The sequence below is a fragment of the Fructobacillus broussonetiae genome (assembly GCF_018437275.1).
Lineage (GTDB): Bacteria > Bacillota > Bacilli > Lactobacillales > Lactobacillaceae > Fructobacillus > Fructobacillus broussonetiae.
The window spans coordinates 1-115,343 of sequence record NZ_JAAMFK010000001.1 but is presented as its reverse complement, the minus strand read 5'-3'; the positions used below and the strand labels follow the sequence as shown (position 1 = coordinate 115,343).

The following is a 115,343-nucleotide window of genomic DNA, read 5'->3' as shown; positions in this document are numbered from 1 at the left end:
ATCCACTTAAGAAGCGTTTGCAGGTCGACCAAGCCGGACGCTACAAAGCGCGTGTACATCAGTGGGAAGGCGGTTTCCAAACCGACAATTCCGAAGGCGCAGCCACACATGGAACCCTGCTTTTCGTGGGCCTGGTGTGGGGCGTGGTCGGTGGCGACCATGTCGATGGTGCCGTCAAGCAAGCCGGCAACCAAAGCCAAGCGGTCTTCACGGGAGCGAAGCGGTGGATTCATCTTGAACATGGGGTCATCACTGATGATGTCTGTTTCGTCCAAGAAGAGGTGGTGCGGGGAAACCTCGGCGGTTACCGGAAGGCCCTCCTTCTTGGCTTGGCGAACTAAGTCCACTGACTCTTTCGTTGAAATGTGGGCCACGTGGTAGGAGCAGCGCGTTTGACGGACCATCATCAAATCGCGGGCTAGCTGGCTTGATTCAGACAGGCTGTTCATTCCTGGCAAGCCGAGTTTGTCTGCTCGGTCACCCGCGTTCATTACCCCTCCGTCGACGAGGTCGTCGTCTTCGATGTGGGCAGACAAAACCTTTCCAGCGGCCTTAATGGCTAGCTGGGCTTCGTACATGGTCTTGGCCGATTGCAAACCGTGCCCGTCGTTTGAGAAAGCGGCTGCTCCAGCATCGGCGAGCTCTTCGATTGGGCCAACTTCTTTTCCGGTTAGGTCCGCTGAGATGGCCGCGATTTGACCGACCTTGATTACACCGTTTTCTTCATTACGCTTAATCTGGCTTTCCAAGCGTTCGACGTTGTCGATGACCGGCTTTGTGTTGGCCATGGCGAGGACGGAAGTGAAGCCTCCAGCAGCTGCGGCCTTTGAGCCGGTTTCAATCGTTTCCTTTGCTTCCTGACCAGGATCGCGGAAGTGCACGTGCACGTCGACCAAACCCGGAAGTGCCGTGTAACACTTTCCGTCGATGATTTTGTCGTAACCCTCCTTAGAAGATTCGTTCAAGAAAGCCTTGATACGTCCGTCTTCAATGATCATGTCGGTTTGCTCACCGTCCACGATGATGTTTTCGATTAACGTTTTCATGTTTAATCCTCCATCCAGTCGTTTGCTTGAAGCACCTTGGTTAAGAGTGCCATGCGTGCGAAGACGCCGTTCTTCATTTGCTTGAAGATGCGGGAGCGTGGTCCGTCGACCAGCTTGGATTCGATTTCGATGCCGCGGTTAACTGGTCCCGGGTGCATGAAGATGGCTGAATCCTTCATCAACTTGGCTCGTGCTTCATCAACTCGGTAGTGTGAAACGTAGTCGTCTACTGAAAAGCTTGAGGCTTCCTTGTCGTCTAGACGTTCGTTTTGCACGCGGAGGCACATGACGACGTCGGCGTCCTTGATGCCTTCGTCTAGTTCGACGTAGCGGCCGTAGTTGTTTAGGTCTTCGTTCCACCATTCTTTCGGCCCTGCAAAAGTCAAACCCATACCGAGCTTCTTGAACACGTGGGCGTCCGAGTTCACCACCCGTGAGTGACTGAGGTCACCAACCATCAAGACGTTTAAGCCGTCGAACTTTCCAAATTCCTGCTTAATGGTGAGCAGGTCCAGCATGGTTTGGGATGGGTGAACCCCAGCTCCGTCACCCGCATTTACTAATGCGAGCTTCACGCCTTCTTGCTTCACCGTATTGAACCAGGCGTCTTCAGAGTGGCGAACCACCGCAATGTCCATGCCGATTGATTCAACGGTCTTTAAGGTGTCTGACAAGGTCTCGCCTTTTTTGACAGAAGAAGCAGCGAGGTTAAGATCGAATCGGCTGAGTCCCAAGTTGTGCTCGGCCATTTGGAAAGACGTGACCGTTCGAGTGGAATTCTCGAAGAAGAGGTTGGCCACCTTAACATCCTTCTTCAACGCCTTTGGCTTCTGCCCTTTTTCGTAGCTCTCCGCTAAGGCAACTAACTCAAAGATTTCTTGCTTGTCCAAGTTCGACAAATCTAAGCAGTCTTTTCCTACTGACATGAAAACGCCCCCTATTTTTCGTACAAAAAAAGCCCTGATCAACGATCAGAGCTTACGAAAAAGGCTTTGTTTGTAGTTGGACTGAGTCCCTGGGTTTTTAAGTCAGGATTCGCCAAATAAGCTTGCCTACCTCCGCCTCTCTGGACTTCCTCGGTAAACAATGCGGCAACAATCCAACCAAGCCTTTTTCGATTCTCTGATCGACTTTAAAGGTTTGATTTGAGTTACTGAAAGCTTAGCACTCTTTTTTCAAAGAAACAAGATTTATTTAAAAAAAACACAACAATTCCTTTTTAAACTAGAAAAAAACAGCTCTTTTGTCTTAAAAGAACTGCTTTATATCAATACGTATTAAAGGCTACCGTCCAAGAAATGGTTCTTTCCCATTCCAAATGACCAGTCTTCGGCGTGGTTTGTCGCAAAGGAAATGATGACGTCTTCAGGACGGACACCAGCTTCCTTTTCCAATACTTCAACCAACTTCTTCGTGAAGGCCTTCTTGGCTGGCATTGGGCGTGGCGTTGACAAGACCGTGAAGAACAAGGCCTTGTTCGTGCGTTCGTATCCCAAACCAACGTCTTGGAAGCAGATTTCGTAGTCTTCGTGTTGCGTGACGATTTGGAAACGATCGCGATCAGGCAAGTTCAGCGTTTCCTTGGCAACGTCGAATGACAATTGCATCAAGTTCTTGATTTCTTCAGGTTGGTATTGATTCTTGATTAAATCCATCTTTAAAAGTGGCATAAGTAACTCCTTTATTACATGAAATGAATAAACCTAGTTTAACACTTTCAACAACAAAAAGAGCTTACATTATTTTCAAAGCACTTTAATATTTGCAAGTTTTGCCAACGTTGCATCCGACAATGTCGCCAAATAGTCGAAGACGGCGTTCCGAAATGTCGCTGGTCCGTGCACATCGTCGCGTTCGATGGCCAAATCCGCCGCCACCGTTAAGATGGAGGCAACCTTAGCTAAATCTTCTAATGAAACGCCGTGGGCTAATCCTAATGCCAAAATAGCGTCTAAGACGTCCCCCATCCCCACGTTGACGGATAAGTAAGGGTGTCCGTTGCGAAGTTCATAAACCGTTTCACCATCGGTCACAACATCCACTTCACCTGAAATGACAACCCAGACTTCTTCTTGCTTGGCGTATGCCTTTGCGACCTGAACGGCGTTTGCATGAGAGGTCGAGTCAATGCCCAATGCGGATTGTTCGTTCATCAAAAGCGCAGCGATTTCAGACAAGTTACCACGAACAACTTCGGGTTGGACTTGTTTCATCGTGTCAATGGCGTTCAAGCGACGCAAATTAGAAGCACCGGCACCAACGGGATCAAAGACGACGGGCTTGCCAAGCTTCTTGGCCACCTTTCCCAGGCGAAGTGCACGTTCGTGGCTTTCTTTTTTAGTCGTGCCCATGTTAATGACCACGGCTGAAGCGAGGCCGACGAGTGTTTCGTCGTCGCGTTCGTCATCGTTCGCTAAGGGTGAGCCGCCCAAATAAGAGATAGCATCCGCAACTAATTGTTCAGTAACGTGGTTACTATTCATGATAACCATAGCGGGATTATTGCGCATTTTGTTTAACATTGTTTACTCCTTCTTGCTCAGTTCAAAGACAGTTTTGTACAAATTATTGCTTTTCGTAAAGGCGGAAATGGCAGCGACTCCATCGGCGCCGGCATCAAGGATACGGGAAGCGGTTTCTTCACTTACACCCCCAATTCCAATGACGGGAACGGGCGACTTCGCTTTAATCGCTTTTAAGCCGTCCAAACCAATGGGCAACTTGGCATCTTTCTTCGTCTGTGTGGCGAAGACCGGACCGACACCGATATAGGCGAGGTGTTGGAAGAGGTGCTCGCTCTTTTTGAATTCTTCCATGGTAGAGATGGAGAGGCCGATGAGAAGATTGGGGGCTTGCTGAACAATGTGCTCGACGCTTGTATCGGATTGACCAACGTGAATGCCATCGGCATGAGACAAAATGGCAAGATCAAGGTCGTCATCGATGAAGAATAAGGAATGGTTATCGCTACAAATTTGTTTTAATGCTTTGGCAAGGACGACCTTGTCTTCCCAGTTCAGCTTCGTTTCGTCCTTCTCACGAAGCTGAACAACTTTGACGCCTGAACGGCAGGCGCTCTTAACTAAATTAGCCAACGCGCGCGGACTGCCGCTAATGTTCTCTGTTTCAATAACCAGCTGCGGTCCAAGGACCTCAAGGCCAAATCCAGTTCTCACCTTGTTGGGGTCTGCCCAGTTACCATGATTGAGTGGTCCGTGCCCGTGTCCAACAAAAAGTGAATGATTGATGATTCGGTTCATGTAGGCATGTCCTTCAACGATGGCCTGTTTCAAAAACAGGCCCTTTGCCAATCCTGAAGTGATAGCAGAAGACAAGGTATCACCAGTGCCGTGTTTGTTTTCGTTATGAACTTTAGGACCGGTCATGAAGAACTCTTCGTCCTCTAACAAGACATAGTCGTAGACCGTTTCCATTTCAAGGTGTCCACCCTTCACAATCACGTTTGGAACACCGCTTTCTTGGATAATAAGGCCCGCAGTCTTCATATCTTCTTTTGATTCAATGGTCATGCCAGCAAGCAGTTTCGCTTCAGGCAAGTTTGGTGTAACGAGCAAGGCCTTTGGCAGCAAGTCTTTCTTTACTGCCAAAACGCCGTTGTCATCGAGCAACTGAGCACCGCCCTTTGCGACCATAACGGGATCAACAACCAAATTTTTAACACCGTATTTCACGACGTTCTCCGCTACTGCCTGCACACGGTCAGCATCAAACAAAGCGCCAGTCTTAGCCGCTTTGATATCAAAGTCCGCGTACAAAGAATCAAACTGAGCATTAATCATCTCAACTGGTGTTGGCATGACATCTTGCACGCCGTAAGTATTTTGAGCGGTCAGCCCCACAATCACAGAAGTGGAATAAACTTCAAAGGCCTGCATGGTTTTGATGTCCGCCTGGAGCCCGGCACCGCCTCCGCAGTCAGAACCAGCAATCGTCAATGCCGTTGGATACATCACTTTCTTTTGCATGCTAAACCACCTTACATGGCTTGTGCAAAGAAAAGATCTTCGCACTTCACAGCTTGAAGAAATGCTTCAAGCCCAGCGGCTTGCTCTTCTTCACTCATTTTTTTAGCTTTTTCATCCAATGCCTGAAGCAAGTGGACGGTGATGCCACCATCCGTTCGTTGGTAGAAGTCGAACCACTCGTAAAACGGGTTTGTTGGTGTCATCTTTCCAGCAGCAATTGATTGTTCAGCAAGGTAAGCATAGACGTATGGGCATGCAGCTAAGGCCGACATTGAGATAAAAGGACTGGCTTCTCGGCTCGTCTTCAAAAGGTTTAAGTACTGCTTCGTACCAGGCAAAAGGTCAACTTCTTTTACTTCTTCTGGTCGACCACTCGCTTCTTCGACCAAATTCAAAAGCATTTCGTGTGGTTCTGTATCACCGTCTTCTTGAAAAGCTTCAAGTTCCTTTGAGTCGATGCCAAAGGCTTCCAATGTCTCGCCAAAAATTGGCAGGAAGTAACCTAAGTAGGATTGATCCTGGCTCACGTAGTTCAACAAGGCTTCTGCGTTAACATCCCCATTGATCATTTCTTGAATGAAAGCATTGTTATAAAATTCAGGCAAGTGCGTGGCCAAAATTTCTTCCATTTTTTCACTGTATTCTGTCATACTCTCTCCTTTATTCTCTGACACTTATTTTTGACAATAAAAAAAGTCCCTGGCATAAGCCAAGGACGTCATAGAACGTAATTAAAAAAGACAGTATCTGCCACTCGTTCCCTGCGTCCGTACTAACGGCTTCAGGTTCAATGGGTATAATCTCAGCACAAGGCACCCCAACTTTTTCAATTGTCGAAAAAAGTATAGCATGAAAAGAAAAAAGCGCCAACTGATTTCTTAAAAAGCGCTTGAACGTAGAGCGTTTATGCCATATATTATAAGTATACTTATGATATTAAACAGAGGATAACAATGACAAAATCTCATGAAGAATTAATCAACGATTATCAACATTCAACATCGCAAAGCTTCTTTGCGCTCTATACGGACTGGTTCCGACAGACCAAAAGTCAACTCCGTCGGTTAAATCTAACCCACCCACAGGTTCAAGTTTTGGCCACCGTTGAAAAGTTAAACTTGGAAGCTCCAGAAGTGACACAGGCGATGGTCGCAAAGGAAGCTGACATTGATCCAATGACGGCATCTGCCATCATTACCAAGCTGGCCCGTGAAGATTTCTTGGACCGTTTCCCTGGAAAGAAAAATCCACGTTCGAAGGCCATTCGCCTCACACAGCACGGAAAGAACAACCTGGAAAAGGCGCTCATTGTGATGAACGACTTTGACAAGGCCTACTGGAAAGACACCAATCCCAACCGTCAGGAACTCATCGCAAACTTCAAAAAGAAGATTTAAGAGAGCTCAAAAAATAGAAAACACAAGGTGAATGAATTCATGCGGCAAGCACAAGACTTTCACCTCGAATATTTAAAAGAAGACGATTATGATCTTTTTAGAAGGACTTTACAGGCTGCCTATCGGTATAGCATTCCACGACACTACGGAGAATTCATGCCGATTGATCTGCTAACGCCAGAAGAACAAGAAATCACTGACTTCTTACAAGCAAAGAGAACATCTTCAATCGTCGCTAAGTCAAACGGCGCCATCATTGCCGGTATAACCTTTCTGACGAAAGGCGACCAGGTCGTCGTTGGCACGCCAATCTACCTTTTTACGGCACCCGCCTTTCAAAACACCGGAATCGTTTCGAAGTTCTTTTTGAAGATGTCCAAACAGTTCCACGACATTGACCTTTGGGAAATGAACATCTACTCAGGTGACCATGAGTTAGTTAACTTATTCGTTAATCGATGTGGTTTTGAGATTATCGAGTTTCTGAATCCACACCACCGAAAAGAAGGCGATAACTCATCGTCTGATAGCAACTATGTGTTACGTAAAGACAACTTTTAATTAAAGCGTCATCATCGCCCTTCCCCATCTCAGTCGAAAGGAACTTCATGTCAAAACAAGAAAACAAGCTTTTAATCTCATATCTAGAAGCGGAAGAACTCCATGAGTTCAGGGACAATCTGTATGGCGCGACTCGAGCTGCCTTTCAAAAATACAGCGATGAAGATGATGACTTTGATCCAGAGAGTCTACCGGACATCGAAGACATTGCAGGTGCCTTTTTCTATGCGGACAGCGTTAACTTGAAGCTCACCTTAAACGACGAAATGGTAGCTGGCGCCATCTTTCACCCAAAGTATAAACAAGGCTTTTCTGACATCATCTTCTTGTTTGTTAAAGCTGACCATCAGGGACAAGGAATTGCTACCCGCTTTCTTGAAATGATTGAAGAATCCTTTCCACAAATCAAGGCTTGGTCGACCCTTGTCTATGAAAAGGATACTGCCCTATTAAACTTTTACATCAACCAAGCCGACTTTAAGGGCATTACGGTTTATAACAGCCACAATCCAGCACCAGTCCCTCAAATCAAAGACGGAACCATCCTACTGACAAAATGGAATGATGGTCTAGAAGAATAACGCACGCCTTTGACTTTTACATCAACGAGGCAAACAAAAAGCCGCTCGAGCCTTTCGCTCAAGCGACTTTTTTAATTTAGCAATTAGTTGTTAACGGATGCTTCCATGGCGCGAATCTTCTTTTCTTCGAAGAGCAATGCAACAAGCAAAGCAATGGCAACAGCAGCCGCGAAGTAAATCACGTTAGAAGCCATGCTCCAGCCGTATGAACGAACCAAACCACCGATAACAGCAGTGGCAATCGTTTCTCCAAAGATGTACTGGAAGAAGCCCATGAATCCGGCTGACAAACCAACCGCGTAGTTTGGCACCGCTTCGTTGATCATCAAACCAACCAACGTAATTGGAGCGTAAATCATCGTTCCCATTGCAAACAAGGCGATGATCAAAGCCACGTGATTTGAAGTCGTGAAGTAAACAGTCAATGATGCCAACGTTCCAATAGCGGCAATCAAGCAAATCAAAGCACGACGTCCGTTCAAGAAGTCTGACAACATTCCCAAGGCGATAACACCAGGAACGGCTGAGATTTCAAAGATACCAACTAACCACTTTGCCCAAGAAACTGAGAAGCCCTTCGTTGGCAAGTAAGATGGAATCCATGACATCACACCGTAACGGATGATGTAGAAAGACATTGACGTCAACGTCACCAACCAAACAACCTTGTTCAACAAGATGCTTTTAACCAAGATTTGGAAGACAGACATATCAGTCGTTGCTTGGTTCGTCTTTTCACCCTTGATGTCAACTTCGACATAACCAGAGTAAGTTCCGATGTCAGGCAAGCCAACTGATTCTGGCTTGTCCGTGTTGATCAAAAGCATCAACGTTGCCAAAACAGCTGAGATTACTGATGCCGTGACAAAGACCATCACAAGTGAACCTGAGAAAAGAACCGTTGCCAATTCGATTGACAAAACACAGAAGAACGCTCCGGCGTTGTGAGCTGATGACCAGATTGAGTAGGCCGTTCCACGGTTCTTCTTAGAAAACCACATTGAAATCTGACGTTGGCAAGCAGGCGCTCCCATTGATTGCGTGACGGCGATGAAAAGCATCAACACCAAAATCAAGTAGAAGTTTGACGTGAAACCAATCAGCAAGTTGAAGAATGCTGAAAGGTACAAACCACCGGCCAAGAACCAACGAGCATTGGACTTATCAGCCAAGGCTCCCATGAAGAGCTTGGCAATTCCGTACCCAACACCGAAGGTTGAAAGAATCAAACCGATTTGACCAATGTCAAATCCGTAGTTGTTCATAATGTTAACTTGTTCCGTCGTGAAAACCAAACGGATGATGTAGTAACCAATGTATGAAAATGATGTTGCAAGCAAAACACCCAATTGACGGCGCTTGTATTCACCAGCAATCTTGTCTTGTGCAACAGGCTTTACGTTAGCCTTGTTGAATGAAAACATACTGTAATCCTCGTATTCATAAAATAGTGTGAAACCGTGGTTCTTCGGCCTTTCACCTCAAAACGCTGGATTCAGTTGTACAGTGAAGCCTTTCACCTCAAAACGCTGGATTCAGTTGTACAGTGAAGCCTTTCGCCTCATCTGCTTTATATAGAAGTTTAGAGGACTTTTATTAAAAAGTCAATCTAATTTGAAAAAATACAAAGGATGTTTTACAATGTAACCCTTTACATTTTATAAATATTAACAATTATTTCGGATTTTCAAATGAAAACACTTAATAAAAAGCCCGTTTTTAATGTTACTTTTTAAATATTTAGAAAAAGACAGCCAAGAAAATTTGACTGCCTTTTTTCGAAAATAATTTGTTAACGCTACTTTTGGTATGCCGCTTGATAAGCTGCATAAATTGCCCTTGCTTCTTGCAATGGCAAGTAACGGGTTTCAATCTCAGCCGATCCATCATTCGTTCGTATGACAACGATCAGATGCGCACGCTTATTAAAGAGCGCCATCCAGAAGGATTGCGTCAAGCTGACAGACTGAATGTTTTCACACTTCACGTAAACCGTCTTCTTGTTAAAAAGACGGGCGGTTTGAAGAACGAGCACCTTCCCCTCTTCAACGATGGCTGTCCCTGTCACACGGCCCTTGTAATACCCGGAAAGCGCACCAAGGACAAGCAAGAAAATCGCGACCATCACGCTGTAAGTATTCAACCAGAAATAAAGGGCAACTGCCAAAATTACTCCGAGGTAAACAACAGCATTACGCGCCATCGCCCATGATTGAAAGAAACTGCCTGATTTAATCGCCGGCTTTTTTTCGGGCACCAGCGAAGGCAAGAAAGCGTGCGCCAAGTCATTGGCTTCCTTTGATTTAACCAAAGGAAACATTGTCGGCAGCTTTCTTTGCACCTCGTCGTCACCGCTTTTGTCAGTAATCAAACGCAAACGAACAGTAGCGAGTTTTAACAGATTACGCCAAAGATTTTGCTCGATTTGCAAAGACTGAATCCGATTCTCAGCAAATGTTAGGCCACGCACCTCGAACAGGCCACGCTGAATCTGCAAATGTCCGTCCTTTTTACTAAAGGTAAAGTCATAGTATAAGATGACCGTTTTAATAATGTTAAAGATAAAGAGAACGACGAGAAAGGCAATCACAACACCGACAATCATCAACACGCTTTTGGTACTTACCTCATCGCTAATCGTTTCAAAAACGTGAACGTGAGAGTCCAATCGGCCTAAGAAGCCAAAAACAATGGCGAACTGCAAAAGAACTTCAGGTGCCGTTAAGGCATACAAGAACAATTCTTTCACGCTAGTCTTGTGTTCGACCTCTTTTCCATCTTTTACCGTTAGATGATGGTCCTGACGATCACCCGTTTTATCCAAAAGCGCCTTCGAGAAGTCCTCTGATTTCATGGCTACCTGTTGGTCGGCGATCTCTAAAAGCACGTCCAATTCCGTATTTGGATTCTGATGCTTTTGTTCAATTACCCAGGTTACCCAGGTTGGAATGACAGGAAGTGTGATTTGGTTCTCGCGTTCACCTCCCTGTCCCCCGGAATCAACAGCAATCTTTTCAAGCCGGAAAGGCTTCAGGAAAAACCATTGTGACCGGTGAATATTTTGAATCTTTTGGTATGGAAGGTGGCGCCATTTTCTTCTTAAGATTCCAGAAGTTAAGACCAATTCATTTTCCGTTAACCAGTAGCGGCGCATCCAGTAATCGAGTCCTTCAAAGGTGAACCAAGCCAAGAACAGAAGAGTAAACTCCCACCATGTCCAGTGAAGCAGAGCCATCACACCAATCAAAGCAAAGAAGGTCGTTCGTCCGTCCAAAAACACCTGCTCAAAGAAAGCTAAAATGTGTAGGTGTTTAGGCTTCATGACGGGCCTCCTTTGCCAACGTCATGACTTGGTCCTTGAAAGCAATAGCATCTTCTTCAGTCAAGGCCTCGATTGAATGATGGCCCCCTCCGGTGACAAGCACAACCTTTTGGAGCTTAAAAATTTGCAAAAAAGGTCCCTGGTCCAAATCGACGTTTTGTACACGATCAATTGGAATAGCAGTCAGGCGACGATAGAAAAAGCCACGCATAATTTCAACATCTGTCGGGTTAACCTGATAGTGATAGACGGCGTATCGGTAGTGGACCATGCTAAAGCCAAAGACGACCATGATTGCGGCCGGTACATACAATGCTGAAAGCAACCATGACGGTAACGTCCAGCTAGTAAAAATTGGCAACGCCCAGGTCAGCCCAAATAAAATCGCAAAAATCACAATTCCTGAAACCAGCTCAGAGAGGTACCAGACCCCTTTTACTTTCTTTGGTAGTGATAGCATGTTCTCTCCTCAGTAAAATGAATTTAAAACGTTAAAGTAATAAGTGTGCTTATTTTCCAGAAGCTTTGATAATTGCTTCGTGAATAGCATGGCGGAAACCGTTCGCATCCAAAGCCAAAACGCCCTTGATGGTCGAACCACCGGGGGATGTAATCTGTCCCTTGAGGTCAGCGGTCGAAAGATCTGAACTTTGAGCGAGCTTTGCACTTCCCAAAACAACGGAAGCAATAAGGTCAGCCGCCTTGGAGCGGTCCAATCCCTGTGCAACAGCAGCGTCTTCCATGGCGTCCATCATGACGTCGATAAAGGCTGGTGAACAGCCGCCGACAGTTCCAGCAATGGCCAATTGATCTTCTGGAACAACAAGAACGTCTCCTAGACTTTCAAGAAGTTCTTTTACAGTAATTGTTGCCTCACCCGTTCCGTATTCCGTAACGGCCAAAGCGGTTGTTCCGGCGTTGATTGCTGAAGGAATGTTTGGAATGAAGGGATAGATTGGGTTGTCGTTTGAAACATTGTGGAGTGCTTCAGCCGAAACGCCAGCTGCAGCAGACATCACAATGACAGAGGATGATAAGCCAGCCTTAACCAGCTTTTCCAAGGTGTTCACTGTGTGCTTGGCTGGAACAGTTAAGATAAGCGCATCCATCTCCTGTGAGACAAAGTCATTTGTCTCTTTGAACACAGCGATACTTAGTTCTTGTGCCTTTTTAGCATTTGAGGACAGCCCAACAGGTGTGGTACCCGAAACGTTCAGCAACCCCTTAGCCAAAGCAGTTCCCATGTGGCCGAGACCAACGATTCCAACTTTCATTAACTTTCTCCTAACGTTTTAACTAAGTGCTATTCTACCATAGAAACGTGTTAAATCAGGCTTTTTAAGGGACTAAAAAAGTCGGAAGCATGCGCTTCCGACTAGCAATAAACGTTTTATTACTTCTTCTTAATGTAAGCAACTCCTGTAAGAGCGATCAACCAGATAATGGCCAAAATCGTCGTAAACATCGTGCCCTTGTTCAAAAGCATCAAGACAAAGATGAGTGCCAAGAAGGCAATCGTCAAGTAATTTGAATATGGCGCAAATGGTAACTTGAAGAACCCTGCTTCTTCAACCAGCCCTTTCTTCACCTGCTTCTTGTAGACAACGTGCGTGAGCATCAAGCTCATGTAGATAATCAAGAAAGCGGCGGAAGCCGTTGATGAAATCAAGTTGAAGGCGTCCGTTGGGTAAAGGTAGTTTACAATAACTGACAAACCAACGATCAGGGTTGAAACGTTGATGGCTGCTCGTGGAATCTGATTGTGATTCAGCTTACCAAAGCGTGACTTTGGACCTGACAATGAGTACAACATGCGACCAGTCGTGAAGAAGGCCGAGTTGATGGCAGAGGCGGCAGCAGTCAACACAACGAAGTTAATCAGTGCTGCAGCGGATTGAACACCAATACCAGCAAAGACTTGAACGAACGGTGACTGACCAGCTTCGTAGTTTGTCCATGGTTGGATGATCATGATGGCTGACAACGCACCGATGTAGAAAATCAAGATTCGAACAACGATGGAGTTAACGGCCTTTGGAATCGTCTGCAACGGATCCTTTGTTTCCGCAGCGGTAACGCCGACGAACTCAACCCCTAAGAAGGAGAAGAAAGCCATTTGGAAGGCTGTCAAAAGCGTCTTTCCATGGTTCGCAATCAAGCCGTGTGACCAAAGCGTTGAAAATTCTGTTTTACCAAGCGGTGTGTGAACTTGACCGAGGGCCAAAAACAAACCAGTCGCGATCATCGCAACGATGGCGATGATTTTGATGGTTGAAAACCAAAACTCAGCTTCTCCAAAGGCCTTAACGGCCACAACGTTTAGTAAGTACAAAACGACGAGGAAGCCAAGTTCAAACGGCCAGGCGTCCATGCCAGGGAACCAGAACTTCATGTAGGTTCCAATGGCCGTCAATTCGGTCATGGCGATAACAACCCAACCAATCCAGTAGGTCCAACCCAGAACGAAGCCAGCCTTTTCACCAAGGTACTGTGTCATGAAGTCGATGAAGACGGGCTTGGAATCGTCTGAAACAAGCAATTCCCCAAGCGCCCGCATCATCGCAAAGACGAAGAGTCCAGTAATGATGTAGACCAACAAGATGGCTGGTCCGGCCTTTTGAATGGCGGAACCGGCTCCTAAGAAAAGTCCGGTTCCAATTGTTCCACCCAATGCAATCATCGCCACGTGGCGGTGAGATAGCGTGCGGGCGAAGCCTTGTTGTTGTTCTTCCATACAATACTCCTTTAAATATCCATACTTGTAGTTTATACTTAGCTAATAAATAAGTAAAACTAAAGATTTTCAATTTAAAGTTAGAAAAATTCATCTTACTTCTCAGAAAGGAAAATCGATGAAAACCTTCACCTATCAAATCTTTGCGACGGTTGCAGAGACGGCATCTTTTAAAAAGACCGCGGATCAATTAAACATTACCCCTTCCGCCGTTTCACACGCCATCGCTTCTTTAGAAAGCGAGCTCAGTTTACCACTGCTGGTACGTAACCGCTCTGAGATGGCTTTATCTCAGGCTGGCGCAGATATTTTGCCAATGGTGGAACGCCTTCTAAACGAAGACCGAAAGATTCACGCACGGGCAGCCAACCTCGCTGGGTTAGCTGCTGGTAATCTGCGTATTGGCGCCATCTCTTCCGTCTGTATTGCCTGGTTGCCAACCATCATCCAAAAATTCAAAAAAAACTATCCAGCCGTCGATGTGACCGTCTTCCAAGGATCATTTAAAGAGATTGAAGAAGGTGTGGCACAGGGACGAATTGACATTGGTTTCTCAGCTCTTCCAAGTAAGGAAAGCCTGGACACCGCCTTCTTGCTAGACGATGAGATTAAATGCATCACGCAGGCTGACTTTATCCCAAAAAACGGTCAGACGATTACGCAGGCTGACCTTGAAAATCAGCATTTTATTCTTCAACGAGCGGACTATGATTCCGATACGAAGGCTGCGTTAGACGAACTCGACGTGAAGCCACAGGCCATCAACTATTCCATTGATGACCAGTCGATTCTTGCGATGGTCGAGGCTGGCCTTGGTTGGGGAATCCTGCCAGACCTCGCCCTCACCCGTCTATCCGGCGAGGTCAAAGCCTATCCTTTCGAAAAGGCCTACTTCCGTCATCTCGGGCTCGTTACAAATCCTTCCGCAACGGCTGATCCATTGGTAAAAGCCATGAAGGAAGAAATCATACAAGATATCATGTAAAAACAAAAAGGACCGCAAGATAAAATCTTGCGGCCCTTTTTTAATACTGGCTGAAGTTCAATAGAACAACGGTTGCAAATAAGGCAGCAGCAATCACCGCAAACCCCGACTTTTTATAGGGATAACGTTTAAAGGATGAGCGTGAAGCTCCCTCCTGAAAGCCGTGTGCGGTCATCGCCATCGCCACCGTTTCAGACCAATTAATGGCTTGAATTAACGCTTTAAAGTAAATCGTTGGTTGGTACCAGCTCAAAGACTGGCCGCGCATGTTAGCCGAAGCTTGAATACTTTTGAAAGCGTCCTTGAAACGTGGCACGAAGTTCAAGGCTGCCAACAGCCCGTAAATGAAGGTTGGTGACAGTTTTAGATTTTGTTGAAGTGAATGAAGTAAAACAGACGGTGTAACCGAATTCGTTAACCAGGCACTAACAAAGACGAAAAGCATAATACGAGACCCCATAATCATCCCCGTATGCATTCGTTCAAATGCCCCACCAATTCCAAAAAGGTAAAAGGACCAAAATGTTCCAAGCGTTGGCAAGATTGAAACAGCAATGTAAAAACCAAGTCGTTTAAACTTAATTCGTTGGCAAAGTAACAGGATGAAGAACATTCCAAAGAGTGTCAGATTCAGCGTCACTGATTTCGTCACAGCAATTTCTATTGAAATAAGCAGTGCGAGGAACAAGCGTTGACTTGCGTTCATGCGTGCACCTCCTCGTTTAACTCACGGTTTTGCAAGTGCAAGCGACGGTTAACCACGCCCATCAAAGGACGAATCTGATGCGAAACAATGAGCATCGTCTGTTCGAGCGCAGCCCGACTCTCCTGAATCAGTTCAATGACTTTTTGGAAAGAGTCGTTGTCCAAACCAGCGAAGGGCTCATCGAAGAGCAACAGTTCCTTTTCAGTCATTAACATGAGCAACACCTGCAACTTTTTCTGTTGGCCACCTGAAAGCGTGTAGACGGAACGTTTCGAAAGTCCCGTTAGCTCTAAACGCTCAAGGGCGTCATCGACTCGATCCTCCGTCCAGTAACGCTGATTCTTCGCGTACCGTTTGACTTGGGCCAACTCCTCTTCGACCGTTATGGTCAAAAACTGATCGAGTGCGCTTTGAAAGACGAGCCCGACGGATTGGTAGTACGCCTTGTTCTTCCAGTCACTCAAATTCTTTCCGTTAAAATGAAGCGCTCCATCGTACTTTTGAAGCTTTGAGATGGCTTTTAGAAAGGTCGACTTCCCTGATCCATTCTCACCGGTTATCAGGATTAAATCCCCCTTGTTTACCTCAAGTTCCTTTTGAAAGAGCAGTAAGCGCTGGTCGTTTTCTAAAGCTAATTCTGAAGCTGTCAAAGTCAGACCCGTACCAGGCAGTTTTGCTGCCAACTCGAAGACCTCTTCTCCCAGGTCCTTCGGCCAGTTGTCCGACTCAACGGAAGTCACTTCACCCTTTGAGCAGCGATAGAAGTCCGTAATCCTGTTTTCGTATCCTGCATCGTCATGATCACAAACCAAAACCGCATAACCAGCTTTTGAAAGTTCCAAGAAAAGTTCCTGTAACTCAACCCTTGAGTCATGGTCAACGGCAGCAAATGGTTCGTCTAGCAAAAGGTATTCAGCACCCAGAGCCAATACTTCAGCTAGGACGACCTTTTGCATCTCTCCCCCGGACAACTGTCCAAGAAAACGGTGCTTAAATTCAGAGATGTGAACCATGGCCAGGGCCTTATCGATTCGATTCTCAATCTCAGCGGGTTCTAACGATAAGTTCTCAAGGGCAAAGGCAATCTCCGCCTCGACCGTCTCCAAAACAAATTGTTCTTTCGGATTTTGAAAAAGCATAGAAACTTTCTTCACCCGTTCGTTGGCTGCTGATTCCGCGACCGGCTCGCCATCAACAGTGACAGAGCCACTCACCATCCCGCCGTACTGCGGAAACAAACCAGCTAAGCACTTAAACAGTGTCGACTTCCCGCAACCAGATGGCCCCATCATTAACGTGAAGGAACCCTTTTCAATGTTCAGGTTCACGTTTTCAAAGATTGGGCTTTTCTTCCGATACGAAAAACTTAAGTTTTTAGCAGTGAGCGCCATGTGGGCTTACTCCTCTTCGTCCTTTGATGACAAGAACTTTGAACGGTCCAAGAGACGTTCGATGGCAAAAACCAAAACGCCACCGAAGAAGAAAATGGACAAGTAACGAACGATGAAGAGCACAATCAGCAAAGCGAAATGGTAAGAAGCGTATCCTTCAGCAATCAAACTCCAGGCAAAGGTGACGATGGTTCCAGTCAAAGTTGACAACCACAAACCAGTTTTGTAGTTCTTGTAGCCGGTGAAGGTGAAACCAAGTTCTGATCCCAATCCTTGAACCAAACCAGAAACAAGCGTTCCAACACCGTAAAAACCACCTAAGAACATTTCGCCGGCAGCCCCAATCATTTCATCAATCAAAGCCGTAGCGGGCTTCTTCAAAACGTAGGCTGCTAAAGGCCCTGCCATCATCCAAATGCCAAGGACAATATCGTTTGCAAGGTTTTGCAAACCAACCGTTGTTAGGACGCCTGAAATGATTTGATAGAGCGGGTCCATCAAAAAGTAAACCACCGAAAAGATGATTCCAATCAGGGCCAACAAGATGGCGTCTTTCAATTTCCACTGTGTATTCTTCATGCTTATCCTCCTTTATTCTGAAGGGGAACCATTGATCGCAATAAAAAAGCCGCCTGTGATAGACGGAAGTCATACACAAGCGGCGCTAAAAAAGCTTTATTGTGCGAACTCCCTACGTCGGTATTAACCGGACAGGTTCAATGGGTGTTATCTCAACCAAACAGGTACCCCAGTTCTATATGCAATTAAATACGTGTTTTATGTTAAGGTGCTTTCAAAAATAATGCAAGCGCTTTTTATAAAATTCATGCAAAAATTTGAAAATCACATTTTAGAAGCAAGTATTCCCTTTGCCCGAACAACTTCTTTTTTAACGTTTGAGATTGCTGTTCCACCGAGTGAGGTCCGCTTATTAACGGCCGTCATTGGGTTCAATACCACGTACACATCGTCTTCAATCAAAGCGGAGTGTTCCTGCAGCGCTTTCAGTTCACACTGTTCGAGGGCAATTCCTTCTTGAATGGCTTCAAAGACTAACTTTCCCGTCACTTCGTGGGCCTGACGGAACGGCATCCCCTTCTTTGCCAGGTAATCAGCCAATTCGGTTGCATTGGAATAGTCCGTCTTCAAAGCGGCCTTCATGTTGTCCTTTTTCACGGTGACCGTTTCAAGCATCCCCGTAAACACCTTCAAGACGGCGATAATCGTGTCAAAAGTTGTAAAAGTCCCGGACTTATCTTCTTGCATGTCCTTGTTATAAGCCAAAGGCAAGCCCTTCATGACGGTAAGCAAGCCCATTAACTGACCGTAAACGGCGCCCGTCTTACCACGGCTGAGTTCGGCGAAGTCGGCGTTTTTCTTCTGTGGCATAATGGATGATCCGGTTGAGTAACTATCGGACAATTCCAAGTAGTTGAATTCAAAGGACGTCCAGAGAATCAGTTCTTCTGCCATCCGGGAAAGGTGCATCATGAGCATCGAAGCGTTGGCCAGGAATTCAATGGCGAAATCACGGTCTGAAACGGCATCCAAGCTGTTGTGATAAATGTTTCCGAAACCTAATTCATCAGCAACGTATTCACGATCAATTGGAAAAGTCGTCCCCGCGAGCGCCGCGGCTCCTAGTGGGAGGATATCAGTGTGCTTCTCGTTGAATTCAAAACGTTCGTAATCCCGTTGCAGCATCTCAAAGTAAGCTAGTAAGTAGTGACCATAGGAAATGGGCTGAGCGTGCTGAAGATGCGTATAACCAGGCATAATCGTATCAGCGTGCTTATCAGCTAAGAGTACTAATTCGGTTTGCAAGTTCTTAATGGCTGCCTTCACGTCTGGCAGGCGGTGCTTCATCCAAAGGTGAAAGTCCGTTGCCACTTGATCGTTTCTTGAACGAGCCGTATGCAGCTTACCAGCTACCGAGCCAATCTTTTCTGTCAGTAAGGACTCAATGTTCAAGTGAATGTCCTCGTTTTGAACAGAGAACTGTACCTTCCCCGCTTCAATGTCAGCTAAAATCTCTTTTAGCCCACCCTGAATAAAGGCACACTCTTCTTCTGAGATGATTCCAACTTTACTCAACATTTTTGAATGCGCGAGTGACCCTTCAATGTCTTCGTGGGCCAACTGATAATCGAAATGAATGGAGGCACCAAAGTCCTCTACCCAACTGGCAGCTCCCTGCTGGAAGCGCCCTCCCCAAAGCTTATCAACCATAACGGTACCTATCCTTTTCTTCTAATCAAGTAAGACTTGTTCAATAAAGTGCTGTGTTTGTTCATGCTTTGGATGGTTAAAAATGACGCCCGGCGTGTCTTCTTCAACCAATTGACCGTCTTGCATGAACCAAACTTTATCAGCCACCTTCTTAGCGAATGCCATTTCGTGGGTCACAATGACCATAGTCAACTTTTCTTCGGCTAGCTCCTGAATAACCTTCAAGACTTCCCCAACGTTTTCTGGGTCAAGGGCGGAGGTTGGTTCGTCAAAGAATAATACTTTTGGTTTCATGGCCAAGGCACGGGCGATGGCCACCCTTTGCTTTTGACCACCGGACAAAGAGGCTGGGTACGCATCGGCCTTGTTATCCATCCCGACTTTTGTCAGGTAGTCGTTTGCTGTCTTTTTTGCCTCTGCTTCATCCATCTTCTTCACACGGACGAGCCCAAGTGTGACGTTCTTTAAAACCGTGTGGTTTGGAAAGAGGTTGAAACTTTGAAAAACCATTCCAATCGATTCACCGAGGTGCTTTAATTCTTTGCTAGTGGCTTCAACTAGGTTTTTTCCTTCGAAGAAAACGCCGCCTGACGTCGGCTTCTCCAACTGGTTAATTGTTCGCAAGAGCGTTGACTTCCCAGATCCTGACGGTCCAATAATGCTTAGAACTTTCCCCTCTTCAATCTGTCCGCTCACGCCTTTTAAGACCAAATTATCTTTAAAGGACTTTTCGACGTTTTGTAATTCAATCGCTGTTTTAGTCATTGTTCATTTTCCTTTCAAAGTGGTTTAACAACCGGGTTAACGTGAAGGTCATGAGGAAGTAAATCGCCATGACGACAACAATTGGTGCAACAGCACGGTAAGTATCGGCACGCACGACGTTCAACTGGTAAATCAAATCGGACACCCCGATGATGGAAACAATGGAACTTTCCTTCACGACGGAAATGAATTCATTTCCAAGGGATGGCCAGATGTTCTTAAAGGCCTGAGGCAAAATCACAAAACGCAACGTGTCGACTTTGGAAAGACCAATACTAGCAGCTGCCTCGTTTTGCCCCTTATCCAGACTGTTGATTCCACCACGGATAATTTCAGCAACGTAGGCACCGGAATTCAGCGCAATGGCAATCGTTCCGGCAACCAATGCCGAAAGGTTTAACACAGCTCCTAAACCAAAGTAAACGAGCAAAACTTGAACCATCATTGGGGTTCCACGAACGATTTCGATGTAAGAAGTTGCTGTCCAGGAAAGCAGTTTCCAAGAAGACAACTTCATGAGGACCAAGAGAATTCCGAGCAGGATACCGAAGATAACAGCCAATACTGAAATCAAAGTGGTATTCAAGAATCCGTTATAGAAATACTTCCAGTAGTGCATCATCGAAGTATCTTGTAGATTGTCCTTCATGTACTTTCCAGCTGTTTTCAGGTACTTAGGGATCCAGTTATTTTTGTGAATCTTATCAATACTTTTATTGACCTCAGAAGCTAATGAATCAGAACCCTTTGCAAAGGCAATGGCTGCTCCAGTTTCGTTAGCATCAAGCTTATAACCGGCATCAATCATGGCAAAGTCTTTGTTATTTGCTGCATACGCTTCTGCTACGGGCTTTTCCAACCCAACGGCATCTAACTTACCGTTTTTAAGAGCAAAGATTAAATTCGGTGTTTTATCCATGCTTTGAATGTCGCTATCAGAAAAATCCTGTTTTGCTAACTTATGCTGCAAAGACCCTGTCTGAGCTCCAATCTTTGCTCCGTGCAATTTTTTAGCGTTGTTAAATTCCTTTAGCTGCTTTTTGTTAACAAGAAACGCTTGGCCACCGTTGTAGTAAATCTTTGAAAAGTCAACGGATTGACGACGTGCTTCCGTCGGGTTCACGCCCGTAATGGCCATGTCCACTTTACCGGTCTGAACGGCTACAAGCGTCGAACCAAAATCCATGTCCATGACTTTCAGTTTCAGGCCGAGATCCTTTGCAATTTGCTTGGCAATTTCGATGTCCATACCAACGTCCTTGGACTTACCATCAATCGTAGCTTGAAACTCAAACGGCGGATAATCAGGTGACGTGGCAACACGCAACACGCCCGCATCCTTCATCTTTTGCAAACTATTATCATCAGCAGAAGCCTTAGTTCCTCCGGCAACCACCGACATAATAAATATCAACAAGGTCGCTAATGCTATTCCTAAATTCCTTTTCATCTTCCTTCTCCTCTTGTGTTTGATTGGCGTTAATAAATAAAAAAACGCCCTTTAGTCAAAATGACTAAAGGGCGTTTGCACGCGGTACCACCTAGTTTGTGCTCCACAAAGAACACCTCTCTTATTCGATCAAAACTACTAATCGTCAGCTCGATAATGGGAGCACCCAGCATGGTTTGTCTCGCATGCACCAATAGGCGACGTTCATCTTACTTACACGTGTTTCTCACCAACCAACACTTCACTGTCCTGTAAGTTTAAGATTACTACTTCCTACAAATGTTTTTGAATATTAACTTTTCATTAACTATATCATCTTATTCTCATAATGCAACAGTTTTATTATAAATATTTAATATTAAAGCATCAAACACTATTTTAATGTACTAAAAAAGCAGGATATAAGTCCTGCTTTTTATTTCATTCATTATTCAGCTTTTGCTTGAGCAGCCATCGCTACGGATGATACATAGTTAATTGGTTGTCCAAAGTTTGGTTGGAAGAAGAAGTCAGTCATCGCTAACTGATCAATCGTCATCTTGTTTTCGATGGCCAAGGAAACAACGTTTGCTGCCTGTGAGATGTCGTGCTTTGACATGAAAGCAGCACCAACGATGCGACGACTTCCCTTTTCCCAAGTCAATGAGGCCTTAACTGGCGTCGTCGACAACATGAAGTCTGGACGGTAGTCCTCCTCGATAGTAACGGATTCTGCATCAACGCCCTTGATCTTAGCTGATTCCTTGGTCAAACCAGTTGCTGCGTAAGCCAATTCATACAATTCAACGGCAGACGTTGCTTGTGTCCCCTGGTAAGCCACCGTATTCTTTTCGATGTTCTTACCAACCAAGACTCCTTGGCGAACAGCATTCGTTGCCAGTGGGATGTAGTCATACTTTTGCGTTGGGTTATAGAAAACGGTCGCCGCATCACCAGCAGCGAATACACCGGGTACTGAAGTCTCCATGTACTCGTTTGTTTCGATGGCACCGTTCTTCAACATATTTACTTGGCCTTGGAATAAACCAGTGTTTGGCAAGAAACCGATTCCCAAGATGGCGATATCAGCTTCGTATTCACCCTTATCAGTCTTCACCTTCACGCCGTTTTCAATGTCTTCAAAAGATGACACCATTTGGTTTAATTCTAGTTGAACACCATGCTTCTTATAGGCTTCTTCAAAGACTGATGAGAACTCGTCGGACGTATTCTTAGCCAAGACTCGATCCAAACCATCAATCAAAGTTACCTTCTTGCCATTCACTGACAATTGTTCAGCTAATTCAGCACCGATGTAACCGGCACCGATAACAATGGCGGACTTAATCTCAGGGGTCACCTTTTTCAAGTCGTTCGCGTTTTTCCAGTTCTTTGAATCAAAGACACGGTCTGAGTGAATACCTGGCAAGTTTGGCTTGATGGCCTTTGAACCAGTCGTGATAACGATCTTATCAAAGTCAGCGGCTGTTTCTTCACCAGAAGCAAGGTCCTTATAAACCAAGTGCTTGTCGACCAACTTCGCTTCGAGCACTTCCGTGTTCATGTGCATCGTAATGCCCTGTTTAGCCATTGATTCAGGTGATTCGTAGAACATCTTGTTTGGGGATGAAACGTGATCACCAATCCAAAGTGCGATTCCACAAGAAAGGAAAGAAACTGTATCGTTCTTTTCAAATACGTGAATTTCGGCGTCAGGATGTTCAGCCTTAATCTGCTTTGCTGAGAACACACCAGCGTGTGTGGCACCAATAATTGCTACTTTCATGAGAAACTCCTTTGTGGCTCTGCTTTGTTACAATTCTATTTCGATTATACAACAGAGATTACGCTTGTCAACGAATTCACGAAGTTTTTTTAAAAAATAAAAAAGCGCTTTTAAAAAGCGCTAAAAAACGTTATTCATCAAGAAAATTACGAGAAAACATTGGCTAAAGTTTGCTCAAACATTCGATAAATTTTTTGAAAAGAAAAAAGACACCAAAACGGTGTCTTTTAAAAGGTTTACTTTACAGCATCCTTCAAAGCCTTACCAGGCTTGAATGCAGGAACCTTTGATGCAGGAATTTGGATTTCTTCCTTAGTTTGTGGGTTGCGTCCCTTGCGGGCTGCACGTTCACGTACTTCGAAGTTACCAAAGCCAATCAATTGAACCTTTTCACCCTTCTTCAAGGCGTCTTCGATTGATGACAATACGGCTGCAACAGCCTTGTCAGCATCCTTCTTAGTTAAACCAGTCTTCATTGCGACTGAATCGATCAATTCTTGCTTGTTTGCCATTCCTTTTCTCCTTGCAAAAAATTAATTTAGAATACCCATGGCGTGACAATCGTCGATGGGCTGGAAAAGCTACCGTAGCAACTCCCATAGGACAAGCTTAGCACAACTAAATTAAAATGTGTAGCAAATCCTAATAATTTAACATTTGAAACACTATATGTCTCAAAAATTACGTAAAATTACTTTCGTTGCCGGATAATCAGCTTAATTGGCGTACCTGAAAAGTCAAAAGCGGACCGGATTTGGTTTTCCAAGAATCGCTGATATGAAAAATGCATCAGTTCAACGTCGTTTACAAAGACAACAATGGTTGGTGGTTGGATAGCCACCTGCGTCGCATAGTAGACGCGCAAACGACGACCGTTATCAGACGGTGCCGGATTGGTTGCCAAAGCGTCCATCAAGACGTCGTTCAACATTGATGATGAAACACGCTTACTGTGGTTTTCGTTTACAGACAAAATCAAGTCAGGCAAACGGTCCAAACGCTGCTTCGTCTTAGCAGAAACAAAGACGATTGGTGCATAATCCAAGAACTTGAAACGATCACGGACAACGTTTTCAAAGTCGTGCATGGTATGCGTATCCTTTTCGATGGCATCCCACTTATTCACGACAATAACAACAGCCTTACCCGCATCATGCGCATATCCGGCCACGTGAGTGTCTTGTTCGCGAATTCCCGTCTCTGCGTCTAATACCATTAAAACAACTTCAGAGTCGTCTATGGCCTTCATAGCGCGCATTACAGAGTACTTCTCCGTATTTTCATAAACTTTTCCACGTTTACGGATACCGGCCGTATCCACCATCACAAATTCATCACCTTCCGGTGTCATGAAACGTGTATCGATCGCGTCACGAGTTGTCCCCTCAACGTCAGAAACAATCATTCGTTGTTCACCAAGAATGGCATTAACGATGGATGACTTACCAACGTTTGGACGTCCGATAATTGAGAATCGAACAGCGTCATCATCTTGGACAGCAGCTTCGTCTGGGAAGTGCTTAACCACTTGATCCAAGACATCACCCAACCCGATTCCGTGAGAACCAGAAACTGGGTATGGGTCACCTAATCCAAGTGAATAGAAATCATAAATGTCTGCACGCATTTCAGGGTTATCAACCTTGTTAACCGCCAAAACAACGGGCTTATCAATACCATACAAAAGGTTGGCCACGGCTTGATCATCAGCCGTCATTCCTTCACGACCAGAAACAACCATCACGATGACATCAGCTTCATCGATGGCCAATTCAACTTGGCCACGAATTTCAGTCAAAAATGGGGCGTTTCCCATTTCTAACCCACCGGTATCAATCACACGGAAGTCATAGTTCAGCCATTCTGCCTTCGCGTACAGACGGTCTCGAGTTACTCCTGGCATGTCTTCAACAATGGCCATTCGTTCCCCTACGATTCGGTTAAAGAGAGTTGATTTACCGACGTTTGGTCGGCCAACAACAGCTACGATTGGTGCTGCCATAAGAACTGCTCCTTTCTTTACAATAAAAAAAGACTGGCGAGCCAGCCTTTTTATGTCATCTTACAACTTGTCGCCGAAGATGTCACCCAAAGTAGCGGCACCTTCATCGTCTTGTTGGTAAGCGGCAACATCGGCACGTGAAGCACCGTTTGAGTTGTCGTTTTCATCTTGCTTGTTAGCTGGCTTTTCTTCCAAAGCCTTCATTGACAATGAAATACGTTCTTCTTGTGGCTTTACGTCCAAGACTTGAACCTTAACCTTGTCACCTGACTTCAAAACGTCAGCAGGGTTTTCAACACGCTTGTGTGAGATTTGAGAAACGTGAACCAATCCTTCGATACCAGGGAAGATTTCAACGAATGCTCCAAAGTCCTTAACGCGCTTAACCGTTCCTTCAAGAACAGTACCGGCTGGTGCCTTTTCAGCAACTTCATCCCAAGGTCCTGGTTGAGTTGCCTTAATTGACAATGAAATACGTCCACGTTCAGTATCCAAAGCCAAGATCTTAACGTTAACCTTGTCACCCTTTGACAATACGTCAGCTGGGTTCTTCACACGGTCGTGTGAGATTTCAGAAACGTGAACCAATCCATCAACGCCACCCAAGTCAACGAATGCACCGAAGTCTGTCAAACGAGCAACAGTACCTTCAACTACTTCACCAACAGTAAGGCGTGAGAATGCTTCTTGCAACTTTTCTGCACGTTCTTGTGCGGCCACAGCCTTACGTGACAAGATCAAACGTGCCTTGGCTGGGTCGATTTCGATTACTTCTGCCTTGATGTCTTGGCCCTTGAATTGACCCAAGTCTGAAACAAAGCGTTCTGCAACCATTGAAGCTGGAACGAATCCGCGGATTCCTGCAACGTCAACAATCAAACCACCGCGTACGGCGTTCAATACAGTGGCGTCAACAACATCACCTTCAGCAAATGAGAGCTTTTCCCATGCCTTGCGGGCTTCCAAACGCTTCTTTGACAAGAGGTATGCAACCCCTTCCTTGTCTGACGTAACGTTAGAAACAACAACCGTTTCGATCGTGTCTCCAACATTCAAGTCGTCGGCCAAGTTAACGCTACGATCGTCAGAGTACTCACGCGCTGGCACAACTCCTTCTTCACCGGTATGCAAACCGATAACCGCTTGGTTATCGTTGTCGATTGCCAAAACTTCTCCAGTTACGACATCGCCTACCTTAATTTGATCAGCACTTTCCAGAGCTGCTAGTAATTCGCTGTTTGTATCACTCATGACGTCAAACGTCCTCCTACATTTACACTTATAAGGGTATTTTATCAGAGCTTCACAATTTTTCATAGTAAAACATTTGAAAAATCGAAAGCCATCTACTTCTCTTATTGAGTTATGCAGACAATTCTATTGATTCCTACCGACTTATTATCTTCTATTCTAGCAGGAAACACCCTAAATAAGCAAAGAAAAAAGCAACAGCTTTTTACTGTTGCTTTGAAATCAAATCTTGAATGGTGTTCACCACTTCTTCAATTGACACACCCGTCGTGTCAACTTCAATGGCGTCAGACGCCTTTGTCAAAGGTGAAATTTCACGGTGTGAATCCTTGTAATCGCGCGCTTCGATTTCCTTTTTCAAAGTTTCAAGGTCAACGGTCATGCCCTTTTCCTTGTTTTCCTTATAGCGACGTTCAGCTCGTTCTGAAACTGAAGCCACCAAGAAAATCTTGACTTGCGCATCGGGTAAGACGGTCGTTCCAATATCACGTCCATCCATAATCACGGGATTTTCTTCGGTCATTTTACGTTGCTTATCAACCATGTCAGAACGAACCGCAGCGTAGGAAGAAACCAATGAAACATTATTGGTGATTTCAGTGGATCGAATCTCTTCCGTCACCTCTTCACCGTTCAGAAAGACACGTTGCACCGGCGTTCCAGGCTTGAACTCAATGGATGTCTTTGGAAGCAAAGCTTTGATGCCAGCTTCGTCTTCATAAGAAAGACCCGCCTTCTTCGCAGCTACGGTAATTGCACGATACATTGCTCCGGTATCCACGTATACGTAGTGGAGGTTTGAAGCGAGAATCTTGGCAATGGTTGACTTACCAGCGGAAGCTGGTCCGTCAATGGCAACTTGGAAAAAAGCGGGTTTAGTCATGAGTACGTTTCCGTCCTATTACTTAATCTTCAATGATTGTCCTGCATACTGTGAGTAATTCTCAGTCGTCAAGCCTGGGTTCAGGTTGATGATCGCAGCTGCGTTCGTGTTATGGGTCACGGCGAAGTTGTACAACGTCTGATTTGCACCAAGTACGGCGCTGTTTGCATCGGCTGCTGCTTCATCTTTTTGAGCACTTTGTGCAGATGAAGAAGAACTTGCTGATGAGTCAGCGTCTGATGATGATTCCATTGCTTCATCATCGTTTGATGTTGAAGACTTCGTTGCCTTCTTTGAATCAGACTTAGAAGATGAACTTGTCTTAGTTTCATGGGTCAACTTGGGTTGGTTGCGCACCATTCCATATACTGGCGCAGAAGCCAATAAGAAGAGTGATACGAATACCAAGAAGACTAACAAGCCACCGTGGTTTCCATCGTTTGTTTGGTTTTCATTTCCCTTCTTTGAACCTTCAAAACGGTTCTTACGGGAAAGAATAGCTCCATCGTTATTCATTGGGATAATGCCTCCAATTCCTTCGTATTTTTAGTCTAACACGAAAGGCAAAGACAAATTGATAACCTTTTCTTAAGCTTGATAACTTTTCTTAAAAGGTGCCAACGCTTTAACGACCACTTGGCAGGCTAAGTACCAGATAAATCCTTGAATTAAGTTGAATGGTAAGACTATGCCAAACAAATAAGGCTTCACTCCAATGAACTTGGCGATGTCAAAATGGGCAAACTGGGCGTAGAGCGGAATGGCCCAGACAATGTTCACAATAACGGCAATGACCGTCATGTAGATGACAGCTGCAACAAGTCTTGCCCCCTCCTTGGCCAATCCATTCCATTTTTCAACCATTGGGCTCTTTACAACGAGAACATACATAAAGAGAAATGACCAGGCAACCGCGAAGTTAACAGGCATACCAATGTAAGTGTTCACTCCTTCATTAAAGATAATGACCTTCAACAACGTGCGAACAAAGAGTGCCAAAGTAGCAGAACCAAGCCCGTACCATGACAGTGCTAGGAAGATCGGCACAATTGAGAAGTCCAGCTTCAGAAAGGAGGCGCCTGGAAGCAAAGCCACCTTTGGAAAGATCGTTAAGACGAAAGAAATCGCCGTTAAGACCGAAAGTGTTGTGAGACGTTTTGTCGCGTGAATATTCATATTATTCTCCTTTTTTAGGCCAAAAAAAATGACCTTTGATTTCACGCGGGGGCAAAATAAAGGCCAGCCTAAAAAAGCTGTCTTTAAACTTCTTTATACCCGACTGTACGGTCGGCTTTGGATTTTCACCAAATCAGCTGCAAAAGCAGGTCACGGGCTTATCAGTCATACTGAATTACCGCCGGTTGGGACTTGCACCCGACCCCGAAGTTTTCTTGTTCTATTGAACATTTTTTAGTTTAGCATGTTGATAAAAAAAGGCAAGCGCTTTTTAACGAAAACAGCCCGCTTTCTTCTCCAAAAAAATCTGCTATACTATATATGAAAAGCGGGTCGGTGCGACAACACCAACCCGCTGACAGATCCGTGAAAACGGTGACTCAAGTAATTAACGAAAAAAGCAGCTAACCCCTGGTCAAAGTGAAGTTAGCTGCTTTTTATTTCTTACGAAACAAATCGAGAATGTTCTTAATCAACAAAACAACGTCAGTCATCAAGTCGATTAACTCTTCTAGAAAGTCCACGGACTTCCGGCTCCTTTGAAAAAAGTCTCTACTTAGGTTACCCATAAGTGTACCTCCTTATCTTTGGAGCCACCGGCTTCACTTATCTGCCAACATCATCATAAAGGCAGCTGAACGAATAGTCATCAAAAATCGTTCAGATTGGCCTAACTATCATTTAGGCCATATCTTTGCCAAAACAGGATACAAAAAAAGAGGAGCTCTCGCTCCTCTTTTTATTTTACTTACGGCGCAAGTAGCGGTAGTCCCCTGCCTTCAAGCGCTTTACTTCATCGTGCTTCAAGTCACGGTATTCGCTTGGCTGTAAACCAACCAAATCTAAGAAGGCATAACGGTCACGGCGCAGCTTTTCAACTGGCAACCCGACCTTTTGCAACATATCCTTCACTTGGTGGTTACGCCCTTCGTGAATCGTAATCGTGACAAAGGAAACCTTCTTGTCTGTATCAACCTTTTCAATGGCGACACGCGCTGGGGCTGTTTTCTTTCCCTTGATAACAACTCCACGCTTCAAAGGTGCAAGGGCCTCCATTGTTGCAATTCCCTTGACCTTAGCCGTATAAACCTTATCGACCTTCCCCTTTGGGTGCATGAGTTGATTAGCCAACTCACCGTCGTTTGTCATAATCAAGGCACCGGTCGTATCGTAGTCCAACCGACCAACGGGGTAAACGCGGGCATCAACATCGGACAAAATATCAACGACAGTCGTACGTCCCTTGTCGTCGGAGGCCGTTGTCACGACACCACGGGGCTTGTTCAAAAGGTAGTAGACCTTCTTTTCTCGCCCGTCCAATGGAACACCGTCCACCTTGACCTCATCATGAGACGTTACCTTCGTTCCAAGCTTTGAAACTTGTTCACCATTAACGGCAACACGACCTTCTAAAATCAATTGTTCAGAGGCCCGGCGGGAAGCAATCCCAGCCTGGGCGATGACTTTTTGTAAGCGTTCAGCCTTTTCTTCCATCATTTCTTCCTTTTCCCGTACTTATGGTCTTTATTAATCATCTTCTGAGTGTTCATCAGTCGCTTCAGTATTATGGCCATCCCCATCCACAGCTTGCACAGCGTCAGCTGGAACGGATGTCTTATCCACTGCACCAACCGCTGCTTCAGCCGCTTCTTGTTCGGTGACATCCCCATCTTCATCAATTTCATCGAAGAGCGCGACTTCTTGTTGCTGATCCTCAGACAAAATAACGTCTTTAATATCAGGTAATTCTGGTAGTTCAGCCAATGAACCCAAACCGAAGTAATCCAAGAAATCGGTTGTTGTTCCATACAAGATTGGACGCCCAACTTCTTCCTTACGGCCAACTGGCTCAATCAACTGGTGAAGCATCAACTTCTGCAACGTTCCAGCAGAACGTACCCCACGGATTTGATCGATTTCAACTCGCGTGATGGGTTGTTGGTAAGCGACGATAACCAACGTTTCCAACTGTGGTTGCGTCAACTTGGTGTTAACAGGCAAGTCAAAGTACGAGGATACTAACTTACCGTAAGCTGGCTTTGTCACCAATACGTAACGTCCATCTGCTGAACGAATGGTAAGTGGCTGTTCACTGTCATTTAATTGTTGCCAGAGTTCATCCACTAGGGCAGGAATGGCCCCTTTTTCAAGGCCCGTTAACTTAGCTAATTCACCGGTCGAAAGACCGTCTTCTCCCGCTACGAACAGCAGGGATTCAATTTGCGAAATCGTCTTCATGGTTCACCGCTTTAATTAAAATCTCGTCTGATAGGCTTGGCTGCCAGATGGCAAGTTCCTTGCTCTTCGCCATTTCCAAAAGGCCAAGGAAGGTCATCACCAATCGTTCGGCGCCAAAGACACCATCGAATAAGGCTGTAAAAGTCATTGACTCTTCAGCTGGCAAAACCGCCAACTTTGATTTGATGTTTTTGATTCCATCCCCAATCGTATAGGATTCGGAATGAACCTGACGCGTCTTTGGCACTAAGTCCTTTTGACGAGCAACAACATTGTCAAAAGCCAGCTGCAAATCAATTAATGATAGCCCTGGTGCTAAGACTAGGTGCTTCTCATCGGCTGGTGTCTCATCCACCAAAGCAGGACGTCCAAAGGACTGCATGCCCACTTCCTGACGGTCATCAAAGAATTCAGTGGCCTGCTGGAAGCGTTGGTAAACGAGCAAACGATTAATCAATTCTTCCTTTGGATCCAATCCTTCTTCGTCATCAAGCTCTTCTTCAACTTCAGGCTGTGGCAAGAGGTCGTTTGACTTAATTCGAATGAGCTTTGCCGCCATCACCAGGTATTCAGCCGCAACATCGAGCTGCATGGCCTGCTGCTCTTTGATGAAAGACAGGTACTGCTCCGTTACTTCGGCAATTGGCAAAGCCAAGATGTCCATCTCGTGCTTTTTAATCAAGTGCAAAAGCAAATCCAACGGACCTTCGAAATCCGTGATCTTAATTGTTAAATCAGAGTTATTAATAGTGCTTTCTCCACTTATCAATGGCAGTTTGGGTCTCTAATGTTCCCATCAACGTCTTTTCGGGATTTTGTTCCTGTAAGTCCGTAAGCATTTGTGACTGCGTTGCCTTCTTAGGCGAACCAGGCGTCACAATAATACGACGTACTAAGAGAATGTTTTCCTTGTAAGTCTCATAACCTAACAAACCGGTAATGGGATCTTGAACTTCATCTTGAAAGAAGTAGAGAAAGTGTCCCTCTTTTTCGTAATCGCTCATGACCTGGTTTAAGTGGTTGAAATCCTTCAACTCAGGTACCAATGAAAAAAGGCCCATGATGGTCTTTTCATCGTCTGGTCTCGGTTGTACTAACATATGCCCTCCTATGCGCGGGGATGGAACTCATCATAAACCTGAGTGAGTCGTCCCTTTGAGATATGAGTATAAATCTGGGTGGTTGAAATATCAGAGTGTCCCAAGAGTTCTTGAACAATCCGTAAATCAGCACCGTTTTCAAGAATGTGCGTAGCAAAGGAATGACGCAGCGTGTGCGGTGAAACATCCTTTTTGATGCCAGCCTGTTCCACCAGTTTCTTAATGATTTGCCAAACGCCTTGTCGGGATAAGGAACGACCATGATCGTTTAAGAAGATCTGGTCGGACTTTTGCCCCTTTAGCAGAAACGGTCGGGAATCCCGTAAGTAACGTTTTAACCAGTCAATGGCAACCTCACCCACGGGAATGATTCGTTCCTTGTCACCCTTACCAATTGTCTGAATCAAAGCTAAGTCCAGGTGTAAGTCTGCCAAAGTCAAACCCACGAGCTCGGAAACTCGCAGTCCTGTTGCATACATCAACTCCAAGAGTGCTTTATTTCGAAGTCCTAAAGGCTTCGTCACATCAGGCAAGTCCAGCAGCGTGTCGACTTCTTCCACCGTCAACACAGCAGGTAAATGTTGCGCTTTTTTAGGTGGCTTAATCGTCTGCATGGGATCGTGTGCGACCATGCCTTCTTTTTTTAGATAGGCAAAACACTTACGCAAGGTTGTCACCATACGGGCAACCGATGAATTGGCTCGTCCCAGTGAACGAAGCTCATTCAAGAAAGTAAGAACAAGCAGGTGGTCCACGTCTTGGAGCTTTTTGTGCTTCTTTTCCAAAAACTTGGTAAAAGTCAGAAGATCTTGGTGGTATGCCGTGATGGTGTTCTTAGACAATCCCCGGTCGATTTGAACGTCGCGGAGGTAGTCTTCCATTTCAGCAGGAAGCATTAGTCTTCCATCCCCTTCTCTGTCAATTGAATACCATCTTCCACTTGTTCGATGAGCCGGTCCTTGTACAAACGACCAAGAGCCCGCTTGAACTGTGACTTAGAGAAGCCAAACTGCTTCTTAATGTCTTCGGGGTCAGATTTATCGTTAAATGGCAGGAAGTGCTTTGGCTTACGACGCAGCTGCAAGAGCAAGAACTTCGCGTCTTCATCCATCACCTTGTAAGCTGGAAGCTTCAAAGACAAGTTCACGATACCGTGTTCGTTCACGCCAAGCACGCGTGCTTCGACAACTTCACCAAGGCGTGGTTCTACTTCACGCTGTGAAGGATGAATGAATCCAAGGCAGTAATCATCAGTCAACACGAGGGTTCCAACAAGCTTGTTACGGTAAACCGTTGCCTTGATCTTGTCACCCTTCTTGATACCGGCACCTTCATGGGCACGGCGGGACACCGCTTTCACGATGTCTTGTTGCGCAAGCTGTCCCCAGAGGCGGCCCTTGTTGTCTTCTTTGATTGAAAGAAGCAAGCGGTCACCCTTCTTAGGCCAGAGTTCCTTGATGGTTGGCAGGTCATCCAATGAAACAACCAAGTCCTTGTTGTACAAACCGATGTCAACGAATACCCCAAGATCAGAACGTGATTGCACGACCTTTCCCCAGGCGTAAATGTCTTTTTGAACATCGGGGATGTTCTTTGTGATTTGCAAACGGTGTTGGTCGTTTTGGTAAGCAAAGCCCGTCACCATTCCACCTAATTTAAGCGGCTTTAAAAGCTCTAACTTATCGATTTCATACGTGTGGCCACCATCGACCTGTGCGTAGAAATAATCATCGTTTTCGTCAGTAACCTTGGCCTTCACAACCAATCCTAAACGTTCATCTGCCATATTCAAACTTCCTTTCATATTAAAAGTCAAAAAAGAAGGCAACCCTTCTTTTCGTCCGACTCTCTTCAATTCATTACTTTGACAATGCGGCCTTCACTTTGTCAGCGACAACCTTACCATCGGCACGGCCCTTTGTTTGGGCAGAAACAATCCCCATGACCTTACCCATGTCTGCCATTGATGAAGCACCCGTCTTTTCGATGGCTGCTGAAACAGCGGCATCAACGTCTTCATCAGACATTTGTTCTGGCATATAAGATGCCAAGATATCCAATTCAGCTTGCGTCGCTTCGGCCAAGTCCTCACGGCCTCCATCCTTGAATTCTGAAAGGGATTCCTTACGTTGCTTTACTTCACGAGCCAAAACAGCCAACTCTTCGTCTTCGTTCAAGTCGTGACCCAAGTTAATCTGTTCGTTCATTACTGCTGACTTGATTTGGCGGACAACGGCCAACTTTGCCTTGTCCTTAGCCTTCATGGCCTCTTTCATGTCGTTTTGTACAGTTTCCAATAAAGTCATATACCTGCTCCTTTTTAAACGTTCTACATATATTATAGTTTACCACGAGGGCACAAAAAAAACGCCAACAAATGTTGACGTTTTTACAAACGAATTAACGCTTGTTCTTCTTCTTGTTGCGCTTACGTGCAGCTTCAGACTTCAACTTACGTTCAACTGAAGGCTTAACGTAGAATTCGCGCTTCCGGTATTCTTGGAGAGTACCGTCCTTAGAAACACCACGCTTGAAACGGCGCAATGCATCATCCAAAGATTCATTCTTACGAACAACAACCTTTGCCATGTGCGATTCCCCTCCTTTCCGGCATTTTATTTCGTCTATAACGATATGCACTTAACTTAAACTATTATGGCAACAAGGCCTGTCAAAGTCAAGAAAAATCATACTTTTTATGAAAGTTTCTTAGAAAACATCTTCTTGATGTCCTTCCCTAACATCGTGATCGTAACTACAATAGCTAAGATAAGGATGAGAAGACCGTACATTCCAATTCCTGGATTAACACCAGATACTGGTGAGAAATTACCTAAGAAGGAAACGATGGCTGGCGCGAAGGCCGTCCCAACGTTACATCCAATCAAGAGAATGGAGTTGGCCAAGCCATCCGCTTCCTTTGGAATTCGACTATCGATAGTGTCGAAGACATAGGTTCCAGCAAGTGGGTATGCAAAACCGATAATGGCAACCGCCACGAGCAATAGTCCAATGTTTGAAGCAAAGTTCATCATCAAAGTTCCGACAACCATGCAAGCCAATCCGGCTAAGAGTACGTAGCGGCGAAGTGCTTTGAAAAAGGCACCAAACATAAATCCGGCAACCATTGAGGCTAAGGTATAACCCGTGATGATATAGGAAGCGGTGGTTCCGTTTCCCATGTGATTTGCCACAACAACGGAAGGCGTCAAAACGTTCACAATGGCCATTCCGATGGTCAATGCACAGCAGAAGACAGCTGACCAAACGATTGGCCATGAGAGCTTAGGCTTGGCGGCCTTCTTCTGCTCTTTCTTTGACATATGGTATTCAGGCACGACTTTGGTGAAGCCTAGGAAGACAATAAAAATCAAACCATAGGCTAAGAAGGCAGCCTGCCATGAAACGTTCAAAAGGAATCCTGCGAGCAAGTTAATAATGCAGATTCCAATTGGCTCAAAGGCGGAACGCTCACCCAGCATCTGGGCTTGATCGTCTCCTTCGTAGTACATGTTAATCAAGGTATAGGCCAGGGAATTTGTCATTCCAATTCCGATACCAAAGATAATCCGGCAAAGTAAGACAAGCCAGATGTTTGACAAAAGAGCGGGTGCAACACCGGAGATACCCATGAGGAGCATACCGATGCTGACAATCTTCTTAATTCCAAAGCGGTTTGCTAACTGACTTGAGAAGATTAAAACGATAAAGGCGGGCACCTGTTGAATGGTGGCAACCATGTTCACCAACGTGCTTGGATAACCTGCAAAAGCCTTTTGCATAGCTGGAAGCGCTGGTGAAATTGCTGTTCCTGAAGTAATGATCAGTGAAACGGCCAGAATCCAAAAACGGTGCGTCGCCGTCTTCGGGTCCCATTTTTGTCTTGATTTAGACATTGAGACACATCCTTTCATTTCTTTCTATATATTCATTGTACTCCTTTTCGAAACAAAGATTAAATCTAGCATTACACCTGTATAAAAAGTAAAAAAGCCTGCATGGCAGGCTTTAATCATGACGTTGAACTGTGAAACGGTCGTTATGTTTCAGGGACGTAAAGGCGTGCTTATTAAAGCAGTCGATAAGTTCACCGTTAAAGGCCAAAGCTAGGATTGTCCCTAACTGCACCCCGACGAGCTCATGTTCTTTCAAAGCTACTAACAAAATAATGAATACTGCAGGCGCAAAAGCAACGATCTGCCCCAAGAACACATTTCCTCTGAAGAACCGGCAGGCCAGGATGTCTGTGAGTGAATCCGTTGGATACATCCAGAGATTAGCCCGTTGGTAAAAGGACGTACCGAGGCAGACAATAAGAATACCTAGTACGACTAGTCCAATTTTCTCCATCGGTCCGGCATGGACTTTGCCCTGATAATAAGAAAAAGTCGACACGAAGACATGAATCAACTGGGCGAAAAAGAGCACGAAGAAGAATTCCCCCACGGCCGTAAACCAGTCCCACTCTTTCACGAGAATGGCGTTTACAAAGATCACGATAACGCCAAGAGCAAACCACATCAGCGCAAAGGGCTGATGGATGACGGTTCCAACGCCAAGTGCCGAAGCCGTCCACATGCCGTTTCCAGCACCGGACACAATAGTCATGGCGTTTCCAGCCGCTACAAGCACGAGGCCGATTAAAAAGAAAAGAACTCTTTTACTGATTGTGTTCTGTTTAGTCATATACTCCGGAGTCCGTTTTGTATTGTTTTTACAAGTGGATACGAAACAATACTTGATAACATCAATATACCAAAAATAGAAAAGAGCAACCAAGCGGCTGCTCTTTTTATTTTAATTAAGGTTCTGGTTCGTAGAAGTGCCCACCCGTGTGTTCCACCTTTGATTCGGAGTAAAACGCCGCTGGATCAACTTCGCGAATTGCTTCTCGCAAGTCGTTTAATTCGTGCTGCGTCACAACGGTAAGCAAGACTGACTTATCTTTTCCAGTGTAGCCTCCGTGAGCTGAATCGATGATCGTTACACCACGACGCATATTGTTTTGAATGTGCTCACACATCATTTCTGGCTTGTTCGTCACAATCATCTCTTGGATTTGTTGCTGATGGGTATAGAAGACATCAATAAAGTGGGCTGAAACCACGACTCCAATGATGGAATACAAGGCGTACTGCCAACCGTAAGTCAAACCGGCTCCAACCATGATGGCCGCATTAAAGGCAAGGTTAACTGATCCGACCTTCGTATGGAACTTTTGCTTGGCAATCATCCCAATAATATCCAATCCACCGGTTCCAAGGCCACAGCGCAAAGCTGTTCCAACAGCCATTCCGTTCAAGGCGCCACCAAAGATGGCACACATCAATGGGTCTGGCGTCAAAACCGTGTTCGTTTGGAAAAGTGGTACAAACAGCGCTGACATACCAACGGCAAGTGCCGTAAAAATGGCAAAACGCTTTGAAAGCGTCAACCAAGCGACAATCAACAGTGGTAAATTGGCAGCAGCAATTCCCCATGCAACCGGGAAGTGGCCGTGAGTCAATGTATCAATCAGCTGCGCTAAACCGTTAAATCCGGATGAATAAATGTGTCCAGGAATCCAAAAGTAATTCAGTGCAATGGACACCGCAAAGGCGTAAAGCATGGCCCCCATAATCTGATGATAATAATGGTGATTCAATTTTTTTCCTAATTTGATTAGCATGATCTTTTTGCTAAGTAGACTCAGGTAAAGCCCTTGTTCTTAGCATCTTTTGCCAAAATTCAGCCTGGCCGTTGGCTGGGTTCACAACAAAGCAGTGAACTACCCTATCATTTTAACAAGAAACCATAAAATATGGGAACAAAATAGGCATTTGTCTTTAAAATGTCATAAAAATTGCGAATAAAAAACGCTGTGTCAAAGTCAAAACCGACCTTGATGCAGCGTTTTATCATTATTCTTATAAGTGAACTTATTCAGCAGAATCGTTTGCGTCAGATTCCAATCCCAATTCAGCTAATTGCTTAGCGTCAACTGGCGTTGGGGCTTCCGTCATTGGTTCAGTGGCCTTTGAATTCTTAGGGAAGGCAATCACCTCACGGATGTTATCTTGTCCTGCCAAGAGCATGGCCAAGCGATCCAATCCAAGAGCGATTCCACCCATTGGTGGGAATCCGTATTCCATGGCTTCAAGCAAGAATCCGAAAGCTTCTTGTGCTTGTTCTGGCGTGAATTCCAAAGCGCGGAGCATCTTTTCTTGAATGTCCATGCGGTGGATACGGATTGAACCTGAACCCAATTCGTAACCGTTCAAGACCAAGTCATATGACTGTGCGTGTGCCTTGTGTGGGTCTTCGCCTTCGTTCAAGTAGTGCAAGTCTTCTTCGTTTGGCATAGTGAATGGGTGGTGAGCCGCAATCCAGCGATCAAAGTCTTCTGAGTATTCGAAGAGTGGCCAGTCAACGATCCAGGCAAAGCGCCATGGTGTTTCTTGGTCAATCAAGTTCATTTCCTTAGCCGTTTGACGACGAAGGTAATCCAGTGAAGCAGCTACCACGTCAGCACGTCCTGCACCGAAGAGCAAGAGATCGCCAACCTTGGCACCAGCGGCTTCCATGACTTCCTTCGCCTTTGCATCGTCGAAGAACTTAGCGATTGGTCCAGTCAAACCTTCGTCTGAAACCTTCATCCAAGCAAGTCCCTTAGCACCGAAACGTTCGATGTATTGACCAAGCTTGTCGATGTCCTTACGTGAATATGATTCAGCAGCACCAGGAACGGCCAAAGCCTTAACAACTCCCCCGTCCTTCACGGCGTTAGCAAAGACACCAAAGTCTGAATCCTTCACAACGTCTGACAAGTTCTTAATTTCGTATGGAATACGCAAGTCAGGCTTATCAGTACCGAAGCGATCCATTGATTCTTGCCAAGTCAAACGATCGATGTCTTCCAACTTCAAGTCGTAGTTCTTTACATCCTTCATGATGTGTTGTACCCAGTGGCCAACTAATTCCTGAATTTCAGGAGCAGACATAAATGACGTTTCCAAATCGAGCTGCGTAAATTCTGGCTGACGGTCTCCACGCAAATCTTCATCACGGAAGCATCGAGCAATTTGGAAGTAACGGTCGAATCCAGCACCCATCAAGAGTTGCTTGAAGAGCTGTGGTGACTGTGGCAAGGCGTAGAAAGAACCCGGGTAGATACGTGATGGTACCAAGTAATCACGGGCACCTTCTGGCGTAGACTTCGCCAAGTATGGCGTTTCAATGTTGATGAAGTCGTGTTCTTCCATGAAACGGTAAGCCGATGACATGATTTTTGAACGAACCTTCAAGTTCTTCTGCATGACTGGGCGGCGTAAGTCCAAGTAACGGTATTGGAGCTTCAGTTCTTCACCAGCTTCAACATCGTCTTTGATATCAAAGACTGGCGTCTTTGAATCAGCAAGTACTTCGGCCTTTGTGACCTTCACTTCAACGCCACCGGACTTAATCTTATCGTTGTGTTGCCCTTCGGCACGCGCAACCACTTCACCTTCAACGGCGATAACGTATTCGTTACGAACGCTTTGAGCAACTTCCAAAGCTGCTTCTTCTTTGTTTGAGAAAGTCAATTGGACGATACCTTCGCGGTCACGCAAATCAATAAAGACTAATTCTCCGAAGTTACGGCGCTTTTGCACCCAACCAGCTAATTGGACTTTTTGTCCAATGTACTTTTCATCGACTAAACCTGCATAGGTCGTCCGCTTCATTTTCCTTCCTCCTCTGCTGACAAAGCAGCAATCACAGTTTCCATCTTTTCCTTCACGTAAGCCAAGTTCAAATCCGCTTGGCTTCCAGTGACCATGTCCTTAACCTTAACCTCGTTTGATTCCACTTCGTTATCACCAATGGTAATGACGAAACGAGCCTTACGACGGTTAGCCGTCTTGAATTGGGCCTTCACGGAACGATTTTCAAAATCCATGTCGGCTGAGTAGCCGAGATCACGCAAGTTCGTAGCCAATTCCAAAGTCTTCAACACACTGTTGTCCCCGATGTGGGCAATGTAAAAGTCAAGCCCGTCTTCGTCCAAGTTCAACTGGTCTTGGGCTGTCAACAAGGCAATTAAGCGTTCCACACCCAAACCGAATCCGATACCTGGTGTTTCAGGGCCACCAAATTCTTCGACCAAACCAGAGTAACGTCCACCACCAGCAATGGTAGCGGCCCCCTTCAAGTTCGGATCAGTCGTCATCACTTCAAAGATGGTGTTGTTATAGTAATCCAATCCACGCACCATGTTTGAATCAATTTCGTATTCAATACCCAAAGCATCCAAGTAGTTTTGAACCGCTTGGAAGTGAGCCTTTGATTCTTCAGACAAGTAATCAAAGATCGTTGGTGCACCTTCAACGATTGCTTGGTCGTTTTCATCCTTTGAATCAAGAACACGCAATGGATTCTTTTCCAAACGTACTTGAGAATCCTTTGACAACTTATCGAAGTTTGGCTTCAAGTAGTCAATCAAAGCTTCCCGGTATGCCTTGCGTGAATCTTGGTCACCCAACGTGTTCAAGGCAACCTTTAAGTCCTTTAATCCCAGTGAAGACAAGAACTTAACAACCATCGTAATCACTTCGGCGTCCAAGCTTGGTTCCGTTGAACCGAAGGCTTCCACACCGATTTGGTGGAACTGACGGAAACGTCCAGCTTGTGGACGCTCGTAACGGAACATTGGTCCCATGTAGAAGGTCTTGTATGGCTTTTCGTGTTCTGGACCGAAGAGCTTGTTTTCAACAAAGGCACGAACAACACCTGCCGTCCCCTCTGGACGAAGTGCCATGTGACGGTCACCCTTGTCCATGAAGTCATACATTTCCTTTGTCACGACATCTGAAGTGTCACCAGCTGAACGTGAGAACAAATCAAATGATTCGAAGATTGGTGTACGGATTTCACCGTAGCCATAACGTGAAAAAGTCAAACGGGCTTGTTGTTCAATCTTCTGCCAGGCCAAGACCTGGTTATCAAATAGATCAGCCGTTCCTTTTGGCTTTTTAAAACTTGCTTTTGCCATATCTTGTAATTGACGCTTTGCGTCGCCTCCATTTTATTTAATGAATGAATCAAGTAACCAAAAAAGCGCCCCTAGAAATACAGAAATGCTGCATCTCTAAGGGCGCTTTGGCGCGGTACCACCTTACTTTCGTGTGCAAAGCACACGCTTTAGTCTGTAACGAAGACTTACGGCTGGGTTAACAGCGCCTTTGTAGCTGTCATGATAACGGTTCTTGCCTGACTCTCACCAACCGTCAGGTCTCTAAAACAAGAATTCGATATCTCTTACTACTTCATCGGCTATTTGTTAGTTTCATTGTAGCAGTTTAGGTTAACCTGTCAAGGTAGAATGATGTTTTAAAAAAAACCTCAGCAAATAAAATGTGCTTGCGAGGACTTTTGGGAAGTTTTATAATGAGTGTATAGAAAAGGCAGGGTAGCTGGTAACTACCCTGCCAAAGCAAACCCGTAAAACGGTAGCTATCTTTTTGTTATTTGTTAAATAACCGTCAGTTCGCCAAAACTCAGACGGTTATTTTTTTTGCTCGTTTTTACGGAGCTCAATTTTTAATAACCAGCCATCGATCCAGATTTGAATCAGGCTGAGCACTAAAAATAGGATGTCTTCCTTGGACATCAGGCTTTTCCTTTCCTAGGATGTGCTTGTTTGTGGGTTTTACACCATAAGCATCACCTCCTTTTTTGAAAAGGATAGCCACCGTCTACGTTGTTTGCTACCAACAGAATAGCACGAAAAATGACTTTGGCAAGAACTTTTTTAAAACGCTGAAAACGTTGATATAAATACATTTTCAGCACTTTTATTTATTATTTTGTTTCAGTAAAATGGGCATTAATTGGAGGAGAAAACACCATGCAAACCGTCATAAAAAAACTGAAAAACGACTACCTTTTCATCGGCACAACGATTGCTGTTTTAATCTTCGGTCTGCTTGGTCGGGTAAGCTGGTCATTCATTTCACTGCCAACCGTTCTCTCCCTTCTTTCCCTATTAACAATGGTGACACTCTACCAGTCACTTGGACTTATCGATGCCTTAGCCGATTACTTCTTAAAGAAGGCAAAGACGACGCGGTCATTGGCACTGGTCTTGTTCTTGTTGGCTTTTTTCTCAGCCATGGTCGTCACAAACGACGTGGCGATTTTGACTTTATTACCACTTGTCTTCTCATTAGCAGAGAAAAGTGACCTCCCATTGATTAAGGTGAGTGCACTAACCGCCATTTACGCCAACTTGGGTTCTGCGGTTTCGCCAATTGGTAATCCGCAAAACATTTATCTATTGGCACACTACCACATCCCCTTTACTCAACTACTTGAACCGACCTGCTGGTTACTTATCTTTGGATTAATTAGCTTCCCCCTCTTTTCTTTAACTATTCCAAAAAAAGCAGTCAGCCCAATTAATACAACAAGAGCTACTAAGAAATTTTCTCGTTCTGATCAGATTCTTTTAATTGTCTTTACGGTCGTTGCACTCGCCTCACTCATTACCCAGAAAAGCTTAACCACAACATTGGTCATGACCTTTATGATTAGCAACTACTTCGATAACTCTGTTATCGAAAAAGTCGACTACGGTGTCGTCATTTCAATTGCAAAACTTCTTCTTAATTGTAAGCGCACTGATGTCCTGGCCATTTATTTTTCAAGCACTTTCATCAATCGGTGAGCATCCCTTTAGCTTGTTCACCTTCGGTGTTTTCATCAGTCAAATTATCTCAAACGTACCAGCTGGTGCCCTGCTGGCACCCTTTACGAGTCATATAAATGCACTCTATCTTGCACTTTCGGTTGGTGGCTTTGGAACGCTTGTTGCTTCTCTTGCCAACTTACTCGCTTACCGGCAGGTGAAGGCCAATCAATCAAGGCAAACGACAATGCAATTCTTCAAGACATTCACCGGTTACAATGTCTTGTTCTTGATTCTAGGTTTTGCTCTTTCTTATCTGTACATCCTCCTATAAAACATATAAAAAACCGTCAGCGTAAAACTGACGGTTTTTTTAATTATTTTGTTTCGAGAATTTCTCGAACACGCTTTTGAAGTTCGGGGAGTACATCTTTTTCAAACCATGGGTTCTTGGACAACCAAATGTTATTACGTGGCGAAGGATGAACAATTGGGAAGTACTGTGGCCAGTATTCTTTCCAGTTCTTAATCGTTTCCGTCATCGTGACAGACGACTTCAAACCGAGGTAGTAGCGCTGGGAATACGAACCAACCAAAATCGTGAGCTGACGATTTGGCATTTGTGCCAAAAGCTTGGTATGCCACTTCTCAGCAATGCCCTTGCGCGGCGGCTTGTCACCGGATTTGGCTTTGCCAGGATAGTAGAAATCCATGGGAATAATGCCAATATCGCCAGAATCATAGAACTCCTCTTTACTGATACCGAGCCATTCCCGGAGACGGTCACCAGAGGCGTCGTTAAACATGATACCCGTTTCTTGTACCTTTAAACCTGGTGCCTGACCAATAATCACAATCTTAGCGGTCTTTGGGGCGACAAAGATTGGGTCCAGCCCCTTCTTTGTATAGTCCGCATTTATCGGATCAGCTTTAATTTCATCGAATAAAGACATATCAACCTTCTTTTATTTCATTGCGGGGTCAGAGGCCTCTTCTGCTGCTTTAACCGCGTGCTTGTTAAAGTAGACGCGATTAGCGTTATTAAACATGACATCCTCTAGTTCAGTTGCTGAAAAGATGTTGGCTGCGTCCATCCATGTGGCCAGCTCGTGGTATGTGTTAAAGGTAGCCGACCATGGTGAATCCGTTCCCCAGATAAGGTGGTCAGCACCCAATGCCTCTTTAGCCATCTTCACGACCTTCTGGCAATTCTCATATGGGAAAGTCGTCTCCCCCATGATGTCTTGAATGGCAGACAAGTCAGTGTAGACGTTGTCCTGCTCAGAAAAGAGCTTCAAGGCGTATTCCAAACGATCCAAGTGATTGATGTTTGGAAAGGACAAGTGGCAAACCACAAAGGTCATGTTCGGATAGCGCTTTGCTAAATTAGCAATCGCTTCTGGCTGGTAAGAGATTTGGTCAGAAGCTCCGTAGTCAACTGTAACCGTCATCCCCTCATACTGGGATAGGTAGTCAAAAATTTGAAGGCAGTTCGGTTCACTATCCAACTTAAATGGGTGCTCAGTATGGTAACCATGGAGGCCACCACCCTCAGAAATTTCAAACTTGATGGCACGAAAGCCAAGGTCCTCGACATGACGCTTGACGATTGTCATGAAGTTTTCTGCAAAGGGATCAACGGAGAAAGCGGCGATAAAACGGCCTGGATACTTCTTGACCATTTGGTAAGAGTAGTAGTTCTGATACCCGTTTAAAGAGCCCTGCAGCAACACGGCTTTATCAACTTCGGAACCTTCCATCAATTTCATGGCAGCTTCGGCCTTGAATGATGAATCGCCCGATCCATCCGGAATCAGCTTAATCACTTCACCGTCATCCCAGATGGCCTTACCGTCCCCTAAGATGTTCAAACGGCCCTTACCGTTTAATCCCGCAATCGTTTGCACCAAGTGCAGGTGCCCATCAATCTTTTTCATCGTTGTCCCCTTTCAATCGAGATTCTAATTCTATTGTACACTCTCTTTTCCCTAAATAAAAAAGTCAAAACCGCGGGCTGGTGCGATTTTGACTTTTATAATTTTTTACATCAAATTGTTCATAATCAGGAGTCCACCACCAATCAAGAAGATGATGGTTCCCCAGAACAATTGTGAAATCACTGAGCGATCCCCGAAGTACAAGCGCAAGAGTGGCGCCGTGTTTCCGAAAATCAACACAATGATTCCGATAAAGACAAGTGCTAATCCAATGAGTGATAACATGTTTGATTATCCTTTCAAGCAAATAATGCTTTCAATTATAGCAGGATTTTTAGGCTTTGGCTAAGATATCAATCTCGGTTTGGTCGATGATGTGGCCCTTCATGGCCTTGTACATCTCGTTCAAGTAGAAGCCGTTTTGCAAGTCGAGCTTTTCATCCAGGGCGTAGACCGTCAGTGTGTACTGGTGGTCCTTGTCAGGTGGCATTGGCCCAGAATAGTGTTCGGTCAGCGCTTCTGAGAAGTCTGGGTAGAACTTTGAGGCCAAGCTGTTCTTTCCTTGAATAATATCTTTGTTTTGACGGGATGAATCCTCAGGGATTTCCGTCACCGGACCGAAGTTACATGCAATCCAGTGGATGAATGGAAAACCACAAACTGGAACGGCATCATAATCAATAAAGGTGATGGCCACGTCCTCAGTTCCTGATGGTAATTCGGACAAGTCGATTGGCAGTGAGCAAACCGGCTTCCCTTCTAATTTAAATTCTTCTGGTGCGTACTTCCCATACTTATCGGGTAAAGTACCGTTTACAGTTTTAATCGCCATGGAATCTCCTTTCAAATGATTCTACATGTCTATGATAACAAAAAAAGAGAAAAACGGCTGAGTGCTCCGTGTTTCTCTTTTTTTAAATAACTTGCTACGACTGTCTGATCAGTCATAGGCTTTGAGCATATCGTCGTAACTAATACCAAGTTTATACGTTTCTCGATTCATTGCTTTTTCCTCTTGCAAATTAACATATCCAAATCCATTTTTTAAGTAAAAGTCGATTGCATCAGGAATGCTATCAACGACGACACCAGCAAAAGCTACACCGTGCTCCGTGCCGATGTCTAATAACATTCGAAAAATATACTCTAGAATCATGGTCCCAAAATGCCAGCGCTCGTTCAATACGTCATGTTGTCGAGACTTGATTACCGATAAATGGTCAATCTTAATAACCGGAATGGAACGATATATGCTCGCCCCCCCCGAAAGTTCGTTGACGATTGATATCCACAAAGGTATCTGTACTTTCCGAAGCACATAAAGCATATAAACCAACTAAATTATCTTCGCAATAAACAGAGGTCAGAGCGGTTACGTGGTTCTTTTCCAACTCCTTATAACCCTGTTTTGTAAAATAATCGAGTTTTTGATTACCACAAGTATAGTTGTCGAACTGTTCTGTTTCTATCAGTGAGGAAACTGGGTAAACCTCAAAGTTTGATTTCTCCATTTTCCACCGCTTTCATCATTCGATTAAACTGCTTTTCTACTTTTTCGAACCGGGCTTTTAACTTAGCTCCGTTGGCATCCGACTCCTCTTTCGTTGGGAAAAAAACTTTCCGCCAGCGTTCATGTACATCTTCAATGGTTTCGTTTTTGGCTTGCTCTTTAAACTTTCGTGCAAGTTGCAAACTCTTTTCTTTACCTGTCATAACATTCTCCTTTTCTGTTTCTATCTCAATAGAAACGGTATGCAGGTGTCAGATAAATTCCGACATCTAAGTGACTGTTCTTGCTATAGCGCTATTTACACCGTTATCTTATGGCCGTCTTGAGAGATAAGCAAGAAAAATCAACTTTCAATGTCGATTAGGACACGCAAAATAAAAAAGCGGATGAGCAACGCTCATTCGCTTTTCTTTTCTCAATTATATGTTCAACCAATCCTTGGCATCTTCAAAAACATAGTCCGGTTGTTCTGACTTCAGCGCCTTGACATCATGGGCGCCCCAAGCAACAGCACCAGTATGGACACCAGCGCTCTTTCCCATTTGAAGGTCGAAAATGGCATCGCCAATCATAATGGAATCGTCCTTATTCAAGTGACCACTTTCAATCACAGCGAGCACACCATCTGGTGCAGGCTTAAAGTGCTCAACATGATCAGAGCCAATAACCTTGGTAAAGAGTTGATTAATCCCAAGGGTCTCCAAGTTTCGCAGGAGCGCAGTTGAGTGCTTACTAGAAACCACATAGAGCTTCTTTTCTTCGCTCACAAGCTCCTCGAGCGTCTCCATAATGCGGGGAAAGAGCACCAAGTTCTCTGCCTCTAAACTACGGTAGTGCTTTCTGAAGGTCTCTAAGAGCCTGTCAAAGTCAGATTCGGACACGGCGCTTGGCAACATCTTCTTAAAGGAAACCTCAATTGGAATCCCCATGTAGTAGTTGATGTCTTCTTCAGAAGGGGCTGCGTACCCCTCTTCTTTAAAGGCCGCTTGCGTGGCGAGGACGCCAGTTTTCCCAGAATTAGCTAACGTACCATCAAAATCAAAGATAAAGTTTTGCATTTGCTCTCCCCATTGCACGTATTGTTAACGTATTAACTCAGAAATCTCTTAAAAATTGAAGATTATGAATAGCCAATATAAAAACTTTTTTCTATAAAAGGACAATAAAAAAGGACCAGTTAAAGTTGAACTAAAACTGGTCCTTTAACATTTCCTATTACTTACCAGCTTTTGGTAAAACAGGATTTAAGGAATCATAATCGTGTTGGGATATTTGTCCCGTCTGTAATTCATAACGGAGCTGATCAATCAGTTCAGCATGTTCAGGATTCGTTAATACGCTATTTTGCAACGGCTCTGTCGCATTGTATGACGCTTTGTAGATTGATTTTGGATCAAGCGTTTGAGTAAAGTCATACACTCGTCCTTCATGAATCTCATGCAAAGACAACGTTAATTCAGGTGTTTGAATCAACAGTGCTCCTTCTGGCGCGCCAGAAATGAACTTTGTCGAAATTCCCTGCTCACGCAGAACCTTTTCAAACGTACTTTCCGTCTTGATATACAGATAATTGGTATCGAAAAAAACACAAGCGTCTTGTCCCTTTTCATCTTTTCCGAAAAGGATTTTAGCGGGATTGATTTTTTCATTTTCAATCAAGTGATTCACTTGTTTTCTAAACTTATCCATTTAACATCCTATGCATACATAATCAGTAAGCTAATAATCGCAACCGCAAGAATACAGATAATAAAGATCTTTTCATACTTCGTAAAGATCGTTGAATGCGTTTCGCTAGGGATGTGCTTACGTGCCCACATGTATACCGGGATACCAAGCGCATAAATGATAAAGGAAAGCGCCGTGTACTTTACCCCTGCTGAGTAACCCATATAAAGGGTACCTAAAATCGCAAGGAATGAGTAAACGAGTGGCTTCGTACGTGAGAACGTAATCTGAGCACCACTTGGGTTAAACGATTCTTTATTCAAACTGATCTTGAAAAGGTACATCATTGAGATCAAGTATGGTGGAACAGTCATCGTTCCAACAATCGTCAACATGGTATTAAAGGCCTTGCCGGCAAAAGCCGTTGAGAACAAGATTACCTGCATAACGATTGTGGATACCACGATGGAATAAGAAGGCATGTTGTTCTTATTCACTTTCTTAAAGGACTGTGGGAAGGTTCCAGATTTAGCCGCAGCACGTGGCATTTCTGAAAGTAACAAAACCCAAGTCAACCAAGAAGCCAAAACCGCGATAATCACACTGATTCCGATGACCAAACGACCAATTGGACCATAAATGATTGATAGCAAAGCCCCGGTAGATGGGGAAGCCATGTTTGCAATCTCACCATAACTGCGGAATCCAAGTGCCAAAACAGAAACGGCAGCGTAGATAATCAAGCAAATGATGAATCCCCACTTCGTGGCATCACGAACATTCTTTTGGCTCTTTGCGTTGCCTGACAAGACAACGGCACCTTCAACACCACCAAAGACCCAAAGGGTAACCATCATGGTGTTCTTAATTTGGTGGAAGAGTGAGCCTATGTTCGTATCTTGTAAGTGCGAAATCGTCTCGCTTCCCATGATGTTTGTTGTAAAGGTTTGTGGATCAAAGACAAAAATCATGCTGACAATGAAGAAGACGAGTGAAAGCAAAATCACTGCCGTTGAAATATTGTCGACCCAACTAGCACCTTGAATTCCCTTCAAAACGAGAGCGGTCATTAGCCAAAGAATCACCGTTCCCAAGATGATGGAATTAAGATTGTTTCCACCCTTAAAGACACCAGGGAAGAAAGCGTCTAATGTTGAAGCAAGAAGAACGGCATAAGTGACGTTAGCGAAACACTCACAAATCCAATAGCCCCAACTGACAAAGAATCCGGTAAATTTACCAAATCCATCTTCTGCGTACATGTAGAGGCCTGACGTATAATCAGGTCGTAATTTTGACAAGAACAAGAATGAGTAAACCAAACACCAAATAATGGCACCTGATACAGCCCATCCAAGTAGTTGACCAATTAATCCAGCATTTGATGCCATGTTTTGGGGCAGATCATACGCTCCACCACCAATCATAGCCGGAACAATCAAACCGATTAATCCAATTGTTCCTAATTTTTTTGCTTGTTTTGTAGCCAAAATACTCCTCCGAAAGAGACTTAATTAATAAGTGATATTATTCTTCTCAACAATTGATTCGTAATTCATTTCCTTTAACCAGTCTTGCAAACTCAACTGACGCATCGTGTTCATCGCATCTTCAGCAGAAGCGTTTGTCCGCTGTGCATTTGGTACAGCGTCAAATGGCATCGTCAAGTAAGGTCCAACCGTAATAGCTGTACCGAATTCGCCAGGCTTTAGCATCGTGTGGGCAAAGCCAATAAACGTTTTCTTAAAGGTCGTCTTAGCATGTTCACCACAATTTGCGATGGATTGTGCCATTGCGGCTCTTCGCGTGTTCAAGTAATCAATCAAGTCCTGTTCGTTATCAGACTCTGTCCAAACACCTGCATCTTCAACATACATCGAAGAGTGGTGGACAGGATCGTCAGCAATGGACAAAGCAATGGCAGACCAGACACCATAACCTTCACCAGGCTTCAATGGACGGTCTTCCTTAGGACGCTTAGCCATCGTTCCCTTGTTTGCACAAGTGATAAAGGCAGCTGGAACAGTCTTGAAACGTGGTTCATCGACCGTTCCTAAGTATTCAACCAATGCATCTTGTAATGGCTTAGCATCATAAATAGGTAGTTCTGAACCATCCCATTGCTTTTTCGTAAACATTGGCTTTTGATTATCTAAAGCCTTGTTATGCAAGAAATCAAAACCAATAATGTTTCCCTGTGGTCCAGTAAAGGATGAAGCCGTCTCCATGTTAATCTGAGCCAAATTAGCGTTCTTTGCCTCGGCCCGATCGTATGACGAAATGTTATCAAGAATATTATCGTCAGTTAACTTAGTGGCAGCAGCATCGACCTTCAATCCGGTCAAATAGCCTTCACCAATATTGCCAGGCTCCAAGTAACCTCGTGAGTAGCCGACATAGTTATTCAATGCCGTACTATCAATCCCGATTTCCCTTGCCTTCTTGTAATCATTCAAATTCATCTCTTACCTCCATAAATAAAAGATCCATTGGCATATTATTAGAAACATTCTATTTTAAATGCCTTTAATTTATTTATACTCTTTTGATACATCAATGTTAAAAAAGTAAAACTGTATTTATATTCGATACTAATGATATCTTTTTAGACAATTTTACAATATAAAGAGAAACGACTAAATTAGTCGTTTCCTATATTTCTTTAGAAGAAAGTTCGATATTTTCAATCTTAATTTTCGGTAAATCCATAAAATTATTAGGGCAACGAATTAAAAAAAGTGTTGAAGGCATATAATACCCATTAGCTTCTGACAAGCCAAGTATGATCATATCTTTTTTACTTATACAATCAGGAATAATGACGCGTACACCTGGTATTCTTCTTGGATTCCTTGTCGTATTCTTCATCAGGAACTCTATCTTTCTATGATGAAAAACTTCTCTCAAAAACTTATAGTTATTAATCCTATTTTTAATAAGATAATAATTTGGATCAGCTTTTACATGTGTATATGTTAATTCTCCTTTATCAACTTTTCCTAATATCTTCTTAGCGCCTTTGGGTATATTTAACAATTTATGAAACCCAAGTAAGTGAGGCAGTTGCTTTTCCTCAAATACAACATGGAATTCTTCTTGACTTGTTTTTATTTCTGCAGTGTACTTGCAAAAGCTTGTTCGGTAATCATCTAAAATCTCTTTCATTTATCACCTTTTTCCATATAAAAAACCGAGGAACTTCCTCGGTTAAGAAATATGTATTGTCAGCGAACCGTAGAAGTCACGATTGAGACGACCTCCGTCATTATCCCGACGGCGGGAGCATGTTGCTGACCGAACACACTTTACTTCCGAAACAACGCAACACGTTGTTTCTATCGTTATTTTACATAGCTCAAATAAATATTGTCAAAAGAATTCATCATTTGATGTCGTTTAGGACACGCAAAATAAAAAAGCGAATGAGCTCCCATTCGCTTCCATTTTACTCAATTATATATTCAATCAATCTTCGGGATTCTCAAAGATGTAATTTTGCATGTGATTGTCACCTTCGGAAAATGTCTTCTCTAATGGTAGCATGATTCGGGTCTGACTTTGGAAAACAACAAAAAAAGGATGAGCAAAAGCTCATCCTCTTTTGATTTGTCTTAAGGAGATAGCGGGATTTGAACCCGCACACCGCCATACGACGGCTCGACGGATTTCGAGTCCGCTGCAGTACCAGATTGTGCCATATCTCCATCAGACCGCTCAAAGCGTTGATTTCAACATTTCGAGCGGGCAAGTAAAGTGATTACTTGTTCTTGCGCTTTGCAGCCTTTTCACGTTCAGAAGTGTTCAAGATTTCCTTACGGATACGAACGTTTTCTGGCGTTACTTCAACGTATTCGTCATCGTTCAAGAATTCAAGTGATGCTTCAAGGCTCATGTCGCGAGGCGTCTTGATAGAAGCCGTTTGGTCCTTGTTAGATGAACGAACGTTAGACTGTGGCTTAGCCTTCGTAACGTTAACTGAGATATCGTTGTCACGGGCGTTCATACCCACAACCATACCTTCGTATACGTCGATTCCGGCACCAACGAACATTTGTCCACGATCTTCAACACCCATGATGGCGTAGTTCGTCGTTTGTCCTTGGTTAATTGAGACCAAGGCACCGTTACGACGTCCTGGAGCCCAGTTCTTAACCATTGGGCGGTATTCTGCATACGTGTGGTTGTAGATTCCGTAACCGTGCGTTGCAGTCATGAATTCAGTTGAGTAACCGATCAAACCACGTGAAGGAGCCATGTAAGTCAAACGAGTCTGGCCGTTTCCAACTGACTCCATGTTTTGCATTTCACCCTTACGTTGGTTCAATGAATCGATAACGGCTGATGAGTATTCATCAGGCGTATCGATTTGAACTTCTTCGTATGGTTCTGACGTAACACCATCGATGTCACGGTAGATAACCTGTGGACGTGAAGCTTGCAATTCGAAGCCTTCACGACGCATGTTTTCGATCAAGATAGACAAGTGCAATTCACCACGTCCAGAAACTGACCAAACACCCGCTTGATCCGTATCGTTAACACGGAGTGAAACGTCGGTGTGCAATTCACGTTGCAAACGGTCTTCGATTTGACGGGCCGTAACGTACTTTCCTTCACGTCCAGCAAAGGGGCTGTCGTTTTGACGGAAAGTCATTTGCAAAGTAGGTTCGTCGATACGAAGCAATGGCAATGCTTCAGGGTGTTGTGGATCAGCAACCGTTTCACCAACGTTGATGTCTTCCATACCTGAAACGGCAATCAAGTCACCAGCCTTGGCTTCGTTGATTTCAACTTGGTCCAAACCGATGAAACCAGACAACTTCGTAACACGGAAGTTCTGTTGCGTTCCATCCTTCTTCATAACCGTAACGTTGTCACCGACCTTGATTGTTCCGCGCTTAACACGTCCGATACCGATACGACCAACGAAGTCGTTATAGTCAAGCATGGCAACTTGGAACTGCAATGGTTCGTCTGAGTTGTCAACTGGTGCAGGAATCGTTTCGAAGACCGTCTTAAAGATAGGTTCCATCGTGTGTTCTTGCGTGTCAACTTCAGGATCCATTGAAGTGGTTCCGTTCATGGCTGAAGCAAAGATAACTGGGAAGTCCAAGTCTTCTTCGTCCGCACCCAATTCGATGAACAAGTCAAGCACTTCGTCGACAACTTCTGCCGGACGGGCACCTGGACGGTCCACCTTGTTAACGATAACGATTGGCGTCAAGTGTTGTTCGAAGGCCTTCTTCAAAACAAAACGTGTCTGTGGCATCGTTCCTTCAAAGGCGTCGACAACCAAGAGAACTCCGTCAACCATTCCCATGATACGTTCAACTTCTCCACCGAAGTCGGCGTGGCCTGGGGTATCCAAGATGTTAATTTGCTTGTCGCCAACACGAACGGCCGTGTTCTTTGAAAGGATCGTGATTCCACGTTCCTTTTCGATGTCGTTCGTATCCATGGCACGGTCGTCCAAGGCAGCTTCCTTACGGGCGTCCATTGTGTCAGATTGCTTAAGCAATTCGTTCACCAACGTCGTCTTTCCGTGATCGACGTGGGCGATGATTGCAATATTACGAATATCTTCGCGAAGATTTGCCAATTTAATGCTCCTTTATTTGCGCTACTCACAAGAAAGACTAGGGCTCTCCCCTAGTCTTTCAACATCTTGACCAATTCGCGATGAATCTTGGTTGTAGCGATTAATACTGTGTTTGATAATAGCATATTAGGACTAGAACAGTCAAGGTTTTTAACCTCGTAGCCAAGCCCTTCAGCAAGCGCTCGGCCGGCCGCCAAATCCCATGGTAATAATTTAGAAAGATAGGCGGTTGCCGACCCAACTAAGAGTCTGGTAAACGTGATACCAGCTGATCCAAGAACCCGGTAAGCCAGGGCTTTCTTTGCCAACTGCGCGTATGGCTTTTCACCGCTCACCAACCGCCGACCGGAAACGATAACGACCGAATTCGAAAGGGACTCGTCTTGTACAGGTGGTAACTTCTCACCGTCCTTGTATGTACCAATCGTTGGCCCACCATGGAAAAGTCGCCCTTCGGGCACATCGTAAATCCAGCCAAGTATGGGTTTTCCGTCTTCGTACAAAGCCAGCATGATTGCGTAGTCCCGATTCTCTTGAACAAAGTTCATCGTGCCATCGATTGGATCGACAAACCAGACCTGGCCGTCCATTGATTCAGCACAGGCCTCTCCTGCTTCTTCACAAACAAAAGCAGCCTCTTCATCCAGCGTTAAGATCTTTTGAATGAGTGCTTTTTGATTCTCCCGGTCAATGTCGGTCACGAGATTTCGCTTGTCGCCATCCTTGTAGCAAACCTTCAAGTCATGCTTCTCACGCTTTTGTCGTGTTGCTTTGGACAGCTCGTCAATCCACTGACTCACTCGTCGATCTAACGCAATTAACTTGTCTCCTCTGAGATCAAGCACCAGTAATCACCTTCGATCCACTTTCTTTTGCCATTTTCATCGTCTTATAAATGGAGTAACCTGTTTGTTCCTCAAAGTCTCGATCAAAGGTTTTTTGCTCAGACTTAGAAGGCATCACCTGCACGAAGTGCTTGTGGGTCTCCATCAAGTAGTTGCGGTCGCAACCACCCTCGTAAACCTGCAAAACAGCATCCACAAGGTTTGAAACAGCAATCATGTCTTCCGTATTCCAGTTCCCATCAATTGGTAGTTGGTAATTATCAGCCATGGTCAAACTCCTTTATTTGTTTTACAGGTCTAGTGTAACAAGGACCGACGGGCATTTCTAGGTGCAAAGTCCAGCAAAAAGCCGTTCTTGTCGCACTTTTCTTCAGCCTTGTTCGGCTTTGACTTTGCCATGAACAGCCGTGTTTTGCTATAATAAACCTACTTAAAGAAAGTAGGAGTTAACCATGACCATTCGTTTTACCATGGACAAAATCACAAAGGATGGCGACCCCGTCTTGCGCAAGCAGGCCGAAAAGGTCCCATTCCCATTGTCAGCCGAACACAAGCAATTGGCTGAAGACATGATGACCTACTTGGTTGTTTCCCAAGACCCAGAGGAAAACGAAAAGTACGGTTTGCGCCCAGGCGTTGGCCTCGCAGCCAACCAGGTCGGCGAATCATTGCAAATGGCGGCCATTCTTATCCCGTCAGAAGACCCTGCCGAAGAAGACGAAGAACCATACTTCAAGGGCGTGATCTTCAACCCCGTTATCATCTCTGAAACGGTCGGCCGCACGGCCCTTGAAACCGGTGAAGGTTGCTTGTCCGTCGACCAAGACGTACCAGGATTCGTTCCCCGTTCAAAGAAGATTAAGGTTCGTTACCAAGACGAAACGGGTGACACGTACGAAAAGACTTTGCGCAACTACCCTGCCATCGTTTTCCAACACGAAATCGATCACTTGCACGGTAAGTTGTATTACGATCACATCGACAAGGCTCACCCTTGGGAAGTCGACGACAATACAAAGTACGTTTAAACGTCTAATAAAAAAGCTCACCAAAAGGTGGGCTTTTTCTTTATCTAAAAAGGCCCGTCGGAACACGGGCCTTTTTACGTGGGATATTGTTGGTATGCGGTGATAAAAAAGAGGTTCGAGTGTGAAACACCCGAGCCTCTTTTTGTTTTTTACTTTTTAGCTGAAGCTTCCGCAAAGGACTTCAAAGCATTCTTCTGGTCCTTGTTCAACTTCTTTGGCACCGTCACGTTGATGACAACGTACTGGCTACCGTAACCGGATCCGCGCAAACGTGGCGCACCCTTACCGGCCAAACGGAAGCGACGTCCGTTTTGCGTACCAGCTGGCACCTTCATCTTCACGTCACCGTGCACCGTCTTTACCGTGATTTCAGCACCCATTGCCGCCGTCACAAAGTCGATGTCTTGTGCCAAGTAAATATCCGCCCCATCACGTTCGAAGCCTTCCTTTGAGGCCCCGACTGAGAAGACAACGAACAAGTCTCCACTTGGTCCACCGTTAACGCCAGGTTCACCTTGGCCAGCCAAACGCATTTGTTGACCAGTCTCAACACCAGCAGGCACCTTCACCTTCACTTCGTGTTGCTTTGAATCGCCCTGAGACTTCTGGTACTTCACGTGCTTTTCAGTTCCGAAGATGGCCTCTTCAAAAGTCAAGTGCATGCGGTACTGCAAGTCACGTCCCTTACGAGGGGCATTTGGATCCTGCTGGAATCCGCCACCAAACATCTGGCTAAAGATATCACCCAAATCGGAGAAGTCGCCGAAGCCTTGTGCTCCGCCGCCACCGAATCCGCCAAAGCCACCCTGGCCGTTGGCACCGGCTGCACCAAATTGGTCGTATTGTTGACGCTTTTGTGGGTCACCCAACGTTTCCCAAGCTTCTTGTACTTCCTTGTACTTTTCTTCAGCACCCGGTTCATGGTTCAAATCGGGGTGGTACTTCTTGGAAAGCTTTCGGTAGGTCTTTTTTAATTCGTCCTGGCTGGCTGTCTTTGAAACACCCAAGCGATCGTAAAATTCTGTATTATTCACGAGCAACTCCTTTATTTCTTGATATGTACAACAAGGACGCCTTTGAAAACGTCCTTGTTTTAATTGAAGTCGTTCAATCCTTTTGGCTTTTACGCCGGGATTGAATTACTTCTTGTCGTCATCGTTAACTTCTTCGAAGTCTCCGTCAACGGTGTTGTCATCTTGTGCTTGGCCTTGTTGACCTTGGGCACCTTCTGCTCCACCTTGTGCTTGTTGAGCTTGTTGGTAAAGCTTCGTTGCGAGTTCTGAAGCAACCTTTGACAATGCGTCGGACTTTTCCTTCAAGTCAGTCAAGTCAGCATCTTCAGCAGATGCGTCTTCCTTGGCCTTCTTCAAGTCTTCCAAAGCATCCTTCGTTGGCTTTACTTCGTCTTCAGACAACTTGTCACCAACTTCTTCCAACGTCTTTTCAGTTTGGAAGATCAATTGGTCGGCGTTGTTACGAGTTTCAACGTTTTCCTTCTTCTTGTTGTCGGCTTCTTCGTTTGCCTTGGCGTCGTTCATCATCTTTTCGATTTCTTCGTCTGACAAACCACCGGCAGCTTGAATGGTAATCTTTTGTTCCTTTTGCGTTCCCAAGTCCTTAGCGGAAACGTTAACGATTCCGTTACGGTCAATATCGAAGGTAACTTCGATTTGTGGGACACCACGTGGAGCGGCAGGAATGTCTGCCAATTGGAAACGACCCAATGTCTTGTTATCAGCAGCCATTGAACGTTCACCTTGCAAGACGTGGATGTCAACGGCTGGTTGGTTATCAGCGGCCGTTGAGAAGACTTGTGACTTAGAAGTTGGGATCGTCGTGTTACGTTCGATCAACTTCGTGAAGACACCACCCATCGTTTCGATACCAAGTGACAATGGCGTAACATCCAAGAGGACAACGTCCTTAACATCACCAGTAATCACACCACCTTGAACAGCGGCTCCAAGAGCAACGGCTTCATCAGGGTTGATTGAGTGGTTTGGTTCCTTACCAGTCATCTTCTTAACTGAGTCTTGAACTGCTGGGATACGAGTTGATCCACCGTTCAAAATAACTTCGTCGATGTCTGAGAATGACAAACCAGCATCCTTCAAGGCGTTCATAACTGGTTGTTCGGCCTTCTTAACCAAGTCAGCAGTGAGTTCGTTGAACTTTGCACGCGTGAGTGACGTTTGCAAGTGCAATGGGCCTTGGTCACCAGATGCGATAAATGGCAAGTCGATTTGTGCTTCAGTAGCTGAAGACAACGTCTTCTTTGCCGTTTCAGCAGCATCCTTCAAACGTTGCAAGGCCAACTTGTCTTGCGTCAAGTCGATACCGTTTTCCTTCTTGAATTCGTCTGCCAAGTAATCGATGATCTTTTGATCAAAGTTGTCACCACCGAGGTGCGTGTCACCGTTTGTTGACAATACTTCGAAGACACCGTCTCCCAATTCGAGGACAGAAACATCAAACGTTCCTCCACCCAAATCGTAAACCAAGATCTTTTCGTCCTTGTCCAACTTATCCAAACCGTAAGCCAATGATGCGGCCGTTGGTTCGTTAATGATACGTTCAACCTTCAAACCGGCAATCTTACCAGCATCCTTGGTTGCTTGACGTTGGGCATCGTTAAAGTATGCAGGAACCGTGATAACGGCCTGGTCAACCTTTTCACCCAAGTAGTCTTCAGCGTATCCCTTGATGTATTGCAAGATCATCGCTGAGATTTCTTGTGGCGTGTATTCCTTGTCTTGAATCTTAACCTTGTAGCCAGCTTCTCCCATGTGTGACTTGATTGATGAAATCGTGTCTGGGTTCGTGATGGCTTGACGCTTTGCGACGTCACCCACTTGGGTTTCACCGTTCTTAAATGACACAACAGATGGTGTCGTGCGGGCACCGTCTGGGTTAGTAATAATCTTTGGCTTGCCACCTTCCAATACGGCAACAGCAGAGTTCGTTGTTCCTAAATCAATTCCAATAATCTTTGACATAAGTACTACCCTTTCTTTCTTTGATAAACAATCGTTAGCTTTTTTCGGTGTGGTGCGTTAGACGCTGAATCACCATGGGGAAGTCGGCGTGTGATCGGCGACTTTCCACCGCGTTTGTGAGCCACGAAGTGGCGTTTTCACATAATTGGTATGCAAATTTTATAAGTGTGCTTATTGAGCAACCGCTACCATTGCTGGACGGATCACTCGGTCTTGCAACTTATAACCCTTTTGCAACACCGCCGCCACTTGGTCAGCCTTCACGTCTCCTTCAGCCGGCACCGACTGCACACCCTGCATCGTATTCGGATCAAAGTCGTCGCCGACCTTTCCCACTTCTTCGATACCGTGTTCCGTCAACGCCGCCTTCATCGTCTTCAACGTAATCTCAACGCCCTTGTGGATCTGAGCCACCTTGTCGTCGCCGTCCGTTTCAACGGCCAGCGCACGTTCCAAGTTATCGACCACCGGCAAGATTGATTCCGCCAACTTCTGGCCATCATACTTGCGGATGTTTGCGATTTCTCGTGCATTTCGGGTCTGAATGTTTTGTATCTCAGCCTGTGCACGAAGCAACTCGTCGTCCTTCTTTTCCAAGGCTTCCTTCAATTCAGCGACCTGATCCTTTTCCTTGGCTTCTTCTGCCTTGGCGTCGGCGTTCTTCGTAGCGTCTTCAGTCACGGCTTCATCAACCACTTCTTGTTCTTCTACTTTTTCTTGATCTTTCTTAGACACAGAAGTCTCCTTTTTGTTATCCATATTCAATCAGTTTCTCATCCAGTGCCGAAGCAAAGGCTGAAAGCAAACGAGCGAGTTGCGCGTACGGCAACCGAATTGGGCCAACCAAGGCAATCACCCCGCTGTCATCGTTTCCGACCGTAAAGGCCGTCGACAACATCGCGAAGTCTTGCAGGATTGGCGTCTTCAACTCATCACCCAAGCGGATGTTTACCTTCCCCTTCTTGGCCTTTGCCAAGTGGCGAACCGCATCCGGCGCATCGAAAAGTTCCAGAACCTTTCTGGCCGTCTTCACATCCAGGTAAGCGTCATCTGCCACCTCCAAGAGGTTCAGCCGACCACCCAGGTGCACCGTCTCAGCCACCGAACGGGCCAAGACATCACCGAAGAGTTGCAGAAAGGCAGCTGGGCTTTCAATGTTTCTTGAAAGCAAGACCGGCAACTGCTCAGATGTCATCAATGACAACACCTCGTGCACCGGTCGCCCAACCATCTGAGCGTTAATGTAGCTCACCATCCCGTCCAGCGAATCGAGCGTCACTTCCTTAGGCAACCGGAAAGTCTGGGAAGTTACCTTTCCATCCGATGTCGCCAGAACGGCAATCACTTGCCGGTTTTCTAACGGTATCAATTGGAAGGAAGAAATCTTCAGGTTAATCGGTTTTGGCTTCAACACCAAGGCCGTTAACCCTGTTTCCTTCGCCAGGAACTTTGCGGTTTGATCTAAGAAATCATCCAGCTCATGGAAATTCCCGTGAATCTGGTTAGCAACCCGTTTAACGTCCTCTGGGGAAACCCCGGAAGAAATCATTAAGTTGTCCAGGTAGTAACGGTACCCTTCCAAAGACGGTACACGTCCAGCGGAAGTGTGCAGCTTCGTTAGAAGGTCTGCGTCTTCCAAATAAGACATTTCGTTACGAATCGTCGCTGGCGAAACATCGATATTCAACTGATCGTGTAAGGTCTTCGACCCAACTGCGTGGGCCGTTTGTGTGTACTGGTAAATGATGGCCGCTAGTATCAGCTTTTGACGTTCGGTCAGCACCACAACACCTTCTTTTCTATCTTTAGCACTCGATTACCTCAACTGCTAATTTAAATTATACACGCCATTATATAGAATGCAACCCTTTTTAGCACTCTTTTTATTCGAGTGCTAATTTTGCTTTTGAGACTTTTCTTCGCCCGCATCGAAAAGGTTGATAAATCAAAGTTTTCAACTGCTTTTACTGATTTATTAATGTCGCCTTTTTGTTGTTCAATTAGCAGACAAAATAAAAAAAGCTGAGTTTCCTCAGCTTTTTCCGAAGTATTTTCTAGTGTTTGCTTCGTCATTTTCTAATTGCGCGATTAGTCCGTCCACGGATTCAAAGGCCACTTCACCACGAAGCCGGTGCTCCCAGTGAACCTTTACCGGTTCACCATAGATCATCTCACTCCAGTCGAGTAAGTTAATCTCAACCGTGACAGGGCGTCCTTCTCCAAAGGTCACGTTGCGACCGATGGAGGCCATCCCCATCACTTCCTGACCATCGACCTCAACGCGAACCACGTACACACCTATGCCTGGAAGAAACTCTGTCTCCGGCGTCCAGATATTAATCGTCGGATACCCAAGCGTGCAACCACGTGCATCTCCGTGCACCACCGTTCCCGTTGTGTGGTGGGTGCGGCCAAGGGCTGCTGTCACTTGTTCAAGGTCGCCTTCTGTCAGTTGCTTCCGGATTGTTCTTGACGCAATTTTTTGGCTATCGTTTTGCCCGAGCGTTTGCTTCTGCACAGCAATCACGTCGAATGCGCCGTTTGCAAACTTTTGCAGGTGGGCCATGTCCGCCTGCAGGTCCTTTGCGCCATAGTAGTGGTCAAATCCAGCTACGACCGCCTTTGCTTTTAGGGGCAAGAGGACGTTTTGCACGAAAGCTGTCGGTTGGAGCCCGGCAAGCTTCGAGGTGAGATTGAGTCGGTAGACGCGATCGACACCGAGAGAGCTTAGGAGGGCGACTTTTTCCGCGATTGGCGTCAAGTCATGCCATGGCAATTCCTTTTTTTCAAACACCAATCCCGGGTACGGCGTGTACGTCAGCACCGAAAGCGGCAATCCCATTTCCTCCGCCTTCTTCTTCGCTTCAGCAATCACCGCCTGGTGGCCCCTGTGCACCCCGTCGAAGTACCCCATCGCGATGACCTGGTCCGTTGCTATGAAATTGTTTTCATCCAATGGATAGTGAATATCATACAGTTCTGTCATATTTTTTATTATATCGTGTTTTATATATTTTTCACGGATTTAGCAAAAAACGAGCGCGTTTGTGCACTCGTTTTCGATACAAATCGTGTCGGTTTATTCGTTTGATTAACAGATTTTACCGGAATTTCTTAAACAATAAATAACCAACCGCCGCTACAGGAAGAGTAATCGCTGCCGTAATCCCGATGGTACGACCAAGTTTAAAGCCAGCTTCGTTGGCTGACGTCTTTTCTGAATCGTCCGCTTTCTTATCAGTGCGCTTATCCTCAGAAGGCTTTGACTGAACGTCTTGCTTCTTATCAGTACGCTTTGATTCTTCGGCCTGTTGTTTTTGCTGGCCGGCCTGTTCCTCCACATTGTTGTTCTTCTTATTATTGGTAAAGAACTTGTGGAATGGATTTTCAGGCGTAGCTGGATTGTTTGGCTGATCAGGGTTCACTGGTTCCTCCGGATGATTTGGCGTGTCTGGTGAGTTTGGTGAATTTGGTGTGTCAGGTTTGTTTGGGGTGTCTGGTGTGTTTGGTTCGTCCGCCTTTTTGACATAAGTGATAGTGATTGTTTCATTACTATCATCACCCTTTACACCCTTTTGTTCACTAACTTTGGCTTGGCTAGGTGCTTCATAGCCATCTTGGCTTGGCATATTAAAGGCCGCGAAATCATCATCCCCGATGACTGTCCAATCGCCGTAGTTCATGACATTTCCGTTCACATCGTCTACTTCCGCCGTGCGTTGGAAGTGTACTTCTTGAACGATCGGGTCTTGGATGTTCTGCTTCGTCTTCTTATCTTGGAAGACAATCGTACGGCTAACTGTCTTTTGCAGGTCCTTCGTATCAACCTTACCCGGATTCTTCACATCAACGACTGTCATTGGGTCGTATGTGACCGTGGCTTCTTCGGTTGTCGCAGCGTCATTGGCGTTAAAGGTCTTCTCTGACAAATCACCCGCCGTCAGCTTAGGAGATGAATAGTGCTTTCCATCGTGTTGAATGTCCTTTAAGTCAAGGGAGCTGAAGTCATCCCACTTAGACGTTGAGCCATGTGCCAGCGTCCAGGTGATTTGGCTAGGGTTAACCAGTTGCTTCGTGTGGTAGTCGTATTCAGCTTGTCCCACGAAGTCCACACGTTCAATCACGTCGTTCATCAGCGTTTTCTCGCTATCTGTGGCGGACTTAAAATGAATCGTCCTTACCATTTCCTTCTGCAGGGCTTGGCGGATGGCGGTTGGAAGCGTGGTGTCGGTGCCGGATACGGAGCCGACTTTATCGTTGTACGTCACCGTTTGATTGTCGACACTAGAGTTGTCGATATCTTGCGTGGATGGCGTCCACTCGGCTACCTTGCTATCCCCGTTAATGACGTAACCGTCACCGCTTTTATCAGGGGCTGTGAAGGAATCAAACTTAGTCTGTCCCTCAGCCTTCCATTCAGTGAAGTGGGCACTGTTATTGTCAGCAGCATCCGTGTATCCAGTGCGTGAATACGTTAGTGTTTCTGTACGATCTGGTTCAACCTGTTCACCCTTAGCATTCTCAAAGTGAACAATTCGCTTAACAGTGTGCTTTAACTGTGACTGATCTGTGATGGTATCGTGGCGGTGATTGTATTGAATCGTCACGGCCTCGTTGTGACCATCTTGGACATTGTTGGCATCGGGTGTCTCAGAATCAATCGTTTGAGGTTGGCCCTTCGCTAAGGTGTATTGACGATTGTCACCATAGTTAGTAGGCGTATCGAACCCGTTAAAGGCCCCTTCCTGTTGCCATGCACCATAGACGACCCCATGCGTCACATCGTTATAGGTTGCAGAACGCGTGAAGTGGATGGTTTGAACGTCAGTGTTAATATCCTTCTTTGAGTCAGCGTCGTAATAGTGAATGGTACGCGTGATGGTCTTATCGAGGTCAGACTTCTTGATTTCAGCGGGCAAGTTTTGACTATTCGAGTCGAACTTTTCCGTCTTTTCCTGATAGGTAATCCATTGGTCGAAGACTTGGTTATCGTTAATCTGGTCTTGAGAAGGATTAATCGAATCCGTCTGTCCTGGTTGAGCATCAACGTAACCCTGAGCACTCATGTCAGGCGCAGTACGTTGCTGAATTCCCTGTGCCCCATTTGGAAGCTTCCAGTCAGAAGCTGGTACAAATTTTCCAGTTGCCAAATCCTGGTAACCATCACGAACATACTCTTGGGTATCCGTTCGACTCTGCAACATGCTTTCGCTGTTATCAAACTCTTCATCCGTTTTTGCATCCTTCAAGTGAACAACACGTTTAACGGTACGCGTCAAATCATTTTGATCAGCTTGCCCGTGTGCATGAACGTACTTAACTGGGACAACATCATCTTTATTCCAGGCGTTGATTTCATCTTGACTCAGTGTTTGTTCAGCAACCGTCTTTTGGCTATCATCTGCTAAGTTATATTTGCCGTCAATTGTCGTATTATTCGTGACTGATCCAAACTTATCCGCACTACCGTCAACCGGCTTCCATTGACCGTAGGTCACACTACCCGTTGCATAGTCGTAGGTCGCCTCGCGTTGGAAGTGGAGCGTTTGGGTCTGTGGGTCGCCGATGTTTTGGTCATGATTATCTTGGTCGACCGCTTGCACTTTGCGCGTGACCGTTTTATCGAGGTCTGCCTTTGAGACATTATCCGGCAAATTGCTATCATTAGCACCAAAGGTCTTCACGCGGTCCTTGTAAACGGCAGTGTAGGTTTGGTCTTGGCTCTGGTCGTTAAAGTCAGAACCGGCCACGGCTGCAAATTCAGCGGCACTCAATGTTTGTCCGTTAGGTCCCTCAATATGATCCAGTTCATACTTGCCATCATCGGTTATTGACTTTGGTTGAAGCTTATCCCATGTGCCTTGTTCGACACTGACTTTATCATCCCCGATTTGCTTATGGGTGAAATCAGAAATTGTCTTGGTCTTATTGATAGTGGCCGTCTGCTTACTGTCTTGCATGTTTGCAAGCGGTTTGTCATCCGGTCCCACGTATTGGAGAGTGCGGGTGACATTGCGGGTGCCGTCAGATTCGTCGTGCGTATGCTGTGACTTTAGATTCAACGTCAATTGAATCTTGTGCTCACCCGCTTCGTCTGGTGTGTAGGTCTTGTTGTTACCGGCAGCGAGACGGAAGTAACCGTTATCTCCGTCTGCTGATTGATTATTATAAATACCGTACAAACCATTAGGTTCATGAACGTCATAAAATGACTGAATATTCTGATCATCCTCGGTTGCAGTATAGGAGTCAAATTTAACGTTTTCTTCGGTTAACTCTGGAATCGAAGTAACGTCTGGATAAGTAGAATCAGTGGCTCCACCATTGTAGTTTACGGATGACATCAAGAAACGGATACCATTGTTTTCAGCTGGTACCCATCCTGCATGATTGCCATAACGCTGTGGTAAATCAGGATCTTGACTCGCTTCATCAAATGTCCAAGTACGATGATTGTCACTATCAACAGTCAACGTTTTTGTAATCGTGGGCTGCGTGGTCAATGTCTTATATTCGCTTCCATCGACGTTAATCGTTACTTTTTGTTGCATCGTCAACGTGAACCAACGTTTGTCAATATTTCCTGGATTCTTATATGTATAGGTACCGGCGTCCAAATGTTCAGGCAGTGCATGTAATTCCCCACTATTCGTATCATCGGCTTCATCGTCCTTGTTGGAACTTGGAGTGTGACCGTACGTCCCACTATCACCTACTGGGTTTGCTCCAACAGAACCGGGTGTAGCGACCGCCAACACACCGAAACTGAGCACTGAAGCGACCACCCAGTTTTTCTTCACTTTCTTGAGCTTTTTCTTTTCTACTCGGCTTAAGTATGGATTAACTTTCGAATTCATTTTATCCTTCTCCCTTGATTAAATGATTCATTCACAAAGAGAATGCCACTCCAGTTTAGAACAAAAATTTCAATATTTCTATTCTTTTTAACTTATTGTAAATAAAAAGAAACATAGAAAGCGAGTCCTATGTTTCTTTAACCATTTATTTTGTATCGTAACTTCCAGATAAGCAATCACGTACGGGTCTGACTTTTTTAAGGAAAGCACCTAAACCACGGACTGTTTATAGAAAGTAGTAACGGGAGCGCCAGAGCTCTTCCTCGTCGCTGTAGCGGTAGACTGCAACGAGTTGATCCTCGTAATAGAGCTGGTAGAAGCCCTCGTCCGTCTTTGGCCATGAGCTAATCTTACGGCCGTTTTTCACCCAAGTAAACTCCACTTCCGTGAGGTCCTTGCGCTCGTATGGCAGGACGTCAGAAATTGGCTTCAACTTCGCCTTAATCCCCTCTTCGTCCAATTCCATCAGTTCCTCTAAGGTTGTTGCTTCTTCGATAGAGAAGCCGGACCCGCCCACGCGCGTCAGAGACGTCATGGTAGCCGGCAAGCCGAGCTTTTGACCGAGGTCATAGGAAAGTGTGCGCACGTACGTTCCCTTGGACACCACCGCGTCGAAGTCAATCTGTTGGTATGGTTGGTTTTCGACCCACTTAAGGGCAGAGGTGGGCGCAAACTCGTAGATCGTGGCCTGGCGTTGTGGGAGCTCAACTGGCTCGTTGGCACGGGCGTATTCGTAGAGGCGTTTGCCGTGGACTTTGACAGCGGAGTAAATTGGCGGAATCTGAATGATATCGCCTTCGAGGCTCTTGAAAGCTGCCTTGAGTTCGTCTTCGTTGATTCCTTCAGAAAGCGGCTGATCTTCTACCACCGCACCATCTGAATCCTGGCTCTCGGTTGAGTATCCAAAGGTCACGGTTCCCTGATAAGTCTTTGGCACAGTCTGAAGCAAATCGATTAACTTTGTCGCTTTACCCAGTGCCACGACCAATACTCCATCTACGTTTGGATCAAGCGTTCCGGCGTGGCCGATTTTCTTCTGTCCTGAAATTCGGCGCAGACGGGCCACAACGCCAAATGACGTCATGCCCTTGGGCTTGTTTACCACAAGAAGTCCCGTTAAATTGCTTGTCTGTTTGGCCATGCTATTCTCCGTTCCAGCAAAAAAGCCGGTCATTTAAAGTGATTTCATCGGCTTTTATTTTACCGGTTTAGGGCTGTCTTTTCAATTGCGCACGGGTCTGACTTTATCATTTTCCACATAAAAAAGAGCCCCGAAGGGCTCTTTTAATTCTTACTTGCCTTCTTTTTGGTGAAGTTCACGAATCAATGCTTCGATGTGATCACCGTATTGGATGGAATTATCCAATGAAAAGTGCAATTCTGGAATCTTGTAGACGGTCAAGCGGGAACCAAGTTCGCGACGGATTAAGCCAGTCGCTGCTTCGAGCCCTGCTTGGGCCTTCTTTCGATCAGACGCGAGGTCTGAAAGAATTGAGTAGTAAATCGTGGCGATTTGAAGATCACCAGTCACATCAACGGACGTTACCGTCACGTCTTGGACACGGGGATCGTTCACTCGCTTCAAGATCAAATCAGTCACGTCTTTTTGGATTTCCTGAGCTAAACGCCCAGCGCGTTGTGCATTTGCCATATCCGCCTCCTAAAAAGCTTACTTACGCTTAACTTCTTCCATGATGTAAGCTTCCACTTCATCACCAGGTTGAATATCGTTAAACTTGTTAACCGTGAATCCAAAGTCGTAACCAAACTTAACTTCGTTAACGGCGTCCTTACCACGTTGAAGTGATGCAAGAGGACCATCAAAGATAACCGTTCCGTTACGGACGATACGAACCTTAGAATCCTTCGTAATCTTTCCTTCTTCAACAGTGGCACCGGCAATCGTTCCAACCTTAGAGAACTTAAAGAGTTCCTTAACGACGATTTGACCGATAACCTTTTCTTCGTAAACTGGTTCAAGTTGACCCTTCATGGCGTCAGTCACGTCATCAATGGCGTCATAGATAACGTTGTAGAAGCGCATGTCAATCTTGTCAGTTTGTGCTTGGTTCTTCGCAAATGGCGTAGGGCGAACGTTGAATCCGATGATGATGGCACCAGATGCACCGGCCAATGAAACGTCAGATTCGTTGATGGCACCAACGGCTGCGTGAACAACGTCAACCTTAACACCTTCAACTTCGATCTTCTTCAAAGCACCAGCCAAGGCTTCAACTGAACCTTGAACATCGGCCTTAACGATAACTGGAACAGTCTTCATTGCCTTTTCAGCCATCGTGTTAAACAACGTATCCAAGGTAACAACTGAACCGGCGTTGCGAACTTCTTCGCGGGCACGCTTTTCACGTTCTTCACCAGCTGCACGGGCGGACTTCTCATCTGCCATGACAACGAAGCGGTCACCAGCTGATGGTACCGCGTTCAAACCAGTGATTTGAACAGGCGTTGCTGGCTTGGCTTCCTTCAAGTCTTCACCCTTTTCGTTTTGCATGGTACGGATACGTCCATACGTGTTTCCAACAACGACAGGGTCTCCAATGTGGAGCGTTCCTTGTTGAACCAAAACAGTTGAGACAGGACCGCGTCCCTTATCCAAACGTGCTTCGATAACTGAACCACGACCTGGTTGCGTTGGGTCTGCCTTCAATTCCAAAACGTCGGCTTCAAGCAAGATCATTTCAAGCAATTGGTCGATGTTTTGTCCTTGCTTAGCTGAAATCTTAACGAAGATCGTTGATCCACCGTATTCTTCAGGAACAAGGTCGTAAGCCATCAATTGGTTCATGACTTGGTCAGGGTTAGCCCCTTCCTTATCAATCTTGTTCACAGCAACGATAACTGGCGTACCAGCTGCCTTTGCGTGGTTAATGGCTTCAATCGTTTGTGGTTGAACACCGTCATCAGCGGCGACAACCAAAACAGTGATGTCCGTTACGTTGGCACCACGGGCACGCATTTCAGAAAAGGCCGCGTGACCTGGGGTATCCAAGAAGGTAATCAAGCGACCGTCCAAGCGAGCTTGGTAGGCACCGATGTGCTGCGTGATTCCACCAGCTTCGCCTTCGGTAACGTTTGTCTTACGCAAGTAATCCAACAATGTGGTCTTACCGTGATCAACGTGTCCCATGATTGTCACAACAGGTGCACGTGGTTCAAGGGCGTCTTCGTTAACCGTTTCGTCGTCGAAGAAGCGGTCGATGTCGGCCAAGTCTTCTTCTTCCTTTTGCTTAGCGTCGATACCGTAATCAGCCGCGAGGATTTCGATGGTATCTTCATCCAATGACTGGTTTTGGTTCGTCACGATTCCAAGCAAGAACAACTTCTTAATGATTTCAGAAGCGTCACGGTGCAAGAGCTTTGCCAAGTCTTGCACGTTCATGCCGACCTTGTATTCAAGAACTTCTGGCAATGGCTGTTCCTTACGAACAGTAGGTTGCTTCTTTGGTGCTTGCTTTGCTGCAATACGACGGGCCTTCTTTGAACCGTGTGGCTTGTCGTTACGACGTGGCGTTTGCTGTCCAGTTCCATTCGTGTTGCGCTTACGCGTGTTGTTACGAGCAGAATTGTTTCCAGAGGCAAGTGAACCACCGAAGCGTCCACCGCCATTTGATGGCTTTGTTGCTTCTGAAGGCTTTGCTGCTGGCTTTGAAGCTGGCTTAGCCGCCTTCTTCTCAGCTTGCTTTTTGGCTTGTTCTTTTGCCTTGTTGTTTTGAGCAACGTATTCCTTCAAAGAATCATCCTTCTTTGCTGAATAGTTAACTTGCCCTTCACGAGGCTTTGTTGACCAAGACTTCTTTTCGCGTACCATTGGACGTCCAGAAGATTGGTTTGAACGGTTGTTTTGTGGACGGCGTGAACCACCTTGGCCGTTGCGTGGTCCACCGTTGTGTCCATTTTGACCGTTTCGAGCAGCTGGACGTTGTCCGTTGCCTTCGTTGCGTTGTCCGTTTGACTTGTGGCGTGCTGGACCAGCTGGCTTAGCTGCTCCTTCCGCCAACTTAGCGGCGTGACGACGTTGTGAAGCTGGAAGCTCCTTACGTTCTGGCACTGCCATCTTGCGGGTCTTTCGGTTTGAGCCGGAGAATTTCTTTTCTTCTGCCATTTAGTTCCGCTCCTTTTCTTCAAGTATTTCTTTGATTTTCTTTGAAAAGCCAGCGTCTTCAATTGCTAGGACCGAACGGTTCATCCCGATGGATGAAATCAGTTCATCTCTGGTCAAAGCATCCGAGAAGGTCACTTTGTAAAAAGCACACTTATCTGAAAACTTCTTATACTGGCTGGCCCCACCATCCTTTGGGAAAAAGACGATACGAGCACTTTGATTTTGGATGGCCTTCAATGTAGGACCTGATCCTAAGACGACTTTGTTAGCTCGTCGGGCAAGGCCCAATGTCTGCATTAACTTATTCATCGTCATTTGCAAAGAGCTCTTTTCGGGCCTGTTGATGATCGACGTAAGCGTAAAGTTCATCATAGAAAGCCGGTTCGATTGCCTGTGAAAAGGCACGTTCAAAGACTTTCTTTTCTTTGGCCGCTTCAGCCGTCTTGCGGTCTAGCGCAATGTAAGCACCACGACCGTTTTTCTTACCGGTTGGGTCTAAGAAGACTTCGCCTTCTTTGTTTTTCACAACCCGGACAAGGTCTTGCTTCGGAAACATTTCGCCCGAAACAATGTCTTTTCTTAACGGAATCTTCCGTGTTTTCATCGAAGAACCTCCTCGAAATTAAATTTCAGGATTTTCGCTATCGTCATCTGCCAAGGCATCAACACCAGCATCAATATCCGTGTCAACACCTTCATCAGCTGCGTCGTCAAAAGCGTCGTCAGCTGCTTCATCCATTGAAACGGCCAAGTCGGCTGCTTCAGATTCTGGCTTAATGTCAATCTTTACACCCGTCAAACGAGCAGCCAAGCGGGCGTTTTGTCCCTTCTTACCAATGGCAAGTGACAATTGGTCGTCAGGAACAATCACCGTTACCGCTTGGTCGTTTTCAGGATCAAAGATAACATCCGTTACTTCGGCTGGGTTCAAAGCGTTTGCAATGTATTGCGCTTCATCTTCAACCCATTCCACAATGTCCATGTGTTCGCCACCCAATTCAGTGACAACAGCTTGAACACGTGCTCCACGTTGACCAACCAAGGCACCAACTGGATCCAAGTCTTCGTCGTGCGTGTAAACCGCAATCTTTGAACGATCACCGGCTTCACGTGAGACAGAAACAATTTCCACCGTTCCGTCGTATACTTCAGGCACTTCTTGTTCAAACAAACGCTTAACCAAGCCTGGAGCCGTACGTGAAACGAAAATTTGTGGTCCCTTCAAGGAATCATCAACCTTTGAAACCAATACCTTAATGCGGTCACGCATCTTGTAGTGTTCAGAAGGCATTTGGTCCCCAGCAGTCATAACAGCTTCTTGCTTACCAGGAAGCATCACGTACAAGAAACGCGTGTCTTGACGTTCAACTTCTCCAGTGACGATTTCACCTTCATAGTCCTTGTAACGTTCGTAGACAGCTTGACGCGTTGCTTCACGCATCTTTTGTACGATGACTTGCTTAGCAGCTTGAGCAGCCATACGACCGAAGTCCTTTGGCGTAACGTCAAAGCGAATTTCGTCACCTGGTTCGTATGCCTTGTTAATTTCCAAAGCATCAGTCAAAGAGATTTCAGTGTCAGGGTCCAACAAGTCTTCGTCCAAGACAACTGTCTTGACCTGCTTGATGGTCATCTTACCCTTCTTGTCGTCAAATGTTGCTTCAACGTTTTGGTTCGCGTTGTATTGCTTCTTGTAAGCCGCCTTCAAGGCGTTTTCCAAAGCTTCCACAACAACGTCGCGGTCGATGCCTCGTTCTTGTTCCAAGGCATCCAAGGCCATTACTAATTCTTTACTCATATCTTAAACTCCACTTTTAAACCATCAAAATTGGATTGAAACAACGGCTTTGGCAATTTCGTCAAAGTTAAAGCGCTTTTCTTCGCCGTCAACATCCAAAGTCAGACCCGCATCATCTAATGAAGAAATGGAACCCGTCCACTTCTTCTGACCGTCCTTAGCCGCAAACAAAGCAATTGCGATTTGTTCGTCAGCTTCCTTTGCCCATTCAAAGTGCCAGGGTTCAGAAAGTGAACGATCCCAACCTGGTGATGCAATGTCTAGCATGTACTCACCTGGAACTGGGTCAACTTCTGCTTCATCCAAAGCTTCGTTTACCGCCTGTGTAAAGGTGGTAATTTGAGTCATTGAGATGTTGTCATGATTTGGTAAATCAACTAAGATTTCTACCGTCTTTTTGCCAGCAACCTTCTTGATGATCAAATCCCACAATAGAAGGTTTTGATCCTCAATGATCGGTTGGACAATGTCTAGTAGCGCTTGATTCTTTGCTTGTACCATCGCCGCTCCTTATCTATCAAAGCCATAAAAAATGAGCCGGTCAAATCCCCCTGACCCGCTCATTTACGACTGTAAATTAACTTACTTCTATAGTAGTTGAATTCCGTCAAAAAAGCAAGGTAGACAAAGAAAAAACCACAGCGAAGGCTGTGGTTTGTTGATTCTTTTTACCAAGAAGCCTTACGAACACCAGGAATCTGACCCTTGTGTGCTAATTGGCGGAAGTTCAAACGTGACATTCCGAATTCACGCATGTAACCGTGTGGACGACCATCAATGCGGTCACGGTTGTGAACACGTACAGGTGATGAGTCCTTTGGCAAAGCTGCCAAACCGATGTAATCACCGGCAGCCTTCAAAGCAGCACGCTTGTCAGCGTACTTGGCAACCATTGCTTCACGTTGCTTTGCCTTTGCAATCTTTGATTTCTTAGCCATTACTTGATCTCCTTAAACGTTACAACTTTACGAAGTTTTGGTGAGTACTTCTTCAACTCCAAACGATCGGGGGTGTTACGACGGTTCTTTGACGTCAAGTAAATACGTTCCCCAGTTTCGTCATTGCCTAATACGACATGAATACGCATAGCTATAGCTCCTCAGTGTTAGTTTTTTGATAAAAATTTATTTGCTTGTCAATACAAAATAGTATTATACAGGCTAGTTTCTAGACTGTAAAGGGGTTCTTTTAACTTTTCTTAAAAAAATCCGCAAACCTTTTTGCCTTAGAATTGCTTTTGCAATGGTGGAACCACTTGCTTCTTACGTGAAACAACACCAGGAAGGTCAATGACGTTGTTTTCTAACTTGGCATCGAAAGCCTTTTCGATGTTATCGGCAGCGTCACCCAAGTAAATAGCCTTTGAGTTTGAGTTCAAGATGTCCGTGATAACCAACAAGAAGTCTTCGTAACCAGAAGCCTTCATGGCCTTTTCCAAATCGTCTTGACGCTTCAATACATCGGCGATGTCAACCGTGTTCACTTGTCCAATGCGGAAGTCGTGTGAACCCATGGTAAATGACTTGGCATCCCCTTCCAACAATTCTTCGTCAGAACGTGATGAAAGGTCAGTTCCTGCCTTCAACATTTCCAAACCATAAGCTTCGATATCATCGATACCAGCAATCTTTGCCAATTCTGGCAAAGCCTTACGGTCAACATCAGTCGTGGTTGGGCTCTTCAACAACAACGTATCAGAGATCAAACCTGAAGCCAACATACCAGCAATCTTAGCAGGAATCGTCAAACCAGCTTCCTTGTACTCGTAGTACAAGATCGTTGAGACAGAACCCCAAGGCTTTGCCGTAATGTAAAGTGGCGTTGCGTTTTGGAAGTTGAACTTGTGGTGGTCGTAAATACCGTAAACCGTCACGTCAGCCAAGTTATCAACTGACTGTGCCGCTTCGTTGTGGTCAACCAAAACAACTTCTTCAGTCGTGACCTTTTCGCTAATTGGCAATGGCTTCAAACCAAAGTGGTCCAATGCGTATTGTGTTTCTTGGTTTGGCTTACCTTGCGCAAGCGCTTCAGTATCCAATCCTTGTTGTGCCAGCAAATCGGCCGCGGCCATTGCTGAGGCAACTGTGTCCGTATCTGGACTCTTGTGTCCAAAAACTTGAATCTTTGCCATGTTTTTCAACTCCTCATTTGCGGTAACCCGCATCAATTCATATCTATTGTAACCGAAACCAAGCCCTGATGACTAGTCCTCGGTGTTTAATTCTAAGACTTCCATTACTGACGCTTGGCCATCCGAAGATGGATCCAAGAGCGCTGAACCATTTGCCGTTCGGTTTGACAACGAGTGGTCCTGCAACTGAATATCAAAGGTCTTCATCCGGTCCGTAACAATTCGAAGGGCCGCTTGATCGTCTTCCACAACAGTGGCAGCTGCAATCGCATAATCAACCGTCTTGCGTGGTGACAAGACTTGCAATCCCTTATTGGCACGGTGTGATTCAGAAATTTCATCCAGGCGTGAGTACTTAAAGGTTCCCTGGTTCGTTACCAAGGCCAAGTACGTGTCCTTGTCAGACAAGGCCAATACATCGGCAACAGAATCACCATCCCCCAACTTAATGGCCTTAACACCAGCGGTACGAGCACCAACAGTTGGCACTTCATCCGCCTTAAAGCGAAGGGCTAATCCAGCCTTGGCCAATACCAAGACGTCGTTTGAATCCGTCACGAGTGAAACAGCGGCAACGCGTGCTTCGTCTGACTTCAACTTCATAACGGTTGCGGACTTCTTCTTGTATGACTTTGGCACCTTGTCAGCGATTTCTGAACGCTTAATGTAACCGTCTGTTGAAGCAAGAAGTACAGTGTCCTTTGATTCTGGATTCTTGATAACCATCGCAGAGATAATGGCTTCTTCAGGATCCCAGTTCGAAAGGCTCTGAGAGAAGTGCTCTCCTGGTTCCTTCCACTTGAATTCCGAAATCTCGTAAATCGGACGGTAAATCAAGTTTCCCATGTTGGTGAAGGCCAACAAGTGTTCCGTCGTGTTAACCGTCTTTTCCATGATGATTGGATCATCATCGGCCAAACCGTTTTCTTCGGCGGAAGCCTTGAATGATCGAAGGGATGAACGCTTTACGTAACCGTTCTTAGAAAGCAGCAAACGAACATTTTCGTCTGGCACGGTCACGGCCGTATCGATGACGAGTGATTCGATTTCATTTTCAATTTCGGTCATACGAGGCGTTGCGTATTCATCAATCACCTCTTGCAATTCCTTGCGGATAACGTCGTGCAGAGCAGACGTCTCGTTCAAGATTTTTTGCAGTTCGGCAATCTTCTTTGCCAAAGCGTCGTGCTCGTCTTGCAACTGAGTGACATCGGTGTTTGTCAAACGGTACAGTTGCAAAGTTACGATGGCTTCCGCTTGGGCCTTGGTAAAGTCAAACCCGTCCATCAGGTTTTGGGTAGCGTCCTTACGGTTCTTAGAAGAACGAATGGTTGAAACCACTTCATCCAGGATGGACAACATGCGGATCAAACCTTCTACGATGTGTTGGCGGGCTTCAGCCTTCTTCAAGTCGTAGGCAGAACGCTTCAAAACGACGTCCTTACGGAAGTCCAAGAAGGCCTGCAAACCATTTTGCAACGTAACCAAAACAGGTCGTTGATCGTGAATGGCCACCATGTTGAAGTTGTATGAAATCTGCAAGTCCGTCTTCTTAAACAGGTAAGTTAAGATACCATCGGCGGAAGCATCCTTTGAGAGTTCAATGACAATGGACATTCCTTCACGGTCGGATTCATCACGAACTTCAGAGATACCAGCCACTTCCTTGTTCAGGCGAATGGCATCAATCTTTGCGACCAATGATGACTTCACGACTTCGTATGGAATTTCCGTGATTTCAATCTTTTGCTTACCACCCTTAAGTGGACTTACTTCGGTCTTGGCACGAACAACGACGCGGCCACGACCAGTTTCGTAAGCTTGCTTAATACCATCCAATCCCTGGATGATACCACCTGTTGGGAAGTCAGGTCCCTTAACGAACTTCATCAAGTCAGCCAAAGTGGCTTCTGGATGGTCCAAAAGGTAAATCAAGGCTTCGTTAATTTCCTTCAAGTTGTGCGGTGGCATATCCGTCGCATAACCAGCTGAAATTCCCGTTGCTCCGTTGATAAAGAGGTTTGGCAAGCGAGATGGCAAAACCGTTGGTTCGTAGGTCGTGTCATCGAAGTTCAAGACCATTTCAACGGTGTCTTGGGCCAAGTCCTTCAGAATCTCGCCTGAAATCTTTGCCAACCGTGATTCCGTATAACGCATGGCAGCGGCCGGATCGTTATCGACCGAACCGTTGTTTCCGTTCATATCAATGAGCGGTTCTCTGACCTTCCAATCCTGGGAGAGTCGAACCATGGCCTCATAGATTGAGGAATCACCGTGGGGGTGATAGTTACCCATGATGTTACCGACGGCCTTTGCAGACTTACGGTATGGGTGATCGTATGTGTTTGAATCCTGGTCCATCGCGTACAAAATACGACGCTGAACAGGCTTGAGTCCGTCACGAATGTCGGGCAGGGCTCGTTCTTGAATGATGTATTTGGAATAGCGACCGAAGCGCTCGCCCATGACGGCTTCTAGTGAAAGCTCGGTAATGCGGTCTGCCATATGGACAATCCCCTATCCTTTCGTAATCAGTGCTTAAAACAAATCAAGGTTCTCGAAGTTTCCCGAACCCTTTGATGAAGATTCATCGTCCTTCTTTGAAGGTGTTTCAGGCGCTTCCTTTTTAGAAGCGGCCTTCTTTGGTGCAGGTTTTTCTTCAGCCTTTGCAGCCTCTTCCTTCTTTGCTTCAGCTGGTGTTTCCTCTGCAGCCTTAGCCGCAGATGCCGCTACTTTAGCAGCAACGGCCTTTTCAGCCTTAGCTGCCGGGCTGTTTTCAGCGACGCGGGCAACTTCTTCGGCTTCCGTTTCGGCGTGTGGGTCTTTTCCAGCCATCACCTGGTCGAAGACCTGGCTGGAATCGGCACCACCGGCGACGTTATCCAAGATGGATCCCTCTTCTTCCAACGTGAATTGCACGTTGTTTTCAATCCATTGACGGCGAGGGTCGACTTTGTCACCCATCAGAGTCGTCACACGCTTCTCAGCGAGCATGGCATCGTCGATCTTCACGCGAATCAACGTACGGGATTCTGGATCCATGGTTGTTTCCCAAAGAAGGGTCGCATTCATTTCACCAAGACCCTTGAAACGAGTCAGTTCGTACTTAGTCTTTGCCTTTGCTGTGATGTCGGCCAATTCGTCGTTGGTCCAAGCAAAGGAATCGTCCTGCTTACCACGGTACTTAATACGGTAAAGCGGTGGCAAGGCAATGTAGACCTTCCCAGCTTCAATCAGAGGTCGCATGTACTTGTAGAAGAAGGTCAAAAGCAAGGTCTGGATGTGCGCCCCGTCGTCGTCGGCGTCGGTCATGATGATGACCTTGTCGAAGGCGGCGTTTTTAATGTTAAAGTCGGGCCCGACCCCGGCCCCGATCGCGTAGATCAAGGTTGAGATTTCTTCATTCTTAAGGATGTCAGCCAACTTAGCCTTCTGCGTGTTCAAAACCTTACCACGGAGAGGCAAGATGGCTTGGAACTTACGGTCACGTCCCTGCTTAGCGGAACCACCGGCAGAATCACCCTCGACCAAGAACAATTCGTTCTTGTCAGCGTTCTTTGACTGGGCTGGTGCCAACTTACCGGAAAGAAGACGTTCCTTCTTTCCCTTGGACTTACCAGTACGGGACTCTTCACGGGCCTTGCGAGCGGCCTCGCGGGCTTCACGGGCACGAAGGGCCTTTCGGACAATCTTTTGTCCAAAGTCACCGTTTTCAAGCAAGAAACGGGCCAACGTGTCATTCACAACAGCGTCAACCGCACCACGGGCTTCCGTGGTTCCAAGCTTATCCTTCGTCTGACCTTCAAACTGCAGGAGTTCTTCAGGCACACGCAAAGAAACAACGGCTGAAAGCCCTTCACGGACGTCTGAACCTTCCAGGTTCTTATCCTTATCCTTCAACAGGTTCACGCGACGGGCATACTCGTTAAAGGCTTTCGTCCAAGCAGCGCGGAATCCAGCTTCGTGAGTTCCACCATCCTGCGTCCGAACGTTGTTAACAAAGGACAAAAGCGTTTCAGAGTAACCATCGTTATACTGGGCAGCAACATCCACGACGATGCCGTCGTTTTCACCTTCAAAGGACATAACGGGCCCAAGCCCTTCCTTTTCTTCGTTCAAGAAATCAACGAAGGCGTGGAGTCCCTTTTCATAGTGGTAAACTTCTTGGCGCGCTGGTGAAACGCGCTTATCAGTTAAGGTAAACTTCACCCCTGACATCAAGAATGCGGCTTCGCGCAAGCGTTCGGCCAAGGTATCAAACTTGAAGACCGTCGTCGAGAAGATGGAAGCATCGGGCTTAAAGGTCACGGTCGTTCCCGTGTGGTCCTTTGTTGCCCCAAGGTCAACCAAAGTACCGATTGGCTTTCCGCCGTTTTCAAAGGTTTCTTCGAAACGGTGGCCATCGCGGACAATGGTTACCTTCAAGTATTCGGAAAGCGCGTTAACAACCGATGAACCAACACCGTGCAACCCTCCGGAAGTGGCGTAACCACCCTGTCCAAACTTTCCACCGGCGTGAAGCACCGTCAAGATAACTTCTGGTGTTGGCTTACCGGATGAGTGCATACCAACGGGCATTCCACGACCAGAATCAGAAACCGTGATGGCGTTGTTTTCTTCAATTGTCACTTCAATGTGGTTTCCATAACCAACCAAAGCTTCATCGACCGCGTTGTCGACAATTTCGTATACCAAGTGGTGGAGACCACGTCCGTCAGTCGAACCAATGTACATTCCTGGTCGCTTTCGAACGGCTTCCAATCCCTCTAGGATTTTAATCGAATCTGCATCGTAGTGTGTTTGTTTTGGCACAGTGATCATCCTTTAATATCGTTTTTTCCAAAAGTGCCATGGGTAGGCCTTCTTTTGGCAATCTACCTTATCATAGATTAAAAATGAAAAAGTGACAAGAAAAAATCCGGACCGGTTTTGACTTTTCCATCGAAAAAGAACTTAAATCTGCATTAGAATCAGCCAAAGTCTATCTGCTGTGGTAAAATATTATCTGCGTTTCATTTAAGGAGTTCATCAAATGGAAAAAACAATTTTGGTCTTTTTACTGGCCTACTTGCTTGGATCACTTGTTCCTGGCTCTTGGATTGGTAAACTCTTTTACCACAAAGACATTCGAACGGAGGGTTCTGGAAACATCGGAACGACCAACGCTTTTCGAAGCCTTGGTCCCGTCGCCGGAACAACGGTTTTGGTTCTCGACATGCTAAAGGGTGTCCTTGCCGGGTTACTCCCCTTCATCTTCCACGTTGATATCAACGTGATGTACGTTGGTTTGGCCGCTATCTTAGGTCACACCTTCTCCATCTGGATTGGATTCAAGGGTGGTAAGGCTGTTGCTACTTCAGCAGGTGTGCTTTCGGTCTACAACCCCGCCCTCTTCTGGATGGTTGTGGCCACTTTCATCTTGTGCTTGGTACTCTTTTCAATGGTATCCGTTGCTTCGATGGTTGGTTTCACCTTCGCGTCATTCATGTCCGTCTTCTACTACCACGACATTATCTTGTCGATTGTAGCGATTGTTTTGACCGTTTTCGTCTTCTACCGTCACCGTCAAAACCTTGGACGAATCATGAAGGGACAGGAATCCACGATTCCTTTCGGGCTAGTCTACTGGTTAAAGAAAAAATAACAAAACAAAAAAGAGCTGAACCAAATGGTTCAGCTCTTTTTTTGTTAGCTTAAGCTTCGTGCTGATAGCTTCAAGCGAGAGAAGACGTCCGGCTGCAGGCGACGCAGGAAAAGCGTGCCGTGCAAGGTCAACAGTAAGGCGTCTAGAAAGTTTGCCTTCACGAGGTACAAAAAGAAAAATAGCACAGTCGTTGGTGGCAAAAGCACCAAGACAAAGATAATCCATCCCCGTTCAAAGGCCCACTTCGCTTTTAGGTAGCGACGCTCTTGATCGTTTGGGTTAAACTTCGCAAGATCAAAGAAATTAACCGGTTCCTTTGCTTGCTTTCGAAAAGTCATCACCCAGAAAAAGAAAGGCAAGATAGCGGAGACAAAAAGTCCCAACCACCAAACAACCGGGCTTGTAATGTGCATCTTTGGTAATGGAAGAAAACGCAAAATCCAGTATGGTGTTGCCCATACGGCTGAAATGATAAAGGTGATAAACAGCGCTAAATCAAATCCTTCAAGCTTCTTCTTTTCCTTTGCTTGAAAGTACGTGTGACTTTCTAAATCGTAATATACTTCTTGCTTATGCCCAGCAATTTTAAGCGGAACCAGGCGGATGGGACTCGTTGACACGGGTAGTTTCCTCTTGTTTCGTTTTATTGTTAGTGAATCGTTCGTTTAACATCGTACACAGAACGTTGTGAAGAAAGTGAATCGATGATGCCGTTTAATTGGGCAACGTTTGCAACACCAAGGGAAGCTTGGACAAGTACCATGCCCCCCTTCGTGACGTGCCCGTTAATTTCTTTAATGAAACGGGTCTTGGCGTTTAAAGCGCGAAGCAGGTCGTTTAAGATTCCTGGTTCGTTTTCAGCGTGAATCGTTAAGTCCGCCGTGTAGTCCTGACGCAAACCGTTCGGGTCAGCCCAGACAACATCGACCAAGCGCTCCCCTTGCTGTTGTGCGGCGTGGATGTTTGGACAATCAAAGCGGTGAACCGCAACTCCGCGTCCCTGTGAAATGTAACCGGAAACGGCATCCCCAGGAACTGGTGTACAACATCCGGCCAAGCGAACAAGGAGGTTATCAATTCCTGCGATAACCACCTCGGATTCTTGCTTTTTCTTCGGTGCGGGCTTGGCGTCTTTCTTAAGGGCTTCACCGTCTTCCAAAAGCTTCTTTTGCAAGGCGGCTGCCTCAGCCGCTGCCTTTTCCTCACGGATTGACTTCGTCAATTCCTTAACGACCGTCAAGCGGGACAAATCGCCGTAACCGACAGCTGAAAGCAAATCTTCACGGGTTCCACTGTTCAAAGCCTGCGCCGCGTCATTCAGGTGTTCTTCGTCCGCAAACTTTGCGCTATCATAACCCTTATCAGTCAGTTCTTTAACCACAGCGTCCAAACCAGACTGAATATTGTCTGCTCGGTCACGTTTCTTCAAGAATTGCTTAATCTTGTGACGGGCCTTCCGGGTCTTCACCAAATCCAACCAATCACGGGATGGCTGCGCATTGGGGCTCGTCAAAATCTCCATGATGTCCCCGTTTTGGATTTGATAATCCAGCGGCACGATGCGACCGTTAGCCTTTGCTCCAGTGGTCTTTTCACCTACCTTTGAGTGAATGGCAAAGGCCATGTCCAAAGGTCCAGCGCCCTGAGCAAGTTCGTATACATCCCCAGCTGGTGAGAAGGCATAAACCCGGTCGACAAAGAGATCCGTTTGAACGGATTCCATGAAGTCTTGGGCGTCGGTTGCTGATTCCTGGAATTCCAAGATTCCCTGAATCATGTTCAGCACTTGTTCAGACTGGTCTTCAACGTTTGCTTCCCTATCAGAACCATGATTTTGCTTGTAAGCCCAGTGGGCCGCAACTCCATACTCGGCCACTTGGTGCATCTCGTACGTTCGAATCTGCACTTCGAGTGGTCGTCCACCGGGTCCGATAACCGTGGTGTGCAATGATTGGTAACCGTTTGGCTTAGGCAGGGCAATGTAGTCCTTAAACCGACCAGGCAATGGCTTCCAGTGCGCGTGAATGGCACCCAAGACAGCATAGGTATCCGTTACGTTTTCAGTGAGGATACGAATGGCGGACAAATCGTAGATTTCTTCAAAGGACTTGTGCTGGTCAACCAGCTTTCGGTAAATCGAATAGATGTGCTTTGGACGACCATAAACGGAAACGTCTTCCAGTTTTAAGTCCTCAATGCTTTGTTCAATCTCTTCCACAGCCTCTTGGATGACTTCGATGCGCTCCGTGCGCTTCATGGACATCATCTTGGCAATCTTGTGGTAAGCGTCTGGTTCCAAGTACGAAAGGGACAAATCTTCCAGTTCCCACTTGATGGCAGAAATTCCGAGACGGTCAGCAAGCGGTGCATAAATGGAAATCGTTTCCTGCGAAATCCGGCGCTGCTTTTCAGGTCGAAGAGCGTCCAGCGTGCGCATGTTGTGCAGGCGATCGGCCAGTTTCACGATGATGACGCGAATATCCTTTGCCATCGCCAAAAGAAGCTTTCGGTGATTTTCGGCCAATTGGACCTTTGAATCCTGATACTTAATCTTAGAGATTTTCGTGACACCGTCGACGATTCGACCAACGGTTTCACCAAAGCGTTCGACAACCTCTTCACCAGTTACCGGTGTATCTTCCACGATGTCGTGCAAGAAACCAGCGACAATGGTTGGACCATCCATCTTCAATTCTGCGAGGATGCCCGCCACCTGAATTGGGTGGGCAATGTAAGCCTCACCAGACTGGCGCTTCTGGTCTTTGTGCAGTTCGTTTGCCCAGTCAAAGGCATCCTTCACTGCTTTTTGCTGTTCTTTGTCGAGGTAGGCGTTGACCATGTCCAATACGTCTTTTGCCTGATATTCTTTGTATTGTGTCATGGTAACCCCTCCTTTAAATGAACGTTAAATTGAAATAAGTCTTAGACACATTATAGAGTATTCTGACCCTCTGAACAAGGAAAAGACGGACCTTCAAGCCCCTTTCAAATAGATTAGAATATGAACAGTTTTGTTTTGAATGAGCAAGACCTAATTCGTGGATCTCCTGCATTTTTTAGAAAAAAAGAGTAAGATTATTCATTAGATAACACAACGAAGGAGGCCCCCATGCAAGCAAAAACAAAGCCCGTCGACTGGAAACGTAACATGTGGATCATCTGGCTGGCAGTGATGATGTCAGGAATTGCTTTTTCCGAAATCGTCCCCTTCCTTTCCCTCTACATCGATACAATGGGAAACTTCACCAAAACCGAATTGAACTTCTATTCTGGTTTCGCCTTTGCGGCAACCTTTATCACGTCAACGATTGTTTCCCCACTCTGGGGACGCCTGGCTGATAAGAAGGGGCGCAAACTCATGATGATGCGCGCCGCCCTCGGGCTTGCCTTTGCCATGGGACTAACCGGTCTTTGCCAAAACGTCTGGCAGTTGATTGCCCTCCGGGCCATTCAAGGGGCGCTCGGTGGATTCGTTTCCAACTCAAACGCCTTAATTGCGACGCAAACGCCTCGTGAAGAAGTGGGCCGTGCCCTTGGGATTGTAGTAACCGGATTTACCGGTGGAACGCTCACCGGACCACTCATCGGTGGAACGTTAGCAACCTTCATGTCCTACCGAAACATCTTCTTTATCACCGCGACGATTTTTGTGGTTATTTTCTTCTTCATCTGGTTCTTTGTTGAAGAAAAGAAACCGGAGGCAAAGCTTCCGACCGAGGATACGGAGGAAGAAGACCTCAAGTTCTCCAAGCTGCCAAACAAAAATGTCTTGATTGCCCTCTTTGTGACGACGATGCTGGTGCAAATCGTGAACATGGCCATCAACCCAATCGTCGCCCTGTTCGTTCGTGAAGTGCTTCAAGGACAAGGAAACGTCACCTTCATTACGGGTGTGGTTGCGGCCATGCCGGGTTGTGCAACCTTCCTCTTCGCCCCATGGTTTGGGCGTCTCGGTGACAGGATTGGAACGAAGTACATGATTCAGGCCGGCTTTGTCATCGCCGTCTTGGCCTTCTTCCCGACTGCCTTTGTCACAACGGTCTTTTGGCTCATCTTCTTCCGCTTTGCCATCGGAATTGCGGACGCGACGTTGTTGCCAGCCATCCAGACGTTGCTGTCACGAAACACGCCAGAGAAACTCGTGTCTCGAGTCTTCTCCTACAACCAGTCCTTCCAGTCGGCTGGTTCCGTGCTCGGTCCCCTGTTTGGAACCGTGATTGCCTCTAGTTTTGACTACCGCGCCATCTTCATCTTCACGGCTTTGATGATGGTCATTAACGGAACGCTCTTCTACTTTAACGTGAACCGTAAGAAGATTAATACTTAAGTTAAGAGAAATGAAAAAGTCAGACCCGGTCCGGGCCTGACTTTTTTAGTGTCTTTATTATAATTTGCCAATTAGTAGTTCATGAAATAGTTGTCGATTTCCCACTGCGTCACGAACTGACGGTATGAAGAGTACTCGATGCGCTTTGCTTCGATGAACTTACCCGTGATGTGCTGACCAACCGAGTCAATCACAATTGGATCGTTTTCCAGTTCTTCCAAAGCGTCCAAAAGCGTGTCAGGCAAGTCCTTAATACCCGCCTTCTTACGTTCGCTCTCATCCATCAAGTAGATGTTTTTATCAACGGATGAGCTTGGTTCCAAGTGGTTATCGATGCCATCGAGGCCGGCCGTCAAAATGGCCGCAAGCGTCAAGTAAGGGTTCGCCGTTGGATCCACCGTTCGGAGTTCCAAACGAGTTCCAATCCCGCGGGAAGATGGCACACGAACCATTGGTGAACGGTTCGAAGCAGACCAGGCAATGTAAACCGGCGCTTCAAAGCCAGGTGTCAAACGCTTGTAAGAGTTAACCGTTGGGTTAGCAAAGGCGGTGATGGCTGGGGCGTGCTTCAAGAGACCACCCAAGAAGTGCAAAGCGGTTTCAGAAAGGCCGTAGAACTCGTCTTCACCACCCGCAAAGGCGTTGCCGTCTTCGTTAAAGAGTGACATGTTCACGTGCATTCCAGAACCGTTAATTCCAGAGATTGGCTTCGGCATGAAGGTTGCGTAATAGCCATTCTTGCGGGCAATCGTCTTTACCACCAACTTAAAGGTTTGAATCTTATCAGCAGCTTCCAAGGCATTGGCATACTTGAAGTCCACTTCGTGCTGCCCGTCGGCCACTTCGTGGTGGGCGGCTTCCACTTCGAAATCCATCTGTTCAAGGGTCAACACGATTTCGCGACGGACGTCTTCGGCCCCATCCAAAGGCGCCAAATCAAAGTATGATCCGTGGTCGTTTAACTCCATCGTTGGCTTGCCGTTTTCGTCCAACTTGAACAAGAAAAATTCAGGTTCCGTTCCAACGTTGAATTCAGTAAAGCCATCCTTTTGGGCGTGCTTGACCGCTTCCTTCAACGCGTGACGTGGGTCACCAGGAAAAGGCTTGCGGTCGGCCGTGTAAACATCAGCAATCAAGCGAGCGACTTTGCCACCATGGGCATCTTCCGACCATGGGAAGACCATGAAGGTTGAGAGATCAGGATAGAGGTACATATCCGATTCATTGATTCGAACAAAGCCTTCAATTGAAGAGCCATCGAACATGACGTCGTTGTCCAACAACGTATCCAATTGACTCACTGGAATTTCAACATTCTTGATTGTTCCCATCACATCGGTAAAGGTCACGCGGATAAATTCAACGTGTTCCGCCTTCACCTTAGCTCTGATTTCATCTTTGGTCATTGTCTTTTGCGTCATGTCTCTCCTACTTTCTGCTGCTTACTGCAACGCACTGAAACTTCTGCTACTGCATCCGATTATTTCGATTCGTCGATTGATTGAAACGGGCAATTTGAGCAAACTCATCTTGCAAAGCACGGCGCAACTTGGCGTCCTGCTCTTCTTTTTGCTGCCGCTTCTTTCGCTCGGACTTATCGAAGAGTTCTCGGATATCCTTCGTTGAATCGCCCGCGTCCAGGTGGTCCTTGATACGTAAGAGTTGGTCGATGTCATTCAAAGAGAAACGGCGCTGACCACCCTTTCCTCTTTCTGGTTTCACGAGTCCATGTTCTTCGTAGTAACGAATCTGTCGATCCGTTAGCAAAGTCAGTTCCCGTACCACCGACATCGGCAGGACAGCTTTATTTCGTTGTAATTCTGAATTCTTCACGATGAACTATCCCCCCTTACTAAAAAATATATACGAAAGACCTAAAGATGTTTAATAAATTGTCAGCTTTCTTGACCTTAATTCTAAATTGGTAAGGAAATTGGTCTAGTTTTAGAACTTTCTTCCTATCTTTAAAGCACGCCTGTCTCTATCTTACCCCTACAAATCTGTCTAGTAAAAAAGAGTCGCTAAAAGCGACTCTTTTTCTTACTTTGCCTCGTACCAGGTTGGACCTGAGTGAGATTCAACCTTCAAAGGAATCGCAAGCTTAACGGCAGAGTCCATGACCTGGGTCACCGTTTCACGGAGCGTTTCTAATTCCTCCTTCGGACATTCGAAGACCAATTCATCGTGCACCTGCACGAGCATCTTGGCTTCCAGATTCTTTTCTTTCAGTGCGCGATCAACCTTGATCATCGCAATCTTAATAATATCAGCGGCTGAACCCTGAATTGGTGAGTTCATGGCCGTCCGTTCCGCAAAGGAACGCGTGTTAAAGTTTTTGGCGTTAATATCAGGCAAGTAGCGACGACGGTGTTCAATCGTTTCAACGAAGCCATCCTTGTGTGCCTTTTCCTTGATGGCGTTCATCCAGTCGTGAATCTTCGGGAACTCCTGGAAGTACGTATCGATGAAGGACTTGGCATCCTTGCGTGCAATGTTCAGGTTCTTTGACAAACCGTAATCTGAAATCCCATAAACAATTCCAAAGTTAACCGCCTTTGCTGTTCGACGTTGGTCAGAAGAAACCTCTGCATCGTCACCCAGTCCGAAGACCTTTCGCGCGGTTTCCGCGTGAATGTCATGGTCTTCCACGAAAGCGTGTTCCATGGCTGGGTCTTCCGTAATAGAGGCCAAGACGCGCAATTCAATCTGGGAGTAATCAGCACCAAAGATTTCCCAATCTTCGTGTGATGGCACAAAGGCGTGGCGAATCTTTCGACCGGCTTCCGTTCGCATTGGGATGTTTTGCAAGTTTGGATCAACGGATGACAGACGACCAGTCTGCGTCAGCGTCTGCAAGAAGCGCGTGTGAACCTTCTGATCTTGCTGGTCAACAACGGCAAGCAGCCCATCCACATAAGTGGACTTAAGTTTTGCCAACTGACGGTACTGCAAGATGTGGTCGACAATTGGTGCCTGAGGCGCCAACTTTTCGAGCACTTCAACGGCCGTTGAATAGCCCGTCTTCGTCTTCTTGATGACAGGCAAGCCCATCTTTTCAAAGAGCAACGTTCCCAACTGCTTGGTTGAGTTGATGTTGAACTCCTCGCCTGCCATCGCAAAGATTTCTTCCTTGAGGGAGGCAATTTGTTCTTCCATCTCCTGACCCATCTTGGCCAAGCGTTCTTCGTTCACCTTGAATCCCTGTGCTTCCATCTTGGCTAAGACGAAGGACAATGGTAATTCAATGTCGTGGTAGAGGTGGGTTTGCTTATGCTCGTCCAAATCTGAGAAAGCTTGGTCGCGCAGTGCAAAGACCGTTTGTGCCTTTTGCCCGATGTGGTCTAAGACAACCGTCTTTTCCTCTGGAATGGCAAACTTAGCACCCTTTCCATAAACGGATTCATCGTCTGGCAAGTAGTGGTCGAAGCGACCGGCCAAAGTGGACAGCACGTTGTCGTTTCCGACCGTGTCCAACAAGTAAGCAACTAATAAGAAGTCAAAATCTACCCCTGCCAAAGTCAGACCCAGACGGTGAGCCAAAACCCAGTGCTCTTTAGCGTTAAAGAGTTGGAGCTTGATGTTTTCATCTTCCACAATTTGCTTCATCCCGTCTTCTTCAAAGAGTGAGAAATCGCGGGAAGCAAAGTAGCCAACCTTATCGTTTCCAAGCGCAAAACCAATGAGGTCAGCCGTGTGGTAGTTATCGCCTGTCGTTTCGATTTGGAAGGCCAATGTGTCTTCCTTAACCAGCTTATTTAAAGCATCTTTCGTTAACTCGGAAACAGGCTTAAAGTGGGCCTGCTCCATTGACGTGTCGGCGCTGTCATCGTCTTGGTCAATCAGCTGGTGAGCCCGAACCTTTGTTAACGCCTGCTTAAAGTGCAACTTTTCGAAGAGATCAACTAATCCAGCCGTCTTTGGTCCGTGATACTCAATGTCATCCAATCCGATTTCAAGCTTGGCATCGGTGATAATCGTGGCAAGCTTTTGAGCACGGTATGCCACTTCCTTATCGTTAATCAGGTTTTCCTTCATCTTGGACTGCTTCATCTCATCGACATGAGCGTAAAGGTTATCCAAGTCATGGTATTCCTTCAAGAGCTTCAAAGCCGTCTTTTCACCGATTTTGGTAACACCAGGATAGTTATCAGAAGTATCGCCGGTCAAGGCTTTCTTATCAATGATTTGAGCCGGAGTAATACCGAACTTTTCCATGATGAAGTCCGGCGTATAAACCTCAACTTGGGTAACCCCCTTCTTCGTGATCTTAACGGTCACGTCGTCGGTTGCCAATTGCGTCAAATCTTGGTCACCGGTAATGATGATTACCTTATCTCCGGCAGCCATTCCAACACGGGAAAGTGTTCCAATGATGTCGTCTGCTTCCAAGCCAATTTGTTCGTAATTGTGAAGCCCGTGGGCCGCCACCATTTCTCGCATGTAAGGGAATTGTTCCTTAAATTCCGCTGGTGCCTTATCACGGCCAGATTTGTATTCTTCGTACAAGTCGCCACGGAAAGTCTCCTTACCGGAACGCGCATCCCAGGCGACTAAAGCCATGTCGGGTTGCATTGGTAAAACGATGGACTCCAAGAAGTTGTTAAAGGCAACAAGGGCGTTGGTGTGCAGGCCCTCTGGGGTGACCATTCGGTCAAGCTGTTGGTACATCGCGTAAAAGGCACGAAAGGCCAGCGAGTTTCCATCGATTAATAGTATTTTTTTACTCATAAACACCTCTTTAATTACTAGTGTCAGTTTACCATAAAAAAAAGCCCGCTTAAGCGAGCTTTTAAGGGATTTCTTAGTCTCTTTGGTCTCCGAAGATTTGCAAGAGTGAGTAGAAAATGTTCAAGAAATCCAAGTAGAGGTTCAAAGCACCCCAAACGGCAATTCCAGATGTTTGCGCTTCGTTAGCGCCCTGGGCCATCATCTGGTTATATGAAGCTTTCAAGTTGTTGTTATCGTATGCCGTAAACAAAGCAAACACAATTAACACAGCAATTGAAATCAACGTTTGGAAAGCAGATGATCCCATGAAGATGTTGATTACCATGGCAATGATGACACCAATCAAAAGTCCATTTAAGATTGGACCCATGCCGGCCAATGACTTCTTAGTGAAGACACCGTACAAAGCCATTCCACCGAACAAACCAACGGTTGAACCAAAGGCAGCCAATACGGAAGCCCCTGTGTAAACAGCCAACAGAAGGCCCAAGAACAAACCTTGCGCAACGGCAAAGGTCATCAAGAGCCCGAAGGCCTTGGCAGGGTTCAAGTTAACTGCGGCGTTACGAATCATGTAAACCAAAATCAATTCCACGGCAAAGATAGCAATGGTTCCAATCCATGAACCAGCAAAGAACGTTACCAATTGGGGCAAGAAGAAGCTTTGCGCAATGAAACCAGTAACAGCGGTCACGGCCATGGCAATGGCCATGTAGCTGTAGACCTTTTGGAAGAACTGCTTCATGCCGGAGTCAGCACCGGTCACGTCGCGTCGTTCGTTCATATCAAAATTATTCATTAAATACCTCCTCGATATTATCGAATTGTTGCATCTATTCTAATTACAAGAGCTTAAACCAAAATTAAAAAGAACTTTTCACTTCGTTGATTTAACTGCGATCAGACTGCATTTCTCCGAGTAGCTTTTCATAAGCAAACTCGTACTTTTGAATGTCACCAGCACCCATGAAGACGAAAACAGCGTTTTTGTGCTTCAGAAGTTCTGACACCGTATCTTCGGTGATAACCGTTGCGCCACCCTTGATTTCCTTTGCGATGTCTTCTGCAGTCACCGTTCCGGTTGCTTCACGAGCTGAACCAAAGATTGGCGTCAAGTAAACCGTGTCCGCTTCTGAAAGCACACGGGCGTAGTCGTCCTTGTAGGCAATCACTCGTGAAAAAGTGTGTGGCTGGAAGACCGCAACCACTTCCTTATCCGGATACTTCTGACGAGCGGCGTCAATGGTTGCTTGAATTTCAGTTGGGTGATGAGCATAATCATCGATAATGGCGATGTCTTCAATTTTCTTTTCAGAGAAACGTCTTTTAACACCTGGATACGTCTTCAAGTGTTCGCGAACTCCTTCCAAATCCAAACCTTCCAAGTAGGCAACAGCAACAACCGCCGTGGCGTTGTAAATGTTGTGTTGACCAAAGATTGGGATGAAGAAATCGCCCAAATCCTTACCGCTGAAAGTGACGTGGAAGGATGATCCCGTTGTTTCCTTATCAATGCGGTCGATTAAGAAATCATCACGCCCCTCCTTATCACCGTAGTAATAAAGTGGTACGTCAACGGATAACTTTTGCAAGTTAGCATCGTCACCCCAGGCAACGATTCCCTTCTTGACACCCTTTGCAAAATCCTCAAAGGCAGAAAAGACATCGTTAATGTCTTTAAAGTAGTCCGGGTGATCAAAATCGATGTTGGTCAGAATGGCGTAGTCTGGATGGTATGGCGCAAAGTGACGACGGTACTCATCGGCTTCCAAAACAAAGAAGTCGGAGTTCGGCGTTCCCTTCCCGGTTCCATCCCCAATCAAGTAAGACGTCTTTTCGACGTTCTTCATGACATGGGCCAAAAGACCAGTCGTTGATGTCTTTCCGTGCGCACCGGCAACTGCAATGGTCGTATTTTGGTCCACTTGTTCAGCAACGGCTTCTGGGAAAGTCATCATGTCGACACCAGCCTCAAGGGCTGCTTTCACTTCAACATGATCATCGGTAAAGGCGTTTCCTCGAATAAAGGTGTAGTCCTTGTAGTCTTCGATGTTCTTGGCATCAAAGGGCAAGAGCTTAATGCCCGCCTTTTCCAATGGTGCCTGGGTATATGTGAATTTGTCGATATCAGAACCCACGACTTCGTTTCCTTGGTCGTGTAGGATTTGGGCCAATGGTCCCATTCCCGTCCCTTTAATTCCGATAAAATAGTATTTCTTTGGCATGAATCTGCCCTCTTTTAGTAATTCGTATCGATTTTTCCGTCGACGTAAAGGTTCTTTGCCTTGTCAAAGTCAAAGACGTCCCCGACCTGACCGAAGTCATCTGGTAAGACCAAAGCCCCTGGTTTATCAGGTGCACCTTGCAACTTCAACTCACGTCCTGAGACGATCATTCCTGCTGAAGGAACCCCACGTAAAGCACCAGGCCAAATGATTTCACCAGATGGCATCATAGAACCTGGTTGCGCAACAACGACCTTAATTCCAGTCGTCATGTTTGGTGAACCAGACACAATTTGCAAACGCTCAGCCGCTCCCGTATCAACCTTCGTAACGTGAAGGTGGTCGGAGTCAGGGTGTTCTTCCATTTCTTCGACAACACCGATAACCAATTTTGAAGGGTTAGCCTCAATCTTGTCAGAAAAGCCGGCGGCTTCGATGGCATCGTTTACCATTGCCGCTTGCTTATCGTCCAAGAACACCTGCCCAGCTTGGCCTTGCAAACCGAGCTTTTCGCCCATGCCTTCGATGTTAATGGCAAAGAGGTCGCCGTTTTCGGAATCTGAGACGCGTGTCACGTTCTTCTTTGTTTCAATCTTTTGCTTCGTGTTTCCAGGGGCAAAAGTCAGCATCAGGATGTCGCCTGATGCTTCTTGGTTATATACTGAAATCATCGCTTCTATCCTTTTCTAATTACTTTGATAAACGGTTTAAGTAGCTAAGTAAGAGTTCTGCGGACTTTTGACCCGCTTGAATCACGTAGTCTTCAAAGTCAACATCTGATGAACCATCGGCCTTATCAGAAACACCACGCAAAACGATAAATGGCTTTTCAAAGCGCGTTGCCACTTGAGCAACGGCAGCCCCTTCCATCTCAGCTAAGTAAGCATCAGGGAAGTTCTTTGCAATGGCGTCTTTCTTTGATTGTTGAACGAAGGTGTCCCCCGTCACAATCAAACCGGTCTTAGCATCCGTCAATTCCTTAAAAGCAGCAACCATCTTTTCATCCGCAGTAAAGCGTGCTGGCTGTGCGGGCAATTGACCATATTCATAACCAAAGGCGGTTACATCAGCATCGAAGTAGGCCATTTCTTCACCGATGACCAAGTCACCAATCTCAAGTTCCTGCTTCAAAGCACCAGCTGATCCGGTGTTAATCACAACATCAACGTCAAAGACCTGGGTCAAGATTGTCGTAGCAGTGGCTGCTGCAACCTTTCCAATCCCAGATTCAGCCAAGAAAACTTCCTGACCAGCGTATGTTCCAACGAGAACTTCCAGATCAGAAAATGATACCGTTTCCGCATCGCCTAACGCTTGCGTAAGGGCCTTTTTTTCTTCGGCCATTGGGGTAATAATTCCAACTTTCATCGTTATCCTTTCTGATTATGGGAGGACAAAAAAGGTCACGTAAGTCACCACAATAACGATACCGAGTACAATCATCAGCGTGTTGTAGCGATATGATAAGCGGTCGGTCTTTCCCTTCTCAGTCAACTCACCGTTTGAGCCAAGTTGAAAGCGTCCTTTTTTTGTCAGACGCATCTCCGCACGGTTGGCAGGTTCAACAACTGTAATCTTGTCTTCGTTTGCCTTTGCGTACTGTTTTTCAACTTGACGACGTTGCTTAGCCCGTTCTTTTTGTTCACGGGTCTTCTTATTTTTTGTAAAAAAATTAGCGACCATTCTTCAACCTCCGAATCGTCCAGTGGAAGTAAGCGGCCAAAGTCTTTAAGTCGTTTAATTCACCAGCTTCATACATCTTTGTCATCTCATCGTATGAGACAGTGATGATGTCGAGGAACTCCCCTTCGTCACGTGGTAATTGATCAGAACCATCGAGGTGTTCCAACTCCGTTGCGACGTACAAAGCAATCTTAGAATCCGTGAAACCAACAGCCTCAAATCCGTCAGCAAATTCTTCCAACTTACCTGGGTGAACGCGAATTTCTTCGTTTAGTTCACGAATAGCTGCTTCGTGACAAGCTGTCTTAACATCCCCGTGATCACGAGCATCTACTTTACCGGCGGGAATTTCCAAGACAAAGTCTTGAACAGGTTCACGCCATTGCTTAACAAAGACTGCGTGGTCTTCATCCACGAGCGGTAGAATTCCAACGGCGGGGCCACGAGTGACAACATCACGTTGTGCAATCGTTCCATCAAAAAGTTTGACCCGTCGTGAATCAATCTTAAAGATTGGTCCGTCGTACATGACTTCGTTGGAGTAAAACTCTTCTTTTTGAACCATGCTAGTCATCCTCCTTGATTACAGAAACCTGGGCTGCCTGAAAGGCATCCTTTCCCTGTACCAAAACGTACTCCACGCGCTGTCCTGGAATAAGCTTCTTGAAGCCATCCCCAGCGATTCCGTTAAAGTGAACGTAGATGTCATCACCCTTTTCATCGGGTTCGATATAACCGTATCCACGGTCTTGTTGCCAAATTTTTACTGTACCTTTTTTCATACCTCCAGTATACCAAAAAAAGGCCTATTCTAGGCGGAATTTGGTAAAGTCAGGGAAATAAAAAAGAACGGGAAACCGTTCTTTTTTATTTGTTTAAATTACCAATCAATATAATTTAGCTAAATAATTACTTTTTAAATAATACATTGTAACCATAAAAACCGAATCAAAGTCGTTGGCTTCTTCTGCAGTGGGAATAGCTGCATATAACTGAATGTACGGTTTAGTGATTAAATACCTCATTCGACTGGGCACGCCAGTTTTGATTTCCATTTTTGCGCCCAACTCAGGATGAATCAACAAGGCATGTTGTTGATCATCCATGTGCTTTAAAATCTTTTGAATCGTTTTATTTGGATATCCCGAGCGAATCAAATCAAGTTCAATTGTTCGATACTTAAGTTCGTACTCTTTTGAAAAATTGATTTCATGCATTGAAACCTGCTTTCTAACGTTGTTAATTTCCCTCTCATTTTGAAATTACATGCTAATGCCTAGGATTACGTCGACGGAATTCATCGAATGAAAGCCACTCTTTCGTTGTTGCCAAAATCCGATTTAAATCACCCATTAATCGTTCGGCCGCTTCTTCCTTACTGTTGACTGGTGGCAAAGGTTCTTCACCATACACTTCTTTAAAATGTTTTGCAGACCACATTCCTCGATGCATCTGCTTTTGTTCCAAGTAGTCATGTTCATTCATAACGTTATCCATTCTGTCTTCTCCTTTCTATCTCTTTGGGCGCCATCATTATAGCAGCCTTTTTAGAAAGGATTTCCCCATACTTTGTGAAAATAAAAAAGCGCCCTGATATCAGGGCGCAAATTTAAAATGTCATTTAGGACACGGCTTAGATAAAGGCCAACAAAATGAAGTTTGCCAAGAAGAGTGCTGTGATAACAAGCAAGATCTTTGACAATTCCTTTCCCTTTCCTTGGGCAACCTTAACCAAGATGTAGAAGATGAATCCTGCGGCGATTCCGTAGGAGATTGAGAATGAGAATCCCATGAAGATTGAAGTAAAGAATGCTGGGATGGCAACGGCCAAATCAGACCAGTCAATCTTCTTGAATTCTGCCATCATCATAATTCCAACCATAATCAAGATTGGAGCAGTTGCGGCAGTAGGCACAATGGATACCAATGGAGACAAGACCAACATAGCCAAGAATCCAATTGCCGTCACAACGTTCGTCAAACCAGTACGTCCACCTGATGCAACACCAGTGGCTGATTCAATCAAAGTCGTCGTGTTCGACGTTCCAACAGCACCGGCCAACGTGGTTGTAAACGTATCAACAACCAAGGCACGGTCCATCTTTGAGTTAAATGAGTTATCAGCAACGAATGCTTCTTGGTCCTTCTTTGAGAAGATACCCGTTTGGTTTCCAATTCCAATCAACGTTCCGATAGCATCGAACAACCCAGTGAGTCCCATGGCAAAGACTGTCACAATAGCCAATGAAGACTTCGCAGCAGTTGTCCAGAGGGAACCAAATCCGTTGGCACCAAAGGCAGCACCAAAAGTGTTTGAAAATTCAGAAAAGGCATTTGGCAATGACGTTGCAGCTGACAAGTGGGTGCTCGTTACACCCATTGGAATACCAATCAAAGTCGTTGCAACCAACGTGATCAAGAATGAAGCTGGAACCTTCTTGATAACCAAGAAAGTCAAAATCAACAAACCGATCAAGGCCAACAACGCAGATGATTGCGTGAACTTTGAAAGTTCAGGTGTAACGGAACCATTTGCCATGATGGAAGCGATTCCGTCCTTAACGGCACCACCATCATATGGCTTGTCGTTCACTGAAACGATGCTCTTAGCGGAAACAACGAAGTTAATGAAACCGGCGTTTTTCAAACCGATGTAGGTAACAAAGATACCTAAACCACCACCGATAGCGGCCTTCAATTCTTCAGGAATGGCCTTAACAATGGCTTGACGACCGTGCGTCAACGTAATCACGATATCCAAAAGACCAACCATGAAAACAAGGGCCAAAGCTTGTTGCCACTTGAAACCAAATCCGAAGACGATGGTGTAAGTGAAGTAAGCCTGCATTCCGATACCGGGTGCCAAAGCAAACGGAACGTTTGCATACAATCCCATGAGCAACGTTCCAAACGTTGCAACAAAGATGGCCGCGATGAACACAGCTAACTGTGACATCCCCGCTTCTGACAAAATCTGTGGGTTCAAGAAAAAGATGTAAGCCATTGAGACAAAGGTCGTCAATCCGGCAATCACTTCTTGCTTAACGCTGGTTTGGTTTTCCTTTAATTTGAAAAATTTATCCATAATGCTGGGGTCAAAGCCCCCTCCTTTAGTTTTTAAGTTTTACTTGCTGGTCGACAATCGGAATTCCTCCGGTCACGCTAAAACAGCAAGTCTCTCGTTCCTCGTTAGAAGTCAAAGAGCGACAATTGATTTTCATCAGGCAGATCCGAAATCACGGAGTGGAGTGTCAAGAATTCAATGATGGTCTGTGACACCTTACCACGCTTTTTCAAATCTTCCTTTGAGATGAATGGCTTTTCCGCACGAGCGGCAACAATTTGCTTAGCAACGTTGTCACCCAGTCCTGGAATAACAGAGAACGGTGGAATCAATGTGTTGCCATCGATCACCCATTCCGTTGCTTCCGAACGTTCCAAGTTCACCATCTCAAAGTTGATGCCTCGTTCCAAAGCCTCGTTGGCCATTTCCAAAACGGTCAGGAGGTCCTGGTCTCCCTTCGTGGCATCGTTCCCCAAATCGCGCAATTTCGCGATCGCGACTTTGACAGCTTCCTTACCTCGGGCCATGGCAACAATATCAAAGGTGTTGGCACGGATTGAGAAGTAAGTAGCGTAGTAAGTAGCTGGGAAGTATACCTTGAAGTAAGCAATTCGAAGTGCCATCAACACGTAAGCCGCCGCGTGGGCACGGGGGAACATGTATTGAATCTTCAAACATGATTCGATGTACCATTCTGGCACGTCGTGGTCACGCATGAGCTTCTGATACTCGTCCGTGATCCCCTTACCCTTACGAACCTTTTCCATAATGTTAAAGGAATCGTCGGCTGGCAGTCCCCAGTTAATCAAATCAGTCATGATTTTATCACGGGTTCCAATAACGGTCGCGATGGTAGCGGTCCCGTTTTCAACCAAATCGTGCGCGTTTCCCAACCAAACATCAGTTCCGTGGGAAAGACCAGAAATCTGGAGCAAATCGGAATACGTCTTTGGTTGCGTATCTTCCAACATGTTTCGAACGAATCCGGTACCAAATTCTGGTAGTCCAAGCGTTCCGGTGTTGGAATAAATCTGGTCGGACGTTACACCAAGCGGTTCCGTTGAAGTAAAGAGCTTCAAGACCCCTGGATCATTAGCCGGAATGGTCGTTGGATCAATTCCGGACAAATCCTTAAGCGTACGAACCATGGTTGGGTCATCGTGACCCAGAATATCCATTTTCAGCAAATTATCGTGAATCGAGTGATAATCCATGTGGGTCGTTTGCCAGAGGGCATTTTGATCATCGGCCGGGTACTGAACCGGCGTGAAATCATAGATGTCATAATCGCCAGGGACAATCAGGATACCACCTGGGTGCTGTCCGGTCGTTCGCTTAACTCCGGTAACACCCTGAGCCAAGCGTTCTACTTCCGCACCTCGGAACTGCTTATCGTGGTCACGTTCGTAACCTTTCACATAACCAAAGGCCGTCTTTTCAGCGACAGTGGCAATCGTTCCGGCACGGAAAACCTTTTTTACCCCGAACATGACTTTCATGTAATCGTGGGCGATGGCCTGGTAGTCACCAGAGAAATTCAAATCGATATCGGGCACCTTTGTTCCTGAGAATCCCATGAAGGTTTCAAAGGGAATGTTGTGTCCGTCACCAATGAGCATTTCACCCGGGTGATTTGGATCTTCCTTATCAGGCAAATCGTAACCAGAACCGTACTTTTTTGGATCAGCCAATTCAAAGTAATCCCCGTGTGCTGACCGGTAGTGCGGTGGCAGCGGGTTAACTTCCGTGATTCCAGACATCGTGGCAACGAAGGAAGAACCAACGGAACCACGGGAACCAACCAGGTAGCCGTCCTTATTCGATTTCGCAACCAAGCGTTGCGAAATCATATAGTGAGGCGCGAAACCGTTTCCGATAATTGACTTCAATTCCTTGTCAATTCGTTCTTGAATCAAGTCAGGGATTGGATCTCCGTACGCCTTCTTAGCGGCCGTCAATGTCTTCTCACGAAGTTCGTCTCCGGCCTCTGGAATCTGTGGTGGGTACGAACCGGACTTCAGTGGCACAATGTCATCCAACATGTCGGCCACTTTGTGCGTGTTGTCGATGACGATTTCCTTGGCCTTATCCTCACCCAAGAAATTGAATTCTTCAAGCAACTCTTCCGTTGTTCTGAAGTAAACGTGTGGCAGTGCCGTCTTGTTCAGCGGATTACCTGGTTGCGAGCCAATCAGGATGTCACGGTAAATATGATCTTCGGGGTTCGTATACTTCACGTCCCCCGTCACAACAACCGGCTTACCGAGTTCATCACCGATTTGAACCATTTGCTTCATGATTTCCTGAAGCTTCGTTGGGTTTGCAATCAACTCTGTATCGAGCATTGGCTGATAGTTAGGAAGTGGGTTGATTTCGATAAAGTCGTAGAAATCAGCCTTCTTCTTCGCTTTGTCGTATCCCTTTTCAATCAGAGTCACAATCAAGTCACCACTGGTATCACCAGATCCGACAATCAAGCCATCGCGGTACTTTTGCAAAACGGAACGTGGAATACGAGGCACCTTGTTGAAATAAGAAACGTTTGATTCAGAAACCAGACGGTAAAGGTTCTTCAACCCTTCTGCGGTTTGAACAAGGATGGAAGCGTGGAATGGTCTTCCGTGACGCCAGGCCTCACCGTCTAAGATGTGGTCGTTTAGCTGGTTGATGTTGTCCAAGTCGTATTCCTTCTTGGCTTCCTTCAACAGCTTCCAACCCAGGTGACCAGTCGTCTCGGCATCGTAAATGGCACGGTGAGCTTGTTCGAGCTCAATACCAAACTTCTTGGCCAACGTTCCCAAACGATAGGACTTGAAATCCGGGTGCAACCAACGTGTCAGTGGCAAGGTATCGATGACTGGTTCCTCGATTGGCCCCTCATCATAACGAGCGTAAGTAGCATTCAAGAAGTCCACATCGAACGTCACGTTGTGACCGATCAAAACGGATCCCTTAATCCACTCACGGAATTTGTCGATGACAACCTGTTCTGGCTTGGCATCTGCGACCATGGCGTCCGTAATGGACGTCAGGTTCGTCGTAAATTCGGAAAGTGGGAACCCAGGATTGATGTATTCCGAATACTTATCAATGACGTTTCCCATCTGCATCTTTACGGCAGAAAGTTCGATGATTCGGTCAGAAACCGCTGACAATCCAGTCGTTTCCAAATCGAATGCGACGTAGGTTAGGTCTTTATCTTGGACTTCTTGGTCGGTGGTGTTGAAGGCAATGGGGTCCCCGTCCGAAACGACGTTGGCTTCCATTCCATAAATGATTTTCAGATCATTCTTCTGACCAGCAGCGACCGCCTGCGGGTACCCCTGCACGTTTCCAGTGTCCATGACACCGAGCGCTTCAGCGCCCCACTTCTTAGCGAGCTTCGCCACCTGCCCGAAGTCCGTGACGGCGTCCATGGCCGTCATGTTCGTGTGCGCGTGGAGCTCAATTCGCTTTTCTTCACCTTCGTAAGGTTCCTGTCGATCTTCGTGGTCGATGACTTGAAGATCGTAAATGTTCAAAACAAGCTCACGGGCGTAGGTGTCTTCTTGGACGTTACCCCGTGCCTTGATCCAGCAACCGGACTTCAACTGCTCGAAAACAGCTTCGTCTTGTTCGTTGTTGGAGAACTTCTTAGCGGAGATGGATGATGAGTAATCCGTAATTTTCAACGTCAAAAGTTGACGCTTTGAACGGAGTGTCCGCACTTCATCGGCGAAGATGTATCCTTCGATGACGACCCGAGATTCTTCCCCATCGATTTGGTCCAAACGCGTGATTTCAGCATCGGGATTGATGGCGCGTCCTAAGCGGAGGGCGACACCTTCTTTGGACTTCTTTGGTGCGGCCTTATCGGCTCGCTCGATTGCCTGATTAATATCGTTTTGCATGGTCTGCTGGTGAACGCCGTAATGCGCAAGCAAAGCTTCTGCCTGCTTGTCATCGACCTTCGCCTCAAAAGTCAGCCCCGACAGCCCGAACGTTTCATACACCCCTGCTAATTCAGTGAGCACCCGTGGCGTTAACGCCTCTGCAAGTGATGTCGCGGCTGTCGCCACCGTCACCTTGTTCCCACCGTCCAACGTTATAGCGGACGACGATGCCAACTGCTGAGTGAGGGCATAATTAAGAGAGGTCTTGCTTAACGCAAAATGAAAGTAATCGCGCACGTCGTCTTCGCCAAATCCGCCCTTTTCCGGTTGGATTGTCAGATAGACGTCTTCTAACTGCTGAAAGTTCTTCTTGATTCCCTGATAAAAGGCTAGGTACGCGTTAAAGGGCAGCACGTTATCCATCCCGAGGATGAAGCGCCAGGTCTTCTCTTTGGGATCAACGACAACGTAGGACAAAAAAGCGTCTTTAAAAGCGGGTTTGAAGTCATCTGGGAGCTTTGCTTGCTCCATTAATTTTTCAAGTTGTTCTTTACGACTTAAAGCCATTTGTCATCCTTCAATAATAAGCACAAAAAAGTCGACGGTCCGGAGTCGACTTTTGTATGAGAAAAATAATTACTTTGACAACCACTTAGGCAAGTTTTCAACCGCTTCAGCAACCGTCATTTCGAAGCTTTCGTCCGTGGCACGAACAGAAACTTCAACGATTCCTTCAGAGGCCTTCTTACCAACCGTGATTCGAACTGGCAAACCAATGAGTTCGGCGTCGGCGAACTTCACACCGGCACGCTCCTTCCGGTCATCCACGAGGCTGTCGTAACCAGCTGATTTAACAGTGGCTTCCAAATCAGCGGCGAGCGCTGCTTGGTCTTCGTCCTTCAAGTTGATTGGGACGATGTGTACGTCGAACGGTGCAATGGCTGCTGGCCATACCAATCCCTTGTCGTCTGCCTTTTGTTCCGTGATGGCGGAAAGCAAACGAGAAATTCCGATTCCGTAACATCCCATCACCATGTCGACGTTGCGACCATTTGAGTCAAGCACTTGGGCACCCAAAGCCTTTGAGTACTTCGTTCCAAGCTTGAAGATGTGGGCGATTTCGATTCCCTTGGTGAAGGCCAACTTGCCCTTCCCATCGACTGCTAATTCGCCTTCCTTAGCGGTACGGAAATCACCGATTTGTTCATCTTCCAAGGCCACGTCGCGACCCCAGTTGATGCCAGTGAAGTGCTTGCCGTCTTCATTTGCACCGGCCGTGAAGTTCACGAGGTCGGCCGCGCGTTCATCGACCAAAAGCTTCACGTCTTCAGGCAAGTTAACGGGTCCAAGTGATCCGAATCCAGCACCCAACTTTTCCTTCACAACGGCTTCGTCGGCCATGTCCACTTCAGGCAATCCGAGAGCGTTTTGAACCTTAACCAAGTTCACTTCGAAGTCACCGGTCGTGACAACGGCACAGAGTTCGCCTTCAGGTCCGGCAACAACGACCGTCTTGGCCAATGATGAAGCGGGTTCGTCCAAGAGTTCGGACAAGTCTTCAATCGTCTTGGCGTTTGGCGTATCAATCGTCGTCATTTCGTCTTGTTCTTCGTCAGAACGGTCAACGCGTTCGTAGAAATCCTTGGCCATTTCCAAGTTGGCGGCGTAGTCGGAACCTTCCGTGTACACAATCGTGTCTTCCCCGGCAGCAGCTGGTGCTGAGAATTCCTTTGACGTTGAGCCACCCATGGCACCGGCGTCACCGTCGATGATGCGGTAGTCCAAGCCAACGCGGTTAAAGATGTTGGTGTAAGCAACTTCCATCTGGTCAAAGATGGTGTCTAAGCCTTCGTTGTCGGCCGTAAATGAGTAGGCGTCTTGCATCAAGAATTCACGGGTACGGAGCAAGCCGAAACGAGGACGTCCTTCGTCACGGAACTTTGATTGGATTTGGTAAACCAAGAGTGGCAACTTCTTGTAAGACTTGATGTCGCCTCCGAGCAATTCCGTAAACGTTTCTTCGTGGGTTGGACCCAGGATGAAGTCGCGGTCTTGACGGTTCTTAAACTTATACAAATCTTGACCGTATGTCTGGTAACGGCCTGACTTCTGCCAGAGTTCGGCAGGCAAAATTTCAGGAACCAACATTTCGTTGGCGTTCACAGCGTCCATTTCCTCGCGGACAATGGCTTCGATTTTGTTCAATACGCGCTTAGCCAAAGGCAAGTAAGCGAAGGCACCGGCAGATACCGGACGGATGTATCCGGCCTTCAACAAGAGTTGGTGGGACTTCACTTCGGCGTCGGCTGGTACCTCACGCAAAGTAGGCATAAAGAGCTGTGATTGTTTCATAACATCCTTCTTTCTATTTAATCGTTATGTACAGGGCAAATGCCCTTTGTTTAATATCTTTTATAAAAGTCAGACCCGTGCGCGATACAAACATGGCGCCGGTGTCCAACAGCTTGGCCAGAAGCGGAAGCAAATGAAACACGTCCGCCTCTGACTTATACCATCTAAAACTGAATCAAATCCTTTGCCGTCACCAGAATCATCAAGATAACGAGCAGGATCGTTCCCGCCATCATCAAGGCGTTTGCCACGACTGCCGGGAATGGTCGCTTGAAGATCGATTCGTAAAGGTCCAAGAAGACCTTTCCCCCATCGAGCGGTGGAATCGGTAACAGGTTTAGCAAGCCCAGGTTAACGGAAAGCATACCGAGCAAGGCTAATACCGTTAGGAAACCTTGGTTCGATGCCGTCGACGTGGCCTTGGCCAACATCACCGGACCGCCAAGCTTGTTCAAGCTGAAAGTTGAGGTGAAGAGGTCGACGATACCGCGACCAACCTGGGTGAACCAGGATGACGTCATGTTCCAACCAAAGTCCATGCGAGCGCCAATGGAAGTCTCACCCTTTGCAACGATACCGACCTTAGCGACCTTCTTACCAGAAACCTCAACGGCTTCCGGACGAACCGTGGTCGTCTGCTTGTGACCGTTACGCTCGTAAGTGACCGGCAAGTCCTTGTCAGCTTGACCAGCTAATTCGTTAGCCAACCCGGTAAAGGTTGTCACCTTGTGACCGTTTACCGAAGTGATGCGGTCGTTCACCTTCAAGCCTGCTTTAGCAGCCGGTTGCTCCTTCACCACCTGTCCTAAGACCGGTTGGTCAACGGAAACTTGGTGGAGAGAGAAGGCTAATCCGAAGGCGGCGATAAAGGCCAGCACAAAGTTCATGAACGGTCCGGCCAAGTTAATGGCCAAACGTTTCAACGGCTTCGCTGATTCCAACCAAACAGCACGTGGTGCCACGCGGTTTGGCTGGCCATCCTCACCGATCATCACGGCAACTGGTGAAACAGAAAGCGTTTCCAGCTCTTCCGAGCCATCGCGGAAGCCCTTCAAAACCATGTCATCGACGAGGTCAGCTTGATCAACCGTGAAGAGGAAGCCAGCTTCTTCTTGTTCGACACGCGTGTCTAAAGAAGTAACCAGTCCCTTGTCATCCTGTTTCAAGTAAAGGCGCTGCCCCGCTTCCAATTCATCGTGGTCATCTTCAGAAGCCATCCGCACGTAACCCCCAACGGGGAGCAAGCGAATCGTGTAAGCCGTGTGGTTCTGGTACCAAGAAAAAATCTTTGGTCCCATTCCAATGGCAAATTCGCGAACAAGGACCCCCGTCTTTTTAGCGACGATGAAGTGTCCGAATTCGTGAAAGGCCACGAGTAATCCGAAGACGATTAAAAATGAAATGATGGCGGTCAAAGACATGGCGCCCTCCTATCAAGAAAGTTTGTGGACAAGTGCTTAAAATTAAGCGCGTTATCCACCAGAATTACTGCAACAAGCCCAAGATTGAAAGCAATGGCATCACAATCAACATGGAATCGAAGCGGTCCAAGATACCACCGTGCCCTGGCAAGATGTTACCGGAATCCTTCACACCGAAGTGGCGCTTAAATGATGATTCAACCAGGTCACCTAACTGGCCACCAATTGACAAGACAACCGCGCAAATCAAGATTTCCAAAACAGGCTTGTGCAACCATCCCGTGTAAGCATAGAAAGCCGTCATGAAAACAACGGCAATGAGTGAGCCACCAATAGATCCTTCCCAGGTCTTGTTTGGTGAAATGCTTGGGGCCAACTTCGTCTTACCGAAGGCGCTGCCGCAGAAGTAGGCGAATGAATCCGTAATCCAAACCGTGAGCATACCAAAGAACAAGATGGCAAGGCCCTTCTGGTCAGCCAAGTAGAAGTAGTGGAAACCAGTTCCGATGTATACCATGGACAAGAAGAGCACACCAGCATCGTTGATGTTAAAGGACTTCTTTGACAAAACCGTCCGCAAGAGGAACAAGAAGGCAATGATGCCAACAACGGATTGAGAAGAAATCGTCATTGGCCAGTTGTCAGTCGCCCAGACCCAAAAGTTGTTTGGCAAAATCAAAGCCGTCACACCAAGAAGTGAAATGATGGCTTCAAACGATACCAAGAGTGTCTTGGTCATACGCAACATTTCGTTCATGGCCACCCAACCGAGGGCAAGCGTCAAAATCAGCAAGGGCAACTTACCAATGATAACTAAAGGAACGAAAACTAAAAGTGCCACGATGGCAGTAATAATGCGAGTTTGCATCAGAAAAATCTCACTTTCAAATTAAGCTTTTACTTTACCAAAACGACGATCGCGCTTGGTGTAAGCCTTGATGGCTTCGTTAAAGTCGGCCTCGACAAAGTCGGGCCAGAACACATTTGTGAAGTAGAACTCCGAATAGGCAGCCTGCCAAGGCAAGAAGTTTGAGAGGCGTTCTTCACCAGAAGTACGCACAATCAAGTCTGGGTTAGCGAGGTCGCCCAAGAAACCAGTGGTCAATCGAGAAGCTAAGAGGTCTTTGTCGATTTGATCCGCATCCAATTTGCCAGCCTTCACGTCTTCGGCCAATGACTGGGCCGCTTCGACGATTTCTGCCTGACCACCGTAGTTCAAGGCGAAGTTCAGGATCAAACCTGTGTTTTCTTTCGTTGCTTCTTTAGCGTCATCGACGGCCTTCTTCGTGCTGTCGGGCAACTTGTCGATGTCACCAATGGTTTCAACCTTCACGTTTTGTGCCTGAAGTTCAGGAACAAAGGTGTCAAAGAAAGTGACGGGCAACTTCATTAAGAACTTAACCTCGTCAGACGGACGGGACCAGTTTTCTGTGGAAAAGGCGTAAACCGTTAGCACTTTAACCCCAGCGGCGTTAGCCAGTTTGGTTACGCGCTTAACGGTTTCCATCCCCTCCTTGTGTCCAGCAACACGCGGTAAGTGACGCTTCTGTGCCCAGCGCCCGTTTCCGTCCATGATGATGGCCAAGTGCTTTGGAATTTTGTAGTTTCCATCGGTCAAATCAAGGCCGGTTAATTCGTTGTTTTTGGCTTGGTTTTTCTTACCAAACAAGTCCTTCATAAAAGACATCGCAACACCCCTAAAAATGTAAAATACTCTTCCATAGTTTACCAGAATTAGGCCCGGTAAACAAAAAAAGCCGACGTTATTTCGTCGACTTTTAAAGACGGACTGAAGCCGCCATTTCAGACCGGTTTCGCGCGGCTACTTGAACCCGGCGCGACACCGACTTTATTATATAGCAAACCCTCATAACGAGTGCTTTAATCGTTATGCTTTTTTACTTTATTGAACCGTTACGGACTTCGCCAAGTTACGTGGGCGATCAACGTCCAAGCCACGAGCCAACGTTGCGTAGTAGGCAATCAACTGCGTTGGAATAACGGCCAACAACGGCATCAACAATTCGTTGACTTCAGGCAAGACGAAGGCGTCGCCTTCCTTTGCCACGCTCTTTGAAGCAAAAACAATCGTGTTGGCACCACGGGCAGCAACCTGTGCCACTTCTCCGCGGAGCAAACCTTCGGTCTTCTTTTGCGTGAGCAAGGCAAAGACTGGCGTACCGTCTTCAATCAAGGAAATCGTTCCGTGCTTCAATTCACCAGCGGCGAATCCTTCGGTTTGGATGTAAGAGATTTCCTTCAATTTCAAGGCTGCTTCCAAAGCAACGCAGGCGTCCAAGCCACGTCCGATGTAGAAGGCGGAGTGTTGGTCAGCCAATGCGTCTTCCGCGATGGCCTTGAACTTTTCCTTGTCATCCGTGATGGCTTGGATTTCAACGGCAACCTTGGCCAACTCAGCCTTCAAATCAAAGCCGGGGTTACCAAGGGCAGAAGCCAAGATGGCTTGCACAATCACTTGGGCCGTGTAGGCCTTCGTTGAAGCAACGGCGATTTCAGGACCGGCGAGCAAAGGCAAAGCGAAGTCCGCTTCACGCGTCAAGGTTGAGTTCATGACGTTTGCCAAAGTCAAAGCCGGGAATCCTTGCTTTTTCACGTTGTCCAACACTTCTCGTGAGTCGGCCGTTTCACCAGACTGTGACAAGAAGATGAAGAATGGCTTTTCTGACAACATGGGTTGGTCATAGGCAAATTCAGAAGAAATGTGTACTGCCGTTGGAATCTTTGCCCACTGTTCGAAGTAGCGCTTTCCAACCAATCCGGCGTGGTATGACGTACCAGCAGCAACGATGTAGAGGCGGTCTGCTTCCTTCATCTTGTCGGTGATGGCACAGCCGATTCCCTGCAAGTTACCATCTTCGTCGTAGTAGTGCGAAGCGATGTTGCGGGCAACGATGGCTTGTTCGTCCACTTCCTTCAACATGTAGTAAGGGTAAGCACCCTTGTCCGTGTCTTCAGGATCGATTTCAAGCGTGAATGGTTCGCGGTTAACAGCATCCCCATTTGCATCAAAAATCGTGAGTGAATCTGGCTTAACAATGGCCAAGTCGCCGTCGCGGAGTTCAACGAAGTCCTTCGTCAAATCAATCATGGCAGCGGCGTCAGACGTCACGGCGTAACCGTGGTCAGAAACACCAATCAAAAGTGGTGATTTCTTCTTTGCCACGTAAAGCGTTTCAGGATCTTTCGCATCAACCAAGAGGAAACCGTAAGCGGAGTTTCCTTCAAGCATTGAAATCATCTTTCGGAAGGCGTCTTCGGTTGACATGCCCTCTTCGGCGAAGTGGTTTACCAATTGAACGGCAACTTCCGTGTCCGTCTCTGAAATAAAGTGCACGTCCTTCAAGTACGTGTCCTTCAATTCCTTATAGTTTTCGATCACACCGTTGTGTACCAAGAAGAAACGGTCGTTTGCTGACTTCTGGGGGTGAGCGTTTTCAACCGTCACGTTTCCGTGGGTGGCCCAACGAGTGTGGGCGATTCCAGCCGTTCCATTGAAGCCGGCCTTCTTGGCCTTTTCAGCCAACTTAGACACGCGTCCCTTTTCCTTAATGAGTTCGTTCTTACCAGACGCATCCGTCAAGAATACACCGGCAGAATCATAACCACGGTATTCCAATTTTTGTAGTCCTTGCAAAAGGTATGGGAGTGCGTCTCCTACCCCTGTAACTCCAACAATTCCACACATATCGATATCTCGCTTTCAACCTTTAATTGGTTTGTAAATCATATTTTTTAACAACTCCTATTTTATCAAGCATTCAAGCGCAATAACAAGACCGATTTTTAAATTGGTATAGACTTTTATTTGACTTTTGTGACCAACTTTTAAAAAAGCCATATTCTTTCTAATTTAACCGATAAAGACGAACAATCAAATCCGATATATGCTAAAATAAATAAAATTTACGAGAGAGATAGAGGAGACCAAATGACGACGTCCGTTGATTATTGTTTAAAAGGCGCAGCCGTTTTAAACGTTTTTACAAAGGAATTTGAAAACAAGCCCGTCTACATTAAGGATGGCAAGATTATCTTCGTTGGTGAATCTGACGCCTACGAAGCAAACGTCGTGGTGAACTGCGAGGACAAGTACGTTGTCCCCGGCTTGATTGACGGCCACCTGCACATCGAGTCTTCCCTTTTGACGCCGTCTGAATTCGGTCGTCTTTCCTTGAAGCAAGGAGTGACACGAATCTTCGCCGACCCCCACGAAATCGCGTCAGTTGCAGGTGTTTCTGGTATCCAATACATGATTGATTCCGCAAAGAAAACGCCTTTGCACATCCACTACATGCTCCCCTCATCCGTTCCAGCAACCAACTTTGAGCACGCGGGAGCGACCTTAGACGCCGATGCCTTGAAGCCCTTCTACCAGCACAAGGAAATTGCTGGTCTGGCTGAAGTCATGGATTACCCGGCCGTTGCTGGGCAGAATCCAGACATGCTTCAAAAAATTAAGGATGCTCAGGAAGCCGGCAAGCACGTTGATGGTCACGGAGCCGGCTTAACGTCTGCTGAGTTGGCGGTCTACCGTGCCTATGGCATTGATACGGATCACGAGGCCAGCACCCGTGAGGAAGCCCTCGACCGTATCTCAGCCGGAATGAACATCTTCGTTCGTGAAGGAACAGTGGAACGTGACGAGAAGGCCTTACTTAAGGCAGTAACGCCTCTAAACCAGTCCCACTTCTCCTTTGCAACGGATGATAAGTCCGCAGCAGACATTCAAAAAGAAGGGTCCATCAACTTCAACGTGGCACTGGCCATTGAAGAAGGCATCGCACCTGAAATCGCCTACACGATGGCCTCATTTAACGCGGCCAAGGCCCACCACTTAGACAACGTTGGAGCCGTCGCTCCTGGTTTTGAAGCCGACCTGTTGGTTTTGAACGATTTGGAGACGGTCGCCATTGACCAAACGATGATTGCCGGTGAATTCTTCGAAGACCAGAAGGAGCCGGTTCTCTGGTTGCCAGGTCAACAAATTAACCTCACCTTCGATCAAAAAGACTTGGAATTGAAGTTGGACGGGACAAAGAAAGCCCACGTCATTGAAATCGAACCCCACCACATCACGACAAAGCACGTGGTCGAAGAGGTGCAAACGGATTCAGCCGGAAACTTCATTCCAGATACTACCTATGCCAAAGTCGCCGTCGCGGAACGCTATCACGACCTCGGTTCTGGACTCGGTATCATCAAGGGCTTGGATTTGAAGGCCGGGGCCATTGCTTCAACCATCGCGCACGACTCCCACAACGTGATCGTTGCCGGTGTAAACGACGATGACATGCTGCTTGCTGTTTCAACCTTGAAGGAAATCGGTGGTGGTCAGGTCGTCGTGAACAACGGTGACATCACCGCCCTTCCGCTCCCAATCGGTGGGCTCATGTCTGATAAGTCCTACGAGGAATTGACCGCCATGCAAGATGATTTGAACGAAGCTTTCGCTCAAATTTCCGATTTGGCCTTTGATCCGTTCCTGACATTGTCCTTCATGGCCCTACCAGTCATCCCAAGCCTGAAGATTACCGACCAAGGGCTCTTCGACGTCGAAAAGTTTGAATTCATTAATATTCAAGATTAAAATAGTGCCTATGAAAGCAATTAATATTCCAGCTGAAACCCTCATGAAGGTCCTCGTCGGCCAAGAGGTCAAAGTAAACGAAAACATCAAGGGCGTTTTTCTCTTGGTGGCAAAAGAAAACAAGCAACCCGGTCTTCCTTCCGGCATGGCAGCCTGTGTGGCCGACATTGCCCTGGGTCAGGTTCAATTACAAAAACTTGTCCATCCGTTGAACATCGCAGTCGACCAACCCGACTGGCAACCATACGAAGTGGACGAAAGCTTCTTTTCAGCAGAAGCACACAACTGGTTTGGCCCAGAGGCCATTGTCATCGAGAAACGCTTTGAAGACTTCCAAAAGGAGTACGAAGGCACACGTGACGACCAAGGGCGCATTCCAAGAGACGCCTTTCCTGACGACCTGGCGAAGCCACTCTTGCAGGAAGACGCCTACTGGGCAAGCTACAAGAAATTCGTGAATGATCCGGATGGGACTCTGTCAGAGCAATTCAAACCATTCTTTTCAGAATAAGAAAAAAGCAGATGAGTAAGACACTCACCTGCTTTTTGTTTTGAAAAATTACAGTTCCGTATGATTATTCTTCTTTGGCAGAGACAAATCCATCGGTTCGTCCGCGCTCCCCTGTGCAGTTATCATTGTGGCTACACCGTATTCATCGAAGTATACGCGACGGTTGCCCAACTGGCGCCAGCGGTGACTAACGAGGTGTGGTGCCAGAGCTTCAGAACGGCTGGCCATCTGCTGTCGAATCCAGCAGGTCAACTCCGAATCAATGCGCGTTGCAAAGCTTCCGTAGGAATTGGAAGCCGACATAATGCCCACGACCTGGTTTCTAGAATTAATAATTGGGCCACCACTGTCACCGTTCGTCCAATTCAAGTTACGAGACAGTAACTGGCGCCCCGTCATGGCATCGATTGTTCCAGAATCAACGTACATGCTGTCGTTATGATTAAAAGGCATTCCCTGGTTACCACCTCCCAGAAAGGCCGGGAAGCCGATGGCCGTTACCAATTCACGCCGGTCGAGGTCTTGTCGGCGGAATTCGCCAAGCGGCAAAACCGGCGCACCCTCGATTGGCGCGTTCAAGTGAATTAAGGCAATGTCGTTATCCCCCGAATCGCCGCCAGGCCGCAGTGCCTCCTGGAAGTAATCAGCCCGGATTGACACCGATTCGCCGTGGTGGTTCCAACCGAATGGATAACGTTCGAAATCAGATCCTGTATTTCCCCCGTAGGCCGGGCGGATATGCAACGAGCTCGGGTTAATTAACTGGCGTGGCCACAGCGACGAGCCTCCACTTCGCGCTGAAGGTGCGCGGTTTCGCATGACGACGTGCGCGGCGGTCAACACAGTGTCAGGTGCGATGAGCACACCGGAACCCGTTTCGCCCGTTTCCTCATCAACGATAAAGACGATGGATGAAAACGGCGCCATGCGCGTATTAGGTACCCGACCCTTCTGAAACTTAACGGGGTCAAAAACAAAGGCGGAGGCCGGGTTCACAACCGTCACTGCGCTCCCTGTAAAAGTCAAAGCCGCGAGGCCCACTTGTAACATTCTCAATTTCTTCATACTCAATTCTCCTTCGGATTTTCCTTTCAAACTCGTCTTGAAAAGGCCCTACCAGAGAATTGGATACCAGCCGACTACCAGGTAGCGGATTAATCGGTTGCGAAGTTTCGTTATTGAACTGATGAAGAGTTCAAGCGGTGGTTTATCCTTTTTACACTGCACCCGACCACCTCCCATCTGCCTGGAATATAGCACCGCTTATGGAGGAAAACAACAGCGTTGGCCTAACTTACCTCAGTTGGCGTAACCGAATGATTTGCAGCCCTGGATGTGCTACAAACTGCCTTTAGATGTTTAACAAAATTGAAAACAAAACAAAAAAGCCGGACCAAAACCGGGTGGGTTCGGGTCAGACTTTTACATCTAAAATCATTAATTATTCAGCATCGGCCTTCTTCGTGACGTTGACCTGACGAGGGCGTGCCCCGTCGGCCGGTCCGATGTAGCCGGCGTTTTCCAAATCATCAATCAGGCGGGCAGCCCGGTTATATCCGATTCGGAAGCGACGCTGCAAGAGAGACGTTGAGGCCTTCTGCTGGTCGATCACGAATTCGAGTGCTTCGTCGAAGAGCTCGTCGTCGGAATCGCCGCCAACACCGGCCTCATCCTGGGCGATTTCTTCGTCGGTCACCGTCATCTTGTCGTCGTAGGAAGCGTCCTGCTCATCCTTCACGAAGTCCACAACGGCTGTCACGTCGTCGTTTGAGATGAAGGCCCCCTGCAAACGCTTGTGGGCCTTTCCTGGTGGCGCAAAGATCATGTCCCCACGTCCGAGCAACTTCTCGGCTCCGTTCCCGTCCAAGATGGTGCGGGAATCGATTCCAGATGCTGTACGGAAGGCGATTCGTCCAGGAATGTTGGACTTAATCGTACCATTGATGACCTTTACGTCCGGACGCTGCGTGGCCAAAATCATGTGGATTCCGGCGGCACGCGCCTTTGCTCCGAGTCGAGCGATGGACACTTCGATTTCAGAACCGACGGTCGACATCAAATCGGCAAACTCATCAACCACAGCCACGATGTATGGCAGCTTGGTCATGATGGCGTTGCCGGTTTCCTTAGCGTGCTTGTTGTTTTCTTCAACAGCCGCGTTGTACTCGCCGATGTTTCGCTTGCCGAACTGAGCCAGCAAGTCGTAGCGGTTTTCCATCTCCTCGACCAACTTGTTCAAAGACTTCGCCGCCTTCTTAGGATCGGAGACAACTGGCGTCAGCAAGTGCGGAATGCCGTTGTAAATGGACAATTCAACGACCTTTGGATCGACCATCATCAACTTCACTTCGGATGGCTTAGCCTTCAACAGAAGTGACACGATGATACCGTTCAAACCAACGGACTTACCAGAACCAGTTGAACCCGCAATCAGCAAGTGCGGCATCGCAGCAAGGTCGACGGACACGATGTTCCCCGTGACGTCACGTCCCAAAGGAACGGTGAGCAAATCGTCTTTTAGCGTGTTGGACTGCTCAATCATGTCACGGAAGCCAACGACGGCTTGCGTGTCGTTTGGCACTTCAATCCCGACGTATGGCTTACCAGGAATTGGCGCCTCGATACGGATGGATTTGGCAGCCAAGGCCAAGGCCAAATCATCGGCCAGGTTGGCGATACGGTTAACCTTCACCCCTTGCCCTGGCTTCAGTTCGTACTGCGTAACCGTCGGTCCAAGCGAGACGGATGAGACCGTCGCCTCAACCCCGAAGGATTCGAGCGTGTCGTGCACCAAGCGAGACTTGGCATTCAAACTCTTGGCTTCGGCGGACTGATCGGTTGGCGTCGTCTTGGTCAAAAGCGTCGTCTTTGGCAGCTCGTAGTCGTCGTCATCCGTACCGTTTTGGCTCATGTCAAAGTCGTCCCCGCCCGAGTTGGCGCGTTCGTGCTCGCTAACGGCTGCTGGGTGTTCAACCCCCTTCGTGCCGTCAACGATTGCTTCTTCATGGCCAGCGGCCCCGTTTGATCCGGCAGCGTTTCCAGTTTGGGTAGGCGCCTGCCAGTTAATCGTTGGTTCAACAGGATCAGCCGGTGCATCTTCACCCGTCAAAGCAGGGTTTTTCGGTGCAAACGGATCATCATCGACTGATGGTTCCGTCTTGTTTGATGAACCGAACGGATTGTCACCGAAGTCCGTCAAATCCTGCTTGTCTTTTTTACCGAGCAAGGCGCGCTGATCACGACGGTCAGCCTGCTTCTCCCGAATTTCAACGGCCTTTTCCTGTGCCTTTTGAACGGACTTCTGCGCCATGTCACGGGCCGGTAACTTGAAAGTCACGATGGCACCGGCGATGAAAAGGACGACGATGATGATAACCGTTCCCACGTTTGAAAGGAAAGTATAGGTTAATTGGTAAAGAATGGCACCGAGCATTCCAGCCCCAACTGGCGTGGTGGCCACTTGGTTTTGGAAATCCTGGCCAATGATGCGCATGACCTGTTCCATCGCTGAGCCATCAGGAAGTGAGGCCTGCGTGAAGAAAAGCATGGACAAGAACATGGTTGCTGAAATGTAAAGCATCGACAGACCAGCGTAAATGCGACCCGGAATTGGGTATGGCTTATCCATAATCAGGTAGTAACCGGCTAAGAAGATGACGGCAAGCAATGAAATTTGGTAGAGGTTTCCGATGAAGAAACGAACGATGTCTGCCAAGTAAACACCAAAAAGGCCAATCTTAAAAATGGCAAAAATCGACAAAATAATAACCGTTACTAAAGAAAGCACCTGAGTAGCTGCTCCAGAACGGGTCATCTTTTTTGCTGACTGGCTCTTTGTCTTTCTCTTGTTCGCCATAAAACTCTCCTATAATAGAAGCAAGCGCTTCTAAAGTGATAACTACTCTTCCTATATTAGCACAAGGTAAAACGTCGCTCTACCCTTACAATTACAGGTCTACGTCGTTTTTTGAAAACAAAAAAGCCGCAAGCAAATGCTTGCGACTTTTTAGTAGCCCGTGAGAGAATCGAACTCTCGATTCCGCCGTGAAAGGGCAGCGTCTTAGCCACTTGACCAACGGGCCATGGTCAGTTGTTGTTTCATATCTCTATCAAACAACTATGTTAGTATAGCAAGGATCATTACCCCACGCAACCTTTTTCTGACATTTTTTCAACTTTATTTCAATTTATCTTGTTCGTAGGTGAAAACCTTGTCCAATTCGGCAAAATCTTGTTGACGTAATGCTTCGAACAACACGATGGCCACCGTGTTTGAAAGGTTCAACGAACGGATGTGGCTGTCGTTTTGTGGAATTCGGATGGCCTTTTCAGGATTCTGGCGCATGAAGACTTCGGGCAACCCTGTGGTTTCCTTACCGAATAAGAAGTAGTTATCCCCCGCTCCACTCTTAGATGAATAGTCGGGATCTGTATAGTCTTGGTTGGCAAACTTTGAGACAAGGTAGAGCTTATCGTCTTCTTTCATCGTCTCCAAGAAGTCAGGCAAAGATGGGTGCGTCACCAGGTTAACGTGGTCCCAGTAATCTAAGCCAGCACGCTTCACGGCCTTGTCGGAGATGTCGAAACCGAGTGGTTCGATCAAGTGTAAGACAGCGTTTGTTCCGGCGGCCGTACGCGCAATGTTTCCCGTGTTAGCGGGCATTACTGGTTCAAATAAAACAATGTGATTCGTCATGGTTGTCCCCATTTTTCTGATTAATAATGATAAAGTCCAACCCGTTCCAGGCCGACTTTCTACCTGTCTATTCTAGCATATTCCACCGTTGCAATTTTGAATTCTAATGGCACAAAATCCAGTGAAAAAGCAAAAGAACGCCCCTCACAGGCGTCCTATTTATTAAACGTTCTTCGTATAATCGTGCGGTTCGTTTTTCAAGACGTGAGCGGAGTGCGCATAGGCCATGTCCACAATCTTTAAGATGTGCGGATCGCGTAACTGGTAGCGGATACTCTTCCCATCGCGCTCAGTCGTAACCAGCATGTGCTCCTTCAGCTTCAACAGCTGGTGGGAAACGGTGGATTGTTCCAACTGCAAAGCAGCCACAATTTCAGAGACACTCAGTTCCTTATTCTCTAATAAAAATAAGATCCGCAACCGCGTTGGGTTAGACAGTATCTTAAATAATGTATTCGTTTCAATTAGATAATCTTCACGCACGTGTCTAATAATCCTTTACTTCAGTAGGCCTTCTACCAATTGTATTACATGAGCGATAAATCCGCTATCAAAGAGGACGAACAACCCGATCAAAACGTAGCAGGCCTTCATCAGCTTCTCACCGTAACGATCGATAATCGTAGCAACTTGCTGAACATTGACGACGGCTTTAATCAACAAGGCCATCAAAGCTGTCAGTACGGAAATATAAAGCAAGGTTAGGCCAAATGTTGTCCAGCTCTCCCCCATCAAAACAGGTAAGAAAATGGCGAGGTTACAGCCGGCGCAGACCGACAGGTAAGTGCCCAAAACAATCCAAAACGGTGATTTGGTCTTCATGCTTGCACTAGTTTCATCATCGTCACCTTTAAAAGCTAAGTAGATTGGGATGAAGCCCAAGATACCGAGTAGCCATTCGGGTAACAAGGCCTCGAGTACTTGCCCGGCGAGGAAGCTTGCCACCATTAGCAGCATGTTTCCAATCACATAGGCAAAGAGCACGGACTTAAAGGCGTACTTCTTCAATAAGAATAACAACATAATAAAGAAGTCCAAGTTTACCGCCAAAAAGGTCAGTGTTAAAAGCGAAATCGTCATCTTTATCCTTCCTATTCATATTCACTATTATTCATATGAAGAGAATACAATATGTTTAACAAGGTGTCCATTTCTTTTTGAATAAATAGACAAAATCAGTCAGATGGTCCGGGTCTGACTTTGACCAATAAATCCAAAATCACTTCCACTGAGCCTCAAAACTCCCGCCGTTCCTATGTTATAATAGTAAGCAATAAATAAAGACAAAAAGGAGTTTTTCTGAACATGACTGTTCACCACGTACTTTTCGGTACATACACTAAAAAGACCTCAAAGGGAATTTACGAAGCGGAATTTGACGACCAAAGCGGTCAATTGTCAAACGCAAAGCTTGTATTCTCTGCTACCAACCCCACTTACCTCGCCCTTTCAAAGGAAAACAAGGTATACGCCGTCGACAAGCGCGGCGACCAAGGTGGTGTTGCGGCATTGGACAACAGCAAGCGTCCAATGGCTGAAATCGGCGCCAACATGTCTGACGGATCAACGCCTGCTTACATCGGTGTTGATGAAGAACGTCAGTTGGTCTTTGCGGGCTACTACCACCGCGGTACGGTTGAATCATACAAAATTCAAGCAGACGGTTCATTAAAGCTCGTAGACACTTGGCAGAACGAAGGTTCTGGCCCACGTCCGGAACAGCAATCATCCCACGTTCACTTCGCCAACTTGACGCCAGACAACCGTTTGGTTGTTGTCGACTTGGGAACAGACGAAATTGTCACATTCGACGTCGCTGAAGATGGAAAGCTCACAGAAGTTGCCCGTTACAGCGCCACGACTGGCTTTGGTCCACGTCACATTCGCTTCTCAAAGGACGGCCACTACGCCTACTTGCTCGGTGAGTTGTCATCTCTTCTCTCTGTGTTGAAGTACAACCGCGAAGACGGAACCTTCGATCACTTGATGACGGCCTCAACGATTCCATCAGACTGGGATGCTCACAACGGTGCCGCCGCTATCCGCGTCTCATCAGACAACCGTTTCATTTACACCTCTAACCGAGGGCACGATACAATCGCCGTGTTCCAGGTTTCAAACATGGGCGCTGAAATCGAACTCATCCAAAACATCTCGGTTGAAGGTTCATTCCCTCGCGACATGACTTTCGATCCAGAAGAAAAGTTCTTGGTTGTGCCTAACCAGGAAACGGACAACGTGACGGTCTTTGCCCGTGACGAAGAATCCGGTGAATTGACGCTTGTCCAAAAGGATTTCGAAATCCCTGAAGGTGTTCGCGTAGCCTTTGAAGACTAAGCGCCCCACCATTTTTAAAATATAGAAACTTTAAAAGTCAGACCCGGACCGGGTTTGACTTTTTTATTATCCTCAAGCAATAACTGCAAAACAAAAAGCCCGACACTGTGCTCGTATGCTGATAAAATGGACAGATTTTATGCATCGTCCACTGTATAATTATCCCAAGA

Annotated in this window: 107 protein-coding genes, 2 tRNA genes, 2 pseudogenes and 2 riboswitches (1 of these 113 running past the window's edge); of the genes and pseudogenes, 12 read left to right on the top strand and 99 right to left on the bottom strand. The window is 46.4% G+C overall.

Going from position 1 to position 115,343, the window contains the following annotated elements; all coding sequences use genetic code 11:
• From G6R29_RS00550 to G6R29_RS00525, 7 genes and pseudogenes are all read right to left on the bottom strand, one after another.
• Positions 1 to 1,046: the 5' portion of a dihydroorotase gene (locus tag G6R29_RS00550; RefSeq protein WP_213808411.1), read on the bottom strand. The gene continues 217 nt to the left of window position 1, outside the view; the window shows 1,046 of its 1,263 coding nt (coding positions 1–1,046); the start codon lies at positions 1,044 to 1,046; the stop codon falls past the left edge of the window.
• Between the two features lie 2 nt (positions 1,047 to 1,048).
• Entirely contained in the window at positions 1,049 to 1,972 is a 924-nt protein-coding gene (locus tag G6R29_RS00545) for an aspartate carbamoyltransferase catalytic subunit (protein WP_213808410.1), read from the bottom strand.
• A gap of 351 nt (positions 1,973 to 2,323) precedes the next feature.
• Positions 2,324 to 2,716 (bottom strand): tautomerase family protein, encoded by a 393-nt coding sequence (locus G6R29_RS00540; protein WP_213808409.1) that lies wholly within the window; start codon positions 2,714 to 2,716, stop codon positions 2,324 to 2,326.
• Between the two features lie 75 nt (positions 2,717 to 2,791).
• A complete protein-coding gene (gene thiM / locus G6R29_RS00535) occupies positions 2,792 to 3,568 on the bottom strand; it encodes a hydroxyethylthiazole kinase (protein WP_213808408.1) in 777 nt (258 codons plus the stop codon).
• 3 nt (positions 3,569 to 3,571) lie between these two features.
• On the bottom strand, positions 3,572 to 4,222 hold the full coding sequence (thiE, locus tag G6R29_RS06485; RefSeq protein WP_338017260.1) for a thiamine phosphate synthase: 651 nt from the start codon (positions 4,220 to 4,222) through the stop codon (positions 3,572 to 3,574).
• A 12-nt stretch (positions 4,223 to 4,234) separates the two neighbouring features.
• Positions 4,235 to 5,017, bottom strand: a pseudogene (gene thiD, locus G6R29_RS06480) (bifunctional hydroxymethylpyrimidine kinase/phosphomethylpyrimidine kinase); the annotation flags it as partial.
• Positions 5,018 to 5,043: 26 nt separating this feature from the next.
• Positions 5,044 to 5,682, bottom strand: a complete 639-nt coding sequence (locus tag G6R29_RS00525) for a thiaminase II/PqqC family protein (RefSeq protein WP_213808406.1) — start codon at positions 5,680 to 5,682, stop codon at positions 5,044 to 5,046.
• Between the two features lie 303 nt (positions 5,683 to 5,985).
• Between G6R29_RS00525 and G6R29_RS00520 the strand changes: the two genes are divergently transcribed.
• Genes G6R29_RS00520 through G6R29_RS00510 form a run of 3 tightly spaced genes read left to right on the top strand, consistent with a single transcriptional unit; the run spans position 5,986 to position 7,571 of the window.
• Positions 5,986 to 6,429, top strand: coding sequence for a MarR family winged helix-turn-helix transcriptional regulator (locus G6R29_RS00520; RefSeq protein WP_213808405.1), 444 nt, complete (start codon positions 5,986 to 5,988; stop codon positions 6,427 to 6,429).
• Between the two features lie 39 nt (positions 6,430 to 6,468).
• A complete protein-coding gene (locus tag G6R29_RS00515) occupies positions 6,469 to 6,990 on the top strand; it encodes a hypothetical protein (protein WP_213808404.1) in 522 nt (173 codons plus the stop codon).
• A 47-nt stretch (positions 6,991 to 7,037) separates the two neighbouring features.
• Positions 7,038 to 7,571, top strand: a complete 534-nt coding sequence (locus tag G6R29_RS00510; RefSeq protein ID WP_213808403.1) for a GNAT family N-acetyltransferase — start codon at positions 7,038 to 7,040, stop codon at positions 7,569 to 7,571.
• Positions 7,572 to 7,654: 83 nt separating this feature from the next.
• On the opposite strand, the gene G6R29_RS00505 is transcribed toward G6R29_RS00510, so the two are convergent.
• The 5 genes from G6R29_RS00505 to G6R29_RS00485 all read right to left on the bottom strand — a co-directional run bounded on the left by G6R29_RS00505 (position 7,655) and on the right by G6R29_RS00485 (position 13,627).
• Positions 7,655 to 8,995 carry an MFS transporter gene (locus G6R29_RS00505; RefSeq protein WP_213808402.1) on the bottom strand — a complete coding sequence of 447 codons (1,341 nt, stop codon included), beginning with the start codon at positions 8,993 to 8,995 and terminating at the stop codon, positions 7,655 to 7,657.
• Positions 8,996 to 9,369: 374 nt separating this feature from the next.
• On the bottom strand, positions 9,370 to 10,893 hold the full coding sequence (locus G6R29_RS00500; RefSeq protein ID WP_213808401.1) for a PH domain-containing protein: 1,524 nt from the start codon (positions 10,891 to 10,893) through the stop codon (positions 9,370 to 9,372).
• Complete coding sequence (locus G6R29_RS00495) at positions 10,883 to 11,353, bottom strand: PH domain-containing protein (protein ID WP_213808400.1); 471 nt, start codon at positions 11,351 to 11,353, stop codon at positions 10,883 to 10,885. The genes G6R29_RS00500 and G6R29_RS00495 overlap by 11 nt, the downstream gene beginning before the upstream one ends.
• A 49-nt stretch (positions 11,354 to 11,402) precedes the next feature.
• Positions 11,403 to 12,167: a pyrroline-5-carboxylate reductase family protein gene (locus tag G6R29_RS00490; RefSeq protein WP_213808399.1), complete on the bottom strand. Its 765-nt coding sequence runs from the start codon at positions 12,165 to 12,167 to the stop codon at positions 11,403 to 11,405.
• A gap of 119 nt (positions 12,168 to 12,286) precedes the next feature.
• A complete protein-coding gene (locus G6R29_RS00485; protein ID WP_213808398.1) occupies positions 12,287 to 13,627 on the bottom strand; it encodes an amino acid permease in 1,341 nt (446 codons plus the stop codon).
• 118 nt (positions 13,628 to 13,745) lie between these two features.
• Between G6R29_RS00485 and G6R29_RS00480 the strand changes: the two genes are divergently transcribed.
• Positions 13,746 to 14,612: a LysR family transcriptional regulator gene (locus tag G6R29_RS00480; protein WP_213808397.1), complete on the top strand. Its 867-nt coding sequence runs from the start codon at positions 13,746 to 13,748 to the stop codon at positions 14,610 to 14,612.
• A gap of 40 nt (positions 14,613 to 14,652) precedes the next feature.
• Here G6R29_RS00480 and G6R29_RS00475 read toward each other — a convergent pair whose 3' ends face one another.
• From G6R29_RS00475 to hisS, 26 genes are all read right to left on the bottom strand, one after another.
• Positions 14,653 to 15,318: an energy-coupling factor transporter transmembrane component T family protein gene (locus G6R29_RS00475; protein ID WP_213808396.1), complete on the bottom strand. Its 666-nt coding sequence runs from the start codon at positions 15,316 to 15,318 to the stop codon at positions 14,653 to 14,655.
• A complete protein-coding gene (locus tag G6R29_RS00470; RefSeq protein WP_213808395.1) occupies positions 15,315 to 16,709 on the bottom strand; it encodes an ABC transporter ATP-binding protein in 1,395 nt (464 codons plus the stop codon). Before G6R29_RS00470 ends, G6R29_RS00475 begins: the two co-directional genes overlap by 4 nt.
• Positions 16,710 to 16,715: 6 nt before the next feature.
• Positions 16,716 to 17,288, bottom strand: a complete 573-nt coding sequence (locus G6R29_RS00465; RefSeq protein ID WP_213808394.1) for an ECF transporter S component — start codon at positions 17,286 to 17,288, stop codon at positions 16,716 to 16,718.
• A gap of 92 nt (positions 17,289 to 17,380) precedes the next feature.
• A riboswitch (TPP riboswitch) is annotated at positions 17,381 to 17,470 on the bottom strand.
• Positions 17,471 to 17,552: 82 nt separating this feature from the next.
• Entirely contained in the window at positions 17,553 to 18,938 is a 1,386-nt protein-coding gene (argH, locus tag G6R29_RS00460; protein ID WP_213808393.1) for an argininosuccinate lyase, read from the bottom strand.
• A 21-nt stretch (positions 18,939 to 18,959) separates the two neighbouring features.
• Positions 18,960 to 19,703: an amino acid ABC transporter ATP-binding protein gene (locus tag G6R29_RS00455; RefSeq protein ID WP_213808392.1), complete on the bottom strand. Its 744-nt coding sequence runs from the start codon at positions 19,701 to 19,703 to the stop codon at positions 18,960 to 18,962.
• The gene (locus G6R29_RS00450; RefSeq protein WP_213808391.1) at positions 19,696 to 21,153 is read right to left on the bottom strand and encodes an ABC transporter substrate-binding protein/permease; all 1,458 of its coding nucleotides are present in this window, start codon (positions 21,151 to 21,153) and stop codon (positions 19,696 to 19,698) included. The genes G6R29_RS00455 and G6R29_RS00450 overlap by 8 nt, the downstream gene beginning before the upstream one ends.
• 427 nt (positions 21,154 to 21,580) lie before the next feature.
• Positions 21,581 to 22,918, bottom strand: coding sequence for an FAD-dependent oxidoreductase (locus G6R29_RS00445; RefSeq protein ID WP_213808390.1), 1,338 nt, complete (start codon positions 22,916 to 22,918; stop codon positions 21,581 to 21,583).
• Between the two features lie 236 nt (positions 22,919 to 23,154).
• Positions 23,155 to 23,430, bottom strand: a complete 276-nt coding sequence (locus tag G6R29_RS00440) for an HU family DNA-binding protein (RefSeq protein WP_047974521.1) — start codon at positions 23,428 to 23,430, stop codon at positions 23,155 to 23,157.
• 179 nt (positions 23,431 to 23,609) lie between these two features.
• The gene (gene der / locus G6R29_RS00435; protein ID WP_213808389.1) at positions 23,610 to 24,920 is read right to left on the bottom strand and encodes a ribosome biogenesis GTPase Der; all 1,311 of its coding nucleotides are present in this window, start codon (positions 24,918 to 24,920) and stop codon (positions 23,610 to 23,612) included.
• Positions 24,921 to 24,980: 60 nt separating this feature from the next.
• A complete protein-coding gene (gene rpsA, locus G6R29_RS00430; protein WP_213808388.1) occupies positions 24,981 to 26,171 on the bottom strand; it encodes a 30S ribosomal protein S1 in 1,191 nt (396 codons plus the stop codon).
• Positions 26,172 to 26,376: 205 nt separating this feature from the next.
• On the bottom strand, positions 26,377 to 27,054 hold the full coding sequence (gene cmk, locus G6R29_RS00425; protein WP_213808387.1) for a (d)CMP kinase: 678 nt from the start codon (positions 27,052 to 27,054) through the stop codon (positions 26,377 to 26,379).
• A gap of 18 nt (positions 27,055 to 27,072) precedes the next feature.
• A complete protein-coding gene (locus tag G6R29_RS00420) occupies positions 27,073 to 27,570 on the bottom strand; it encodes a peptidoglycan-binding protein LysM (RefSeq protein ID WP_213808386.1) in 498 nt (165 codons plus the stop codon).
• A 72-nt stretch (positions 27,571 to 27,642) separates the two neighbouring features.
• Entirely contained in the window at positions 27,643 to 28,230 is a 588-nt protein-coding gene (locus tag G6R29_RS00415; protein WP_213808385.1) for an ECF transporter S component, read from the bottom strand.
• A gap of 82 nt (positions 28,231 to 28,312) precedes the next feature.
• A riboswitch (FMN riboswitch) is annotated at positions 28,313 to 28,446 on the bottom strand.
• A gap of 528 nt (positions 28,447 to 28,974) precedes the next feature.
• Positions 28,975 to 29,724 (bottom strand): pseudouridine synthase, encoded by a 750-nt coding sequence (locus G6R29_RS00410; protein WP_213808591.1) that lies wholly within the window; start codon positions 29,722 to 29,724, stop codon positions 28,975 to 28,977.
• Between the two features lie 33 nt (positions 29,725 to 29,757).
• Positions 29,758 to 30,468 (bottom strand): SMC-Scp complex subunit ScpB, encoded by a 711-nt coding sequence (scpB, locus tag G6R29_RS00405; RefSeq protein ID WP_213808384.1) that lies wholly within the window; start codon positions 30,466 to 30,468, stop codon positions 29,758 to 29,760.
• Positions 30,446 to 31,156, bottom strand: coding sequence for a segregation and condensation protein A (locus G6R29_RS00400; protein ID WP_238476838.1), 711 nt, complete (start codon positions 31,154 to 31,156; stop codon positions 30,446 to 30,448). Before G6R29_RS00400 ends, scpB begins: the two co-directional genes overlap by 23 nt.
• Before the next feature lie 55 nt (positions 31,157 to 31,211).
• A complete protein-coding gene (locus tag G6R29_RS00395; protein WP_213808383.1) occupies positions 31,212 to 31,568 on the bottom strand; it encodes a riboflavin biosynthesis protein RibT in 357 nt (118 codons plus the stop codon).
• A gap of 8 nt (positions 31,569 to 31,576) precedes the next feature.
• The gene (gene xerD, locus G6R29_RS00390; protein ID WP_213808382.1) at positions 31,577 to 32,464 is read right to left on the bottom strand and encodes a site-specific tyrosine recombinase XerD; all 888 of its coding nucleotides are present in this window, start codon (positions 32,462 to 32,464) and stop codon (positions 31,577 to 31,579) included.
• On the bottom strand, positions 32,464 to 33,354 hold the full coding sequence (locus G6R29_RS00385; protein WP_213808381.1) for a CvfB family protein: 891 nt from the start codon (positions 33,352 to 33,354) through the stop codon (positions 32,464 to 32,466). The genes xerD and G6R29_RS00385 overlap by 1 nt, the downstream gene beginning before the upstream one ends.
• Before the next feature lie 73 nt (positions 33,355 to 33,427).
• Entirely contained in the window at positions 33,428 to 33,874 is a 447-nt protein-coding gene (locus G6R29_RS00380; RefSeq protein ID WP_213808380.1) for a GatB/YqeY domain-containing protein, read from the bottom strand.
• Positions 33,875 to 33,968: 94 nt separating this feature from the next.
• A complete protein-coding gene (gene rpsU / locus G6R29_RS00375) occupies positions 33,969 to 34,157 on the bottom strand; it encodes a 30S ribosomal protein S21 (RefSeq protein ID WP_213808379.1) in 189 nt (62 codons plus the stop codon).
• A 107-nt stretch (positions 34,158 to 34,264) separates the two neighbouring features.
• Positions 34,265 to 35,464 (bottom strand): MFS transporter, encoded by a 1,200-nt coding sequence (locus G6R29_RS00370; protein ID WP_213808378.1) that lies wholly within the window; start codon positions 35,462 to 35,464, stop codon positions 34,265 to 34,267.
• Positions 35,465 to 35,576: 112 nt separating this feature from the next.
• On the bottom strand, positions 35,577 to 36,254 hold the full coding sequence (locus G6R29_RS00365) for a DUF6198 family protein (protein ID WP_213808377.1): 678 nt from the start codon (positions 36,252 to 36,254) through the stop codon (positions 35,577 to 35,579).
• A 115-nt stretch (positions 36,255 to 36,369) separates the two neighbouring features.
• On the bottom strand, positions 36,370 to 37,236 hold the full coding sequence (locus G6R29_RS00360; RefSeq protein WP_213808376.1) for a YitT family protein: 867 nt from the start codon (positions 37,234 to 37,236) through the stop codon (positions 36,370 to 36,372).
• Between the two features lie 250 nt (positions 37,237 to 37,486).
• A complete protein-coding gene (gene aspS, locus G6R29_RS00355; RefSeq protein ID WP_213808375.1) occupies positions 37,487 to 39,271 on the bottom strand; it encodes an aspartate--tRNA ligase in 1,785 nt (594 codons plus the stop codon).
• Entirely contained in the window at positions 39,268 to 40,578 is a 1,311-nt protein-coding gene (gene hisS, locus G6R29_RS00350) for a histidine--tRNA ligase (protein ID WP_213808374.1), read from the bottom strand. The genes aspS and hisS overlap by 4 nt, the downstream gene beginning before the upstream one ends.
• 855 nt (positions 40,579 to 41,433) lie before the next feature.
• On the opposite strand from hisS, the gene G6R29_RS00345 reads away from it, so the two are divergent.
• Positions 41,434 to 42,252 (top strand): SLC13 family permease, encoded by an 819-nt coding sequence (locus G6R29_RS00345; RefSeq protein ID WP_213808373.1) that lies wholly within the window; start codon positions 41,434 to 41,436, stop codon positions 42,250 to 42,252.
• On the top strand, positions 42,209 to 42,547 hold the full coding sequence (locus G6R29_RS00340) for a transporter permease (protein WP_213808372.1): 339 nt from the start codon (positions 42,209 to 42,211) through the stop codon (positions 42,545 to 42,547). Before G6R29_RS00345 ends, G6R29_RS00340 begins: the two co-directional genes overlap by 44 nt.
• Positions 42,548 to 42,590: 43 nt before the next feature.
• Here G6R29_RS00340 and G6R29_RS00335 read toward each other — a convergent pair whose 3' ends face one another.
• From G6R29_RS00335 to G6R29_RS00260, 16 genes are all read right to left on the bottom strand, one after another.
• Entirely contained in the window at positions 42,591 to 43,166 is a 576-nt protein-coding gene (locus G6R29_RS00335) for a uracil-DNA glycosylase family protein (protein ID WP_213808371.1), read from the bottom strand.
• 12 nt (positions 43,167 to 43,178) lie between these two features.
• Positions 43,179 to 44,150: an amidohydrolase family protein gene (locus G6R29_RS00330; protein ID WP_213808370.1), complete on the bottom strand. Its 972-nt coding sequence runs from the start codon at positions 44,148 to 44,150 to the stop codon at positions 43,179 to 43,181.
• Positions 44,151 to 44,255: 105 nt separating this feature from the next.
• Positions 44,256 to 44,435, bottom strand: a complete 180-nt coding sequence (locus G6R29_RS00325; protein WP_213808369.1) for a hypothetical protein — start codon at positions 44,433 to 44,435, stop codon at positions 44,256 to 44,258.
• 49 nt (positions 44,436 to 44,484) lie between these two features.
• Positions 44,485 to 44,982: a YbhB/YbcL family Raf kinase inhibitor-like protein gene (locus G6R29_RS00320; RefSeq protein ID WP_213808368.1), complete on the bottom strand. Its 498-nt coding sequence runs from the start codon at positions 44,980 to 44,982 to the stop codon at positions 44,485 to 44,487.
• A gap of 108 nt (positions 44,983 to 45,090) precedes the next feature.
• Complete coding sequence (locus tag G6R29_RS00315) at positions 45,091 to 45,282, bottom strand: hypothetical protein (RefSeq protein WP_213808367.1); 192 nt, start codon at positions 45,280 to 45,282, stop codon at positions 45,091 to 45,093.
• A 94-nt stretch (positions 45,283 to 45,376) separates the two neighbouring features.
• The gene (locus G6R29_RS00310) at positions 45,377 to 45,661 is read right to left on the bottom strand and encodes a hypothetical protein (RefSeq protein ID WP_213808366.1); all 285 of its coding nucleotides are present in this window, start codon (positions 45,659 to 45,661) and stop codon (positions 45,377 to 45,379) included.
• Positions 45,642 to 45,863, bottom strand: a complete 222-nt coding sequence (locus tag G6R29_RS00305) for a hypothetical protein (RefSeq protein WP_213808365.1) — start codon at positions 45,861 to 45,863, stop codon at positions 45,642 to 45,644. Before G6R29_RS00305 ends, G6R29_RS00310 begins: the two co-directional genes overlap by 20 nt.
• 216 nt (positions 45,864 to 46,079) lie before the next feature.
• The gene (locus G6R29_RS00300) at positions 46,080 to 46,718 is read right to left on the bottom strand and encodes an HAD family hydrolase (protein WP_213808364.1); all 639 of its coding nucleotides are present in this window, start codon (positions 46,716 to 46,718) and stop codon (positions 46,080 to 46,082) included.
• A gap of 157 nt (positions 46,719 to 46,875) precedes the next feature.
• Positions 46,876 to 47,349 carry a histidine decarboxylase maturation protein HdcB gene (hdcB, locus tag G6R29_RS00295; RefSeq protein WP_213808363.1) on the bottom strand — a complete coding sequence of 158 codons (474 nt, stop codon included), beginning with the start codon at positions 47,347 to 47,349 and terminating at the stop codon, positions 46,876 to 46,878.
• An 8-nt stretch (positions 47,350 to 47,357) separates the two neighbouring features.
• The gene (locus G6R29_RS00290) at positions 47,358 to 48,818 is read right to left on the bottom strand and encodes a basic amino acid/polyamine antiporter (protein WP_213808362.1); all 1,461 of its coding nucleotides are present in this window, start codon (positions 48,816 to 48,818) and stop codon (positions 47,358 to 47,360) included.
• Positions 48,819 to 48,842: 24 nt separating this feature from the next.
• Positions 48,843 to 49,790, bottom strand: coding sequence for a histidine decarboxylase, pyruvoyl type (gene hdcA / locus G6R29_RS00285; RefSeq protein WP_213808361.1), 948 nt, complete (start codon positions 49,788 to 49,790; stop codon positions 48,843 to 48,845).
• 190 nt (positions 49,791 to 49,980) lie between these two features.
• Entirely contained in the window at positions 49,981 to 50,493 is a 513-nt protein-coding gene (locus G6R29_RS00280) for a PBECR4 domain-containing protein (protein ID WP_213808360.1), read from the bottom strand.
• Positions 50,494 to 50,942: 449 nt separating this feature from the next.
• Positions 50,943 to 51,032 (bottom strand) — tRNA-Ser (locus G6R29_RS00275).
• Positions 51,033 to 51,085: 53 nt separating this feature from the next.
• Positions 51,086 to 52,927: a translational GTPase TypA gene (gene typA, locus G6R29_RS00270; protein WP_213808359.1), complete on the bottom strand. Its 1,842-nt coding sequence runs from the start codon at positions 52,925 to 52,927 to the stop codon at positions 51,086 to 51,088.
• Positions 52,928 to 52,977: 50 nt separating this feature from the next.
• Positions 52,978 to 53,772: an inositol monophosphatase family protein gene (locus tag G6R29_RS00265; RefSeq protein WP_213808358.1), complete on the bottom strand. Its 795-nt coding sequence runs from the start codon at positions 53,770 to 53,772 to the stop codon at positions 52,978 to 52,980.
• Positions 53,765 to 54,040: a UPF0223 family protein gene (locus G6R29_RS00260; RefSeq protein WP_213808357.1), complete on the bottom strand. Its 276-nt coding sequence runs from the start codon at positions 54,038 to 54,040 to the stop codon at positions 53,765 to 53,767. Before G6R29_RS00260 ends, G6R29_RS00265 begins: the two co-directional genes overlap by 8 nt.
• A 184-nt stretch (positions 54,041 to 54,224) precedes the next feature.
• Here G6R29_RS00260 and def point away from each other — a divergent pair, with 184 nt between their 5' ends.
• The gene (def, locus tag G6R29_RS00255) at positions 54,225 to 54,800 is read left to right on the top strand and encodes a peptide deformylase (protein WP_213808356.1); all 576 of its coding nucleotides are present in this window, start codon (positions 54,225 to 54,227) and stop codon (positions 54,798 to 54,800) included.
• 149 nt (positions 54,801 to 54,949) lie between these two features.
• On the opposite strand, the gene G6R29_RS00250 is transcribed toward def, so the two are convergent.
• From G6R29_RS00250 to parE, 18 genes and pseudogenes are all read right to left on the bottom strand, one after another.
• Positions 54,950 to 55,834 carry a DnaJ C-terminal domain-containing protein gene (locus G6R29_RS00250; RefSeq protein ID WP_213808355.1) on the bottom strand — a complete coding sequence of 295 codons (885 nt, stop codon included), beginning with the start codon at positions 55,832 to 55,834 and terminating at the stop codon, positions 54,950 to 54,952.
• Between the two features lie 105 nt (positions 55,835 to 55,939).
• A complete protein-coding gene (gene dnaK, locus G6R29_RS00245) occupies positions 55,940 to 57,796 on the bottom strand; it encodes a molecular chaperone DnaK (protein ID WP_213808354.1) in 1,857 nt (618 codons plus the stop codon).
• Between the two features lie 171 nt (positions 57,797 to 57,967).
• Positions 57,968 to 58,555, bottom strand: coding sequence for a nucleotide exchange factor GrpE (gene grpE / locus G6R29_RS00240; protein ID WP_213808353.1), 588 nt, complete (start codon positions 58,553 to 58,555; stop codon positions 57,968 to 57,970).
• Complete coding sequence (hrcA, locus tag G6R29_RS00235) at positions 58,548 to 59,579, bottom strand: heat-inducible transcriptional repressor HrcA (RefSeq protein WP_213808589.1); 1,032 nt, start codon at positions 59,577 to 59,579, stop codon at positions 58,548 to 58,550. Before hrcA ends, grpE begins: the two co-directional genes overlap by 8 nt.
• Positions 59,580 to 59,828: 249 nt before the next feature.
• Positions 59,829 to 60,782 carry a riboflavin biosynthesis protein RibF gene (gene ribF / locus G6R29_RS00230; RefSeq protein ID WP_213808352.1) on the bottom strand — a complete coding sequence of 318 codons (954 nt, stop codon included), beginning with the start codon at positions 60,780 to 60,782 and terminating at the stop codon, positions 59,829 to 59,831.
• A 115-nt stretch (positions 60,783 to 60,897) separates the two neighbouring features.
• A complete protein-coding gene (locus G6R29_RS06570) occupies positions 60,898 to 64,653 on the bottom strand; it encodes a mucin-binding protein (RefSeq protein ID WP_213808351.1) in 3,756 nt (1,251 codons plus the stop codon).
• Positions 64,654 to 64,879: 226 nt separating this feature from the next.
• Positions 64,880 to 65,794 (bottom strand): tRNA pseudouridine(55) synthase TruB, encoded by a 915-nt coding sequence (truB, locus tag G6R29_RS00220; protein WP_213808350.1) that lies wholly within the window; start codon positions 65,792 to 65,794, stop codon positions 64,880 to 64,882.
• 150 nt (positions 65,795 to 65,944) lie between these two features.
• Positions 65,945 to 66,304 carry a 30S ribosome-binding factor RbfA gene (rbfA, locus tag G6R29_RS00215; RefSeq protein WP_213808349.1) on the bottom strand — a complete coding sequence of 120 codons (360 nt, stop codon included), beginning with the start codon at positions 66,302 to 66,304 and terminating at the stop codon, positions 65,945 to 65,947.
• An 18-nt stretch (positions 66,305 to 66,322) separates the two neighbouring features.
• Positions 66,323 to 68,776: a translation initiation factor IF-2 gene (gene infB, locus G6R29_RS00210; protein WP_213808348.1), complete on the bottom strand. Its 2,454-nt coding sequence runs from the start codon at positions 68,774 to 68,776 to the stop codon at positions 66,323 to 66,325.
• On the bottom strand, positions 68,777 to 69,091 hold the full coding sequence (locus G6R29_RS00205; protein WP_213808347.1) for a L7Ae/L30e/S12e/Gadd45 family ribosomal protein: 315 nt from the start codon (positions 69,089 to 69,091) through the stop codon (positions 68,777 to 68,779).
• Positions 69,078 to 69,380: an RNase P modulator RnpM gene (gene rnpM / locus G6R29_RS00200; protein WP_213808346.1), complete on the bottom strand. Its 303-nt coding sequence runs from the start codon at positions 69,378 to 69,380 to the stop codon at positions 69,078 to 69,080. Before rnpM ends, G6R29_RS00205 begins: the two co-directional genes overlap by 14 nt.
• 18 nt (positions 69,381 to 69,398) lie before the next feature.
• On the bottom strand, positions 69,399 to 70,574 hold the full coding sequence (gene nusA / locus G6R29_RS00195; protein ID WP_213808345.1) for a transcription termination factor NusA: 1,176 nt from the start codon (positions 70,572 to 70,574) through the stop codon (positions 69,399 to 69,401).
• A 24-nt stretch (positions 70,575 to 70,598) separates the two neighbouring features.
• Entirely contained in the window at positions 70,599 to 71,075 is a 477-nt protein-coding gene (locus tag G6R29_RS00190; protein ID WP_213808344.1) for a ribosome maturation factor RimP, read from the bottom strand.
• 167 nt (positions 71,076 to 71,242) lie between these two features.
• Positions 71,243 to 71,512, bottom strand: coding sequence for a 30S ribosomal protein S14 (gene rpsN, locus G6R29_RS00185; RefSeq protein WP_213808343.1), 270 nt, complete (start codon positions 71,510 to 71,512; stop codon positions 71,243 to 71,245).
• Positions 71,512 to 71,661, bottom strand: a complete 150-nt coding sequence (gene rpmG / locus G6R29_RS00180) for a 50S ribosomal protein L33 (protein ID WP_002815032.1) — start codon at positions 71,659 to 71,661, stop codon at positions 71,512 to 71,514. Before rpmG ends, rpsN begins: the two co-directional genes overlap by 1 nt.
• A 138-nt stretch (positions 71,662 to 71,799) precedes the next feature.
• Complete coding sequence (locus G6R29_RS00175) at positions 71,800 to 72,705, bottom strand: manganese-dependent inorganic pyrophosphatase (protein ID WP_213808342.1); 906 nt, start codon at positions 72,703 to 72,705, stop codon at positions 71,800 to 71,802.
• Positions 72,706 to 72,777: 72 nt separating this feature from the next.
• A complete protein-coding gene (gene parC / locus G6R29_RS00170; RefSeq protein ID WP_213808341.1) occupies positions 72,778 to 75,210 on the bottom strand; it encodes a DNA topoisomerase IV subunit A in 2,433 nt (810 codons plus the stop codon).
• A 333-nt stretch (positions 75,211 to 75,543) separates the two neighbouring features.
• A pseudogene (gene parE, locus G6R29_RS00165) lies at positions 75,544 to 77,526 on the bottom strand (DNA topoisomerase IV subunit B); the annotation flags it as partial.
• A gap of 211 nt (positions 77,527 to 77,737) precedes the next feature.
• Between parE and plsY the strand changes: the two are divergent.
• Complete coding sequence (gene plsY, locus G6R29_RS00160; protein WP_213808340.1) at positions 77,738 to 78,349, top strand: glycerol-3-phosphate 1-O-acyltransferase PlsY; 612 nt, start codon at positions 77,738 to 77,740, stop codon at positions 78,347 to 78,349.
• Positions 78,350 to 78,393: 44 nt separating this feature from the next.
• On the opposite strand, the gene G6R29_RS00155 is transcribed toward plsY, so the two are convergent.
• Positions 78,394 to 78,969, bottom strand: a complete 576-nt coding sequence (locus G6R29_RS00155; RefSeq protein ID WP_213808339.1) for a hypothetical protein — start codon at positions 78,967 to 78,969, stop codon at positions 78,394 to 78,396.
• A gap of 29 nt (positions 78,970 to 78,998) precedes the next feature.
• Positions 78,999 to 81,230: a RelA/SpoT family protein gene (locus G6R29_RS00150; protein WP_213808338.1), complete on the bottom strand. Its 2,232-nt coding sequence runs from the start codon at positions 81,228 to 81,230 to the stop codon at positions 78,999 to 79,001.
• A gap of 228 nt (positions 81,231 to 81,458) precedes the next feature.
• Between G6R29_RS00150 and G6R29_RS00145 the strand changes: the two genes are divergently transcribed.
• Positions 81,459 to 82,676 (top strand): MFS transporter, encoded by a 1,218-nt coding sequence (locus G6R29_RS00145; RefSeq protein WP_213808337.1) that lies wholly within the window; start codon positions 81,459 to 81,461, stop codon positions 82,674 to 82,676.
• 71 nt (positions 82,677 to 82,747) lie between these two features.
• Here the strand turns inward: G6R29_RS00145 and glnA are convergent, their stop codons facing one another.
• The 19 genes from glnA to glmS all read right to left on the bottom strand — a co-directional run bounded on the left by glnA (position 82,748) and on the right by glmS (position 105,727).
• Entirely contained in the window at positions 82,748 to 84,097 is a 1,350-nt protein-coding gene (glnA, locus tag G6R29_RS00140) for a type I glutamate--ammonia ligase (protein WP_213808336.1), read from the bottom strand.
• A gap of 46 nt (positions 84,098 to 84,143) precedes the next feature.
• Positions 84,144 to 84,509, bottom strand: coding sequence for a MerR family transcriptional regulator (locus tag G6R29_RS00135; RefSeq protein WP_213808335.1), 366 nt, complete (start codon positions 84,507 to 84,509; stop codon positions 84,144 to 84,146).
• Positions 84,510 to 84,716: 207 nt separating this feature from the next.
• Positions 84,717 to 87,404 (bottom strand): DNA polymerase I, encoded by a 2,688-nt coding sequence (polA, locus tag G6R29_RS00130; RefSeq protein ID WP_213808334.1) that lies wholly within the window; start codon positions 87,402 to 87,404, stop codon positions 84,717 to 84,719.
• A gap of 73 nt (positions 87,405 to 87,477) precedes the next feature.
• Positions 87,478 to 88,203 (bottom strand): Bax inhibitor-1/YccA family protein, encoded by a 726-nt coding sequence (locus tag G6R29_RS00125; RefSeq protein ID WP_213808333.1) that lies wholly within the window; start codon positions 88,201 to 88,203, stop codon positions 87,478 to 87,480.
• A gap of 91 nt (positions 88,204 to 88,294) precedes the next feature.
• The gene (murC, locus tag G6R29_RS00120) at positions 88,295 to 89,629 is read right to left on the bottom strand and encodes a UDP-N-acetylmuramate--L-alanine ligase (RefSeq protein WP_213808332.1); all 1,335 of its coding nucleotides are present in this window, start codon (positions 89,627 to 89,629) and stop codon (positions 88,295 to 88,297) included.
• A gap of 14 nt (positions 89,630 to 89,643) precedes the next feature.
• Positions 89,644 to 90,300, bottom strand: coding sequence for a YtpR family tRNA-binding protein (gene ytpR / locus G6R29_RS00115; protein WP_213808331.1), 657 nt, complete (start codon positions 90,298 to 90,300; stop codon positions 89,644 to 89,646).
• Positions 90,301 to 90,319: 19 nt separating this feature from the next.
• The gene (locus G6R29_RS00110) at positions 90,320 to 90,997 is read right to left on the bottom strand and encodes a 5'-methylthioadenosine/adenosylhomocysteine nucleosidase (protein WP_213808330.1); all 678 of its coding nucleotides are present in this window, start codon (positions 90,995 to 90,997) and stop codon (positions 90,320 to 90,322) included.
• Positions 90,998 to 91,012: 15 nt separating this feature from the next.
• Positions 91,013 to 91,312 carry a hypothetical protein gene (locus G6R29_RS00105; protein WP_213808329.1) on the bottom strand — a complete coding sequence of 100 codons (300 nt, stop codon included), beginning with the start codon at positions 91,310 to 91,312 and terminating at the stop codon, positions 91,013 to 91,015.
• Positions 91,302 to 91,877 (bottom strand): NUDIX hydrolase, encoded by a 576-nt coding sequence (locus tag G6R29_RS00100; RefSeq protein WP_213808328.1) that lies wholly within the window; start codon positions 91,875 to 91,877, stop codon positions 91,302 to 91,304. Before G6R29_RS00100 ends, G6R29_RS00105 begins: the two co-directional genes overlap by 11 nt.
• 1 nt (position 91,878) lies before the next feature.
• Entirely contained in the window at positions 91,879 to 92,094 is a 216-nt protein-coding gene (locus tag G6R29_RS00095) for a cold-shock protein (RefSeq protein ID WP_213808327.1), read from the bottom strand.
• A 105-nt stretch (positions 92,095 to 92,199) separates the two neighbouring features.
• The gene (locus tag G6R29_RS00090) at positions 92,200 to 92,529 is read right to left on the bottom strand and encodes a hypothetical protein (protein WP_213808326.1); all 330 of its coding nucleotides are present in this window, start codon (positions 92,527 to 92,529) and stop codon (positions 92,200 to 92,202) included.
• Positions 92,530 to 92,581: 52 nt separating this feature from the next.
• On the bottom strand, positions 92,582 to 92,809 hold the full coding sequence (locus G6R29_RS00085; RefSeq protein WP_213808325.1) for a hypothetical protein: 228 nt from the start codon (positions 92,807 to 92,809) through the stop codon (positions 92,582 to 92,584).
• 136 nt (positions 92,810 to 92,945) lie between these two features.
• A complete protein-coding gene (locus G6R29_RS00080) occupies positions 92,946 to 94,397 on the bottom strand; it encodes an NCS2 family permease (RefSeq protein WP_213808324.1) in 1,452 nt (483 codons plus the stop codon).
• A gap of 104 nt (positions 94,398 to 94,501) precedes the next feature.
• A complete protein-coding gene (locus G6R29_RS00075; RefSeq protein ID WP_213808323.1) occupies positions 94,502 to 98,815 on the bottom strand; it encodes a PolC-type DNA polymerase III in 4,314 nt (1,437 codons plus the stop codon).
• Between the two features lie 69 nt (positions 98,816 to 98,884).
• A complete protein-coding gene (locus G6R29_RS00070; RefSeq protein WP_213808322.1) occupies positions 98,885 to 100,600 on the bottom strand; it encodes a proline--tRNA ligase in 1,716 nt (571 codons plus the stop codon).
• A 164-nt stretch (positions 100,601 to 100,764) separates the two neighbouring features.
• Entirely contained in the window at positions 100,765 to 102,021 is a 1,257-nt protein-coding gene (locus tag G6R29_RS00065) for a M50 family metallopeptidase (RefSeq protein WP_213808321.1), read from the bottom strand.
• Between the two features lie 64 nt (positions 102,022 to 102,085).
• Entirely contained in the window at positions 102,086 to 102,889 is an 804-nt protein-coding gene (locus G6R29_RS00060) for a phosphatidate cytidylyltransferase (RefSeq protein ID WP_213808320.1), read from the bottom strand.
• Between the two features lie 21 nt (positions 102,890 to 102,910).
• Positions 102,911 to 103,699 (bottom strand): isoprenyl transferase, encoded by a 789-nt coding sequence (locus G6R29_RS00055; protein WP_213808588.1) that lies wholly within the window; start codon positions 103,697 to 103,699, stop codon positions 102,911 to 102,913.
• 225 nt (positions 103,700 to 103,924) lie between these two features.
• Positions 103,925 to 105,727 (bottom strand): glutamine--fructose-6-phosphate transaminase (isomerizing), encoded by a 1,803-nt coding sequence (glmS, locus tag G6R29_RS00050; protein ID WP_213808319.1) that lies wholly within the window; start codon positions 105,725 to 105,727, stop codon positions 103,925 to 103,927.
• A 243-nt stretch (positions 105,728 to 105,970) separates the two neighbouring features.
• On the opposite strand from glmS, the gene ade reads away from it, so the two are divergent.
• Together ade and G6R29_RS00040 are read left to right on the top strand one after the other, a co-directional pair.
• A complete protein-coding gene (gene ade / locus G6R29_RS00045) occupies positions 105,971 to 107,629 on the top strand; it encodes an adenine deaminase (protein ID WP_213808318.1) in 1,659 nt (552 codons plus the stop codon).
• A 10-nt stretch (positions 107,630 to 107,639) separates the two neighbouring features.
• Positions 107,640 to 108,140, top strand: coding sequence for a hypothetical protein (locus tag G6R29_RS00040; RefSeq protein ID WP_213808317.1), 501 nt, complete (start codon positions 107,640 to 107,642; stop codon positions 108,138 to 108,140).
• Between the two features lie 48 nt (positions 108,141 to 108,188).
• Here G6R29_RS00040 and G6R29_RS00035 read toward each other — a convergent pair whose 3' ends face one another.
• The 6 genes from G6R29_RS00035 to G6R29_RS00010 all read right to left on the bottom strand — a co-directional run bounded on the left by G6R29_RS00035 (position 108,189) and on the right by G6R29_RS00010 (position 113,916).
• On the bottom strand, positions 108,189 to 109,205 hold the full coding sequence (locus G6R29_RS00035) for a trypsin-like serine peptidase (RefSeq protein WP_213808316.1): 1,017 nt from the start codon (positions 109,203 to 109,205) through the stop codon (positions 108,189 to 108,191).
• A 376-nt stretch (positions 109,206 to 109,581) separates the two neighbouring features.
• On the bottom strand, positions 109,582 to 111,996 hold the full coding sequence (locus G6R29_RS00030) for an FtsK/SpoIIIE family DNA translocase (protein WP_213808315.1): 2,415 nt from the start codon (positions 111,994 to 111,996) through the stop codon (positions 109,582 to 109,584).
• 154 nt (positions 111,997 to 112,150) lie between these two features.
• Positions 112,151 to 112,222 (bottom strand) — tRNA-Glu (locus tag G6R29_RS00025).
• Positions 112,223 to 112,317: 95 nt separating this feature from the next.
• Positions 112,318 to 112,836, bottom strand: coding sequence for a tRNA (cytidine(34)-2'-O)-methyltransferase (locus G6R29_RS00020; RefSeq protein ID WP_213808314.1), 519 nt, complete (start codon positions 112,834 to 112,836; stop codon positions 112,318 to 112,320).
• Positions 112,837 to 112,998: 162 nt separating this feature from the next.
• Positions 112,999 to 113,319, bottom strand: coding sequence for an ArsR/SmtB family transcription factor (locus tag G6R29_RS00015; RefSeq protein WP_213808313.1), 321 nt, complete (start codon positions 113,317 to 113,319; stop codon positions 112,999 to 113,001).
• Positions 113,320 to 113,334: 15 nt separating this feature from the next.
• On the bottom strand, positions 113,335 to 113,916 hold the full coding sequence (locus tag G6R29_RS00010; protein WP_213808312.1) for a cadmium resistance transporter: 582 nt from the start codon (positions 113,914 to 113,916) through the stop codon (positions 113,335 to 113,337).
• A 225-nt stretch (positions 113,917 to 114,141) separates the two neighbouring features.
• Between G6R29_RS00010 and G6R29_RS00005 the strand changes: the two genes are divergently transcribed.
• Positions 114,142 to 115,173, top strand: a complete 1,032-nt coding sequence (locus G6R29_RS00005) for a lactonase family protein (RefSeq protein ID WP_213808311.1) — start codon at positions 114,142 to 114,144, stop codon at positions 115,171 to 115,173.
• The last annotated feature ends 170 nt before the right edge of the window (positions 115,174 to 115,343 follow it).

Excerpts from the sequence above, each read along its gene's own strand:
- der (WP_213808389.1), bottom strand. The coding sequence starts at position 24,920 with ATGGCAGCACCAATCGTAGCTGTTGTTGGCCGACCAAACGTCGGTAAA.
- rbfA (WP_213808349.1), bottom strand. The coding sequence starts at position 66,304 with ATGGCAAATGCACAACGCGCTGGGCGTTTAGCTCAGGAAATCCAAAAA.
- G6R29_RS00485 (WP_213808398.1), bottom strand. The coding sequence starts at position 13,627 with ATGGAAGAACAACAACAAGGCTTCGCCCGCACGCTATCTCACCGCCAC.
- G6R29_RS00010 (WP_213808312.1), bottom strand. The coding sequence starts at position 113,916 with ATGACGATTTCGCTTTTAACACTGACCTTTTTGGCGGTAAACTTGGAC.
- rpmG (WP_002815032.1), bottom strand. The coding sequence starts at position 71,661 with ATGCGTATTCATGTCGTATTAGGCAATGACGAAACTGGGGAACGTATT.
- ytpR (WP_213808331.1), bottom strand. The coding sequence starts at position 90,300 with ATGATTTCAGTATATAACCAAGAAGCATCAGGCGACATCCTGATGCTG.
- argH (WP_213808393.1), bottom strand. The coding sequence starts at position 18,938 with ATGGTTGATAAGCTTTGGGGAGGGCGCTTCCAGCAGGGAGCTGCCAGT.
- G6R29_RS00260 (WP_213808357.1), bottom strand. The coding sequence starts at position 54,040 with ATGGCTGATAATTACCAACTACCAATTGATGGGAACTGGAATACGGAA.
- G6R29_RS00105 (WP_213808329.1), bottom strand. The coding sequence starts at position 91,312 with ATGGTCGCTAATTTTTTTACAAAAAATAAGAAGACCCGTGAACAAAAA.
- G6R29_RS00510 (WP_213808403.1), top strand. The coding sequence starts at position 7,038 with ATGTCAAAACAAGAAAACAAGCTTTTAATCTCATATCTAGAAGCGGAA.
- G6R29_RS00190 (WP_213808344.1), bottom strand. The coding sequence starts at position 71,075 with ATGGTACAAGCAAAGAATCAAGCGCTACTAGACATTGTCCAACCGATC.
- G6R29_RS00090 (WP_213808326.1), bottom strand. The coding sequence starts at position 92,529 with ATGCATGAAATCAATTTTTCAAAAGAGTACGAACTTAAGTATCGAACA.
- G6R29_RS00075 (WP_213808323.1), bottom strand. The coding sequence starts at position 98,815 with ATGGCTTTAAGTCGTAAAGAACAACTTGAAAAATTAATGGAGCAAGCA.
- G6R29_RS00480 (WP_213808397.1), top strand. The coding sequence starts at position 13,746 with ATGAAAACCTTCACCTATCAAATCTTTGCGACGGTTGCAGAGACGGCA.
- infB (WP_213808348.1), bottom strand. The coding sequence starts at position 68,776 with ATGGCAGAAGAAAAGAAATTCTCCGGCTCAAACCGAAAGACCCGCAAG.
- G6R29_RS00030 (WP_213808315.1), bottom strand. The coding sequence starts at position 111,996 with ATGGCGAACAAGAGAAAGACAAAGAGCCAGTCAGCAAAAAAGATGACC.
- G6R29_RS00305 (WP_213808365.1), bottom strand. The coding sequence starts at position 45,863 with ATGACAGGTAAAGAAAAGAGTTTGCAACTTGCACGAAAGTTTAAAGAG.
- G6R29_RS00345 (WP_213808373.1), top strand. The coding sequence starts at position 41,434 with ATGCAAACCGTCATAAAAAAACTGAAAAACGACTACCTTTTCATCGGC.
- aspS (WP_213808375.1), bottom strand. The coding sequence starts at position 39,271 with ATGAAGCGGACGACCTATGCAGGTTTAGTCGATGAAAAGTACATTGGA.
- G6R29_RS00465 (WP_213808394.1), bottom strand. The coding sequence starts at position 17,288 with ATGAAGAATACACAGTGGAAATTGAAAGACGCCATCTTGTTGGCCCTG.
- G6R29_RS00470 (WP_213808395.1), bottom strand. The coding sequence starts at position 16,709 with ATGGCGCTCACTGCTAAAAACTTAAGTTTTTCGTATCGGAAGAAAAGC.
- G6R29_RS00385 (WP_213808381.1), bottom strand. The coding sequence starts at position 33,354 with ATGGCAGATGAACGTTTAGGATTGGTTGTGAAGGCCAAGGTTACTGAC.
- glmS (WP_213808319.1), bottom strand. The coding sequence starts at position 105,727 with ATGTGTGGAATTGTTGGAGTTACAGGGGTAGGAGACGCACTCCCATAC.
- G6R29_RS00095 (WP_213808327.1), bottom strand. The coding sequence starts at position 92,094 with ATGAAAAAAGGTACAGTAAAAATTTGGCAACAAGACCGTGGATACGGT.
- hisS (WP_213808374.1), bottom strand. The coding sequence starts at position 40,578 with ATGGCAAAAGCAAGTTTTAAAAAGCCAAAAGGAACGGCTGATCTATTT.
- G6R29_RS00505 (WP_213808402.1), bottom strand. The coding sequence starts at position 8,995 with ATGTTTTCATTCAACAAGGCTAACGTAAAGCCTGTTGCACAAGACAAG.
- G6R29_RS00365 (WP_213808377.1), bottom strand. The coding sequence starts at position 36,254 with ATGACTAAACAGAACACAATCAGTAAAAGAGTTCTTTTCTTTTTAATC.
- ribF (WP_213808352.1), bottom strand. The coding sequence starts at position 60,782 with ATGACAGAACTGTATGATATTCACTATCCATTGGATGAAAACAATTTC.
- G6R29_RS00325 (WP_213808369.1), bottom strand. The coding sequence starts at position 44,435 with ATGTTATCACTCATTGGATTAGCACTTGTCTTTATCGGAATCATTGTG.
- G6R29_RS00545 (WP_213808410.1), bottom strand. The coding sequence starts at position 1,972 with ATGTCAGTAGGAAAAGACTGCTTAGATTTGTCGAACTTGGACAAGCAA.
- G6R29_RS00340 (WP_213808372.1), top strand. The coding sequence starts at position 42,209 with ATGTCCTGGCCATTTATTTTTCAAGCACTTTCATCAATCGGTGAGCAT.
- murC (WP_213808332.1), bottom strand. The coding sequence starts at position 89,629 with ATGCCAAAGAAATACTATTTTATCGGAATTAAAGGGACGGGAATGGGA.
- G6R29_RS00500 (WP_213808401.1), bottom strand. The coding sequence starts at position 10,893 with ATGAAGCCTAAACACCTACACATTTTAGCTTTCTTTGAGCAGGTGTTT.
- thiM (WP_213808408.1), bottom strand. The coding sequence starts at position 3,568 with ATGTTAAACAAAATGCGCAATAATCCCGCTATGGTTATCATGAATAGT.
- ade (WP_213808318.1), top strand. The coding sequence starts at position 105,971 with ATGACGACGTCCGTTGATTATTGTTTAAAAGGCGCAGCCGTTTTAAAC.
- G6R29_RS00065 (WP_213808321.1), bottom strand. The coding sequence starts at position 102,021 with ATGTCTTTGACCGCCATCATTTCATTTTTAATCGTCTTCGGATTACTC.
- G6R29_RS00005 (WP_213808311.1), top strand. The coding sequence starts at position 114,142 with ATGACTGTTCACCACGTACTTTTCGGTACATACACTAAAAAGACCTCA.
- G6R29_RS00440 (WP_047974521.1), bottom strand. The coding sequence starts at position 23,430 with ATGGCAAACAAGCAAGAATTGATCGATTCAGTCGCAATGAAGACTGGT.
- G6R29_RS00495 (WP_213808400.1), bottom strand. The coding sequence starts at position 11,353 with ATGCTATCACTACCAAAGAAAGTAAAAGGGGTCTGGTACCTCTCTGAG.
- nusA (WP_213808345.1), bottom strand. The coding sequence starts at position 70,574 with ATGAGTAAAGAATTAGTAATGGCCTTGGATGCCTTGGAACAAGAACGA.
- G6R29_RS00080 (WP_213808324.1), bottom strand. The coding sequence starts at position 94,397 with ATGGATAAATTTTTCAAATTAAAGGAAAACCAAACCAGCGTTAAGCAA.
- parC (WP_213808341.1), bottom strand. The coding sequence starts at position 75,210 with ATGGCAGACCGCATTACCGAGCTTTCACTAGAAGCCGTCATGGGCGAG.
- hdcA (WP_213808361.1), bottom strand. The coding sequence starts at position 49,790 with ATGAATTTGAATGATTACAAGAAGGCAAGGGAAATCGGGATTGATAGT.
- G6R29_RS00475 (WP_213808396.1), bottom strand. The coding sequence starts at position 15,318 with ATGAACGCAAGTCAACGCTTGTTCCTCGCACTGCTTATTTCAATAGAA.
- dnaK (WP_213808354.1), bottom strand. The coding sequence starts at position 57,796 with ATGTCAAAGATTATTGGAATTGATTTAGGAACAACGAACTCTGCTGTT.
- G6R29_RS00125 (WP_213808333.1), bottom strand. The coding sequence starts at position 88,203 with ATGAATAATTTTGATATGAACGAACGACGCGACGTGACCGGTGCTGAC.
- G6R29_RS00450 (WP_213808391.1), bottom strand. The coding sequence starts at position 21,153 with ATGAAAAGGAATTTAGGAATAGCATTAGCGACCTTGTTGATATTTATT.
- G6R29_RS00150 (WP_213808338.1), bottom strand. The coding sequence starts at position 81,230 with ATGACACAATACAAAGAATATCAGGCAAAAGACGTATTGGACATGGTC.
- G6R29_RS00035 (WP_213808316.1), bottom strand. The coding sequence starts at position 109,205 with ATGAAGAAATTGAGAATGTTACAAGTGGGCCTCGCGGCTTTGACTTTT.
- G6R29_RS00420 (WP_213808386.1), bottom strand. The coding sequence starts at position 27,570 with ATGAATAACGATGGAGCTATTCTTTCCCGTAAGAACCGTTTTGAAGGT.
- G6R29_RS00205 (WP_213808347.1), bottom strand. The coding sequence starts at position 69,091 with ATGACGATGAATAAGTTAATGCAGACATTGGGCCTTGCCCGACGAGCT.
- G6R29_RS00040 (WP_213808317.1), top strand. The coding sequence starts at position 107,640 with ATGAAAGCAATTAATATTCCAGCTGAAACCCTCATGAAGGTCCTCGTC.
- G6R29_RS00395 (WP_213808383.1), bottom strand. The coding sequence starts at position 31,568 with ATGTTAGTACAACCGAGACCAGACGATGAAAAGACCATCATGGGCCTT.
- def (WP_213808356.1), top strand. The coding sequence starts at position 54,225 with ATGACCATTCGTTTTACCATGGACAAAATCACAAAGGATGGCGACCCC.
- G6R29_RS00320 (WP_213808368.1), bottom strand. The coding sequence starts at position 44,982 with ATGGCGATTAAAACTGTAAACGGTACTTTACCCGATAAGTATGGGAAG.
- grpE (WP_213808353.1), bottom strand. The coding sequence starts at position 58,555 with ATGGATAACAAAAAGGAGACTTCTGTGTCTAAGAAAGATCAAGAAAAA.
- G6R29_RS00100 (WP_213808328.1), bottom strand. The coding sequence starts at position 91,877 with ATGGTTCAAAAAGAAGAGTTTTACTCCAACGAAGTCATGTACGACGGA.
- G6R29_RS00145 (WP_213808337.1), top strand. The coding sequence starts at position 81,459 with ATGCAAGCAAAAACAAAGCCCGTCGACTGGAAACGTAACATGTGGATC.
- truB (WP_213808350.1), bottom strand. The coding sequence starts at position 65,794 with ATGGCCAAACAGACAAGCAATTTAACGGGACTTCTTGTGGTAAACAAG.
- G6R29_RS06570 (WP_213808351.1), bottom strand. The coding sequence starts at position 64,653 with ATGAATTCGAAAGTTAATCCATACTTAAGCCGAGTAGAAAAGAAAAAG.
- rpsA (WP_213808388.1), bottom strand. The coding sequence starts at position 26,171 with ATGAGTGATACAAACAGCGAATTACTAGCAGCTCTGGAAAGTGCTGAT.
- rnpM (WP_213808346.1), bottom strand. The coding sequence starts at position 69,380 with ATGAAAACACGGAAGATTCCGTTAAGAAAAGACATTGTTTCGGGCGAA.
- glnA (WP_213808336.1), bottom strand. The coding sequence starts at position 84,097 with ATGACGCAAAAGACAATGACCAAAGATGAAATCAGAGCTAAGGTGAAG.
- G6R29_RS00540 (WP_213808409.1), bottom strand. The coding sequence starts at position 2,716 with ATGCCACTTTTAAAGATGGATTTAATCAAGAATCAATACCAACCTGAA.
- G6R29_RS00280 (WP_213808360.1), bottom strand. The coding sequence starts at position 50,493 with ATGAAAGAGATTTTAGATGATTACCGAACAAGCTTTTGCAAGTACACT.
- G6R29_RS00085 (WP_213808325.1), bottom strand. The coding sequence starts at position 92,809 with ATGGATAACGTTATGAATGAACATGACTACTTGGAACAAAAGCAGATG.
- G6R29_RS00300 (WP_213808364.1), bottom strand. The coding sequence starts at position 46,718 with ATGCAAAACTTTATCTTTGATTTTGATGGTACGTTAGCTAATTCTGGG.
- G6R29_RS00330 (WP_213808370.1), bottom strand. The coding sequence starts at position 44,150 with ATGAAAAAGATTGATGGGCACCTGCACTTGGTGCAAACGATTGCGGGA.
- G6R29_RS00410 (WP_213808591.1), bottom strand. The coding sequence starts at position 29,724 with ATGGAAGAAAAGGCTGAACGCTTACAAAAAGTCATCGCCCAGGCTGGG.
- G6R29_RS00415 (WP_213808385.1), bottom strand. The coding sequence starts at position 28,230 with ATGAATATTCACGCGACAAAACGTCTCACAACACTTTCGGTCTTAACG.
- scpB (WP_213808384.1), bottom strand. The coding sequence starts at position 30,468 with ATGAAGACGATTTCGCAAATTGAATCCCTGCTGTTCGTAGCGGGAGAA.
- G6R29_RS00370 (WP_213808378.1), bottom strand. The coding sequence starts at position 35,464 with ATGTCTAAATCAAGACAAAAATGGGACCCGAAGACGGCGACGCACCGT.
- G6R29_RS00175 (WP_213808342.1), bottom strand. The coding sequence starts at position 72,705 with ATGGCAAAGATTCAAGTTTTTGGACACAAGAGTCCAGATACGGACACA.
- G6R29_RS00110 (WP_213808330.1), bottom strand. The coding sequence starts at position 90,997 with ATGAAAGTTGGAATTATTACCCCAATGGCCGAAGAAAAAAAGGCCCTT.
- G6R29_RS00515 (WP_213808404.1), top strand. The coding sequence starts at position 6,469 with ATGCGGCAAGCACAAGACTTTCACCTCGAATATTTAAAAGAAGACGAT.
- G6R29_RS00445 (WP_213808390.1), bottom strand. The coding sequence starts at position 22,918 with ATGAAAGTAGCAATTATTGGTGCCACACACGCTGGTGTGTTCTCAGCA.
- G6R29_RS00070 (WP_213808322.1), bottom strand. The coding sequence starts at position 100,600 with ATGAAACAATCACAGCTCTTTATGCCTACTTTGCGTGAGGTACCAGCC.
- G6R29_RS00315 (WP_213808367.1), bottom strand. The coding sequence starts at position 45,282 with ATGTTATTAGACATCGGCACGGAGCACGGTGTAGCTTTTGCTGGTGTC.
- G6R29_RS00055 (WP_213808588.1), bottom strand. The coding sequence starts at position 103,699 with ATGAAGGACTTGTTTGGTAAGAAAAACCAAGCCAAAAACAACGAATTA.
- G6R29_RS00360 (WP_213808376.1), bottom strand. The coding sequence starts at position 37,236 with ATGCTAATCAAATTAGGAAAAAAATTGAATCACCATTATTATCATCAG.
- G6R29_RS00060 (WP_213808320.1), bottom strand. The coding sequence starts at position 102,889 with ATGCAAACTCGCATTATTACTGCCATCGTGGCACTTTTAGTTTTCGTT.
- hdcB (WP_213808363.1), bottom strand. The coding sequence starts at position 47,349 with ATGGATAAGTTTAGAAAACAAGTGAATCACTTGATTGAAAATGAAAAA.
- G6R29_RS00490 (WP_213808399.1), bottom strand. The coding sequence starts at position 12,167 with ATGAAAGTTGGAATCGTTGGTCTCGGCCACATGGGAACTGCTTTGGCT.
- rpsN (WP_213808343.1), bottom strand. The coding sequence starts at position 71,512 with ATGGCTAAGAAATCAAAGATTGCAAAGGCAAAGCAACGTGAAGCAATG.
- G6R29_RS00520 (WP_213808405.1), top strand. The coding sequence starts at position 5,986 with ATGACAAAATCTCATGAAGAATTAATCAACGATTATCAACATTCAACA.
- G6R29_RS00455 (WP_213808392.1), bottom strand. The coding sequence starts at position 19,703 with ATGACTAAAACAGCGATTGAATTACAAAACGTCGAAAAGTCCTTTAAA.
- plsY (WP_213808340.1), top strand. The coding sequence starts at position 77,738 with ATGGAAAAAACAATTTTGGTCTTTTTACTGGCCTACTTGCTTGGATCA.
- G6R29_RS00310 (WP_213808366.1), bottom strand. The coding sequence starts at position 45,661 with ATGGAGAAATCAAACTTTGAGGTTTACCCAGTTTCCTCACTGATAGAA.
- cmk (WP_213808387.1), bottom strand. The coding sequence starts at position 27,054 with ATGACTAAACCCGCTTTTTTCCAAGTTGCCATTGACGGACCAGCTTCC.
- G6R29_RS00525 (WP_213808406.1), bottom strand. The coding sequence starts at position 5,682 with ATGACAGAATACAGTGAAAAAATGGAAGAAATTTTGGCCACGCACTTG.
- polA (WP_213808334.1), bottom strand. The coding sequence starts at position 87,404 with ATGAGTAAAAAAATACTATTAATCGATGGAAACTCGCTGGCCTTTCGT.
- rpsU (WP_213808379.1), bottom strand. The coding sequence starts at position 34,157 with ATGGCAAAGGTTGTTGTTCGTAAGAATGAATCTTTGGATGATGCATTG.
- xerD (WP_213808382.1), bottom strand. The coding sequence starts at position 32,464 with ATGCTTCCTGCTGAAATGGAAGACTACCTCCGCGACGTTCAAATCGAC.
- G6R29_RS00335 (WP_213808371.1), bottom strand. The coding sequence starts at position 43,166 with ATGTCTTTATTCGATGAAATTAAAGCTGATCCGATAAATGCGGACTAT.
- G6R29_RS00020 (WP_213808314.1), bottom strand. The coding sequence starts at position 112,836 with ATGACGAATCACATTGTTTTATTTGAACCAGTAATGCCCGCTAACACG.
- G6R29_RS00380 (WP_213808380.1), bottom strand. The coding sequence starts at position 33,874 with ATGACTTTATTGGAAACTGTACAAAACGACATGAAAGAGGCCATGAAG.